At 57.8% G+C, this 115,343-nt stretch carries 107 protein-coding genes and 1 pseudogene (2 of these 108 cut by a window edge); 41 read left to right on the plus strand and 67 right to left on the minus strand.

The window, feature by feature from the left end:
* Positions 1-1,439, minus strand: the 5' portion of a protein-coding gene (locus G6L01_RS06740) for a flagellar biosynthetic protein FliO (RefSeq protein ID WP_070164708.1). The gene continues 25 nt to the left of window position 1, outside the view; only the first 1,439 of its 1,464 coding nucleotides appear in the window; the start codon lies at positions 1,437-1,439; the stop codon falls past the left edge of the window.
* A 443-nt stretch (positions 1,440-1,882) separates the two neighbouring features.
* Here G6L01_RS06740 and cckA point away from each other — a divergent pair, with 443 nt between their 5' ends.
* Positions 1,883-4,501, plus strand: coding sequence for a cell cycle histidine kinase CckA (gene cckA / locus G6L01_RS06745; RefSeq protein ID WP_070165123.1), 2,619 nt, complete (start codon positions 1,883-1,885; stop codon positions 4,499-4,501).
* Positions 4,502-4,823: 322 nt separating this feature from the next.
* A complete protein-coding gene (locus tag G6L01_RS06750; RefSeq protein ID WP_070165124.1) occupies positions 4,824-5,657 on the plus strand; it encodes a DUF3313 domain-containing protein in 834 nt (277 codons plus the stop codon).
* Between the two features lie 55 nt (positions 5,658-5,712).
* Here G6L01_RS06750 and G6L01_RS06755 read toward each other — a convergent pair whose 3' ends face one another.
* Positions 5,713-6,273, minus strand: coding sequence for a TetR/AcrR family transcriptional regulator (locus G6L01_RS06755; RefSeq protein WP_174089200.1), 561 nt, complete (start codon positions 6,271-6,273; stop codon positions 5,713-5,715).
* A 329-nt stretch (positions 6,274-6,602) separates the two neighbouring features.
* On the opposite strand from G6L01_RS06755, the gene G6L01_RS06760 reads away from it, so the two are divergent.
* The 4 genes from G6L01_RS06760 (at position 6,603) to G6L01_RS06775 (ending at position 11,354) form a co-directional block, all read left to right on the plus strand.
* Positions 6,603-7,076: a (2Fe-2S)-binding protein gene (locus tag G6L01_RS06760; RefSeq protein WP_070164709.1), complete on the plus strand. Its 474-nt coding sequence runs from the start codon at positions 6,603-6,605 to the stop codon at positions 7,074-7,076.
* The gene (locus tag G6L01_RS06765) at positions 7,076-8,059 is read left to right on the plus strand and encodes an FAD binding domain-containing protein (protein ID WP_070164710.1); all 984 of its coding nucleotides are present in this window, start codon (positions 7,076-7,078) and stop codon (positions 8,057-8,059) included. Before G6L01_RS06760 ends, G6L01_RS06765 begins: the two co-directional genes overlap by 1 nt.
* Positions 8,056-10,347: a xanthine dehydrogenase family protein molybdopterin-binding subunit gene (locus G6L01_RS06770; protein WP_070164711.1), complete on the plus strand. Its 2,292-nt coding sequence runs from the start codon at positions 8,056-8,058 to the stop codon at positions 10,345-10,347. The genes G6L01_RS06765 and G6L01_RS06770 overlap by 4 nt, the downstream gene beginning before the upstream one ends.
* A gap of 74 nt (positions 10,348-10,421) precedes the next feature.
* Positions 10,422-11,354 carry an XdhC family protein gene (locus G6L01_RS06775; protein WP_070164712.1) on the plus strand — a complete coding sequence of 311 codons (933 nt, stop codon included), beginning with the start codon at positions 10,422-10,424 and terminating at the stop codon, positions 11,352-11,354.
* Between the two features lie 140 nt (positions 11,355-11,494).
* Here G6L01_RS06775 and G6L01_RS06780 read toward each other — a convergent pair whose 3' ends face one another.
* Positions 11,495-12,082: a DUF1349 domain-containing protein gene (locus tag G6L01_RS06780; RefSeq protein WP_070164713.1), complete on the minus strand. Its 588-nt coding sequence runs from the start codon at positions 12,080-12,082 to the stop codon at positions 11,495-11,497.
* 121 nt (positions 12,083-12,203) lie between these two features.
* On the minus strand, positions 12,204-12,959 hold the full coding sequence (locus tag G6L01_RS06785; protein ID WP_070164714.1) for a metallophosphoesterase: 756 nt from the start codon (positions 12,957-12,959) through the stop codon (positions 12,204-12,206).
* 63 nt (positions 12,960-13,022) lie between these two features.
* Here G6L01_RS06785 and G6L01_RS06790 point away from each other — a divergent pair, with 63 nt between their 5' ends.
* Together G6L01_RS06790 and G6L01_RS06795 are read left to right on the plus strand one after the other, a co-directional pair.
* Positions 13,023-13,232 carry a hypothetical protein gene (locus G6L01_RS06790; protein ID WP_139190294.1) on the plus strand — a complete coding sequence of 70 codons (210 nt, stop codon included), beginning with the start codon at positions 13,023-13,025 and terminating at the stop codon, positions 13,230-13,232.
* Positions 13,233-13,299: 67 nt separating this feature from the next.
* Positions 13,300-13,587 carry a hypothetical protein gene (locus G6L01_RS06795; protein ID WP_070164715.1) on the plus strand — a complete coding sequence of 96 codons (288 nt, stop codon included), beginning with the start codon at positions 13,300-13,302 and terminating at the stop codon, positions 13,585-13,587.
* A 13-nt stretch (positions 13,588-13,600) separates the two neighbouring features.
* On the opposite strand, the gene tgt is transcribed toward G6L01_RS06795, so the two are convergent.
* From tgt to coaD, 5 genes are all read right to left on the minus strand, one after another.
* Positions 13,601-14,731, minus strand: a complete 1,131-nt coding sequence (gene tgt / locus G6L01_RS06800; protein ID WP_070164716.1) for a tRNA guanosine(34) transglycosylase Tgt — start codon at positions 14,729-14,731, stop codon at positions 13,601-13,603.
* 2 nt (positions 14,732-14,733) lie between these two features.
* The gene (gene queA / locus G6L01_RS06805; RefSeq protein WP_071207202.1) at positions 14,734-15,792 is read right to left on the minus strand and encodes a tRNA preQ1(34) S-adenosylmethionine ribosyltransferase-isomerase QueA; all 1,059 of its coding nucleotides are present in this window, start codon (positions 15,790-15,792) and stop codon (positions 14,734-14,736) included.
* A 78-nt stretch (positions 15,793-15,870) separates the two neighbouring features.
* On the minus strand, positions 15,871-16,380 hold the full coding sequence (locus G6L01_RS06810; RefSeq protein ID WP_070165126.1) for a peptidylprolyl isomerase: 510 nt from the start codon (positions 16,378-16,380) through the stop codon (positions 15,871-15,873).
* 138 nt (positions 16,381-16,518) lie between these two features.
* Positions 16,519-17,097: a peptidylprolyl isomerase gene (locus G6L01_RS06815; RefSeq protein WP_070150769.1), complete on the minus strand. Its 579-nt coding sequence runs from the start codon at positions 17,095-17,097 to the stop codon at positions 16,519-16,521.
* Between the two features lie 27 nt (positions 17,098-17,124).
* A complete protein-coding gene (gene coaD, locus G6L01_RS06820; protein WP_070164718.1) occupies positions 17,125-17,619 on the minus strand; it encodes a pantetheine-phosphate adenylyltransferase in 495 nt (164 codons plus the stop codon).
* A gap of 218 nt (positions 17,620-17,837) precedes the next feature.
* On the opposite strand from coaD, the gene G6L01_RS06825 reads away from it, so the two are divergent.
* Together G6L01_RS06825 and G6L01_RS06830 are read left to right on the plus strand one after the other, a co-directional pair.
* Complete coding sequence (locus G6L01_RS06825) at positions 17,838-17,963, plus strand: hypothetical protein (RefSeq protein ID WP_272950979.1); 126 nt, start codon at positions 17,838-17,840, stop codon at positions 17,961-17,963.
* Positions 17,964-18,085: 122 nt separating this feature from the next.
* On the plus strand, positions 18,086-18,238 hold the full coding sequence (locus G6L01_RS06830; RefSeq protein WP_156536474.1) for a hypothetical protein: 153 nt from the start codon (positions 18,086-18,088) through the stop codon (positions 18,236-18,238).
* Positions 18,239-18,539: 301 nt separating this feature from the next.
* On the opposite strand, the gene sufA is transcribed toward G6L01_RS06830, so the two are convergent.
* The 9 genes from sufA to G6L01_RS06875 all read right to left on the minus strand — a co-directional run bounded on the left by sufA (position 18,540) and on the right by G6L01_RS06875 (position 26,355).
* Complete coding sequence (gene sufA, locus G6L01_RS06835) at positions 18,540-18,926, minus strand: Fe-S cluster assembly scaffold SufA (RefSeq protein ID WP_070164719.1); 387 nt, start codon at positions 18,924-18,926, stop codon at positions 18,540-18,542.
* Positions 18,927-19,067: 141 nt separating this feature from the next.
* Complete coding sequence (locus G6L01_RS06840; protein ID WP_070165127.1) at positions 19,068-19,448, minus strand: SUF system Fe-S cluster assembly protein; 381 nt, start codon at positions 19,446-19,448, stop codon at positions 19,068-19,070.
* Positions 19,449-19,474: 26 nt separating this feature from the next.
* On the minus strand, positions 19,475-20,713 hold the full coding sequence (locus G6L01_RS06845) for a cysteine desulfurase (protein ID WP_139190295.1): 1,239 nt from the start codon (positions 20,711-20,713) through the stop codon (positions 19,475-19,477).
* Between the two features lies 1 nt (position 20,714).
* On the minus strand, positions 20,715-21,107 hold the full coding sequence (locus tag G6L01_RS06850; protein WP_070164721.1) for a VOC family protein: 393 nt from the start codon (positions 21,105-21,107) through the stop codon (positions 20,715-20,717).
* Entirely contained in the window at positions 21,100-22,374 is a 1,275-nt protein-coding gene (gene sufD / locus G6L01_RS06855) for a Fe-S cluster assembly protein SufD (RefSeq protein WP_070164722.1), read from the minus strand. Before sufD ends, G6L01_RS06850 begins: the two co-directional genes overlap by 8 nt.
* Before the next feature lie 23 nt (positions 22,375-22,397).
* Positions 22,398-23,153 carry a Fe-S cluster assembly ATPase SufC gene (gene sufC / locus G6L01_RS06860; RefSeq protein ID WP_070164723.1) on the minus strand — a complete coding sequence of 252 codons (756 nt, stop codon included), beginning with the start codon at positions 23,151-23,153 and terminating at the stop codon, positions 22,398-22,400.
* A gap of 74 nt (positions 23,154-23,227) precedes the next feature.
* Positions 23,228-23,578, minus strand: coding sequence for a hypothetical protein (locus G6L01_RS06865; protein WP_070164724.1), 351 nt, complete (start codon positions 23,576-23,578; stop codon positions 23,228-23,230).
* Entirely contained in the window at positions 23,578-25,047 is a 1,470-nt protein-coding gene (gene sufB, locus G6L01_RS06870; protein ID WP_070164725.1) for a Fe-S cluster assembly protein SufB, read from the minus strand. The genes G6L01_RS06865 and sufB overlap by 1 nt, the downstream gene beginning before the upstream one ends.
* 144 nt (positions 25,048-25,191) lie before the next feature.
* Entirely contained in the window at positions 25,192-26,355 is a 1,164-nt protein-coding gene (locus G6L01_RS06875) for a cysteine desulfurase family protein (protein ID WP_070164726.1), read from the minus strand.
* A gap of 295 nt (positions 26,356-26,650) precedes the next feature.
* Here G6L01_RS06875 and G6L01_RS06880 point away from each other — a divergent pair, with 295 nt between their 5' ends.
* The 4 genes from G6L01_RS06880 to G6L01_RS06895 all read left to right on the plus strand — a co-directional run bounded on the left by G6L01_RS06880 (position 26,651) and on the right by G6L01_RS06895 (position 30,193).
* Positions 26,651-27,328, plus strand: coding sequence for an alpha/beta hydrolase (locus G6L01_RS06880; RefSeq protein ID WP_070164727.1), 678 nt, complete (start codon positions 26,651-26,653; stop codon positions 27,326-27,328).
* Positions 27,329-27,447: 119 nt separating this feature from the next.
* Complete coding sequence (locus tag G6L01_RS06885) at positions 27,448-28,071, plus strand: LysE family translocator (protein WP_070164728.1); 624 nt, start codon at positions 27,448-27,450, stop codon at positions 28,069-28,071.
* 141 nt (positions 28,072-28,212) lie between these two features.
* A complete protein-coding gene (locus G6L01_RS06890) occupies positions 28,213-29,787 on the plus strand; it encodes a DEAD/DEAH box helicase (protein ID WP_070164729.1) in 1,575 nt (524 codons plus the stop codon).
* 1 nt (position 29,788) lies between these two features.
* Positions 29,789-30,193, plus strand: a complete 405-nt coding sequence (locus tag G6L01_RS06895) for an NUDIX domain-containing protein (protein WP_070164730.1) — start codon at positions 29,789-29,791, stop codon at positions 30,191-30,193.
* Here G6L01_RS06895 and G6L01_RS06900 read toward each other — a convergent pair.
* Complete coding sequence (locus G6L01_RS06900; protein ID WP_070164731.1) at positions 30,152-30,529, minus strand: TfoX/Sxy family protein; 378 nt, start codon at positions 30,527-30,529, stop codon at positions 30,152-30,154. The two genes, G6L01_RS06895 and G6L01_RS06900, sit on opposite strands and share 42 nt — an antisense overlap.
* 21 nt (positions 30,530-30,550) lie before the next feature.
* Positions 30,551-31,003, minus strand: coding sequence for a flavin reductase family protein (locus G6L01_RS06905; protein WP_070165128.1), 453 nt, complete (start codon positions 31,001-31,003; stop codon positions 30,551-30,553).
* Between the two features lie 202 nt (positions 31,004-31,205).
* Here G6L01_RS06905 and G6L01_RS06910 point away from each other — a divergent pair, with 202 nt between their 5' ends.
* Complete coding sequence (locus G6L01_RS06910; protein WP_070164732.1) at positions 31,206-32,291, plus strand: branched-chain amino acid ABC transporter substrate-binding protein; 1,086 nt, start codon at positions 31,206-31,208, stop codon at positions 32,289-32,291.
* Between the two features lie 6 nt (positions 32,292-32,297).
* Here the strand turns inward: G6L01_RS06910 and G6L01_RS06915 are convergent, their stop codons facing one another.
* Entirely contained in the window at positions 32,298-33,059 is a 762-nt protein-coding gene (locus G6L01_RS06915) for an SDR family NAD(P)-dependent oxidoreductase (protein ID WP_070164733.1), read from the minus strand.
* Positions 33,060-33,252: 193 nt separating this feature from the next.
* Here G6L01_RS06915 and rpe point away from each other — a divergent pair, with 193 nt between their 5' ends.
* From rpe to G6L01_RS06935, 4 genes are all read left to right on the plus strand, one after another.
* Positions 33,253-33,930, plus strand: coding sequence for a ribulose-phosphate 3-epimerase (rpe, locus tag G6L01_RS06920; RefSeq protein ID WP_070164734.1), 678 nt, complete (start codon positions 33,253-33,255; stop codon positions 33,928-33,930).
* Positions 33,927-34,661, plus strand: coding sequence for a DUF2259 domain-containing protein (locus tag G6L01_RS06925; protein ID WP_081357319.1), 735 nt, complete (start codon positions 33,927-33,929; stop codon positions 34,659-34,661). Before rpe ends, G6L01_RS06925 begins: the two co-directional genes overlap by 4 nt.
* An 88-nt stretch (positions 34,662-34,749) precedes the next feature.
* Positions 34,750-36,051, plus strand: a complete 1,302-nt coding sequence (gene purB, locus G6L01_RS06930) for an adenylosuccinate lyase (protein ID WP_070164736.1) — start codon at positions 34,750-34,752, stop codon at positions 36,049-36,051.
* Between the two features lie 106 nt (positions 36,052-36,157).
* Positions 36,158-37,150 carry an Lnb N-terminal periplasmic domain-containing protein gene (locus G6L01_RS06935; RefSeq protein ID WP_070164737.1) on the plus strand — a complete coding sequence of 331 codons (993 nt, stop codon included), beginning with the start codon at positions 36,158-36,160 and terminating at the stop codon, positions 37,148-37,150.
* Between the two features lie 15 nt (positions 37,151-37,165).
* On the opposite strand, the gene G6L01_RS06940 is transcribed toward G6L01_RS06935, so the two are convergent.
* Both G6L01_RS06940 and ilvD read right to left on the minus strand, forming a co-directional pair.
* Positions 37,166-37,765 carry an HD domain-containing protein gene (locus G6L01_RS06940; RefSeq protein WP_070164738.1) on the minus strand — a complete coding sequence of 200 codons (600 nt, stop codon included), beginning with the start codon at positions 37,763-37,765 and terminating at the stop codon, positions 37,166-37,168.
* A gap of 85 nt (positions 37,766-37,850) precedes the next feature.
* Positions 37,851-39,686 carry a dihydroxy-acid dehydratase gene (gene ilvD / locus G6L01_RS06945; protein ID WP_071206376.1) on the minus strand — a complete coding sequence of 612 codons (1,836 nt, stop codon included), beginning with the start codon at positions 39,684-39,686 and terminating at the stop codon, positions 37,851-37,853.
* 258 nt (positions 39,687-39,944) lie between these two features.
* Between ilvD and msrP the strand changes: the two genes are divergently transcribed.
* The 4 genes from msrP (at position 39,945) to G6L01_RS06965 (ending at position 45,382) form a co-directional block, all read left to right on the plus strand.
* Positions 39,945-40,892 carry a protein-methionine-sulfoxide reductase catalytic subunit MsrP gene (gene msrP / locus G6L01_RS06950; RefSeq protein WP_015916141.1) on the plus strand — a complete coding sequence of 316 codons (948 nt, stop codon included), beginning with the start codon at positions 39,945-39,947 and terminating at the stop codon, positions 40,890-40,892.
* A 2-nt stretch (positions 40,893-40,894) separates the two neighbouring features.
* Entirely contained in the window at positions 40,895-41,542 is a 648-nt protein-coding gene (gene msrQ, locus G6L01_RS06955; RefSeq protein WP_070164742.1) for a protein-methionine-sulfoxide reductase heme-binding subunit MsrQ, read from the plus strand.
* Between the two features lie 121 nt (positions 41,543-41,663).
* On the plus strand, positions 41,664-43,508 hold the full coding sequence (locus G6L01_RS06960) for an O-linked N-acetylglucosamine transferase, SPINDLY family protein (RefSeq protein WP_070164743.1): 1,845 nt from the start codon (positions 41,664-41,666) through the stop codon (positions 43,506-43,508).
* Positions 43,505-45,382, plus strand: a complete 1,878-nt coding sequence (locus tag G6L01_RS06965) for an O-linked N-acetylglucosamine transferase, SPINDLY family protein (protein WP_070164744.1) — start codon at positions 43,505-43,507, stop codon at positions 45,380-45,382. Before G6L01_RS06960 ends, G6L01_RS06965 begins: the two co-directional genes overlap by 4 nt.
* On the opposite strand, the gene G6L01_RS06970 is transcribed toward G6L01_RS06965, so the two are convergent.
* The 9 genes and pseudogenes from G6L01_RS06970 to G6L01_RS07010 all read right to left on the minus strand — a co-directional run bounded on the left by G6L01_RS06970 (position 45,367) and on the right by G6L01_RS07010 (position 56,997).
* Positions 45,367-46,992, minus strand: coding sequence for a glycoside hydrolase family 43 protein (locus tag G6L01_RS06970; protein WP_070164745.1), 1,626 nt, complete (start codon positions 46,990-46,992; stop codon positions 45,367-45,369). The genes G6L01_RS06965 and G6L01_RS06970 overlap by 16 nt on opposite strands.
* Before the next feature lie 57 nt (positions 46,993-47,049).
* Positions 47,050-48,080 (minus strand): annotated as a pseudogene (gene mgrA, locus G6L01_RS06975) (L-glyceraldehyde 3-phosphate reductase).
* A gap of 56 nt (positions 48,081-48,136) precedes the next feature.
* On the minus strand, positions 48,137-49,270 hold the full coding sequence (locus G6L01_RS06980; protein WP_174089202.1) for a Gfo/Idh/MocA family protein: 1,134 nt from the start codon (positions 49,268-49,270) through the stop codon (positions 48,137-48,139).
* A 27-nt stretch (positions 49,271-49,297) separates the two neighbouring features.
* Positions 49,298-50,059 carry a sugar phosphate isomerase/epimerase family protein gene (locus G6L01_RS06985; RefSeq protein WP_070165129.1) on the minus strand — a complete coding sequence of 254 codons (762 nt, stop codon included), beginning with the start codon at positions 50,057-50,059 and terminating at the stop codon, positions 49,298-49,300.
* Between the two features lie 82 nt (positions 50,060-50,141).
* Positions 50,142-52,589 carry a beta-mannosidase gene (locus G6L01_RS06990; protein WP_071206381.1) on the minus strand — a complete coding sequence of 816 codons (2,448 nt, stop codon included), beginning with the start codon at positions 52,587-52,589 and terminating at the stop codon, positions 50,142-50,144.
* Positions 52,590-52,641: 52 nt separating this feature from the next.
* A complete protein-coding gene (locus G6L01_RS06995) occupies positions 52,642-53,739 on the minus strand; it encodes an ABC transporter ATP-binding protein (RefSeq protein ID WP_272950980.1) in 1,098 nt (365 codons plus the stop codon).
* Positions 53,739-54,683, minus strand: coding sequence for a carbohydrate ABC transporter permease (locus G6L01_RS07000; protein ID WP_070164749.1), 945 nt, complete (start codon positions 54,681-54,683; stop codon positions 53,739-53,741). The genes G6L01_RS06995 and G6L01_RS07000 overlap by 1 nt, the downstream gene beginning before the upstream one ends.
* The gene (locus tag G6L01_RS07005) at positions 54,676-55,578 is read right to left on the minus strand and encodes a carbohydrate ABC transporter permease (protein ID WP_070164750.1); all 903 of its coding nucleotides are present in this window, start codon (positions 55,576-55,578) and stop codon (positions 54,676-54,678) included. Before G6L01_RS07005 ends, G6L01_RS07000 begins: the two co-directional genes overlap by 8 nt.
* 183 nt (positions 55,579-55,761) lie before the next feature.
* Complete coding sequence (locus G6L01_RS07010; protein WP_070164751.1) at positions 55,762-56,997, minus strand: ABC transporter substrate-binding protein; 1,236 nt, start codon at positions 56,995-56,997, stop codon at positions 55,762-55,764.
* 418 nt (positions 56,998-57,415) lie between these two features.
* On the opposite strand from G6L01_RS07010, the gene G6L01_RS07015 reads away from it, so the two are divergent.
* Positions 57,416-58,480: a LacI family transcriptional regulator gene (locus tag G6L01_RS07015; protein WP_156584037.1), complete on the plus strand. Its 1,065-nt coding sequence runs from the start codon at positions 57,416-57,418 to the stop codon at positions 58,478-58,480.
* Positions 58,481-58,515: 35 nt separating this feature from the next.
* Here the strand turns inward: G6L01_RS07015 and G6L01_RS07020 are convergent, their stop codons facing one another.
* From G6L01_RS07020 to ccoG, 6 genes are all read right to left on the minus strand, one after another.
* Positions 58,516-59,367, minus strand: coding sequence for an MBL fold metallo-hydrolase (locus G6L01_RS07020; protein WP_070164752.1), 852 nt, complete (start codon positions 59,365-59,367; stop codon positions 58,516-58,518).
* A 74-nt stretch (positions 59,368-59,441) separates the two neighbouring features.
* Positions 59,442-60,872, minus strand: a complete 1,431-nt coding sequence (gndA, locus tag G6L01_RS07025; protein WP_070151056.1) for an NADP-dependent phosphogluconate dehydrogenase — start codon at positions 60,870-60,872, stop codon at positions 59,442-59,444.
* A 137-nt stretch (positions 60,873-61,009) separates the two neighbouring features.
* Complete coding sequence (ccoS, locus tag G6L01_RS07030; RefSeq protein ID WP_015916125.1) at positions 61,010-61,159, minus strand: cbb3-type cytochrome oxidase assembly protein CcoS; 150 nt, start codon at positions 61,157-61,159, stop codon at positions 61,010-61,012.
* Positions 61,156-63,519, minus strand: a complete 2,364-nt coding sequence (locus tag G6L01_RS07035) for a cation-translocating P-type ATPase (protein WP_070164754.1) — start codon at positions 63,517-63,519, stop codon at positions 61,156-61,158. The genes ccoS and G6L01_RS07035 overlap by 4 nt, the downstream gene beginning before the upstream one ends.
* Entirely contained in the window at positions 63,516-64,010 is a 495-nt protein-coding gene (locus tag G6L01_RS07040; RefSeq protein WP_015916123.1) for a FixH family protein, read from the minus strand. The genes G6L01_RS07035 and G6L01_RS07040 overlap by 4 nt, the downstream gene beginning before the upstream one ends.
* Positions 64,007-65,593 carry a cytochrome c oxidase accessory protein CcoG gene (gene ccoG, locus G6L01_RS07045; protein WP_070164755.1) on the minus strand — a complete coding sequence of 529 codons (1,587 nt, stop codon included), beginning with the start codon at positions 65,591-65,593 and terminating at the stop codon, positions 64,007-64,009. Before ccoG ends, G6L01_RS07040 begins: the two co-directional genes overlap by 4 nt.
* A gap of 185 nt (positions 65,594-65,778) precedes the next feature.
* Between ccoG and G6L01_RS07050 the strand changes: the two genes are divergently transcribed.
* Complete coding sequence (locus G6L01_RS07050; RefSeq protein WP_071206383.1) at positions 65,779-68,244, plus strand: heavy metal translocating P-type ATPase; 2,466 nt, start codon at positions 65,779-65,781, stop codon at positions 68,242-68,244.
* A gap of 266 nt (positions 68,245-68,510) precedes the next feature.
* Here the strand turns inward: G6L01_RS07050 and gyrA are convergent, their stop codons facing one another.
* Positions 68,511-71,303: a DNA gyrase subunit A gene (gyrA, locus tag G6L01_RS07055; RefSeq protein WP_070164757.1), complete on the minus strand. Its 2,793-nt coding sequence runs from the start codon at positions 71,301-71,303 to the stop codon at positions 68,511-68,513.
* 278 nt (positions 71,304-71,581) lie between these two features.
* Between gyrA and G6L01_RS07060 the strand changes: the two genes are divergently transcribed.
* A complete protein-coding gene (locus tag G6L01_RS07060; protein WP_071206385.1) occupies positions 71,582-72,211 on the plus strand; it encodes a MarC family protein in 630 nt (209 codons plus the stop codon).
* A 75-nt stretch (positions 72,212-72,286) separates the two neighbouring features.
* Here G6L01_RS07060 and G6L01_RS07065 read toward each other — a convergent pair whose 3' ends face one another.
* Positions 72,287-72,541 carry an RDD family protein gene (locus G6L01_RS07065; RefSeq protein WP_070164759.1) on the minus strand — a complete coding sequence of 85 codons (255 nt, stop codon included), beginning with the start codon at positions 72,539-72,541 and terminating at the stop codon, positions 72,287-72,289.
* A gap of 42 nt (positions 72,542-72,583) precedes the next feature.
* The gene (locus tag G6L01_RS07070; protein WP_070164760.1) at positions 72,584-73,114 is read right to left on the minus strand and encodes a single-stranded DNA-binding protein; all 531 of its coding nucleotides are present in this window, start codon (positions 73,112-73,114) and stop codon (positions 72,584-72,586) included.
* 278 nt (positions 73,115-73,392) lie between these two features.
* On the opposite strand from G6L01_RS07070, the gene uvrA reads away from it, so the two are divergent.
* The 3 genes from uvrA to G6L01_RS07085 are packed head-to-tail and all read left to right on the plus strand — an operon-like array spanning position 73,393 to position 77,686.
* Positions 73,393-76,314 carry an excinuclease ABC subunit UvrA gene (gene uvrA, locus G6L01_RS07075; protein ID WP_070164761.1) on the plus strand — a complete coding sequence of 974 codons (2,922 nt, stop codon included), beginning with the start codon at positions 73,393-73,395 and terminating at the stop codon, positions 76,312-76,314.
* Between the two features lie 21 nt (positions 76,315-76,335).
* Positions 76,336-77,139, plus strand: a complete 804-nt coding sequence (locus tag G6L01_RS07080) for a DUF72 domain-containing protein (RefSeq protein ID WP_070164762.1) — start codon at positions 76,336-76,338, stop codon at positions 77,137-77,139.
* Positions 77,140-77,146: 7 nt separating this feature from the next.
* A complete protein-coding gene (locus G6L01_RS07085) occupies positions 77,147-77,686 on the plus strand; it encodes a GNAT family N-acetyltransferase (RefSeq protein ID WP_070164763.1) in 540 nt (179 codons plus the stop codon).
* Here the strand turns inward: G6L01_RS07085 and G6L01_RS07090 are convergent.
* On the minus strand, positions 77,683-79,164 hold the full coding sequence (locus G6L01_RS07090) for a bifunctional ADP-dependent NAD(P)H-hydrate dehydratase/NAD(P)H-hydrate epimerase (RefSeq protein WP_070164764.1): 1,482 nt from the start codon (positions 79,162-79,164) through the stop codon (positions 77,683-77,685). The genes G6L01_RS07085 and G6L01_RS07090 overlap by 4 nt on opposite strands.
* Positions 79,165-79,500: 336 nt before the next feature.
* On the opposite strand from G6L01_RS07090, the gene G6L01_RS07095 reads away from it, so the two are divergent.
* From G6L01_RS07095 to hspQ, 3 genes are all read left to right on the plus strand, one after another.
* Entirely contained in the window at positions 79,501-79,839 is a 339-nt protein-coding gene (locus G6L01_RS07095; RefSeq protein WP_015916113.1) for a P-II family nitrogen regulator, read from the plus strand.
* Between the two features lie 61 nt (positions 79,840-79,900).
* Positions 79,901-81,310 carry a type I glutamate--ammonia ligase gene (glnA, locus tag G6L01_RS07100; protein WP_070164765.1) on the plus strand — a complete coding sequence of 470 codons (1,410 nt, stop codon included), beginning with the start codon at positions 79,901-79,903 and terminating at the stop codon, positions 81,308-81,310.
* A 189-nt stretch (positions 81,311-81,499) separates the two neighbouring features.
* Positions 81,500-81,829, plus strand: coding sequence for a heat shock protein HspQ (gene hspQ / locus G6L01_RS07105; protein WP_041697996.1), 330 nt, complete (start codon positions 81,500-81,502; stop codon positions 81,827-81,829).
* Between the two features lie 80 nt (positions 81,830-81,909).
* On the opposite strand, the gene G6L01_RS07110 is transcribed toward hspQ, so the two are convergent.
* Positions 81,910-82,542 (minus strand): invasion associated locus B family protein, encoded by a 633-nt coding sequence (locus tag G6L01_RS07110; protein WP_070164766.1) that lies wholly within the window; start codon positions 82,540-82,542, stop codon positions 81,910-81,912.
* A gap of 350 nt (positions 82,543-82,892) precedes the next feature.
* On the opposite strand from G6L01_RS07110, the gene G6L01_RS07115 reads away from it, so the two are divergent.
* From G6L01_RS07115 to G6L01_RS07135, 5 genes are all read left to right on the plus strand, one after another.
* Positions 82,893-84,713 (plus strand): extracellular solute-binding protein, encoded by a 1,821-nt coding sequence (locus tag G6L01_RS07115; RefSeq protein WP_070164767.1) that lies wholly within the window; start codon positions 82,893-82,895, stop codon positions 84,711-84,713.
* 75 nt (positions 84,714-84,788) lie between these two features.
* A complete protein-coding gene (locus G6L01_RS07120) occupies positions 84,789-85,460 on the plus strand; it encodes a DsbA family oxidoreductase (RefSeq protein WP_070164768.1) in 672 nt (223 codons plus the stop codon).
* Positions 85,461-85,553: 93 nt separating this feature from the next.
* Complete coding sequence (locus G6L01_RS07125; RefSeq protein ID WP_070164769.1) at positions 85,554-86,477, plus strand: DMT family transporter; 924 nt, start codon at positions 85,554-85,556, stop codon at positions 86,475-86,477.
* Positions 86,477-87,247, plus strand: coding sequence for a dienelactone hydrolase family protein (locus tag G6L01_RS07130; protein WP_070164770.1), 771 nt, complete (start codon positions 86,477-86,479; stop codon positions 87,245-87,247). Before G6L01_RS07125 ends, G6L01_RS07130 begins: the two co-directional genes overlap by 1 nt.
* A gap of 102 nt (positions 87,248-87,349) precedes the next feature.
* Positions 87,350-87,988, plus strand: coding sequence for a LysE family translocator (locus tag G6L01_RS07135; protein WP_071207204.1), 639 nt, complete (start codon positions 87,350-87,352; stop codon positions 87,986-87,988).
* A gap of 44 nt (positions 87,989-88,032) precedes the next feature.
* On the opposite strand, the gene mfd is transcribed toward G6L01_RS07135, so the two are convergent.
* Positions 88,033-91,560: a transcription-repair coupling factor gene (gene mfd / locus G6L01_RS07140; protein WP_070164772.1), complete on the minus strand. Its 3,528-nt coding sequence runs from the start codon at positions 91,558-91,560 to the stop codon at positions 88,033-88,035.
* Positions 91,557-91,904, minus strand: a complete 348-nt coding sequence (locus G6L01_RS07145; protein WP_070165132.1) for an FAD assembly factor SdhE — start codon at positions 91,902-91,904, stop codon at positions 91,557-91,559. Before G6L01_RS07145 ends, mfd begins: the two co-directional genes overlap by 4 nt.
* A 317-nt stretch (positions 91,905-92,221) precedes the next feature.
* On the opposite strand from G6L01_RS07145, the gene recG reads away from it, so the two are divergent.
* The 4 genes from recG (at position 92,222) to G6L01_RS07165 (ending at position 95,733) form a co-directional block, all read left to right on the plus strand.
* A complete protein-coding gene (gene recG / locus G6L01_RS07150) occupies positions 92,222-94,327 on the plus strand; it encodes an ATP-dependent DNA helicase RecG (protein WP_156584118.1) in 2,106 nt (701 codons plus the stop codon).
* A gap of 112 nt (positions 94,328-94,439) precedes the next feature.
* Complete coding sequence (locus tag G6L01_RS07155) at positions 94,440-94,571, plus strand: hypothetical protein (RefSeq protein WP_267967302.1); 132 nt, start codon at positions 94,440-94,442, stop codon at positions 94,569-94,571.
* A 232-nt stretch (positions 94,572-94,803) separates the two neighbouring features.
* Positions 94,804-95,043 (plus strand): hypothetical protein, encoded by a 240-nt coding sequence (locus G6L01_RS07160; RefSeq protein WP_070164773.1) that lies wholly within the window; start codon positions 94,804-94,806, stop codon positions 95,041-95,043.
* Between the two features lie 309 nt (positions 95,044-95,352).
* Entirely contained in the window at positions 95,353-95,733 is a 381-nt protein-coding gene (locus tag G6L01_RS07165) for a hypothetical protein (protein WP_139190297.1), read from the plus strand.
* Between the two features lie 204 nt (positions 95,734-95,937).
* Here G6L01_RS07165 and G6L01_RS07170 read toward each other — a convergent pair whose 3' ends face one another.
* The 22 genes from G6L01_RS07170 to G6L01_RS07275 all read right to left on the minus strand — a co-directional run.
* The gene (locus G6L01_RS07170; RefSeq protein WP_070164774.1) at positions 95,938-96,678 is read right to left on the minus strand and encodes a class I SAM-dependent methyltransferase; all 741 of its coding nucleotides are present in this window, start codon (positions 96,676-96,678) and stop codon (positions 95,938-95,940) included.
* 139 nt (positions 96,679-96,817) lie between these two features.
* Positions 96,818-99,358, minus strand: coding sequence for a tail fiber domain-containing protein (locus tag G6L01_RS07175; RefSeq protein ID WP_070164775.1), 2,541 nt, complete (start codon positions 99,356-99,358; stop codon positions 96,818-96,820).
* A complete protein-coding gene (locus G6L01_RS07180; RefSeq protein WP_070164776.1) occupies positions 99,355-99,537 on the minus strand; it encodes a hypothetical protein in 183 nt (60 codons plus the stop codon). The genes G6L01_RS07175 and G6L01_RS07180 overlap by 4 nt, the downstream gene beginning before the upstream one ends.
* Before the next feature lie 4 nt (positions 99,538-99,541).
* Positions 99,542-99,844 carry a hypothetical protein gene (locus tag G6L01_RS07185; protein WP_139190298.1) on the minus strand — a complete coding sequence of 101 codons (303 nt, stop codon included), beginning with the start codon at positions 99,842-99,844 and terminating at the stop codon, positions 99,542-99,544.
* 90 nt (positions 99,845-99,934) lie between these two features.
* Positions 99,935-100,582: a hypothetical protein gene (locus G6L01_RS07190; RefSeq protein WP_070164778.1), complete on the minus strand. Its 648-nt coding sequence runs from the start codon at positions 100,580-100,582 to the stop codon at positions 99,935-99,937.
* Positions 100,583-100,769: 187 nt separating this feature from the next.
* Positions 100,770-101,252, minus strand: coding sequence for a hypothetical protein (locus G6L01_RS07195; RefSeq protein ID WP_070164779.1), 483 nt, complete (start codon positions 101,250-101,252; stop codon positions 100,770-100,772).
* Positions 101,252-101,776 (minus strand): lysozyme, encoded by a 525-nt coding sequence (locus G6L01_RS07200; RefSeq protein ID WP_070164780.1) that lies wholly within the window; start codon positions 101,774-101,776, stop codon positions 101,252-101,254. Before G6L01_RS07200 ends, G6L01_RS07195 begins: the two co-directional genes overlap by 1 nt.
* A complete protein-coding gene (locus tag G6L01_RS07205) occupies positions 101,763-102,008 on the minus strand; it encodes a DUF7940 domain-containing protein (RefSeq protein WP_070164781.1) in 246 nt (81 codons plus the stop codon). The genes G6L01_RS07200 and G6L01_RS07205 overlap by 14 nt, the downstream gene beginning before the upstream one ends.
* A 64-nt stretch (positions 102,009-102,072) precedes the next feature.
* Positions 102,073-103,086, minus strand: coding sequence for a phage late control D family protein (locus G6L01_RS07210; protein WP_070164782.1), 1,014 nt, complete (start codon positions 103,084-103,086; stop codon positions 102,073-102,075).
* Positions 103,086-103,319, minus strand: coding sequence for a tail protein X (locus G6L01_RS07215; protein WP_070164783.1), 234 nt, complete (start codon positions 103,317-103,319; stop codon positions 103,086-103,088). The genes G6L01_RS07210 and G6L01_RS07215 overlap by 1 nt, the downstream gene beginning before the upstream one ends.
* The gene (locus G6L01_RS07220) at positions 103,316-103,735 is read right to left on the minus strand and encodes a phage tail protein (RefSeq protein ID WP_070150712.1); all 420 of its coding nucleotides are present in this window, start codon (positions 103,733-103,735) and stop codon (positions 103,316-103,318) included. The genes G6L01_RS07215 and G6L01_RS07220 overlap by 4 nt, the downstream gene beginning before the upstream one ends.
* Entirely contained in the window at positions 103,735-105,522 is a 1,788-nt protein-coding gene (locus tag G6L01_RS07225; RefSeq protein ID WP_139190299.1) for a phage tail tape measure protein, read from the minus strand. Before G6L01_RS07225 ends, G6L01_RS07220 begins: the two co-directional genes overlap by 1 nt.
* A 4-nt stretch (positions 105,523-105,526) precedes the next feature.
* Entirely contained in the window at positions 105,527-105,997 is a 471-nt protein-coding gene (locus tag G6L01_RS07230; protein WP_070164785.1) for a phage tail assembly protein, read from the minus strand.
* Complete coding sequence (locus G6L01_RS07235) at positions 105,994-106,527, minus strand: phage major tail tube protein (RefSeq protein WP_070164786.1); 534 nt, start codon at positions 106,525-106,527, stop codon at positions 105,994-105,996. The genes G6L01_RS07230 and G6L01_RS07235 overlap by 4 nt, the downstream gene beginning before the upstream one ends.
* Before the next feature lie 27 nt (positions 106,528-106,554).
* On the minus strand, positions 106,555-107,817 hold the full coding sequence (locus G6L01_RS07240; protein WP_174109439.1) for a phage tail sheath protein: 1,263 nt from the start codon (positions 107,815-107,817) through the stop codon (positions 106,555-106,557).
* 108 nt (positions 107,818-107,925) lie between these two features.
* On the minus strand, positions 107,926-109,089 hold the full coding sequence (locus G6L01_RS07245) for a hypothetical protein (RefSeq protein WP_070164788.1): 1,164 nt from the start codon (positions 109,087-109,089) through the stop codon (positions 107,926-107,928).
* 9 nt (positions 109,090-109,098) lie between these two features.
* Entirely contained in the window at positions 109,099-112,308 is a 3,210-nt protein-coding gene (locus tag G6L01_RS07250) for a DUF4815 domain-containing protein (protein ID WP_070164789.1), read from the minus strand.
* 12 nt (positions 112,309-112,320) lie between these two features.
* Positions 112,321-113,454, minus strand: a complete 1,134-nt coding sequence (locus G6L01_RS07255; RefSeq protein WP_070164790.1) for a phage tail protein — start codon at positions 113,452-113,454, stop codon at positions 112,321-112,323.
* Positions 113,451-114,308 carry a baseplate J/gp47 family protein gene (locus G6L01_RS07260; RefSeq protein WP_081344049.1) on the minus strand — a complete coding sequence of 286 codons (858 nt, stop codon included), beginning with the start codon at positions 114,306-114,308 and terminating at the stop codon, positions 113,451-113,453. Before G6L01_RS07260 ends, G6L01_RS07255 begins: the two co-directional genes overlap by 4 nt.
* Before the next feature lie 3 nt (positions 114,309-114,311).
* Entirely contained in the window at positions 114,312-114,707 is a 396-nt protein-coding gene (locus tag G6L01_RS07265) for a GPW/gp25 family protein (RefSeq protein ID WP_070150702.1), read from the minus strand.
* A complete protein-coding gene (locus G6L01_RS07270) occupies positions 114,704-115,246 on the minus strand; it encodes a phage baseplate assembly protein V (RefSeq protein ID WP_070150701.1) in 543 nt (180 codons plus the stop codon). The genes G6L01_RS07265 and G6L01_RS07270 overlap by 4 nt, the downstream gene beginning before the upstream one ends.
* Positions 115,243-115,343 carry the 3' end of a hypothetical protein gene (locus G6L01_RS07275; protein ID WP_070164792.1) on the minus strand. Its footprint extends 685 nt past the window's final position, so 101 of the gene's 786 nt are visible here — the last part of the coding sequence; its start codon lies beyond the right edge, outside the window — the gene reads right to left on this strand; its stop codon occupies positions 115,243-115,245. Before G6L01_RS07275 ends, G6L01_RS07270 begins: the two co-directional genes overlap by 4 nt.

A 115,343-nucleotide genomic window follows, 5' to 3' on the forward strand; every position in this document is an offset into this window, starting at 1 on the left:
TCGCCGAAAATCCGGGCGATTTCGTCCTGCAAATTGCCTTCCTTCGGTGCGGGGTCGGATGTCACCGTGGCTTGAGGATTGGCACCGGGCGGCGTTCTGATCGGCGCAATGGCGCGGGCAACCGGTGGCTCGACGGTCGGTTTCGGACGCGCAGCCGGTTGGGTCAGGATTTCGCCGTCGAGAATCTTTTCAAATTCACTTTTCAGAGTGTCGAGGTCCGGTTCTGAAGCTCCCTGCGGGGTTTTCTCGGCAGCAGGTTCAGGTGACAGGTCGATCTCCTCGGGTGGGGTAGGGCTCCTGTAGCGATCTGCGGAAAAGGGTTCGACGCGTGTCTTCAATACCCGTTCGCGCGCAGCATCCAGCAACAGGCTGGCCTCCTGCGGGGATGTCGTCGCGGGTGCAACCCCAGGCTCGGAGACCGGCATCGACATGTTGGCGGGCTTGGTTGCCACCATGGGCGGCTCAACGTACGGTGCGGTGTCAGCCGGAGCCTCATTCCGAGCCGTGCTGGTTGGCGGGTTAACTGACGGCGCTGTTGGAGGTGGCGGCGACGAGACGGCGTTGACCGGCTCGGCGGTGATGGTCTCGGATGACCGTGGCTCGGCTCTGACACTCGGCGCCACGGGAGTTTCGGGGGGCATCGCCGCAGTCACAGGTTCTGGGGCCGCTTGTCGGCTCTCAGCCTGCGCTACCGCCTGGGTTTGCGCAACTGGGGCCTTTGTTGGTTGAACCTGCTGTGGCGGAACCTGGGGTGCGGCGGGTTGCGGCGGGCGTTCAACGCTCTGTGGACGCTGAATAGTGTCTTCAGGTGCGGGCTTTAGCGCGGCGGGGGCCTGCACAGATTTTTGCCCAGCGGGCTGCGGTGCAGGCATTGCCTGGACGGCTGTGGATAGGGTCTCCTGAGTCGGAGCCGCCGCAACCGGTCTCGCAACTGGCTTCTGAGGCTGTGTAGAGACTGGTTGTGGGCGCGGCTCCTGCCGTGTCGGTTGGGTTTCCAGTCGTGAGGGCGGTGTCTGCAACGCGGCTTGCGTCGCCGGTTCGGTTTGCCTGGCTTGGCGGGAGGCAAGAGCAGCCAATTCCTGAGCCTTGAGGAGCTCCTGGTTTCTGGCAAGTGCCTCATTGGCAGCTAGCTCCCCGGCCAGATAGGCCTTAGGCTCGCCAATGCCGCTTTCGACCACGATATCGGTCGGGCCGCCGATCAGAATGAGATGCTCGATATTGTCGCGGCGAATCAGCACCAGCCGGCGACGGGCATCCACGGCGGCGGCATCGAGCACCTGCAAGCGTGGTTGGCGATTGCGCCCACCGCGCACGAAGGGCGATGGCGCCCGGTTTTTCAGGATCCACAATATCACCACCAGAACGGCGAGGGCGAGAAACACCCCGCCAGCGGCAATCAGGAAGCGGCTGCCATAGGCGTTGAGAATATCGTCCATCATGGTGGCTGTCTCCGTCCGAGTATCGGTAGTCATTCAACGCAATTTTCGACTTTGCCCTTGAAAAACGAGGCAAAGCCTATACCGGCTCTATATGGCGCATCGCACCATGGCCAAGCAAGCTCCGGCATTTATTCCCTGCCTATTTATTGCGATTGCCCACGAAGTGAAGGGGTAAGGTGCGGAAGATCTGTGCCAGATTGCGCCTGAGAGTGTGGGATTGGCTGTGAATGGTCGGCAATGGTGGCCTTGCTGCGCTTTTTGCTGCTCATTCAAGTTGGTAAAGATGTTGCTAACCGTGATTCCCGGCAATGGCGACGGGACAGGCCGTGCGAGACCGGCTATCGTGGTGGCAATGCTGCCGGATGACAAAGCACCGGATGGATAAGGTGCCGGGTGACAAGGCGCCGGATAACAAGGCAAATGAACGCCGAGATGAGGACCGAATGACAAACCAGCAGCAGACAGACGAAAGCGTAGGCCCGCTGGTGGATCGCAGGCCGAGTAGCGGGGCCGCGTTTCGCATCGTCATCCTGGCCTTTGTTCTGCTGGCTGCCGCCGCTGCCTTCGTGGTCTTCAAGAACTCGCTGGACAACCAGATCGTGCTGGGTGTGCTCGGCGTCCTGGCCATTGTCGGTATTTTTTTCCTTGTCTCTGCGATCATCGGTTTTATCGAAGTCATGCCGCAGACGCCATCGGACGGTCTTGGCCGCGCCTTCCTCGACAGCCAGAGTGAGGGAACGCTGGTCACCGATCCGCGTGGGCACATTATCTATGCCAATGCCGCCTATGGCCGGATGACCGGCGCGCGCCGGGCAACGGACGTGCAGACGCTGGAAGCGCTGCTATCGCGCCACCGCGAGGCTGGTGAAGCGCTTTACCGGCTGATCAACGGCTTGCGCGAGGACCGGGACGGGCAGGAGGAGTTTCGTCTGCTGAAACCGCTCGGACCGTTTTCCGACAATGGTTCCGGCGCGCATTGGTACCGGTTGCGGGCTCGCCGGCTGGTGGAGAAGGGGCCGCATAAAGGCCTTCAGATCTGGCAGATTGCCGACATTACCGCCGACCGTGACGACCAGGAGCGGTTTTTCAAGGAATTGCAGAACGCTATCGATTACCTCGATCATGCACCGGCCGGCTTCTTTTCGGCTGGCCGCAAGGGCGAGATCTTCTATCTGAACGCCACCCTTTCGGAATGGCTGGGCATCGATCTCACGCAGTTTTCGCCAGGCGCCATCTACCTCAAGGACCTTGTTGCGGGTGAGGGCATGGCGCTGATCCAGTCGGTACAGGCCGAACCCGGCCTGTCGAAGACAGCGACGCTCGATCTCGACCTGCGCCGGGCCGATGGCCGCAGTTTTCCCGCCCGCCTTGTCCATAGGGTTCGTTCGGCCCGCGATGGCGCGCCGGGGGAGAGCCGGACGATCGTGCTGGCCCGTCAGGAAGTCATTGCTGGGGACCGTTCGGATTCTTCGGCATCCATGCGCTTTACCCGGTTTTTCAACAATACGCCGATGGCAATTGCCTCGGTGGACGGGCAGGGGCGCATCCTGCGCACCAATGCGCCGTTCCTGAAATTCTTTTCGGATGTCGTTTCCCGGGACGATATCGACCGCAAGATCCAGCTGGATGCCGTCCTGCATGACAACGAGCGTCCGGTGTTCGCCGAGGCGCTGTCGCAGGCGCGCGACCGGCAGGTGGACATTGCACCAATCGATTCGCGCCATCCCCTGGATGACATGCGCCATTTCCGGTTCTACGTGAACGCGGTTATCGATCAGAGCGACGAAGCTCCGGAAGAGGCGGCCATCGTTTATGCGGTTGACGTCACCGACCAGAAGGCCCTGGAAACCCAGATGGCCCAAACGCAGAAGATGAATGCCGTTGGCACGCTGGCCGGAGGCATCGCCCACGACTTCAACAATGTTCTGACGGCCATTCTTCTGTCTTCCGACCATCTCCTGCTCCAGGCGCGGCCTTCGGATTCGAGCTTTGCCGACCTGATGGAAATCAAGCGCAATGCCAATCGCGCTGCCGTTCTGGTGCGCCAATTGTTGGCCTTTTCGCGCAAGCAGACCATGCGCCCGACAGTGCTGAACCTGACCGATGTGATCGGCGATCTACGTATGCTGGTCGACCGGTTGATCTCAGGCACCAATGTCAAGCTTCATGTGGATTACGGACGGGATCTCTGGCCGGTCAAGGCGGATCTCTCTCAATTCGAACAGGTGCTGATCAATCTCTGCGTCAACGCCCGCGATGCCATGCCGCAAGGTGGCAATATCACCATCAGCACCCGCAATGTGACAGGTGTCGAAGCGGCCGCCTATAATCACCGCGGCCTGCCGCATGAGGATTTTGTGCTGATCGAAGTGGCCGACAGGGGCACCGGCATCGCCCCTGAGATCCTCGACAAGATTTTCGAGCCCTTCTTTACCACCAAGGATGTCGGCAAGGGGACCGGGCTGGGACTTGCCATGGTCTATGGCATCGTCAAACAGTCAGGCGGCTATATCTACCTGGAATCCGAGGTTGGTGAAGGCACGACATTCCGGATTTTCCTGCCGCGCCATATTGTCGAGCCTGTTGTCATCGATGCGACCCTTGCACCGGGCGCGCAAGCCCAGCAGGGCAATGGCCGGGTTCTGGCAGCGTCCGAATCCGAGAATTCCAAGGAGCCAGACGACCTGACAGGTAAATCCGCCGTCGTTCTGCTGGTGGAGGACGAGGACGCCGTGCGGCGCGGCGGCAAGCGCATGTTGGAAACAAGGGGCTATACGGTCCATGAGGCCTGTTCCGGCGTCGAAGCGCTGGAAATCATGGAGGAACTGGAAGGCAAGGTCGATATTGTCGTCTCCGACGTGGTGATGCCGGAAATGGACGGCCCGTCGCTGTTGAAGGAATTGCGCAAGACCTATCCGGATATGAAATTCATCTTCGTTTCTGGTTATGCCGAGGATGCTTTTGCGCGAAACCTGCCTGCCGATGCCAAATTCGGATTCCTGCCGAAGCCCTTCTCCCTCAAGCAATTGGCCATCGCCGTTCGCGAAATGCTGGATGCATGAACGGACTGTAGATTGAGAGACAGCGAGAGCCATCATGCGCTTTATAAGGCGTATGATGGCTTGCGGGAGGAGATTTAAGCGGCACCTTCGATGCGCTGATTTTGTTTCAAATAAAAACTTTTATTTTGGATAGTTATATTCGCGATTGCCACGCGGAGCACCCCGAAATTGCCTTGAATCGATTTCTATAGAAGGAGCCATTGCCCCTGGCTTCGACATCTTTTTGGATTTGCGAATCGATCACGACATATGTGCCAAGGCTTGAAGAAAAGGTCGTTATTTTATGACGTATATGCGTGCGTGTGCATTTGCCAATCGCGAGATGAGACTGGAAAACCGCTCTCGCTTTTCGGCGATTTTTCCCTTGGCATTGTCTCTCGGTCTTTCCGGTTGCGGCTCGGTTCCATTGACGCAATCGGGCTCTCTCAAATCCTATGAAAAGCTAGGGCCGGTCGAGGGCAAGATCGCTAAGTCACGGGTGTTTTTGGATCAACAATCGCTGCTGACAGCCCGCTCGATCGCCATTTCACCGACGAAACTATCACCGCAGGCGCGCTCGAAGCTCCATGAATCAGGCAGTGACCGGCTGGTTTCCAACGCGCTGGATCGGGCATTGTGCATCGATCTGAGCGACAGGTTTCTTGTGGTTCGCCCCGGAGAACCAGCCGATTTGACCGTGCAAGCGGAGATTACCGACATCGTTCCGACCGGCAAGATTGCCGCTGGTGTTTCCAAGGTGACAACGCTTGGAACATCCGCCGTCCTGCCGGTCGGTATTCCCCGTCTTCCCATCGGTCTTGGCGGCCTTGCGGTGGAAGCCGAAGCGCTTACCCCGCAGGGAACACAAGTCGCGGCAATCGTCTGGTCCAGGGGTGCAAACTCGATAACCAATGGCCCCCGCGTTTCCGAAGTCGGCGATGCCTATGGTCTGGCCTCGTCCTTTGCTGGTGAGTTTTCGCAGATGCTGCAAAAAGGCCAGAAACCCTCCGGCATCAACCTATCCTTGCCATCAGGGCAAAAGCTGAAATCGGGACTGGGCGGCGCGCCCAAGAATGCCGCCTGCGAAGCCTTCGGGCGGGCACCGGGCATTGGCGGAATGGTTGGAACAATGGTCGGCGCGCCACCATCCTGGTCGGACAAAGCCGGTAAGCAGTAAGGAGACTATCGAGCCTGGAAGCTGATTTTCAGCCTCCAGGTTTCGGTCCAAGCCGTCAGCTTTTGGATGGGCTTTTGTGGCGCAATCCATCCATCAGCAATCCGATCAGCCGATGCGAACGGTCGCGCCATTCCGGGGTGTCGGGCATGGAATAGATGCTGGAGAGGGCGTGCAGCACGTCAGCCTCGCCGATATCGTCGCGAATGAGCTGCTGCTCCTGCGCCTTTGCCATCAGCCGGGCGACCGCATCGCGGATCAGGCCGGAGCCCTCCGCAAACAGGGTGGAATTGGAATTCATAATAATTTTCAAGCTATTGGCCATACCACGTTTGGTGGCGATATAGCCAACGAAACGGCGCATCCATTCCTCCAGCGCCATATCGGCGGGAAGTGTTGTCGCAAGCTCCGTCGCCGCGTCTGCCAGGCTTGACAATTCGCGCCGGTAAACTGCCTCAACGAGATGTTCGCGTGTCTGAAAATGGCGGTAAAGCGTGCCAATACCGACGCCAGCCTGCCGTGCGATATCCTCAAGCGAGGTTTCCACGCCTTTTTCAGCAAAGGCGAGGGCTGCCACCTCGACCAATTTCTCCCGGTTTCGCAAGGCATCCGCACGCATTTTAGGTACCTTCGGCGAAGATGTGTTCGAGGCAGCCGATGCCAAAATTCTGCTCCGGGACATTTGGGGCTTGACGAAAGACGACAAACCTCTAGTTTAAACGGAGGCGCCTCCGATTAGGAGGGCCTTCCAAGTCATAGTCCAGAAGAGGGGAGGATGTCATGTTAAAAATAGTGCGCATCTCCCGTCCTTCAAGTCGGCATAGTTTCTGACAGCCGAGGCTGTCCACAATCGCCTTTGAAATATTTCGCCCGAGACGGCAAGCGCCATGCGTTTAAGCAAACGCATGGCGCCTATTCACTCTTTTAAGCGACAGCACGGAGCTTATCATGCCAGCAACACTTCATCTCAGCTTGACCATCAACGGCACGCTTCACGAATGTGACGTTGAACCGCGCGTGACTTTGCTTGACGCGCTTCGCGAGCATCTGTCGATGACCGGCACCAAAAAGGGCTGCGACCAGGGGCAGTGCGGCGCCTGCACCTGCCATGTCGATGGCAGGCGGGTCCTGTCCTGCATGATGCTGGCAGCCCAGGCGGAAGGCCATGCGATCACCACGATAGAAGGCATTTCGGCACCAAATGGCGATTTGCACCCGGTTCAAACCGCTTTTCTGGAACAGGATGCCTTTCAATGCGGTTATTGTACACCCGGCCAGATCATGTCGGCGGTGGCGTGCATCCGCGAGGGGCATGCGGGATCGGATGCGGAAATCCGCGAATATATGTCTGGAAACCTCTGTCGCTGCGGGGCCTATAACAGCATCGTGGCGGCGGTGCGTGACGCGGCGGAGGCTGCATGATGAAGAGCTTTTCCTATAGCCGGGCCTCGTCCATACAAGCAGCCCGTGAGGCAACGCACCAACCAGATACAGCGCTGCTGGCCGGTGGTACGAGCCTGCTCGACCTTGCCAAATCCGGTGTTGCCGAACCGGATAATGTCCTGGATATCAGTCATCTGGCCGGGCTTGGCACCATTACCGTCAATGAAACTGGCGCCGTTATTGGCACCTTGGCCAGAATGTCCACCGTGGCCAACCATCCTGTCATAAAGGCGCGGTTCCCAGCTGTTGCGCAATCGCTGTCTCTGGCGGCGTCGGCCCAGTTGCGCAATATGGCGACGGTTGGTGGCAATCTCATGCAGCGCACCCGCTGTTCCTACTTTCGTGATCCAGGCACATTTGCAGCCTGCAACAAGCGCGCACCGGGTTCCGGCTGTTCAGCCATCGGCGGGGTGACCCGTAACCACGCAGTGCTTGGCACCAGTGATCTGTGTATTGCCAGCTACCCCGGCGATCTTGCCGTGGCGCTGACCGCCTTTGATGCCACGGTGGATGTGGGCGAGCGGCAGATCGCCATCGACGATTTCTTTTTGCCCTATGGCGATGCGCCGCATCTCGAAACCCTGTTGAAGCCAGGGGAGATGATCCTCTCCATCACCATTCCGGCATCCGCCGCGGCTGAAAATTCTACCTATCTGAAGATCCGCGACCGCCAGTCCTACGAATTCGCCGCAGCCAGTGCGGCCGTTGGCCTGGAACTGGAAGAGGATGGCCGCACGATCCGGGATATTCGCATTGCGCTTGGTGGCGTGGCCAGCAAACCATGGCGGGTCCGCGCCGTGGAGCAGGCGCTGATCGGCAAGCTGCTTGAGCCGCAAACCGTCGAGCAAGCCAGCCGGCTTTCGATGGAAGGTGCGGTGTCGCAGGGCGATAATCATTACAAGATCCAACTGGCGCCGCGCGTGATCGCCCGCGCCGTCCTCACTCTGGGAGGTCTCGCATGACGATAGTGACAGCACGCAAGCACGGCGATGCCGCAGACGGCGCGGTCGGTGGCCGTCTTTCGCGGTTCGAAGGACAGAGAAAGATCACTGGGGCTGCGACCTATGCGCTGGAATACCCAGTGGAGAACGCCGCCCATGCGGTTCTGGTTCAGAGCACGATTGCGTCCGGTCGGGTGGTATCGATTGATACAACAGCAGCCAAGGCTGCACCGGGCGTGCTGATGGTGTTGACACCGCAGGACGACCTCGGCCTGATCACCGCGTCTGATTGGTACGGAAATCGGCCGGATAACCAGCCTTATTATCCCCTGTCGAATACGGTAAGCTTCAATGGCCAATCGATTGCAGCCGTCATCGCCGAAAGCCGGGAGCAGGCAGCCGAAGCAGCGAAGCTGGTTCGTGTTGTCTATGAAGAAACTACGGCAACCAATGGACTGGACGATCCAAATGCTGGTCCTGGCAAGCTGATGGATAATCTGAATGTTTCCTGGGGTGATGCCGAGGCGGCGTTGGCTGCCTCTGCTGTGCGCATCGAAGCGGAATATCGGACACCGCGCGAATACCATGTCGCCATGGAGCCGCATGGCCTGACCGCTCAGTGGGACGAGGACCGGTTGACGCTTTGGGAGCCGAGCCAATGGACCCACGGCATGGCACGCAGCTACGCCGAATGGTTCGGCCTGCCGCTGGAGAATGTCCGTATCGTCTCACCGTTTATTGGCGGCGGTTTCGGCTCCAAGGGCGGGGCGCTGGCCTATGGTGCTGTGGCAGCGGCAGCGGCGAGAAAGCTGGACCGTCCCGTCAAACTGGCCGTGACCCGGCCCCAGAATTTCACCAGTTACGGTGGACGTGCCGCGACGCGCCAGACCATTGCCCTGGGTGCAACGCAAGACGGGATTTTGCAGGCAATCCTTCATCGCGGCGCCAGTGAGACTTCCATCTACATGGATTATCCAGAGCAGACCGGCGCTGCGACACCGATCCTCTACAAGGTGGAGAATTTCAGTTCCGAGCATCGCGTCGTGCCAGTCAATACCGTCACGCCAGGCGCTTTGCGGGGGCCAGGCAAAAACCCGAGCGCCTTTGGCATTGAATGTGCCATGGACGAACTGGCCGCTGCTATCGGTATGGACCCCCTGGAAATTCGCCTGAAAAACTATGCCGACCGCGATTATCAATCGGGCAAGCCGTGGTCGACGCGTCAATTGCGCGAAGCCCTCACCCAGGGTGCCGAGGCTTTTGGCTGGTCACGACGCAGCGCGCAGCCCCGGACCATGCGCGACGGGCGACATCTGATCGGCTGGGGTATCGGCTGCGGCACCTTTCCAGTGATCCGCGCGCCGAGCGAAGCGATGATCCGCATTCTGGCGAATGGGCGGGTTGAGGTGGTCAGTGGTGCCATAGACATGGGGCAGGGTACCTATACGATCCTTGCCCAGACCGCTTCAGAAGCGCTGGGCGTGCCGGTCGAGCAGATCGATGTTGTACTCGGCGATTCCAGGCTTCCAGGATCGGCGATTGCCGGCGGATCAATGCTGGCCGGGTCGATCACCGGTGCTGTCCACAAGGCAGCGATGGCGGCCCGTGACGAAATCCTGGCGCTTGCCCTTAACGACACCAATTCGCCATTCCGCGAGACCGGCGCCAATATTCTGACATTGAGCGATGGCCGGATTGCTATGTCACGCGGCGAGGGGCCTTCGATCACCCTGCCCGAGCTGATGACAGCCCTGAACCGCGATGAGATTGAAGTGCGGCGCAATACCCTGCCCGACGATGCCCAAAGCGCCGCCGACCACAAGGGCGCCTGGACCAGCATGGCAAGAGTGCAAGGCCCGACCATGGGCGACACGTCCATGCATAGCTGGTGCGCTCACTTCGTCGAAGTTCGCGTCGACGAGGATTTTGGCACTGTTCGGGTCTCGCGCATGGTTTCCGCCTTCGATTGTGGACGGCTTTACAATCCGAAAATGGTGGAAAGCCAGTGGCGCGGTGGCATCATCATGGGTATCGGCCAGGCTTTGCTGGAGGAGGGGCTGGTGGACAGCCGCAATGGGCGGGTCGTCAACAATAATATGGCGGATTATCTCGTGCCGACCAATGCCGACATTCCCGATATCCAGGTGATTTCAGTGGGTATACCCGACTACCAGGCCTCTACGCTTGGCGGCAAAGGAGTTGGCGAAGTCGGAATTGTCGGTGTCGCGCCAGCCATCGCCAATGCTGTCTTCCATGCCACCGGCAAGCGTGTCCGCGATCTGCCGATTACTCTGGAAAAGCTCATCTGATGAAGACTTCCCGTAAATATCGTCGGCGCTGTCTGCGCAGACGATATGGCGAAGGGAAAGAAAGTGGTGCCTGAATGAACAACACATCCCCAACGGCCTTCAGGTCCTTGGTTCCCGAAAGGGCATTTTCCACCGATAGTGCCGTCGATATATTGCGGTTCGCGGTTGACTGTCTCGACGGCGGGGCAGGCGTCGCACTCGCCACTCTAATAGAGATCCGGGGTGGCTCAGCCCGCGCACTCGGCGCGCATATGGCGATCCGGGACGATGGCCGTTATTGCGGTTTCGTCTCTGGCGGCTGCATCGAGGCAGCGGTAGCGAGCGAAGCGGTGGACGCTATTGGCGAAGACAGAGATCGCCACGTCCTGTTTGGCGAAGGTTCGCCGTTTTTCGATATAGTGCTGCCTTGTGGCGGCGGCATCACCATCGCCATCCACGTTCTTCGCCACAGCGCGCCGATCCGCACCGTGCTTGAGAGCCTTGAAAGCCGGCTTCCAGCCGGTCTGCGCTACGAACCGTCGAAACAGGCCTTAACAGCAATCGAGACGCCGAAACGCGCCGGTTGGGAAAGCGAAAGTTTCGTCACGGCCTACCGCCCAAAGACGCGGATTTTTCTGTCTGGCCGGTCTATCGAAGTCGATACGACAGCCAGGATCGCCGAGGCTGCTGGCTATGATGTGTATCGTCACGATAACGCCAACCTTGAACCCGATGCCAGCCGGATTGATGCAGATACGGCAGTGGCACTTCTGCACCACGATATCGATTTGGAAATACCGGTTCTTCAGGCAGCGCTTGGTGCCGAGCCTTTCTATCTCGGTGCCTTGGGCAGCGCCAGAACCCATGCAAGGCGGATGGAACGGCTGCGAGACCTCGGATACAGTGACACCGACATAGCCCGCATCAAATCTCCCATTGGCATCTTCAACAGAGCCCGAGATGCCCAGTCCTTGGCATTGTCCGTACTGGCCGATCTCGCAGCCACACGAGTTGCCCGGTTCGGGTAAATCTCACTCTTTGGATGGCAAATAGTTCCATAATCTATCTTATCTAACTTTTGTATGTAGTCGGGGTAGATTCCACTTTCAAATGCAACGAAGGTCTACGAAAGGTTACGATCGATAACGTGGAATGCTTGGTGGCACTGCTACGCTGTAAGGTCATGAAGATCGGTCGTTATCGCCGCGCCTATTGTGAACTCTGAGAACCGAACATCCAATCCCCCTCGTTCCGGCGTACACGCAGTCAAGCCGACGAGATAACGAGAAGCCTCTGGAAACGGAGCAAGGCGCAGTAGCGGCCACACCCTGCCATCTGACGATGCCTGAATGCGCATCGCGCCTTCCTTTAGTGTAATCCGAATATAGAAATCCTCGAGGTCTTTGAATGGCTGGGACACTGACCAGTCAGATTTACTATCCGTGATGACCGTACTCAGGAAGCGTTCTCCATCGGTGAACTCCACACCCGTCTTGACCCATCGATTTTCGTCAATGCGCACCATAAGGCCCGCCTGGTCATAGAGTGACCGGAACTCCCCCTGGACGCGGACACACGCCGTGAAACCATCTTCAACGGGAGTACCGAGGAAATGCCCGCTGTCGCGCGTAAATCCGTAATGGGTCTTACGCCAGAAATCAGTGTTCGCATCCGTCGTCAGAGTAAGGCCAGTTTTAGTGGCCTGCCATACCGCCGGTTGATTGAGCCAACTGGCCTCTTTGAGATTAACGTCCACGAGTTGTCCTCCTTAAATTGACCTTCACCCTCCGGAAACCGTTGTGCTGAAAGTAAGCAACCGGCTCAACAACAGGCCCGGCTCAATAACAAGCATGGACCCAGCACAGCACAAACGCCCCCTAGACATCACCCACATGCATCAGCATCCTTGCCGCAATGTGGCGCTCCGAAGGATAGCCGAAGGCGTTGTTGATGTAGGTGCGCCCGTCCTTGACGGTACGGCGGTTGAGGTGGCTGTGACCGTAGATATGCAGGTGCGAGCCCAGAGCCGCGATCCTGTCTTCCAACCGGCTGGAACCAAGGACGGGATAAAGGAAGCGGTATTTCTCCGGCATACGCTCCGGCATCAGGTCGATGCGTGGCAGGAAATGCGAGAAAGACAGGATCGATGAAAAACCTGATGTATCGGGCTCCGCATTGCCACTGTCAAAATACCGGCTGACCTCGTCATCGGAACCGCCTTCCCAATCACAGCGCCGGTAATCCATCCAGGCCTGTTTGAGGATGGAGCCGGGCGGGCCGAAGGAGTAATCGTACCAGCCAAACAGCGGGACGATCAGCGTGTTGCCGAGTGCCAGTGGCTCCATGCCGATATCCAGATCGGCGCAGGCAGCTCGCAGCCGCTGGAATTTGTCGAAGGATGAGCCCTGCCCTTCGGCATCAACCCAGAGATCGTGATTGCCCGGCACATACAGAACCTTGAAAAATCGCTGGGCCAGGAGTTCCATGACAGTCTGAAACAGCGCCATGCCGTTTGCTACGTCGCCGGCAACGATCAGTACGTCCTGCCGGTAGTCGCGCGTCGAGATCTGCCGGAGCCAGTCCATGTTCTCTTGATGGTCCGCATGAAAATCCGATCCGACAAAAATCCGCATATGCTCTCCAGCTCGATTTGCTGTTCGTTCTCATGTCATTTTGCCCATTTTGTGCCACCCATCATGCGTGACGGCGAAACCACCGGGGCTATTGGAATTGACGCTCAAACCATGCCAGCTATTACTGTTCGCCGTCTGTCGGCAACTTTAAATAAAACAACTATGTCAAATGCCCAACTTAGACTTGATGGCTCGAAAACACTCCCTGTAAATCTCAGGTATTTAATGAAAAAAGTCGGATCTAAGTCGTTTTTATTTTTTAGCGAATCGTAAGATTTGTTAGTCTGCGCTGGCGAATGAATCGCATTGATGACGGACATGTTTCCGGGGGGCAAATGATATGTCTATTGAACACTTTCTCAGCAATGATTGGCTCAACAATGATTGGGAAGCCTGGGCGCTAGAGCGCGCGCACAGGATTATGGTTCAGGAAGGCGCAAACCTTGTCAACGCGGCGCAGTGGCTCGATAAGAAACAGACGGTGAAAACATCGCAGCAATTGCGCGATGCCATCCAGCAGTCCTTGATCGAGGCCCTTGCCTTGCGGGCATCACAGAGCGCGATCTCATCCGTCCATCTGTCTGGCGTTGCTCTGAATAGTCCCCTGTCTAACATGGCAGAGCACTGAGCAGCTCAAACCGTTACGCCGCCTCGATATCACCCCGCGCCCAGCATTCCATGGTCTCGGCCATGAAGTCCTCAAACCTGCCTTCGGCGATTGACTGGCGGATACCCTGCATCAGTTCCTGATAATAGGATAGATTGTTCCAGGACAACAGCATACCGCCCAGCGCTTCGTTGGAGCGCACCAGATGGTGCAGATAGGCCCGTGAATAATCTCGTGCTGCCGGGCAGGACGATTGTTCGTCCAGGGGGCGTTTATCTTCGGCGTGGCGGGCGTTGCGGATATTGACCTTACCGCGCCGGGTGAAGGCGAGGCCATGGCGGCCAGAGCGGGTCGGCATGACGCAATCGAACATATCGATGCCACGCGCGACCGATTTCAACATATCGTCCGGCGTGCCGACGCCCATCAGGTAGCGCGGCTTTTCCGTCGGCAGCACAGGCAGAGTAATATCGAGCATGCTCAGCATCACCTCCTGAGGCTCGCCGACCGCCAGACCGCCGACGGCATAGCCTTTCAGGTCCAGTTGCTTCAGCCCTTCGGCGGAGCGAATGCGTAAGCCCGGTTGATCGCCGCCCTGCACGATGCCAAACATTGCCTTGCCGGGTTGTTCACCAAAGGCGACGCGGCAGCGCTCCGCCCAGCGCAACGACATTTCCATGGCGCGCTCGATTTCACGCGGCTCAGCGGGCAAGGCGACGCATTCGTCCAGCTGCATCTGGATGTCGCTGTCCAGCAGGCCCTGGATTTCGATGGACCTTTCCGGCGACATGTGATGCAGAGAACCGTCGATATGGCTCTTGAAGGTGACTCCCTGCTCATCCAGTTTGCGTAGGCCGGAGAGCGACATAACCTGAAACCCGCCGCTATCGGTCAGGATCGGCTGCGGCCAGCGGATCAGCTCGTGCAAGCCGCCAAGTCTGGCGACGCGCTCGGCGCCCGGACGCAGCATCAGGTGGTAGGTGTTGCCCAGAATGATATCGGCGCCCCCTTCCCGCACCTGATCGAGATACATGGCCTTGACCGTGCCGACCGTACCGACCGGCATAAAGGCCGGGGTGCGGATCGTGCCGCGCGGCATGGTAATTTCGCCTAGCCGGGCCTTGCCGCTGGTGGCTTTCAGGGTAAACGTGAACTGCTCGCTCATTGTTATTTGTCTTTCCGGAAGAGCAGGCTGGAATCGCCGTAGGAATAGAAACGGTAGCCGGTCTCGATCGCATGGGCATAGGCAGCCCGCATGGTTTCAAGTCCGGCAAACGCCGAAACCAGCATGAACAGCGTGGATTTCGGCAGGTGAAAATTGGTCATCAGCACATCCACCGCCTTGAAGCGATAGCCCGGCGTGATGAAAATGCCCGTCGCATCTGACCATGGCATAAGACGGCCATCCTCGCTGGCAGCGCTTTCCAGCAGTCGCAGCGACGTGGTGCCGACACTGACGATCCGCCCGCCCCGCGCTTTGACCGCGTTAAGAGCCGCCGCCGTCTCGGCCGAGACATGGCCGATTTCCTGATGCATTTTGTGGTCGTCGGTATCGTCGGCCTTGACGGGCAGGAAGGTCCCCGCCCCGACATGCAGCGTCACGAAATGGCGCTCGATCCCGGCTTTATCCAACGCCTCGAACAGGGAAGGCGTGAAGTGCAGACCGGCGGTTGGTGCGGCAACCGCCCCCTCTTCCCGCGCATAAATGGTCTGGTAATCGGTGCGATCCTGCCCGTCTTCCGGGCGTTTCGCGGCAATATAGGGAGGCAGCGGGATATGGCCGACACCCGCAATCGCCCGGTCCAGATCAGGACCGGAGGCGGCAAATTCCAGATCGATTTCGCCCGCCTCGCCTTTTTCTGCAACCGTCGCCAATAGGCCGTCAAAGTCGATCACATCGCCTTGCTTGATCCGCTTGCCGGGCCTTGCAAAAGCCTTCCAACGATTGGCGGCAACGCGCATATGCAACGTGCAGGACACCGGCGTGCGCTCGGCCCCTTCCCGGATGCGAACACCCTCCAGCTGGGCCGGAATAACTTTGGTGTCGTTGAAGACCAGCGCGTCGCCGGCCCTAAGGAAAGACGGCAGCTCGAAAACCCGGCGATCTTCCAGCATTGGCGCCCCATCCGGGCGCACAACCAGAAACCGCGCCTGATCACGCGGACTGGCCGGGCGCAGCGCGATATTCTCGTCTGGAAGGTCGAAATCGAACAGGTCTACACGCATGATATCGCAACAGGGTTTGGAACGCGAAAACCCGCCCCAGCGCCGAAGCACCGGAGCGGGCTGACAGAAAAGCCGAAATCAGGCGTCGGCGGCGACTTTCATCGAGATGATCGAATCCGGATCGGTGACTGGCTCGCCCTTCTTGACGGCGTCGATGACATCCATGCCTTCGATAACCTGGCCCCAGACGGAATATTGCTTGTTCAGCCAAGGCGCATCGGTGAAGCAGATGAAGAACTGCGAATTGGCGGAGTTCGGGCTTTGCGAACGGGCCATGGAGCAGGTGCCGCGCACATGTGACGTGGCCGAAAATTCAGCCTTCAAGTCCGGCTTGTCGGAGCCGCCCATGCCAGCACGGCCGGGATTGAAGCTTTCGCCACCCTTCTTGCCAAATTTCACGTCGCCGGTCTGGGCCATGAAATCGGGAATGACGCGGTGGAAGACGACGCCATCATAGGCGCCTTCGCGGGCCAGTTCCTTAATGCGGGCGACGTGGCCGGGGGCCAGGTCCGGGAAAAGGCTGATGACGACCTTGCCCTTGGTGGTTTCCATGATGACGGTGTTTTCCGGATCCTTGATCTCAGCCATGTTTTTCTCCTTGGTATTCCGGTTTTCGGGCATTTTGCCCGATTTTGAAATCCGTGCCCTTTCCGCAGTCCGAAAGGACCGGAGAAGGGAACGGATGAGGTGACTGCTGCTTCACGCGCTTAATTAAGTGGCGGCAACCTATTTCTTTCCGAGGGTGACCTTGATCATCCGGTCGGGATCGCTGACCTCGCCATTGCCACCCTGGCCGCGCTTGATCTTATCGACAAATTCCATGCCGGACACAACCTTGCCAACCACGGTATATTGGCCGTTCAGGAAGCTGCCGTCACCGAACATGATGAAAAACTGCGAATTGGCAGAGTTAGGGTCCTGGGAACGCGCCATGCCAACCGTGCCACGCACGAAAGGCGTCTTGGAAAATTCGGCTGGGATATTCGGCAGCTTGGAAGCGCCGGTGCCAGCACGGCTCTTGTCGAAGCCGGATTTCATATTGCCATATTGCACGTCGCCGGTCTGGGCCATGAAGCCCTCGATAACGCGGTGAAAGGCGACATTGTCATATTGACCCTGGCTTACCAGCGTCTTGATCTGCGCCACATGCTTGGGCGCGACCTCCGGCATCAGTTGCACGACGACAGGGCCGTCCTTCAGCTGAATGGTCATGATGTTATCGCCAGCACCGGCCTGGGCCATGGCGTTGGTGGCAAGGGTGGAAAGCGCGAGCAGGCCCGCGAAAGCAAGAGACATGAGTTTCATGAAGGCTCCGTAATTTCTCGGATCGGCTCAAGCCTTGAGCCGGGATTTCAATGCCCGCGACACCTGCGGGGGGACAAAGGCGCTGACATCACCGCCCATGGTGGCGATTTGCCGGACCAATGTGGCCGTTATGGGCCGCGACGCCGTACCGGCTGGCAGGAAGACCGTTTGCAGGTCTGGCGCCATCTGCCGGTTCATGCCCGCAAGCTGCATTTCGTAGTCGAGATCTGACCCATCGCGCAGGCCGCGGACCAAAAGCGTCGCCCCATGCTGGCGGGCGGCATCGACGGCCAGACCATCGAAAGCGACAACCGAAACATCCCCTGCCCGCTCAGGCACGGCCTCGCCAAGACTGCTCGCAATAAGCTCTGCGCGCTCCTCGAAGCTGAACATCGGCACTTTACCGGGATGAATGCCGATCCCGACGACAACCTTGGGGACGACATTCAACGCCTGAACCAGAACATCCAGGTGGCCATTGGTCATTGGGTCGAAAGAGCCCGGATAAAAGGCAATTGTCATCGGTCCGCCCTAATCTTTTATGCCCGCCTTTTGTCACGGACAGGCTGGAACCGCAAGCGCCTACCGCCCCGGTTTTCACGCCCGTTCCGTTCATATTTGTGGCCAGATCACCCCATGCCTGCCCCATGAATGCCTGATGAACGGCACATTCAGGCCCGCTTCAAGGCCGGGTGTTTATACAGGGATCATGTTCAACGACAAGGCCAAGAGAACAAACAATGCTTGCAGTTGTTTTGAGTATCGCAATTGTCAGCGCATTTGTTCTTGAAGCATTGGTAGCTTGGTTTGATGAACATGAAGACGATTGCTTCGCATTTCTGGCCGCTCAGATGAACGCCAGATGAACGGAGTGTTAAGGGCAGCTTCAGCACGGCTTTTGTAAAAAGAGTGCACTGCTCACAGGAACAAGACGCGGTTGCAGCCATTGTTGCTGCAACTGGCCCCGTCAAAACGAAGGACGAAACCCATGCTTGATAAAGTGACGATGATTAATCTGGTCTGGACTGCCATGATCGGCGCTATGCTGGCAACGAGCATTGGTTTTCACATGAACGAAGACCGCGCCCCTTCCAATTTCCGCACGTCGATTTCGCAGCCTTACCACAGCGCCAGCCGCTGATTGGAACCTTGGCGCAGGATGACCGTTGAGGCTGGACAAGTGACGATCAGACACAAAGGAAAACAAGATGTTCTTGCTTCTCTGCGTGCTCTCGGCTGCTATAAGCGCGATGTTTGTCTACTCTGTCGTTTCGACGATCTCTGCGCTACGCCGTGAGCAAGATGATTTGCGATCCCTGTTGAAATAATTGAATTCTATTCGGATCTATGAGAAACGCCTCGCCCTTCATTTGAAGGGCGAGGCGTTTCTTTTTGTGACATTCTTTTATGGCAGCAATAGGCCCTGAAACAATAGGTCTTGATCAGACGTGGACCGCCTGCCGCTGTTTCGCCAGCTCGGCCAGGTCTGCGGCCTTCAATTCTACCGACTCGCCGCAGCCACAGGCCGAGGTCTGGTTCGGATTGCGGAATGTAAAGCCGGAGCGCAAGGTTGTGGTTTCGAAATCGATTTCCGTACCCAGCAGATAGAGCACTGCGGCTGGCTCCAGCCAGACGGAGGCGCCGTCGCGGGCAATCAGGTCATCCCTCGGGTTCGGTTCTGTCACCAGGTCGATGGTATATTCCATCCCCGCACAGCCGCCCTTTTTAATGCCGACACGAATGCCCTTGGCATCCGAACCGGAATTCTCGACAATTTCCTTGACGCGGGCCGCTGCCGCATCGGTCATGGTCATCACCGCAAAGCCCATGGGCTTTCTCCTTTTCACATCCGGGTTCAAGGCCCGGTGTTTTTTAAAAGTGGGTTCGGTTTTCAAACCGGAACAGTGCCAGACAAAACCGGCATGTTGACAATGTAATAGGCGGCTCGTCTTTCAGCAAGCCGCCCTCACTCAATACCAGCCGATGGCGACCTGCGCCTCTTCAGACATCCGGTCCGGTGTCCATGGTGGATCGAAGGTCATTTCCACCTGCACGCCCGAAACGCCTTCCACAGAGCCGACTGCGTTTTCCACCCAACCTGGCATTTCGCCAGCCACCGGGCAGCCGGGCGCTGTCAGCGTCATCATGATCTTCACCATGCGGTCGTCTTCGATATCGACCTTGTAAATCAGGCCAAGCTCGAAAATATCCGCTGGAATTTCCGGGTCATAAACGGTTTTCAGTGCCGAGATGATATCGTCCGACAAGCGGGCGACTTCCTCCGGCGGAATGCTGGAATGAACGATACCTTCGCGCACATCCGGCTTCTCGTCATTTTTACTGGTATTCATGTCGCTGACGCTCATGGTTTCAATCCTCAGCCGAAGAAGGTCTTGGCATAGTCAAGCGCTTCCACCAGCGCATCGATTTCTTCACGGGTATTATATAGGCCAAAAGAGGCCCGGCAGGTAGAGGTCACACCGAAACGAGACAGCAATGGCTGCGCGCAGTGCGTGCCAGCCCGAACGGCTACACCGCGCCGGTCGATCAGCATCGATACGTCATGGGCGTGGATACCCTTGAGCTCGAAGGAGAAAATCGCACCCTTGCCCGGCGCATTGCCGAAAATCCGCAGCGAATTGATCGCCGTCAGCCGCTCATGGGCGTAGGCGGTCAAATCCGCTTCATGCGCGGCAATCGCCTCGCGGCCAAGACCTTCGATATAATCCAGCGCATGCCCAAGCCCGATGGCCTGAACGATTGGCGGCGTTCCTGCCTCGAACCGATGCGGCGGATCGTTATAGGTTACCATATCCTCGGTTACATCGACGATCATTTCCCCGCCGCCCATAAAGGGCTGCATGGCGCGTAACCGGTCCATCTTGCCGTAGAGCACGCCGATGCCGGATGGGCCGTAAAGCTTATGGCCGGTCATCACATACCAGTCGCAGTCGATATCTTGCACATCAACCGGCATATGCACCGCCGCCTGGCTACCATCGACCAGCACCGGAATGCCGCGCTCCCTGGCAATCCGGCAAATTTCCTTGACCGGAACCACGGTTCCGAGCGCATTGGACATATGGGTGACGGCAATCAGTTTGGTGCGATCGGTCAGCCGCTTTTCGAATTCCTCGATGTGGAACGCGCCATCGTCATCCACCGGCACCCAGACCAATTTTGCACCCTTGCGTTCCCTCAGGAAATGCCAGGGCACGATGTTGGAGTGATGCTCCATGATGGTCAGGAGGATTTCATCGCCCTCGCCGATCTCTTTCATGCCATGGCCATAGGCCACCGTATTGATGGCCTCGGTCGAGGATTTGGTAAAGATCACCTCGTCCACCGATCCGGCATTCAGAAAGCGCCGCACCTTTTCGCGGGCCGCTTCATAAGCATCGGTCGCGGCATTGGAGAGAAAATGCAGGCCGCGATGCACATTGGCATATTCGTTGGAATAGGCATGGCTGATGGCGTCGATCACCGCCTGGGGCTTTTGCGCAGACGCACCATTGTCCAGGTAGACCAGAGGTTTATCGCCATGCACCAGCCGCGACAGGATCGGGAAATCCTTTCGGACGGCTTCGATATCATAGGTCGATGGAAGTTTCGACATATTAAGCGTCATAGCTGATAAACTCCATGAGCGAGCCATCCGGATCGCGAAAATAGAGGCTTGTTCCCTCGCCCATAGCGCCAAAGCGACGAATGGGTCCCAGTTCGATGTCGATCCCCTGGGCCTCGAGATGGGCCTTGGCATCGCTGATCTTTCCACGCCAGCGGAAGCAAAGATCGCTGTTTCCCGGAGCGACAGGAATGCGGGCCACCGGCGTACCAATTGCGCCGGGGCCATGAACATTCAACTGCTGTGCGCCAAGCCGAAAAACATATCCGCCCGCTGCCGTCGCGACCGCTTCAGCCCCGATCACCTTCGTGTAGAAATCGCGCGCCCGTTCCCAATCGGAAACATGGATCACGGCGTGATCAAGGTTGACGGGAAGATCAGCCATGGGTCTCCAGCCAGTCGGCGATCACCCCTTCCAGGGCCTCTACCAGTTCCTCATCTTCCAGCTCTTCCACCAATTCGGCGACGAAAGCCTTGATCAGCAGCCCGCGGGCCACTTTTTGTGGGATGCCGCGCGCCATCAGATAATAGAGGTGGTTGTGGTCGATATCTGCAACCGTTGCACCATGGGCGCATTGCACGTCATCGGCAAAGATTTCCAGCTCTGGCTTGACCGAATATTCGGCGTCGTCAGACATCAGCAGCGTGTTGCACGCCATGCGCGCATCGGTCTTCTGGGCGTCGGGAGCAACCCGGATCTGGCCCTGGAACACGCCACGCGCCCGGTCGAATACAACATTGCGGATCACTTCCGTCGAGGTGGTGTTCGGCACGTCATGACCAAGTGTCATGGTCACGTCCGTATGGCTTTCGCCACCCAGAAGGTTGACAGCACGCAGGGTGAAATCGGAGCCTTCACCCGCCGTTCTGACATGGATTTCCTGGCGCACCAGCTTACCGCCGGCATTGATCACGAACAGCTTCAGCTTGGCATCGGTCCCCAGCACGACCTTGATTTGGCCTAGATGGGTATCGGCAAGACCCTGGGTCTGCACGATGATCCACGTCACCTCGGCACCCTCGCCTAAGTCCAGGTCACTGACGCTGGAGATCAAGCCAGCGGCTTCGTCGGAATTGCGGTGGCGCTCGATCACTGTTGCCTTTGAGCCCGTGCCGAAGCTCGCCACAAACCGCGCATGGCTCTGACCGCCACCCTGATGGGCCTGCAACTCGATCAGCCTGTCGACCTCGACATTGTCCTCGACGTTCAGCCGATAGCCATCGCGCACGAAACTGCCATTGATCCGGCCAATCGCATCGTCCTTGGAGAAGGCAACCAGATCGGTCGCCGCCGTTCCATCCAGCAGGCTTTCGCTATAGGCACGCACCGTCACACCGTCAGGTGCCGAAACATCACGGCTCATGCCCTGGCGCAGTTCAAAGATACGAGCCGCCTCCACCAGCGGCGCCACAGCCTTGGAAGGCGTTAGCGTTGCAGCGTCGGGAATGGCCCGCAGCAGGGTTTTCAGATCCGTATAATGCCAGGCTTCAACGCGACGGGTTGGCAGGCCAGCCCGCTTCAGGTCATCAAACAGGATATCCCGCGCGCCCAGCACCGTGCCGTCGCCCGGCAAATCGCCAAGTTGGGCCGTATAGGCTTCGACCAGAGCAGCCTCGGCCGCTGTCGACCGATTGGCAGCTTGAATGTTCATTGCAACACTCCTTTTTCGACCGGTCAGGCCGCTTCGCCGATGATATCTGCATAGCCATTGGCTTCCAGATCGAGCGCCAGGCTCTTGTCGCCGGTCTTGATGATCTGGCCCTTGTAGAGAACATGAACCGTATCCGGCACGATGTAATCCAGCAGGCGCTGATAGTGGGTGATGACGATGGTCGCACGATCCGGCGACTTCAACGCATTGACGCCATCGGCAACGATCTTCAGCGCATCAATATCGAGGCCACTATCGGTTTCATCCAGAATGCAAAGCTGCGGCGCCAACAGCGCCATTTGCAGGATTTCCGCGCGCTTCTTCTCACCACCGGAAAAGCCAACATTCAACGGACGCTTCAGCATGTCAGGATTGATCTTCAATTCGGCAGCTGCTTCCTTGACCCGGCGCATGAAGTCCGGCGTCGTCAGTTCCGCTTCGTCGCGCGCCTTGCGCTGCTCGTTCATTGCCACTTTCAAAAACTGCATGGTGGCAACGCCCGGAATTTCGACCGGGTATTGGAAGGCCAGGAAAATGCCCTTGGCAGCGCGTTCCGCGGGGTCAAGCTCCAGAATGCTCTCGCCATTATAGAGGATCTCGCCCTCGGTCACTTCATAGTCCGAGCGGCCCGACAGAATGTAGGACAGCGTCGATTTGCCCGACCCATTTGGTCCCATAATCGCCGCCACTTCGCCAGCCTTGACGGTCAGGTTGAGACCACGAATGATCTCCGTGCCATCTTCCGCGATCCGGGCGTGAAGGTTTCTGATTTCAAGCATTTTTCAATTCCCTCATATGGCGGGTTTCAAGGACCCGCATATTCAACCATACGTCGGCAAAGCATTTCCTGCTCTCAAGGCGCGAAGCTCTGCGTCACGACAATATTTCCGACGATATGCCGGTTAAATTCTTCCAGTTCTTCGGCAGGAACCCATAGTTCCTCATATTCTCGACCACCAACGACCCGCTTTTCGAATTTCGATACATAGGTGGAGTCGACTTCAAATTTCGTGACAAAGCCACGCCGGGAGCCAACATTGGTGTTCCAATCCCGCGCAATCTGCGCGGCATAATCTTCATTCGTCACCGGATAAAATATCGGCTGATCTGGCAGACGGGGTGGAAAAGTTTTCCAGCCACTCTCCTCAATCAGCTTCAATTCTTCCAGTCCGACCGGACGAAAAAGTACGATCGTCCGGCTCATCACCCCACGCTACCCTCAAGTGAAATCCCGATCAGCTTCTGCGCTTCAACCGCAAATTCCATCGGCAATTCCTGGATGACTTCGCGCACGAAACCATTGACGATCAGGGCGATGGCGGCTTCCTGGGGAATGCCGCGTTGCAGGCAGTAGAACAGCTGATCTTCCGAGATTTTCGAGGTTGTTGCCTCATGCTCGAACTGAGCCGAAGAGTTCTTCGCCTCGATATAGGGCACGGTATGCGCCCCGCATTTGTCGCCGATCAGCAGGCTGTCGCACTGGGTAAAGTTACGGGCATTTTCCGCCTTGCGATGCGCAGAAACTTGGCCGCGATAGGTATTGCTGGAAAAGCCCGCCGAAATGCCCTTGGAGATGATGCGGCTCGACGTGTTCTTGCCGAGATGGATCATCTTGGTGCCGCTATCGACCTGCTGATAACCGTTGGAAACGGCAATCGAGTAGAATTCGCCGCGGCTGTCATCGCCCCGCAGAATGCAGGACGGATATTTCCAGGTGATCGCCGATCCGGTTTCGACCTGCGTCCACGAAATTTTCGACCGCGCACCCCGGCAATCGCCACGCTTGGTGACGAAATTATAGATGCCGCCCTTGCCGTTCTTGTCGCCCGGATACCAGTTCTGGACGGTGGAATATTTAATCTCGGCATCGTCAAGCGCCACAAGCTCAACCACAGCAGCGTGCAGCTGGTTTTCATCGCGCTGCGGAGCTGTGCAGCCTTCCAGATAGGAGACGTAAGCGGCTTCTTCGGCAATGATCAGCGTGCGCTCAAACTGGCCGGTGTTTTTCTCGTTGATGCGGAAGTAGGTGGACAATTCCATCGGGCAACGAACGCCCTTGGGAATGAACACGAACGAGCCATCCGTAAACACAGCCGAATTCAGCGTTGCGTAATAATTGTCGGTAACCGGCACGACTGTGCCGAGATATTTCTTCACCAGATCAGGATATTCGCGCACGGCTTCTGAAATCGACATGAAGATCACGCCGGCTTTCATCAATTCAGCCTTGAACGTGGTGACGACCGAGACCGAATCGAACACCGCATCGACAGCGATTTTCGAGGTCTGGACACCTGCCAGAATTTCCTGCTCACGAAGCGGAATGCCCAGCTTTTCATAGACCTTCAAAAGCTCAGGATCGACATCGTCGATCGAGGTCGGGCCAGCCGTGCTTTTCGGCGCGGCATAGTAATAAATGTCGTTGAAGTCGATCTTCGGATAGTGGACGCGCGCCCACTCTGGCTCTTCCATCGTCAGCCAGCGCTGGTAAGCATCCAGACGCCATTGCAGCATCCAGTCCGGCTCGTTCTTCTTTGCGGAAATGAAACGGACGATGTCTTCCGACAAGCCCTTCGGGGCCTTGTCGACTTCGATCATAGTTTCAAAACCATACTTGTACTGATCGACGTCGATCTGGCGGACCTGATCGATCGTTTCTTGTACGGCAGCCATTAGCGTTCTCCAATCTCGCCGGGTCCAAGGTCCGGCAGCTTGTCAACGTTTCAGCGGGGGATCCGCTCTCATATAGGGAATGGAGATGAGTTTTCACCCCCAAACCTGGGTTTATTCCGCCTTTTCAGGCACTCTTTTAGCGTCTCATGCCGCGTGACCGGCAAGCTGGCGCCGCCCGGCAATCTTGCCGAATATCGAGACGACCCGCTCGATATCCTCAGCCGTGGTGGCGGGACCGAGCGACAGCCGCAAGCCGCCAATGCCGGCATCCAGCCCCATGGCGGTCAAAACATGGCTCTGTCCAACCTTGCCGGATGAACAGGCCGCTCCGGCAGACAGCGCCACCCCTTCCAGATCAAAGGCGATCTGCCCGGTTTCCGCTTTCAGACCCGGCAGCGTGAAGAAACTCGTATTGCCAATACGTGTCTCACCCGCGCCGTGGATCACCAGATCGGGTGCGATGCTGCGCATGCCTGTTTCCAAAGCATCTCGCAAGGCCGCAATCTGTAAATTGCGCTTTATCAAGTCTTTTGTAGCATGGTCCGCAGCAGCGCCGAAGCCCGCAATTGCGGCAGGGTTCTCCGTGCCGCCGCGATGGCCCTTTTCCTGCCCGCCACCGCGCACCAGCGGTTCCGGCATCAGCGCCTCGCCACGGGCCACCACGGCGCCAGCCCCTTTGGGGCCACCAAGCTTGTGGGCCGATAGAATCAGGAAATCTGCATCCAGGGCCGCAATATCAACCGGGATACGCCCGACCGCCTGGACCGCATCCACAAGCAGCAATCCGCCCCTGGCGTGAACCAGTTGCCCCACCGCTTCGATCGGCTGGATAACCCCGGTTTCATTATTTGCCAGCATGACGGCGACCAGCGGCATGCCCTGATCGGCAGGATGGTCGGCCAGCGCCCGTTCCAGGGCATCGAGATCGATCACGCCCTGCCGGGTCACCGGGATTTCGGTCACACAGTCAGGCGAAAACCGTCCGCCTTGCCGTACGGCAGGATGTTCGATGGCCGAGACATAGGCTCGTCCGACGGGCAGCAGTGAACGGCCCATTCTATAGCGTGGCGACAGGACAAAATTTGCCGCTTCCGTTGCCGTTGAGGTGAAAATGACATTGGCGGGCGCGGCTCCGACAAGTTCCGCCACCTGGCGGCGCGCCTTTTCAACCAGGGCGCGGGTAGCCCGCCCTTCGGCGTGAACAGAGGACGGATTGCCCGGCATGGCCAAAGCAGCCAGCATCGCATCGCGCGCTTCATTCAGAAGCGGTGCGGTGGCATTCCAGTCCATGTAGATGCGTTCAGCCATGTTTTCTCTGATATGTTCCGCTTTGTCGTGCCGCGATCTTGAGCCGGAAGGCGCAAAACCTGCGTATTGTCTTAGATCATGCCCTGTTTTCGGAGAAAATCATGCATCTGCCATAGAAGATGCATTTTTCTTGAAATTTTCACCCCGACTGTCCTATGACACATTCAATAACACAGCGACCCATAATTTCGAATGGTTCTAAACTGGGTTTTAGAAAAGCTGAGTGCCCCCGTCAAGTCATCTTCTGACGGGTAAGGGCGCGTAGGCAAAAAAACACGCCAAGACCGGAGTATCCATGCCCGAAGTCATTTTCAACGGACCCGCAGGACGTCTAGAGGGCCGCTACCAGCCCTCCAAGGAAAAGAGCGCCCCGATTGCGATCATCCTGCATCCGCATCCGCAATTTGGCGGCACGATGAACAACCAGATCGTCTATCAGTTGTTCTACATGTTCCAGAAGCGCGGTTTTACCACCTTGCGCTTCAACTTCCGCAGCATTGGCCGCAGCCAGGGTGAATTCGACCACGGCGCCGGCGAATTGTCCGATGCGGCCTCGGCGCTCGACTGGGTGCAGGGCCTGCATCCCGATTCGAAAAGCTGTTGGGTTGCCGGCTATTCCTTCGGCTCATGGATCGGCATGCAACTGTTGATGCGGCGCCCGGAAATCGAAGGTTTTATCTCGGTTGCGCCGCAGCCAAATACCTATGATTTCTCCTTCCTCGCCCCCTGCCCTTCGTCCGGTCTGATCATCCATGGCGACTCCGACAAGGTTGCTCCGGAAAAGGACGTTCAGGGCTTGGTGGACAAACTGAAGACCCAGAAGGGCATTCTGATCACCCAGAAGACCTTGCCCGGCGCCAATCACTTCTTCAACGGCCAGGTCGAAACGCTGATGGCTGAATGCGAAGATTATCTGGATCGCCGCCTGGAAGGCGAATTGGTACCGGAACCGGCTGCCAAGCGGCTGCGCTGATTAGCCCATATTTCTTTTTGCAAATAAAAACGCCGGTTGTTTCAACCGGCGTTTTTTATGGCATAGTCTGCCTGTCAAAATCGGCCTCCTGAAGCGCTGGGAATGAAAAGGGGATTGCCATGGATCTGCATTCAATGCTCACCTTTGCGCTGGCCTTTCTGGTGTTTGCCGCCAGTCCCGGTCCCGATAATGTGACGATCATGGCCCGCACTCTTTCCCATGGACCTGCGTCGGGCCTCGCCTATGGCCTTGGGACAGTTACCGGCATCTTGATTTATTTGACGCTTGCGTTTTTCGGCCTGTCCATGCTGGCGCAGGACATGGGCTGGCTGATGGAGCTTTTGCGCTACGGCGGTGCGGTCTATCTTATCTGGATGGGTGTCCGCCTCTGGATGGCAAAGCCGGTCCTGCCGCAGATGGTGCCGATGGAGCGCCGTGGGGCGCTGTTTCCCGTGTACCTGACAGGTTTCGCGCTCAATCTCGGCAATCCGAAAATGCCACTTTTCTATCTGGCCCTGCTGCCGAATTTCGTACCCGTATCCTTCAATGCGTCGGCGCTGATCGATATTATCGCGATCATTCTTGCGGTCGAGACCGTGGTGATCGGCGGCCATGTTTTTCTGGCGGGACGGGCCAGACGCCTCTTGAAAACACCCCGCAGCGTGGCGCTGATCAACCGCACGACCGGAGGTTTTCTGGGCGCTGCCGGGCTGGCTATCCTCGCATCTGGCCGCGGAAATTGAAGTTTCGTTAAGCTTTATGGCGCAGCGAAGGGCCTATTCCTTGACTTTGAGGCGTTTTCGGCCTATCCCGCGCTGGCGTTAACGCCTGTTCGCGGGCGATTCATCTTGAGTTCGCAAGAACGGAACGGAAAACATTTCCCTTTGACCACATTCGCTGACCTTGGCCTGAGCCAAAAAGTTCTTTCCGCTGTAACTGATGCCGGCTACACCGTGCCGACACCGATCCAGGCTGGCGCCATTCCGCCGGCCCTGATGCGCCGCGACATTTGCGGCATTGCCCAGACGGGCACAGGCAAGACGGCGTCCTTCGTACTGCCGATGCTGACATTGCTCGAAAAAGGTCGCGCCCGTGCCCGCATGCCGCGCACGCTGATTATGGAGCCGACGCGCGAACTTGCTGCCCAGGTGGCCGAGAATTTCGAAAAATACGGCAAGAATCACAAGCTCAACATTGCCCTGCTGATCGGCGGCGTTTCGTTCGATGAACAGGACCGCAAGCTGGAACGTGGCGCCGATGTGCTGATCTGCACGCCTGGCCGCCTGCTGGACCATTGCGAGCGCGGCAAGCTGCTGATGACCGGCGTGGAAATTCTCGTCATCGACGAAGCCGACCGCATGCTGGACATGGGCTTCATTCCCGATATCGAGCGTATCGCCAAGCTCATTCCCTTTACCCGTCAAACGCTGTTCTTCTCGGCCACGATGCCGCCGGAAATCCAGAAGCTGGCTGACAAGTTCCTGCAAAATCCGGAACGGATCGAGGTGGCTCCGCCATCTTCCACCGCTAAGACCGTGACGCAGCGGCTGGTGGCCTGCCAGAACAAGGATTATGAAAAGCGCTCTACCCTGCGCGACATCATCCGCGCCCAGGATGACCTGAAGAACGCCATCATCTTCTGCAATCGCAAGAAGGATGTGGCTGACCTGTTCCGTTCGCTGGAGCGGCATGGTTTCTCGGTCGGTGCCCTGCATGGCGACATGGACCAGCGCTCGCGCACAAATATGCTCGCTGGCTTCAAGGACAATCAGATTACCCTTCTGGTCGCTTCCGACGTTGCAGCCCGTGGCCTTGATATTCCCGATGTCAGCCATGTGTTCAATTTCGACGTGCCGATCCATGCGGAAGACTATGTCCATCGCATCGGCCGTACCGGTCGCGCTGGTCGCTCAGGCCGCGCCTTCACGCTGGTGACAAAGTCCGACGCGAAATATCTCGACGCGATTGAAAAACTGATCGGTGAAAAGCCTGAATGGCTGGACGGCGACGTCGCCTCTCTGCCGCCCATGGCTGAAGGTGATCGTGATGAGCGCCGTGGCCGTGGTGGCAAGGGTGCTCGTGACAAGAGCGGTAGTGACAGAAGCGGTAGTGAACGTGGCCGTGGCCGGGAACGCTCCAGAGACGGTGCGCGTGACGGTGATCGTGAGCATCGCAGCAGTCACAAGCCTGACACGACAGAAGAGCAGATTAGCACCGAAGCGGCTGTAGAAGTCGTCGCAACCAAGGTGGATAGCGTGAAGCAAGAGCGCAAGACAGACAGACGGCCTAGCCAGGGCAACCGCGATTATCGCAATAATCAGGCGCCCAACCCGGCCAATGACGACCAGCGCGAACGCCGCCGCCAGCATTACCGCGACCATGATGACGGCCCGACTCCTGTTGGCTTCGGCGATGATATTCCGGCTTTCATGCTGATCGTTGCCAGCGCAAAAGCCTGACATGCTGCCCGGATTAGATTTTCCGGGTGTCGGCGTCGGACTTGCCATCCTAAGAGATGGCAAGCTTCTGCTCTATAAGCGAATGCGTCCACCCGAAGCCGGTTTCTGGAACATTGTTGGCGGCAAGGTCGATGTGCTCGAGCCTGCTGAACAAGCGGCCAAACGTGAAGCCGAGGAAGAGACCGGGTTGGCTATCGGCTCCGTAGAATTTGTCAGCGTGAGCGAACAAATTATCGCAGCTGATCGTCAGCACTGGATCTCTCTTCTCTATAAGACCAGCGACATTTCCGGCGAAGCGAGCTTGACCGAACCCGATAAGCTTTCGGACTTCGGTTGGTTCGCCCTCGATGACTTGCCTCAGCCTTTATCGGCCTTCACCAAGGTCATTCTTCCTTTTCTTCGCTGACTTTTTCGGTGTTTCAGGCTTTTGAGCGCGAACTGCGGCCTCATAGGCAAGCCGCGCCCAGCGCGCCATTTCGTCGGGATCGTCGAACGCGTCTTCCGGCACAGACCAATAGGGCATGGCGACTGGCTTCTTGCCCGGTCGCTGATAGACCCATTGCCGGGCACCGGCGGCGGCAAACTCTGGTGCCGTCTGTATGTCTGCTTTCAGCATGATCTCGTCGAAGAGATACAGCGCGAAAATTACGCCGTGGTGATAGATACCCTTGCCACCAAACATCCGCCGGATACTAACCGGACCCAGTGATTGAAACATCTCTTCAATGTCGGCATTGTCCATGATTTGGGTCCATGATCTCGCCTATTCGACGGTGTGGAAACCTCTTTGCAGGTAAAGAAGCGTTGCAGCCTTTTCACCAAGCTTAAGCCCCACCACTTCGCCAAACAGAACTGTGTGCGTGGCGGTGATTTTCCTGTCGACGACCCGGCAATCATAGGCGGCGATGGCGCCGGTTAGCAGCGGTGCACCGGTAACCATCTGCTCCCAGGTACCAAGCGCGAAGCGCTCTTCGCTCGACAGCTTGCCGAAACCGGCGAAAGCTCCAGCCAGGTCCTGATGATGAGCGGCGAGCGTGTTCAGGGCAAAACAGTCGCTTTCGAAGAACGGCTTGTTGCTTTCATTCTGATTGTTGATGCAGGCCAGCACCATCGGCGGCTGATCGGAAACCGAGCAGGCGGCAGTGATGGTCGTGCCTCTGGCAACGCCTTGAAATTCGGTGGTGACGATCTGCACATGGCCTGCGTAGCGGCTCATCGCTTCACGATAGTCCAAAGGATCGATAGCCACGCCTGCACTCCTGCCAATTTGCCTGTTAAGAATGGCTATAGAACAAGATATGCAAAACTGTGAAGCAGTTTTACCAAACCATCACGCTCCGGCAGCATCTTGGCGCGGCGACCGAGACATTTTCATTCCCTTGCCGTTGCGATATCGCTAAGGTCACTGAAAATTCATAATGATCCGGATTGAAATGATATTACGCGTTTTTTCACTGCTTTTCGGCATGGGCTATGCATTCGTAGCGCCGGGTGCGTTTGCGCTTACCATCGGCCTGGTTGCCCCTCAGGGCGGGCCTTATGCTGTTCTTGGTCAGCAGATTCGAGCGGGGGCAGAAGCTGCGGTAAAGCAAAGCGGCGATACGCTGACGCTGATTGACGAGCCATGCGCCACGGGAACCGGCCCGGAGATTGCCGACAAGCTTGTGGCGGCAAAGGTCGATGCGGCGATCGGATTTCTGTGCAGTGAAAGCCTGGATGGTTTGCTGGCCAAGCTTGGCCCGGCCGGTATTCCGGCTGTGACGCTTTCGGTGCGCTGGCCCACCGTTATGGAAGATGCCTTGAAGAACCAATGGCCACTCTTTCGTCTGGCGCCCAGCACCAAAGCGGAAAGTGAAAAGCTGGTGGATGTGATCGTCAGCCAATGGGCCGGAACGGCCTTCGCGCTTCTCGATGATGGCACGATCCGCAGCCGTGAACTGGTGGAAGCCATCCGCGTGTCGCTGGAGCAGCGCGGCATGAAACCGGTTTTCACCGATACCTACCGCCCGACCCAGGAGCAACAGATTGCCCTGGTGCGGCGCTTGAAGAAGACGGGCGCGACCGATGTCTTCATCGGCGGTGACCGCAGCGATGTCTCAATCATCGCCCGCGATGCCAAGGCCGAGAATATTCCTCTGACGCTGATGGGTGGCGAGGCAATGAGGGCGGTGGACAGGCCCGTTCCGCTGCAAGATGGCGTACTGGCCGTGATAACGCCTGATTATGCCAGAATGCCGAGCGCACAGAAGGCGGTTGACGCGCTACGAACACAGGGCAGCGCTGCGGATGGCTATGCCCTGCCCGCTTTTGCCAGCATCCAGTTTCTGCATGCCGCGGCGGCATTGAACGAACCGTCGTTAGCTGAGGCCATCAGCAAGACCAAGGCTGAGACCGTCATCGGCTCGCTGTCCTTTACCGACGGCCACGAACTCAGCGACAATCCGTTTCAATTGCAGGAATGGCGTGACGGTAGTTTTCAGCCGCCGCGCCCGCTCAGCGAATAGCGTTACCTATTCGTAAGGCCAGACTGGCCGCGTAAACAACCCGCCGTCGACCCAGAGCGTCTGCCCGGTGACGAAGCCTGCCGCCTCACTGGCAAGATAGAGTACGGGGCCAGCAATATCCTGCGGTGTCCCCACCCGGCGCAGCGGCGTGACCTTGCCCCAGACTTCGCCATAATCAGGCGCTTCCTCATAGGTTCGTTCCGTGGCAATGGCACCAGGGGCAACGCAATTCACCCGGATACCATGCGGCCCCAATTCCACGGCGGCTACCTTGGTGAATTGCTCAACCCCGCCCTTGGAAGCGGTGTAATCAACCAGGTTCGGGAAGGCGAGCTTGTTGCAGCCCGAGCCGATATTGACGATGGCGCCACCGTTTCCAGCCGCCACCATCCGGCTTGCCGCCGCCTTGGTATTGAGAAATGTGCCGGTCAGATTGGTGCGGATCACCCGGTTCCAGTCTTTTTCAGAGAGATCGAGCAGGCTGGACCAGGTCTGCACACCGGCATTGTTGACGAGGACCGCCGGGCTTGTCTTGGCCCAGGTGCAGGCCTGATTGAAGAACTGCTCGACGGCGTCTCCGTCTCCGACATCGGCGGAAAGCGCCAGCACGTTGCGGCCCTGTTGCTCCATCAGGGATACCAGGCTTTTGGCCGGTGCATCGTCGCCGAGATAGCTGAAGGCCACCGTATCGCCCAGACCGGCAAAAGCCTGGACCAGTTGGCGCCCTATGCCCGTGCTGCCGCCGGTGATGATCACAAACCTGCCCATATTTCCTCCCATAGGTCATGTCCAAGCATTCATAGCCTCGCTGTCGCACCTGTCCAAGGCCGTATCGTGACCGCCCGCAAAGCGGCTGTAAAATCAACCGACTTTCGCAGTCCGGATCACAGGAAAGGTTGTCGCGCCAATGAGGGAATGCTATGAGCGGCACGACATCCGCTATATCGAAAGAATGAGATAAATGACACCTCCGCTGCTGATCGCCCCTTCGATCCTCGCCGCCAATTTTTCCCGGCTGGGGGCTGAAGTTGCCGATGTGGTGGAGGCGGGCGCCGACTGGATTCATCTTGATGTCATGGACGGCCATTTCGTGCCGAATATCTCTTTTGGCCCGGCGGTTATCAAGGCATTGCGGCCCCATACCAAAGCGGTATTCGACTGCCACCTGATGATTGCCCCTGCCGATCCGTTCCTTGCCGCCTTTGCCGATGCAGGATGTGATTACATCACTGTCCATGCTGAAGCCGGGCCGCATCTGCATCGCTCCCTGCAAACCATTCGCGCCCTCGGCAAGAAAGCTGGCGTGTCGATCAATCCGGCCACACCGGTTTCCACGCTGGAAAACGTCATTGACGATGTCGATCTGATCCTGATCATGAGTGTCAATCCCGGTTTTGGCGGGCAAAGCTTCATTCCGGCTGCGGCGGACAAGATCGCCCAGGCGCGGGCGCTGATTGGCGACAGGCCGATTGCGCTGGAAGTGGATGGCGGCATTACCGTGGAAACGGCGCCGATTGCCACAAAGGCCGGTGCCAATGTGCTGGTGGCAGGATCTGCCATCTACAAGGGCCAGGGTGTCGATGCCTATCGCGAAACGGTGACGGCATTGCGCCGTGCCGCTGAAGGAGGCCGGTCTTGAAACTCAATTGGCTTTCCGCAGCAATGGTTGCCGTGGGCAGCCTTGCCACTGCCCTGCCCGCTGCAGCAGGCGATATAGCCGCCGTTCGCCCCATCGGTTTTTCTGCCGACGGGTCTGTCTTTGCCTTCGAGGAATATGGCGTGCAGAGCGGCGTCAACACGCCCTACTCGAATATTTTTGCCATCGATCTCAACAACAATACTTTCCTGCCGGATACGCCGGTGCGCCTGCGCGGCGATGACGACAAGGCCAGCATGGCCGCGATCCGCAAGCAGAGCATGGATCAGGTGGCAAAAACCGTTCAGGACCGAGGCTTGCTGGACCATCCGGGCGAAGTGGTGGCCTTCAATCCCTTGAGCGAGATTGGCACCGATCCGCATGTTCTCAGCTACCGTGTTCACGCCTCCCAGCCAACGGTGGGTGAGCCAAATACACTGACGCTGGAAGAGCTGGACGAAGGCGCGCCTGCCGCCTGCAAGGACCAGGTACAGACCATCAAGGGCTTTCGCCTGAAGATGACGCAAATCAACGGTGCCAAGCAGGACAAGGTGGTCTATGAGGACGGCCATGTGCCCGCCAGCCGCCGCTGTCCGACCGGCTACAGGCTGGGTGGCGTCGTCACCTATCAGGTTCCCGGTGGCAATGTGGTGCAGATCGCCCTTGTGCTGGTCATGAACCCCTCTTCCGAAGGCTCCGACGGGCGCTGGCTCGCCGTGCCTATCAAGCCCTGACACCACCTTTCACGCCGTTGCCGTTGAGATCGGCTGCCATGTTTGCTATGGGGCGGCATAGGTTATTCATGCAAGAAAGATCAAGCCGATGATCCCGCGTTATTCCCGGCCAGAAATGGTCGCCATCTGGTCGCCCGAAACCAAATTCCGCATCTGGTTCGAGATCGAGGCCCATGCTTGCGACGCGCTGGCCGAGCTGGGTGTTATCCCGAAGGACGCCGCCAAAACCATCTGGGAAAAGGGCGGCGCTGCCGAGTTCAACGTGGCCCGCATCGACGAGATCGAAGCCGTCACCAAGCATGACGTGATTGCCTTCCTCACCCATCTGGCCGAATTCATCGGCCCCGACAGCCGGTTCGTGCATCAGGGCATGACCTCCTCGGATGTGCTGGACACCACCTTCAACATTCAGCTGGTCCGCGCCGCTGATCTGTTGCTGGCTGATATGGACCGGGTGCTGGCAGCCCTGAAAGCCCGCGCCTTTGAGCACAAGGATTCGGTACGCATTGGCCGCAGCCACGGCATCCACGCTGAACCCACCACTATGGGCCTGACCTTTGCTCGCTTCTATGCCGAAATGGAGCGCAACCGCGCCCGCCTCGTCAACGCCCGCGCTGAAATTGCCACGGGCGCCATCTCCGGCGCTGTCGGCACCTTCGCCAATATCGACCCCAGCGTCGAGGAACATGTCTGCGAAAAGCTCGGCCTCGTACCGGAGCCGGTCTCGACGCAGGTCATCCCGCGCGACCGTCATGCGATGTTCTTCGCCACTTTGGGCGTGATTGCCTCATCAATTGAAAACGTCGCCATCGAAATCCGCCACATGCAGCGCACCGAGGTGCTGGAAGCCGAAGAGTTCTTCTCTCCGGGCCAGAAAGGCTCATCGGCGATGCCGCACAAGCGCAACCCGGTGCTGACTGAAAACCTCACCGGCCTCGCCCGCCTCGTGCGCATGTCGGTTGTCCCCGCCATGGAAAACGTGGCGCTGTGGCACGAACGCGACATCAGCCATTCCAGCGTTGAGCGCGCCATCGGCCCCGACACCACGATCACGCTCGATTTCGCCCTGAACCGTTTGGCAGGCGTTGTCGAAAAGCTGGTGATTTACCCGGAAAACATGTTGAAAAACATGAACAAATTCCGCGGCCTCGTGATGAGCCAGCGCGTGTTGCTGGCGCTCACCCAAGCCGGCGTCTCCCGCGAAGACAGCTACCGCCTCGTACAGCGTAACGCCATGAAGGTCTGGGAACAGGGCAAGGACTTCCTGGAAGAACTGCTTGGAGATGCCGAGGTGCGGGCAGCGCTAAGCGAAGAGCAAATCCGTGAGAAGTTTGACCTTGGTTATCACACCAAGCATGTCGATACGATTTTCAAGCGGGTTTTTGGGTGAGATTTACCTTAACCGTGAAACGTTGCAAGCCGCCCGAAAGGGCGGCTTTATGCGTTATAGGTTCATCAGGATACACACGGTTGAAAATCGGGAGGAGAATTTCGGCATGAAATATCTATTGCGCATAGTGAGCGTTATTCTTCTCGTAATACTGGCTTTGATTGCTCTGATCGCCACGGTTTGGATCACCTTGGCTCTGTGGTATCGTATTCCGGGCCCCGATTTCGTTCGGGGCGCAGCCTCCAGCTTGTGGCTGATTTTTATCCTCGCCATCCTTTCCTTGGGTCGAAAATCGCCTCTTGCGTCAGTCGGGCTGTTTCTATTGAGCTTTGTCGTCGTCGGCATCTGGTGGCATTCGATCAAGCCGAGCCTTGATCGGGACTGGGCAACGGATGTGTCGAGGACTGTTACCGGGAGCGTTGAAAACAACATTGTGACGCTCCAGAATGTGCGCAACTTCAACTGGACAAGCGACACGGTTGCCGATGCCAAGTGGGAGACGCGGCAATATGATCTCAACAAGCTGAATGAAGCCGATATGGTCCTGTCCTATTGGGGCATGGATGCCATTGCCCATACGCTGATCAGTTTTGGATTTGAGGATGGTCAGCGCGTGGTGTTCTCGGTGGAAACGCGGCGAGAGAAGACCGAATCCTATTCATCGATTGCAGGCTTTTTTAAAACCTATGAGCTGGCTTTTCTCGCTGCCGATGAGCGGGATATTCTCTATCTTCGCACCAATATGCGCAAAGAAGACACCTATCTTTACCCGCTGGATATTCCCAAACAGGCGATGCGCGCCTTGTTTTTAAATTACGTGAATTCGGCAGATCAGCTTGCCAAACAGCCCAAATTCTACGACACAATCACCACCAATTGCACCACAGTGGTGTTTGATCTTGCCCGCCAGATTGAGCCAGGCATTCCAACGGATTACCGCGTTTTGCTGTCGGGCTACCTGCCCGGCTATCTGGCAGAGCATGGAGCATCAGTCTGGAAGCTGCCGGAGCCGGAATTGCGCGCCCGCGCCGCCATCAGCGCCAAAGCGCAGGCTGCGGGGAATTCACCGGCCGATTATTCCAACGTAATTAGGCAGTAAAATTGAGAAGGCAGGTCATTCGCGTGCTTTGCAATCAAAATGCGCGAGCACCAGCTCCTTTGCCTGTTCCCAGAGAATTGGTGATCCACCTTCAATGGCGGGGCCATAGCGCTCCATGACCTGCTGTTCCGAAACGCCGTTTTCGGCCCACGTCCCGCCATCGGTCAGCGTATTCAGAAGCAACGGCTGAAGGCGGTCCAGCGCTTTGGCAAAACGCGCATTGGGCGTTTTGCCTTCTTCAAACTCCAGCCAGAGGGCAAGCATCTCCTGCCCCTGAACATCGGGTAAAAGCCCAAAGATACGCTTGGCGGCGGAGAGTTCTTGCTCGGCCAAGGCTGCACGGTCTACCTGCTGATTGTGTATGGGGGCATCGCCTGCGTCGATTTCAACCACATCATGCAGTAACAGCAGTTTTACCACATGCAGAGGATCAACGCCCTCGGCGTGCTCGGAAAGCGTTAGGGCAAATAAGGCCAAGTGCCATGAATGTTCAGCGGAATTTTCACGCCGGGATTTGTTGATAAGCGGTGATTGGCGCACAATGGATTTGAGTTTGTCCAGCTCAATCAAGAAAGCAAGCTGTTGGCGAAGGACATCAAATTTTGTTTGCTGCATACATTACACTCTGCCGAGCAATGACCAAAAAGGGAAATAGCCCCGGCGCAAAACAAAATTTTGCGCCGGGGCTTCGGTCTAATCTTTACTCAGGCAATTTCCGCACAGCACCCAAGTCCGCAGACGTCGCAAACGCAGCATAGGCCTTCAGGGCTGTTGTCACCTTGCGCTTGCGGTGCTCCGCTGACTTCCAGCCAGCGGCGTCCTGTGAGACACGGCGGGCGGCGAGCTCGCCTTCGGACAGCATCAGCTCAATCGTGCGGTTCGGGATGTCGATGGCGATCGTGTCGCCGTTGCGCACCAGGCCGATGGTGCCGCCATTGGCGGCTTCTGGCGAGACGTGGCCGATGGACAGGCCCGATGTGCCGCCGGAGAAACGTCCGTCGGTGATCAAGGCGCAGGTCTTTCCGAGGCCCTTGGATTTCAGGTAGCTGGTCGGGTACAGCATTTCCTGCATGCCCGGGCCGCCCTTCGGTCCTTCATAGCGGATGACCACGACATCGCCTGCCACGACCTCATTGCTGAGAATGGCTTTTACCGCCGAATCCTGGCTTTCATAGACCTTGGCCGGACCGGTGAATTTCAGGATGCTTTCATCGACACCAGCAGTTTTGACGATGCAGCCATCCAAGGCGATATTGCCCTTCAACACGGCCAGGCCGCCATCCTTGGAGAATGGCTTTTCAACCGAGCGAATCACGCCATTTTCGCGGTCCATGTCCAGCTCATCCCAGCGAGACGACTGCGAAAACGCCACCTGCGTCGGTACACCGCCGGGAGCCGCGCGGAAGAACTCGCGCACACTCTCGGAAGTGGTGCGGGTAATGTCCCAGCGGTCGATGGCATCGCCCAGTGTTGGCGCGTGCACGGTCGGGCAATCGCGGTTGATCAAGCCACCGCGATCCAGCTCGCCAAGAATGCGCATGATGCCGCCAGCGCGGTGTACGTCTTCCATATGCACGTCCTGCTTGGCCGGGGCCACCTTGGACAGGCACGGCACGCGGCGCGACAGCTGGTCAATGTCGTCAAGATTGAAATCAATCTCACCCTCATAGGCGGCAGCCAGAATATGCAACACAGTGTTGGTGGAGCCACCCATGGCAATGTCCAGCGCCATGGCGTTTTCAAACGCCTGCTTGGAGGCGATGTTACGCGGCAGCACGTTTTCATCGTCCTGCTCATAGTAGCGGCGGGTAATGTCAACGATCAGATGACCCGCCTCGACAAACAACCGCTTGCGGTCCGAATGCGTCGCAAGCGTCGAACCATTGCCGGGCAAGGACAGGCCGAGTGCTTCGGTCAGACAGTTCATGGAATTGGCGGTGAACATGCCAGAGCAGGACCCGCATGTCGGACAGGCCGAGCGCTCGATGGTGGCGACGTCCTCATCGGAAATCTTGTCGTCCGCAGCGGCAACCATGGCATCCACCAGATCAAGCGCCACCTTCTTGCCATGCATAACGACTTTGCCCGCTTCCATCGGTCCACCGGAAACGAACACGGTCGGGATGTTGAGGCGCAACGAGGCCATCAGCATGCCGGGGGTGATCTTGTCACAGTTGGAAATGCAGACCATGGCATCGGCGCAATGGGCATTGACCATATATTCAACGCTATCGGCGATGATTTCGCGTGATGGCAGCGAATAGAGCATGCCATCATGGCCCATGGCGATGCCGTCATCGACAGCGATGGTGTTGAATTCCTTGGCAACGCCGCCAGCCGCTTCGATTTCGCGGGCGACCAGTTGGCCGAGATCCTTGAGATGCACATGGCCAGGCACGAATTGCGTGAAGGAGTTGACGACGGCAATGATCGGCTTGCCGAAATCGCCATCCTTCATGCCGGTGGCGCGCCAAAGGCCGCGTGCGCCTGCCATGTTGCGGCCATGGGTCGTGGTTCTTGAGCGATAGGCTGGCATGGATGTCACCTCGATACTATTTTATTGCGCCGGAAACGCGCCGAATTTTCCAATTTATCTACGGCAGTCGGGCCTTTGTGTCACTATCAGCATGGTCGAAAACGGTACGCTCGCGGCTGGGGGAAAGAACGACATGGTCGCGGCGCACAACAATGTGAAGTCAACAACCAATCAAATCGGTCTGTCATCGTAACTTTTTCGATCTATTTGCCGTATTGAATCGTAGACCAATCATAATCGACAGGGAGCAAGATGAACATGGCCGCGTTTCGCCCACCGCATATTCCGGCATCCGAGATTACACCGCAGAGCATCTACCTGTCACGCCGCAGCCTGATCGGTGGTGCGGCGGGAACCTTGGCGCTGGCGGCGGCTGGTGATGTGCTGGCCGCGCCCCTTACCGCCAAGCCGTCTGATTACAAGGTGGATGACAAGCTGACGCCGAAAAAAGACGTCACCACCTATAATAATTTCTACGAATTCGGCACGGATAAGTCCGATCCCGCCGCCAATTCCGGTAAATTCAAGCCAACCCCCTGGACGGTGGAGGTTGGCGGCCTGGTTTCCAAGCCGCAGAAGATCGCCATTGAGGACATCATGAAGTCCTTCACCATGGAAGAGCGGATCTACCGGATGCGCTGCGTCGAGGCTTGGTCCATGGTCATTCCCTGGGATGGGTTTCCGCTGTCGGCTTTGCTTGACCGGGTTGAGCCACTGGCCAGCGCCAAGTATGTCGCCTTTGAAACCGTGGTGCGGCCGGAAGAAATGCCGGGCCAGAGCGGCTTTTTCCAATCGATCAACTGGCCCTATGTCGATGGCCTGCGACTGGATGAAGCGCGTCATCCACTGACCATCCTTGCCACCGGTCTTTACGGCGAAACGCTGCCAAACCAGAATGGCGCGCCTTTGCGGCTGGTCGTGCCGTGGAAATACGGCTTCAAGGGTATCAAATCCATCGTCAAGATCACGCTCACAGAAAAGCAGCCGCCCTGCACCTGGAACATTTTGGCCGCCAATGAATATGGCTTCTATGCCAATGTGAACCCCAAGGTCGATCACCCCCGCTGGAGCCAGGCGACAGAGCGGCGCATCGGTGAAGGTGGCGGCCTGTTTGGCGGCTCCCGCAAGGATACCCTGCCCTTCAACGGTTATGGTGAACAGGTTGCCAGCCTTTACGCTGGCATGGACCTGACCAAGAATTTCTGATCATGGCCTCTTTCAGTCTCTCCGCACGGCAAAAATCGCTCTCCATCTGGGCGCTGTATGCGTTTGGCCTCATGCCCGGCCTTTACGCCTTCTATCTCGGCATTTTCGGCGATCTCGGTGCCGATCCGGTGCGCGAATTCGAGCATCGCCTCGGGCTCTGGGCCTTGCGGTTCCTCTGTCTGGGGCTGGCGATAACGCCGCTGCGCGATCTGGCAAAATACAATTTCATCGCCTATCGCCGGGCGCTGGGCCTTTTGGTGTTCTACTATGTGCTGGCCCATTTTGCCGTCTATCTGACGCTGGATAGAGGGCTGATTCTCTCGTCCATTCTCGGGGACATCCTGAAGCGGCCCTATATCATGCTGGGTATGCTGGGGCTCATCCTGCTTATTCCGCTGGCCCTGACCTCCAATCGCTGGTCTATCCGCAAGTTTGGCAGTCGTTGGAACACGCTGCATAAGGCGAGCTATATCATTCTTGCCGCTGGGCTTTTGCATTTCGTCCTGTCGCGCAAGTCCTTCACGCTGGAGCCCGCAATCTATACCGGCATCGTTATCCTGTTGCTTGGTTACCGGCTGGTGCGTCCAAGACTGATGGCGGCGAAGCGGAAAAAGGCGGCGCTGGCCAAGGCGGCACCCCGAACCGCTTAAGGTTTAGGCTCAGGCAAGCCAGACTTCCTAGGGTTTCCCGAGAAGACAAACGGAAACGTGAATGTCTGGAGTCTGGTGGGTTTACTTTGAACCTGCCTGACTCTTGCATCGGTTTTCGGCCATGCAGGGAGACCAGAATACCGTGTTGAATGTTGCCGACCCCCTCCAAGAGGCGAAACGCCTTTATGACAGTGGCCAGTATCAGGCGGCATTGGAGGCGGTCTCCGGCCTGGTTGCCAGCCAGCCTGGCCCCGATGCGCCCGGCCTGCTTGGGGACATCCTGCTGAAACTGGGTTCGGTGGAGGGGGCGGTCGAAGCTTTCGAATTTGCCGCAAGCCGCATGCCTGAACCGGAAGGATCGCGGCTGCGCGCCCATGCGGCATTTCTGGCGATAGATACAGAGACGACTTATCCGCCTGAGCGCATGAACGCTCTGCTTTCCACCTTGGTCGCCAGCGACCGACCGGAGCATTGGCAAAAGGCCGGTGAAATTCTCTCGGCAGACAGCCGCAATCCGCTGACGTTGACCGTGTTGCAGAAACTGCGTCACCTTAGACCGCACGACGATAACGTGCTGATGCTGCTGCTGCGGGTGGCGCGGGAGCAATGCCATTATCCGGTTCTGTTGGAAGAAGAGCCGCTGCTACGGGAAAAATTGGCACGTGGCGAGATGGCGTGCCTCACCCAGGAGCCACCCCATGCCAGCCTGATGTGGGAAGACGATGAACGGCTGAACCGTCTGGCCTCGATGATCAGCGGCTTCCCGCCCGTCACTCCGGCCATGCAGGCCTTGCGGCATCGTCAGCCGCATGTCTGGGGCGAAAAGATCCGCATTGGCTATCTGAGTTGCGATTATTGGGACGATCACGCCACCATGCGGCTGCTGCGCTCGGTGCTGACGGCTCATGATGCCTCGCGTTTCGATGTCACGCTGTTTTGCTACACGCCCGACCAGTTTCTGGCCTATGACAATGGCGGGCGTCAGCAATGGGGCCGGATCGTTTCGATCACCGATATGAGTGATGACCAGGCTGCGGCCAGGGTTCGGGCGCATAATATCGATATTCTTGTCGATCTGAAGGGCCATACGCGCGGCAGTCGCTCCGCCCTGATGAACAGGCCGCTGGCACCGGTGCATGTTCAATGGCTCGGCTTTCCCGGCACGTGTATCGAGATCGATTGCGATTACGCGATTGGCGACCGGTTCGTGTTGCCCGACAGTTCAAAGCCTTACTACCATGAGAAATTCTGCCGCCTGCCGGAATGCTACCAGCCGAACGACCCAATCTATCGTCCGCTGCCCGATGCCCCCAGCCGCATGGCGCTTGGCTTGCCGGCTGACCGCGTGGTGATCGGCGCCTTCAACAGCCAACGCAAGAACTCGCTGCTTACCATGCGGCTTTGGTCCGAGGTGCTCAAGGCCAATCCCAAGGCATTGCTCTGGCTGATGATTGACGGCAATGGTGCGCGTCAGGCAACCGCTGCCCATTTCAAGACGCTGGGCGTCAAGCAATCGCAATTGCTGTTTGCGCCGAAAATGGCCTATGCGGCGCATCTGGCCCGGGCGCAGGCGGCGGATTTCGCCATCGACACGTTCCCCTGCAATGGTCACACGACGACATCCGACATGCTGTGGGCCGGGTTGCCTGTGCTAACCATGCAAGGCCGTAATTTTGCGTCCCGCGTGTCGGAAAGCCTGCTGAACGCTATCGGCTTGCCGCAACTGGTGGCAAAGGACGAACGGGATTTTGTGGCGATGGCAACCGCGCTCATCAACGACCCGGAAAAGCTGCGCGCCCTGAAACACCATTTGGTCGACCAACGTTTCAAGACGCCGTTGTTTGATGCAACGCGCTTTTGCCGCCATCTGGAGACGGCGTATGACATGATGGCGGAACGCGCCAAAGCGGGATTGCCACCAGACCATTTCGATGTTCCCCAGACAAAAGAAAGCCACATGTCATGACGGTTCTGGTGGATGAGATGGGTTCGCAAGTCTCGGATCTCGACCTGCGGATTCTTGCGGCCAGAACTCTGGAATCGGCAGGCAACATCCTTGAAGCCGCACAAGCCTTCGCCGATCTCGCAGAGAGTGCCGCATCGTTTGATCCCTCCACTCAGGCCGGCTTTCTTGGCCATGCGGCGCGTCTCTATCTGGCTTCCATGCAGCAGGAGACGGCCGTCGCTCTTGCCTTGAACAGCCTGGCACTTGGCCCGGCGACGGTGGACGCTGCCTATGTGGTGTTGAAATCCGGAACTGTTCCACTGTCCCACGCGGCAAAAGACGCCTTGATCGCCACGCTGGGGACAAGCACTGATATTGATGATCTGGTGCTTGCCGCCCTGTCTGTCGGCAATGACATCCATCATCCGCTCTGCCTGCCGATTTATAAAAGGCTGCGGCAATTGCGTCCGGACCTGCCGAAAGTGCGCATGGCGCTGGTGCAGATTGCCCGGATGCAATGCAATTACGACATCCTGACAGCAGAGGAGGCTCTGCTGCATCGCGATATTGCGGCTGGCAGAGTCGATTTTCTCGCCATGGAATCACCCCATGCCAATCTGATGTGGCTGGCGGATGAGCGCCTGAACAGACACGCCCGCTATTATACGACGATGACCCAGGTGATGACAGCGGCCTCACAGACGACACGGCGCAGTCTGCCGCATGTCTGGGGCAAAAAGCTGCGGATAGGCTATCTTTCCGGCGATTTCTGGGACAATCACGCCACGATGCGTTTGCTGCGCAGCGTGCTGACCAGCCATGATGCCAGCCGTTTCGAGATCTTCCTATTTTGCCATACGCCTCGCAACCTCGTCGATATCGACACGGGCAGCCGTCAGCTATGGGGCGCGATCACCTCGATTGCCGATCAGACCGACGATGAGGCAGAAGCGACAATCCGTGCCATGAAGATCGACATCATGGTCGATCTGAAAGGCCATACACGCGACAGCCGCTCCGGGCTGATGAACAGGCCTCTTGCACCGGTTCATGTCGCGTGGCTCGGCTTTCCCGGCAGTTGTTGCGATGTCGATTGCGATTACGTCATTGGCGATCATGTCGTACTACCTGATAGTGCCAAGCCTCATTATCATGAGAAATTCTGCCGACTGCCGGAGAGCTATCAGCCGAACGATCCGGTTCATCGCCCCTTGCCGCCCGCCTCGTCCCGCATGGCGCTCGGCCTGCCCGCGGACAGAGTGGTGATCGGTGCCTTCAATAGCCAGTCGAAAAACACGCCGGAAACCTTGCGGCTCTGGGCGCGCATCCTCAAGGCCAATCCAAAGGCTCTGCTCTGGATGATGGTCGATGGCCATAGCGCTCGCCAATCCACCGCCGCCTTCTTCAAATCGCTTGGTGTCAAGCAGTCGCAACTGCTGTTTGCCCCGAAAATGTTGTATGAAAACCATATCGCCCGCGCCCAGGCTGCTGATTTTGCCATCGATAGTTTTCCCTATAACGGCCACACGACCACCTCGGATATGCTGTGGGCGGGCCTGCCTGTCATAACCAAGCGGGGAACGAATTTCGCGTCTCGCGTCTCGGAAAGCCTGTTGAAAGCCATCGGTCTCGATGAGCTGGTGGCGCGAGACGAAGACGATTTCGTCGAGCTTGCCACGGCATTGATCAATGATCCCGCCAGGATTGCTCGATTGAAGGCGCATATCGCCGAACAACGGTTCATAGCGCCCTTGTTCGATGCGACGCGGTTTTGCCGCCATCTGGAGGCGGCTTATGACACCATGGCAAACTGCGCCAAGGCAGGCCTTGCACCGGCTCATTTCGATGTCGTAGCCCTGCCGCGTGATGGTGCCAGTTTTCAGCGCGCCTCGTAGAGGAAACCGGAGAAATCGGCCAGTCTCGCCTGCCCCGTCAGATCGAAGGCGAACAGGCCGGTAAAGGCGCCGGTGAAGGAGGCGTCGAAGCCGCGTCCGCCCTCATCGGAAATGACGCCTGCGTCGAGGATTGGGCCGACCGATTGCCATGCCCCCTCTGAACCATCAAGGCTTGCGACCGCTGGACGCCAGAGGAATTGCAGATCGTTATCCGTGACCTCCATCGCCAGATCAATGTCGCCATCCGGCAGAGCCAATCCGGCTTCGATAGGAAAGACCAGCTTGCCGCCCGGATAGTCACCGGGGCAGGACAGGATGGTCAGCGCCCGGCCCAGCGTCTCGTGCCAGGTCACAGTCAGGGCGTAAAACTTGTAGCGGTTATAGTAATGGGTCAGGCCCGCCGCCTGTTGATAGGTTTGCGCCGCAAACGTGATACGGGTCTGCGCCCGGAAGCTATGGTGTTGCTGACGACGGGCGACAAGCGCTTGCTCGAACCAACTGCCAATGCTTTGCCGACCATAAAGCCGCAGAAAGCTGGGCCGCGCCGAGAGGCTGAAAATCCGCTCCGGCTCTGGCGTCCGCAACCATTGAAAATCCATCGGCAGGCCGGATGGATCGAAACGGTACTCTGTAATCGCGGGCTTTTCCAAACGCTCTGCCGGTAAAGGCGGCTTCACGTAGACCGCAGGCACCTGACCGCCCTGCTCCAGATAGAGCCAATCATCCTTCCAGACGCATTTTTGCAAGGATGTTTCACGCCCCAGCGTGCAACGGCGATAGGGTGCCAGCGGACGTCCGCATAAATGGGTGTGATAGGCCTGTCCGTCGGGCGTTTCCACATATTGCCCGTGGCCAGCCTTTTGCAACTCTGCCTTGGAATCGTCTTTGGAGGTGATCAGATGCCGGTCAGGGTGGGTCTCATAAGGGCCTTCAATGTTACGCGACCGCGCCATGGTGACCGCATGGTCATAGCCTGTGCCACCTTCGGCAACCGTCAGGTAGTACCAGCCATTGCGTTTGAACAGATGCGGCCCCTCGACCAGTCCAAGCTCGGTTCCGGGATAGATATTGCGCACCGGGCCTGTCAGCGTTTTTGCCACCGAGTCCCATTCCTGCAACAGGATGCCGTCAAAGGCCGGATGCGGGCCGATGGTGTTAAAAGCCTCAACTCGATGGTTCCATTGCATGTTGACGAACCATTTGCGGCCATCGTCATCGTGAAACAGCGAGGGGTCAAAGCCTGACGCATTGACATAAACAGGATCAGACCATTCGCCCTCGATACTTGGCGAGGTCACGATGTAATTGGGGGCATCCTTGAAGCTACCGTCGAGGCGCTTTACATCGGTATAGACCAGCCAGAACAGCCCATCGGCATAGGAGAGGCACGGCGCCCAGATGCCGCAGCTATCGGGATTGCCGCGCATGTCCAGCTGGCTTTGGCGTTCCAGCGGGCGGCGGATCAATGTCCAGTTGACCAGATCGCGGGAATGGTGGATCTGCACGCCCGGATACCATTCGAAGGTCGAGGTGGCGATATAATAATCCTCCCCCACCCGGCAGATGGACGGGTCCGGGTTGAAGCCCGGCAGGATTGGGTTGATGATCATGTTTTCTCCTCCACGAGAAACCCTCCTCGCCGTTGCCAGCAAGGAGGATTGGTCCGATCAATCGCGTTCAGCGGATTTCGCCCAGAGATTGATTCGGCTTCCTTGGCATAGACGTTGATCTCGGCCAGTTCCGCCTCGGTAAAATCAGGCGTGTCCAGTGCCTTGACGCAATCGTCGATTTGCGAAACCCGGCTGGCGCCGATCAGGGCAGAGGTCACGCGACCACCGCGCAGCACCCAGGCAATCGCCATCTGCGCCAGCGTCTGGCCGCGCTTTTCGGCAATGGTGTTCAGCTTGCGGATATTGTCGATGATTTCAGGGCGGATGAACTCGCGCTTCAAAAAGTGGTTCTGCGCTGCGCGGCTATCCTCAGGAATACCCTGAAGATATTTGGTGGTCAGCATGCCTTGCGCCAGCGGCGAAAACACGATGGAGCCCATGCCGACATCCTCAAGCGTATCGAGCAATTCGTCCTCTTCCACCCAGCGATTGAGCATGGAATAGCTCGGCTGGTGGATCAGCAGCGGCGTGCCGAGGCCCTTCATAATCTTGACCGCTTCGCGGGTTCGCTGTGAATTATAGGAGGAAATCCCGACATAGAGCGCCCGGCCCGAACGGACGATATGATCAAGCGCGCCGCAGGTTTCTTCCAGCGGTGTGTCAGGGTCGAAACGGTGGGAATAGAAGATATCCACATAGTCCAGACCCATGCGCTTCAGGCTCTGGTCGCAGGATGAGATCAGATATTTGCGGCTACCCCATTCGCCGTAAGGGCCGGGCCACATATTATATCCGGCCTTGGACGAGACGATCAGCTCGTCACGAAGCCCATGAAAATCCGTCTTGAGGATTTCGCCAAAGGCCAGTTCGGCAGCGCCCGGCAGAGGGCCGTAATTGTTGGCAAGATCGAAATGGGTGATGCCAAGATCAAAGGCGCGGCGGCACATATCTCGCTTCAACTGATGCGGCGTGTCATCGCCAAAATTATGCCAGAGACCAAGCGAGATCGCCGGCAATTTAAGCCCGCTCTTGCCGCAACGATTATAGGTCATCCGCTCATAGCGGTTTTCAGCCGGTTGCCAGGTCATGATATGCTCCTTGAAATGGGCGACGGCATTACGCCGCCGCCCTTGTCTGTTCAGCCTTACCGAAGCAAGGCCCTTGCCTCTTCTACGCCAAGAGCCGCCGGTTGGGTACAGGTGGTGGAGAGCGAGACGAATTCGCCCGTCTCACCCGATTTCAGAATGGCCGTCATCACATCGACCCCATGCAAAACCCGGTCCAGCGAGCAACGCGCATCGCGGCCCTCAATGATCGCCAAGGCCATGTCGGCAAGCCCCGCCGTGCGGTAATTGGCGCGCGGTCCCTGCGCACTTTCCTGGTTGTTGATGCCGAACGGATGGTCCCAGTCCTCCAGCGGCTTGACCTCCTTATTACGGCCCGTGGCTTCCACCGCGCCACCGAAGAAATTTGGGTCCGGCACGAACAACGAACCTTCCGTACCGTAAAGCTCCATATTGGCATGGCGATGGCACCAGACGTCCCAACTGGCTGATAGGGTGATGGTCGCGCCATTGACGAATTCCAGCAGGGCATGGATGTTGGTTGGTGTCTTGACCGGGATCACCTCACCATTGCGCGGCTCGCTGGTAATGGTGCGGGTCTCGTTGGCCATCGAGGTTAAGGCCCCAACCCGCTTCACCGGGCCGATCAGGTTGATCAGGTTGGCAATGTAATAAGGCCCGAGATCAAGGATCGGACCGCCGCCCGGCAGGAAGAAGAAATCCGGGTTCGGGTGCCACATTTCCATGCCTGGGCCCATCACATGGCAGGTGCCCGATGTGACACGGCCAATACCACCTTCATCGATATGCTTGCGTGCCAACTGATGCGCGCCACCCAGAAAAGTATCCGGGGCGCAACCGACCGAGAGACCCTTTTCCTTTGCGATCCGCCGCAGGCTCTCACCTTCCTCCGGGCTGAGCACCAGCGGCTTTTCCGAATAGACATGTTTGCCCGCTTCGAGGATCTGTTTGGAGACAGCATAATGCACCGCCGGAATGGTGAGGTTGACCACCACATCCACATCCGGATTGGCCAGTAGCTCTTCCACCGTCTGGGCCTTGACGCCGAATTCCTCGGCGCGCAGCTCTGCGGCATTCATGTTGATATCGGCGCAGGCCACCACTGTGATGCCCTTGAACAGCGGGGCAAGGGTGAAATAGGCCGAGGAAATATTGCCGCATCCGATGATGCCGACATTAAGTTCACGTGTCATCTTAGGTTGTCCTGACAAGTATATGATTCAAAAGGAATTGAAGGAAGCAATAGATCGGGTAATCAACCTGTCGATATCATTCGGATTGTCATGCTCGACCACATAATATTGGACATTGTAGCGTTCCAGAGCGGCCACCAGTCCCTTCCAGTCGACCGTGCCATGACCAACATCGGCCCAGCCGTCCTCGTCCTTGTTTTCACCTGCGGGCGCGATATCCTTGACATGCACGGCGGTGATCCGCTTGCCGTAGCTCTCGATCCAGGACACGGGATCGGCATGGCCACGCACCACCCAGGCGAGATCGGCTTCCCAGGTCAGGCTTGGGCCACCGGCAAAAATCTGTTCCTGTGGTGTCGAGCCGTCTGGAAGCGCTGCGAATTCAAAATCATGATTGTGCCAGCCAAACAGCAGCCCGGCATCGACGAATGGCTTGCCTGCCTTTTCCAGCCTTTGGCCAAAAGCAAACCAACCCGCCGCATCGCTAGGGCGTTGGTCCGGCAAAAGGTGAGGGCAATAAACGGCCTTGATGCCCAACGTCTTGGCGATGGACAGTGCCTTGGCCGGATCGCTTTCCAGCAGGTCGATGCCGAAATGGCCGGTCGGCATGGTCAGGTCATTGGCGTCGAGATCGTCGCGCAGCGCCTTCAGCACCGCGTCATCGGCGCTGGCATACATGGCGCCATAGCCCTCAACATGGGTATAGCCTGCCGCCTTCAACTTCGGAAGGATGGCGGAAAACGGTTGGAAATTGCGGGCGCTATAAAGCTGAAAGCCGAGATCGGTCATGGTCATTTCCTCCTGAATGAATGCGCCGCGCCTCCCATGACGCGGGCTGTCGATATGTGTCGGATGACTGGTTTGTGTGGGACTATTGGGTAGCCTGGCAGGAATAGAGATCGTAAAGGGTGAAATCAGGTACTTCGCCCGGCGGCAGCGGCGTGGCTGGCGTGAAGGTCACACGGCGGCTTTCAGCGGCGGTCAGGTCAAAGGCATTGTCGCTATAGCTCCCGTCAAGGCGGCTTTCGATCATCACGAACAGCGCAAGACCAGAGGCCGTAACCGTTAGCTCTACCGAACCATCAGCCTGTGGTGCGGCCTCAAAGCCAAGCCCTGATGGCTCCAGTTCCAGAGATTTATAGGTGCCACCAGGCATGAAATGGCCCTCGCCTTTCATGCCGTTTGATGCCTTGAAATCCCACATTATCAGTCCATTACTGGGGATAGCTGATAGTTCGATGGAGGTTAAAATCTCTGCCCGGTCTGGCGAACATGATCCGCTTGCCGTCGTGAGTGGCCGGCGTTCACCAGACACTGTCAGCGCAAACACGGTCAGATCGATATCCACACTGTCAGCCGTGTCATTGACCATGGAGAACTGCACCCGCTTGCCCGTTTCATCCGGGATGGCGGCGACGGTCACCGGCTGGAAGAAGCGCTTGACCATATAATGCATGGCCTTCCACCGCCCGCCGTAATCCAGGCTCGCCCAAGAAGCGACAGGCCAGGTATCGTTGAGCTGCCAATAGAGCGTACCCATGCAATGGGGCTTCAGCGAGCGCCAATAGTCCACCGCCGTCTTGATTGCCAGGCCCTGCTGGATCTGGCTAAGATAGACGAAATTAGCGAAATCCTTCGGGAAGCGAAAATAGCGGAACATCGTGCCTGCGATCCGCTCATTGCCACCGGCATTCTTCTGGTGCAGCTCAATGACCGGCGAGGCGATATTCATGTCCTTTGCCTCGGCAAAGCTTTCGATGACAGGCAGCGACGTATAGGACTGAAAGCCGAACTCCGAGCAGAAACGCGGCTTGACGCTGCGGTAATTGTCGAAGCTCTTGTTCTCGTGCCAGACCGACCAGTAATGCATGTCGCCGGAGCCATCGGCATGCCAGGCATCGCCATAGTCGAGATAGCCGGAGGCCGGGCTGGATGGCCACCAGATGGCTTGCGGAAAGGTCTTTTTGACCCCCTGCTCGATCACCCGGTTCAGCCGGTCATAGGCAACCAGATAACGGTCGCGATTGTCACGGCTTTCGTTGAACCAGGTCAGCGCCCCCATCAATTCGTTGTCGCCGCACCAAAGCGCAATGGAGGGATGCGATTGCAGGCGGCGAACCTGATAATCGACCTCGGCTGCAACATTATCGAGGAAATCATCGGTGCAGGGATAGAGATTGCAGGCAAACATGAAGTCCTGCCAGACCAGCAGACCGAGCCGGTCACACAGATCATAGAACCAGTCGGCCTCGTAAAAGCCGCCGCCCCAGACGCGGATCATGTTCATATGGGCGGCCACCGCCGAGACCAGCAGGCCCTTGGTTTTTTCCGGCGACGAACGCGAGAACAGCGCGTCGGCGGGAATCCAGTTGGCGCCCCGGCAGAAGATCTCCCGCCCATTGACCTTGAACGCAAACCGGCTGCCCGCCTCATCGGCATCGGTGATAAGTTCGATGACCCGCAGGCCGATCAGCTTTTCAACTGTGTCGCCAGGCACGTCTACGCTAAGGGCATAAAGCGCTTGCTCGCCACTGCCCGCAGGCCACCATAGTTTCGGCTGTTCCACCTCGAACACATGGGTAATGACCGTTTCCCCGGCATTGACGCCGCAGTCCAGCCGCAGCCGTTCTTCCTCCAGCTGGAAATGCACCGGCACGACCGATGGGGTCTTGGCAAAAATCGTTGCCTTCACCGTCAGTTCCACACGGCCATCGGCGTGATGCAACTGGCTGGTTTCCACATGCTCGATCCGCGCCGGGTCCAGCTTGCGTATGGCGATGGAGCCATAGACGCCCAGCGGCGCGATGGCGATATTCCAGTCCCAGCCGAAATGGCATTGGGGCTTGCGCAGCATGTTGCCATGCGGGATCGGCGAATTGCCGGGATGGTAAGGCACGTAAAAAGGCTGGCGCGCCTGCCGCTCGGCTCCTGCCTTGATGCTGGAATGGATAACAATACGAATAGTGTTTTCGCCCGGCTGCAAGGCGGCGCTGACATCCGGGCGGTAGCGCCGGAAGCAATTGTCGGCCGACAGTACTGGGATGTCATTGATGAACACCATGGCAACCGTATCGAGATTGTCGATATCCAGATACCAGTCCGCATCGGCCACATCGAGATGGAAACTGCGGACCAGCACCCAGTCATTTTCGGCCACCCATTGCACCTGTTCCTCATTCCTTGCGAAATAAGGATCGGCAATCATGCCTGCCGCATGCAGAGCGCTATGCACGTCGCCGGGCAAGGTGATGGTGCAGGCATGCTCACCATTTACGGTGGAAAGCTGCCAGGGGCCAGCAAGGTCGTGGATATCGGTCATGGTCACCTCGATAACTGCGGAGCGGATGATACCGCTCCTCTGGATAGGGGTGTCAGAGACGCATTTCCGTCTCGGCGTCGAACAACGAGGCGACGGACATGTCGAAGGCGAGTTTGACCTCGCTGCCGGGCCGGTAGCGGCGCGTCCCGGCAATGCGCACCGATAGCACCTGTCCCGCCAGCTTCAGCCAGAGGAGGTTATCGGCGCCCATTGGCTCCTCAATATCAACGAGGGCCGGATGCGCCTCCTCGCCCGGACCGATATCGCCGTCCACAGCGATGTGTTCGGGACGCGCGCCCAGCACGACCTTTCGTCCGGGCAGGAGCGTGGTATCGGCCTGATAGCCGGTCAGGCCGAAATCGACGCCACCGGAATGAAACACAACAGCGCCATTCTTTTCCCGCAATTCCCCCTTGAAGAAATTCATCGACGGTGAGCCGATAAAGCCAGCCACGAACAGGTTTTTCGGCCTGTTATAGATGGTCATCGGATCGTCAAGCTGCTGGATGACGCCGCTTTTCATGATGGCAATCCGGTCGGCCAGCGTCAGCGCCTCGATCTGGTCATGGGTGACGTAGATCATCGTGTTTTTAAGCGATTGATGCAGCCGCTTGATCTCGACACGGAGTTCGGCCCGCAGCTTGGCATCGAGATTGGACAGCGGTTCATCGAACAGAAACACATCGACATCACGCACCAAAGCCCGGCCGATGGCCACGCGCTGGCGCTGGCCACCGGAAAGCTCGGCTGGCTTGCGTTTTAACAGCGGACCGATTTGCAGGATCTCGGCGGCGCGCGCCACCCGCTTGTCGATTTCGGTCTTCGGCATTTTCGCCACCTGCAAGCCGAAGGACAGGTTTTTCTCCACGGTCATCTGCGGATACAGCGCATAGGACTGGAACACCATGCCGATGCCGCGATCCTTAGGCTCTTCCCAGGTGACGTTCTTGTCCTTGATGAAGATCTGCCCTTCCGAGACATCGAGAAGCCCGGCAATGCAGTTGAGCAGCGTGGACTTGCCGCAGCCCGAAGAGCCGAGCAGCACCAGAAACTCGCCATCGGCAATGTCGAGATTGAGATCCTTCAGCACCGTGACGGCGCCAAAATTAAGTGAGAGATCGCGTATGGAAACACTTGTGTTCATCGGCATTATCCCTTCACGGCGCCCGCGGCGATGCCACGCACGAACAGGCGTCCGGAGACAAAATAGATAATCAGCGGCACAGCGCCGGTTAAAATCGTTGCGGCCATGTTGACGTTGTATTCCTTCACGCCCTGAACCGAATTGACGATATTGTTGAGCTGCACCGTCATCGGGTAATATTCCGGGCGGGTGAAGACGACGCCAAACAGGAAGTCGTTCCAGATGCCGGTGACCTGAAGGATCATCGCCACCACGAAGATCGGCAGCGACATCGGCAGCATGATCCGCAGATAGATCTGCCAGAACCCTGCCCCATCGATCCGGGCCGCCTTGAACAACTCCTCCGGCAGCGAGGCGAAATAGTTGCGAAACAGCAGCGTCAGGATCGGCATGCCGAAAATCGTATGGACGATGATCAGGCCTGTGAGGCTGCCATAGATGCCAATTTCGCGCAGCACGATGACGATTGGATAGATCATCACCTGATAGGGAATGAACGCGCCGATCACCAGAATGGAGAAGAACAGTTCCGCCCCCTTGAAGCGCCAATTGGCCAGCGCATAACCGCTGACGGAGGCAATGGCGATCGACACCACGGTCGAAGGCACCATGATGCGCACCGAATTCCAGAAACCGCGCGACAGGCCGTCACAATTCAGTCCGGTACAGGCCTGGCTCCAGGCTTTCACCCAGGGCTCGAAGGTGATTTCCATCGGCGGCGAGAAGATATTGCCCATCCGAATTTCCGGCATGCCCTTCAGCGAGGTAACGACCATCACGTAAAGCGGCAGCAGGTAATAGGCGGCGGCCACGAACAGGATGCCGTAGAGCATGATATTGCGGCGCGACAGGATGGGCTTCGGTTTGCGGCCCGTAGGCCCTTCGCCAAGGCGTGATGCCACAGGACGCACGGTTGAAGCTGGCGTGTTGAGAGCGGAATGATCAGCCACGTTTGCGCCCTCCAAATTCCAGATAGGCCCAGGGAATGATGATGATGGCGACAGTCACCAGCATCATCGTCGAAGCGGCAAAGCCCTGCCCCAGGTTTTGCGCCTGGAACATATAGTCATAAACATATTTGGCAGGCACTTCCGAGGCGATGCCGGGGCCGCCACTGGTTTGCGCCACCACCAGGTCATAGACCTTGACGATACCGCTGGTGATAATGACAAGCGTGGTGATGAACACCGGTCGCATCATTGGAATGATGATCAGCAGATAGGTTTTCCAGGTCGGAATGCCATCGACCCGCGAGGCCTTCCAGATGTCTTCATCAATGCCGCGCAGGCCAGCCAGCATCAGGCACATCACCAGGCCGGTTCCCTGCCACAGGCCTGCGATCAGAATGCCATAGATCACCAGTTGCGGATTATAGAGCGGATCGAAAGTGAAGCTGGGAAAGCCCATGCTGCGCACCACCGACTGCACGCCAAATTCCGGGTTCAGCACCCATTGCCAGACAAGACCAGTGACAATGAAGGACAGCGCGAAAGGGTAGAGAAAGATGGTTCGAAACAGGTTTTCGAACCGGATTTTCTGATCCATCAGCGCTGCCAGCAGAAAGCCGATCACCAGACTGAAAATCAGCGAGAAAAAGCCGTAGACGGCCAGATTCTGGATCGAGATCAGCCAGCGCGCCGAAGACCACAGCCGGTCATACTGATCGAGGCCGACGAAATTCAGCCGGGGCAGAAGCTTGGAATTGGTAAAGGAATAGACCACGGTCCAGACGCTGCCGCCAAGAAAGATAACCACAGCAACCAGAATCATGGGAATAGAGGCAATCTTGGCGTTCAGATTGCGAAACAATCGAACCGGTCTTTTAGTTTGGCCAGTGGCCATCATCGAAATACCCTCCTCTGGTCACAGCCATCCACTCCAAAGCCGGAAAATTCAGCCGGAGGGTATTGGAACCGGAAGCCATGGCGAAGAGTGAACGCCATGGCTTCGCGCCAGAAATGCATAAAATCCAGGCGATGGAGCATTTCACCGTTTGTATGAAACGCTGAAATACCGGAGCATGAAGGCTCAATCCGCGTCGCTGATGATATCAGCCAAGCGCTTCTGTGCGGCGTCAGGTGTCATCGATGGATTGGCAAAGAATTCGGAAAACAAGTCCTCCTTCTGCTTTTGCGTATCGGCTGACAAAAGCTGGTCGGTACTAGCCAGGACATTGCCCTTGGCAAGAATTTCCAACCCCTTCTTCATGCAGTCATTGGCCGTTCCCAGATCGACATCGCCGCGAATTGGCAGCGAGCCTTTCTTCAGGTTGAAGGCCACCTGGGTTTTCGGATCGACGATGGTCGATGCCAGGACTTCCTGCGCCTTGGACTTGTCCTTGTCCTTCAGCAGCGGGAAATAGAAGGCATCGCCGCCCGCCGTCAGGTAACCGTTGAGGCCGAGACCCGGCAGGCAGCTATAATCCTTGCCCGCCACCTGTCCGGCCAGCTGGAATTCACCCTGCGCCCAATCTCCCATGATCTGGCCACCGGCCTTGCCGGTAATCACCATATTCGTGGCCTGGTTCCAATCCTGAACATTGCTGCCCTTAGACATCTTACGGGCATCGTCCGCAGCCTTGAAAATGGCCGCGAATTCGGGACCGCTGATGGTCGCTTCGTCCTTGTCCTTATAGACCTTGAGATAAAGATCTTTCCCGCCGAGCGAAATCAGCAGCGTGTCGAACAACCCGCTGGCCTGCCAGGGCTGGCCGCCGAGTGCCAACGGCTGGATGCCTGCCTTTTGCAGGGTTGGCGCTGCGGCAACAAACTCGTTCCAGTTCTTCGGAGTTTCTACACCAGCCTTCTTGAAGGCGGCATTGGACAACCAGAGCCATTGCCAGGAATGAATGTTGACCGGAGCGCAATAGATCTTGCCGTCAATAGTGCAGCCGTCGAGCAGGCTGGCTGGCTTGATGACCTCTTTCCACTTTTCCTTGGTGGCCACATCCGTCAAATCACGCATCAAACCGGCTTCCACGAGCTCTTGCGCCTGACGTCCATGGTTGAACTGGGTCGCCCCCATCGGATCACCACCGGTGATACGGCTGATCATGATCGGTCGGGCGGTGCCGCCCGATCCGGCGATAGCGCCGTCGATCCATTTGTTGCCGGTCGCGTCAAAAGCCTTTGCCAGCTCCTTGACCGCAGCCGCCTCTCCCCCCGAAGTCCACCAATGGGTCACTTCCAGATCGGTCGCGCTGGCCATGCCGAGCGGCAAGGCCACAGTGGCTGCCAATGCAGCCGCAATGCACCGAATTATCATTGAGTCTCCTCCCTCACTGAAACGTTGCCGGAAAAACCTAAGTCAATCCTCCCGGGGATGCAACCGGGAATTAGAATTTTTTTATTCAGATTTTTTATGTATGAAATTGCACCCACCATAAATCGGAAAAACATCCTGAAAATCAGAATTTATTGCGCTGCAATCTGCCAATTCTGGCTGTTTTCAATCAGTAAATAGATTTTTCTTCGCAAATGCGAAATGGGTTTAGGTGATGCAATACCTGTATTGATTGTATTTCATCCAAGAAATTCTCCCGAATTAGCTCTCGACATTTCTACTGTATCGTTTCAGAATTTGGATCGCATTGACCTTTCATCCGGTGACAGTTCCCGTCACAGGCCTCCTTGCCGAAACTGAGTATTGGAGTGTAGGAATAGACTTTACTGGCGGACATTTCATGAATGATAAGCGAAGACCAGGCCCGATAACGGCCCCACATACCGAAGCCTCACATGCAAGGGCGGCACATGAAGGGAAGGGCGAACGCCCTACCCTCAAGACCATTGCCTTTCTGACCGGGCTCGGCATTACCACGGTATCGCGCGCGTTGAAGGATGCGCCGGATATCGGCGCCGATACCAAAGAGCGGGTGCGGATGGTGGCGCGGCAATTGGGCTATCAGCCCAACCGTGCGGGGGTGCGTCTGCGCACTGGCAAGACCAATGTCATCGCCCTGGTGCTCAGCATCGATGAGGAAATCATGGGTTTCAGCAGCCAGATGGTTTTCGGTATTTCGGAGGTCCTGTCAGGCACGCCTTACCATATCGTTGTCACCCCTCATTCCCACAGCAAAGACCCGATGCAGCCGGTCCGCTATATTCTCGATACCGGTTCTGCGGATGGGGTGATCATTTCACGCACCGAACCCGATGATGCCCGTATCAAGCTGCTGACAGAGCGCGGCATGCCATTTGCCGCCCATGGCCGCACCGCATCCGGTCTGATCCACCCGTTTCACGATTTCGACAATGAGGCCTTCGCCAGCCAGGCGGTGGAGCGGCTGGCTGAGCGTGGCCGCAAGCGGATCGCCTTATTGCCGCCGACGGACAAGCTGACCTATTACCGCCATACCCGCGATGGCTTTTTGGCCGGCATCCTTAAGGCCGGTGCCGAAGAAGTGCCGGTGTCCGTCAATATCGATGGATCGCTCGAAGAGATCCGCAACGCGATAGAAGCACTGATGCGCTCACCAGAGGCTCCAGACGGCATCATCTGCTCTTCCAGCAGCGCCGCGATCGCTGTCAACGCCGGGATTGATGCCGCGAACAAGAGGCTGGGCCTGGATGTTGATCTCGTATCCAAGCAATCGGTGCCGATCCTCAAATGGATACGTCCTGAAATCATCACCGCCAATGAGGATGCGTTGATGGCCGGACGCGAACTCGCCAAGGCGGTGATTGCCAGCATCGATGGCGTGGAGCCGCATCTGCTACAAAGCATCAGCCAGCCTGTGTGGTCCTGAACCAATAACCCGCCAAAAGGAGCCTTGGCCGTTGATCAGAACGGGATACAAACCCCGTCACGGGCGATGACCAATGGTCCATGCCAGGCGGTAGAAAGCGCACGGCGCCAATCCGCCTCGCCAAAAGCCGGATCATCGGCAGGAATGAGATGATTGAGCACGAGCTTTTTCACACCCGCGGCATTTGCCAACCGTCCGGCATCTTCGGCAAGCGTGTGCGACGCGTAGAGATGCTCTCGCAGGCGAGCGCCATTGCCAGTTCGGGCAACGATGTTGTCCACACCCTCCGGCAACATGGCCTCATGAACGAGAATGTCGGTCCCAGCCGCAAACTGTGCCAGCGGCGGAAAATAGGCCGTATCGGACGACAGCACGACCGATTTTTCGCCGTAGCAAAACCGCAGGGCAAAGCATTCCGTCACGGGTGGATGGTCAACGCGCAATGCCGACACCGTCAAGCCGTTTTCGACAAAAATCGGCCCTTCGCCATATTCGATGATGGTGATCAATTCCGCCGGATCGGGCCTGCCCTCATCTTCGATTCGCGTGCGGATGTCATAGTCAAGCGAGGCGAGAAACCCCTGCCATAGCTGCTGCGTGCCCAAAGGCCCATAGACGAGCACCGGCTCTGCAAGCCCCGTCGTCCAGGCCGTATGGAGAAGCCCACCAAGCTCCAATACATGATCGGAATGGAGGTGGGTAATGAATACAAGATCCAGTTCTTTCAACGACATGCCAGTCTCTACCACCCCGCGCGTCACGCCAAGGCCGCAATCGACGACAATGCGGCGTCCGCCGAGTGTCAGCAGCATCGATGTGGGATTGGGGCCGCCGGGGCGGATCGCAGGGCCGCCCTTACTGCCCAGAATGACAAGATGATCGTTCATCGAAACAATGCCCTCAAAAAAGCCCCGCTGCGGTGAAGCAGCGAGGCATTACTTTCATTGCAAAACCGCCGGGATCAGTAGATCGCCGCGCCGCTGCCCCAGGGGCCATGCGGATAATCCTTGCCGTCCACCCGCGCAAAACCGTGGGCGCCGAAGAAGTCGCGCTGCGCCTGGATGAGGTTGGCGGTGCCGCGACCGCGACGGTAGCTGTCAAAGTAGGACAGCGCCGAGGAAAGGGCCGGAACCGGCAGGCCGGAAAGCGCTGCATAGGAGACGACGCGGCGAAGTGCTGCATCGCTATCCTTGACCATTTTCGAGAAGGCGGGCGTGACGATCAGGTTTGCCACGTCCGGATCCTTGGTAAAGGCCGAGGTGATCTCGTCGAGGAATTGCGAGCGGATGATGCAGCCTTCGCGCCAGATTTTTGCAATCGTCGGCATCGGCAGCGACCAGCCGAATTCCTTGGAGGCAGCAGCCATCACAGCGAAGCCCTGGGCATAGGCAGCGATTTTTGCCGCCAGCAATGCGCTTTCCAGATCGGCCAGGAAAGCCATGCCATCATGGGGCTTTTCGGTGGGCTTCGGCAGGCCGAAAATTGCTTCCGCCGCAACGCGCTCCTGCTTTTGCGACGACAGGACACGTCCCGCCACAGCAGCCTCAATGCCGGTCGCGGCCACGCCGAGATTCTGCGCTTCGATCACCGACCATTTGCCGGTGCCTTTCTGGCCTGCGGCATCGACGATGACGTCTACCATCGGATTGCCTGTAATCGGGTCCTTGGCCTTCAGCACCTTTTCTGAGATTTCGATCAGGTAGGAATTCAGGCGACCCTTGTTCCACTGGCCGAATACATCGCCGATTTCGCTGGCCGACATGCCAAGTCCATCACGCAGGATGCCGTAGATTTCGGCAATCATCTGCATATCGGCATATTCGATACCATTATGGATGGTCTTGACGAAATGACCGGCTCCATCGTTGCCGAGCCAGGCCACGCAGGGGTCGCCATTGAACTTGGCGGAAATCGAGGTGAGAACCTTCTCGACCCGCTTCCAGCTTTCTTCCAGACCACCAACCATGATCGAAGGGCCGTGACGGGCACCTTCTTCACCACCGGAAACGCCCATGCCGATAAAGGTCAGGCCGCTATCCTTCAGATTGTCGAACCGGCGGATCGTGTCGCGGAAATTGGCATTGCCCGCATCGATCATGATGTCATTGGCCGAAAGATGCGGCTTCAGCAATTCCATCTGCTGATCGACTGCGTCACCGGCCTTGATCATGATGATGATCGGGCGTGGCGGGCGAATGGCGGCGACAAACTCCTCAATCGTATCGCAGCCGATAATATTGCCAGCAAGGTCGCCGGCCTCGCCGATGAATTCATGCGTGCGCGCCGGTGTCCGGTTGAAGACCGCGATGCGGTTGCCTTTCTCGGCAATATTGAGCGCCAGGTTCGATCCCATAACGCCAAGGCCGATCAGTCCGATTTCCGCCTGCTGCATAACCATGCTCCATTTCATTCAACCAAAAACGACAGCGCTGTTTTGGCACTCCTTTGGCAGGGGAGCAAGATGCAACATGAAACGGCATGGACAAGGATGTGTGACGGCAGATGCATAAATGATTGGCAGATCAATGATCAGGGATGGTCGTCGTCGTCGGTGATCACCCGCCACGCCGCGCCATCCATATCCTCATATTGGCCGCTTTTCAGCGACCAGAGAAAGGCGGCAAGGCCGATGCCGCCCATCAACAAGGCGATAGGAATAAGATAGATCAGCATGTTCATGCGGCTATTCCCAGCGGTTTGCGGTTTGATGCCGGTTGAAGGGCATGAGCATCAGTCTTGCGGGTAAATCCGCCCAACCCGTTTAGCCGCAGCGCATTGGCGACCACGATGATCGAGGAGGTCGACATGGCGACTGCGGCAATCAGCGGCGTGGCATAGCCCAGCAACGCGACCGGCACGGCCAGCACGTTATAGCCGATTGCCAGCACGAAATTCTCGCGGATCAACTGCCCTGCCCGGCGGGAGACGTTTATGGCGAAAGGCACGGCATCGAGCCCATCATGCATGAAGACAAAGTCGGCGGCTTGGCGCCCGACATCGGCGGCGGTGGCCGGTGCCATGGAGACATAGGCTGCCGATAGCGCCGGCGCGTCATTAATGCCATCGCCCACCATCAGCAGATGCTGCCCGGCCTCGTCCGCTGACGCGCAAAATTTTGCCTTGCCGGATGGCGAAAGCTCCGCCTCTGCCGCATCCACACCAAGCCGTGCCGCAAGCGCATTCACCACCGGCCTCCTGTCTCCCGACAGGATTGTGACCCTCATGCCTTCAGTTTGAAGCCCGGCAATAACCTCCGCCGCACTGGGGCGAAGGCTGTCTTCGAAGCGGAAACAGCCGAGACTGTAACCATTCAGCGAAAGAATGACTTCTGACAGAGCCGGACCATCGGCCTCACCCTCGCCAGAGCCGAGTGCAAAGCGGCGGTTTCCGAGCCGGTAGCGCCCTTCCGGCGCGTCGGCCTCAACGCCGCTACCCGGAATTTCCGTCACACCGGAGAAATTGCGGATTGCCCCGGCTGCGTAATTGGACGAGGCGCTGCGCCACAGGGACTGTGACAGCGGATGACGGGAATGAGCCGCAAGCCCGGCGGCGATGGAGATCATGCCGGGACTGGCCCTGTTGATATCGACGGGCATGGGACGGCCAAGCGTCAGCGTGCCGGTTTTGTCGAAGGCGACGGCATCCACCTTGGCCAGGCGCTCCATGGCCGAGCCGTCCTTGACCATGATGCCGCGCTGGAACAGTTTTCCGGCTGCCACCACCTGCACGACCGGCACGGCCAGACCCAATGCGCAAGGGCAGGTAATGATCAGCACGGCAATCGCCACCATCAGCGCATGTTTCCAGTCGCCGTCATAAAGCCCCCAGACAATGAAGGAGGTGAGAGCCAGCAGATGAACGACAGGCGCATAAAGCTGCGAGGCGCGGTCGGCGATGCGGCGATAATGCGCCTTGCCACCTTCTGCCGCCTCCATCAGCCGGATGATTTCCGACAGGAAGGAATCGCGTGCCTGTGCAGTCGCCTTGACCGTCAGCGATCCGGTGAGGCTCAGCGTTCCCGCCTGCACGGCATCGCCAGGTCCGACGGTTTGCGGCGCACTTTCACCATTGACGATGGAGACATCGAGATCGCTGGTCCCGGCGATGACGGTGCCATCAAGCGCTATACGCTCGCCAGCGGAGATGGCGACATGCTCGCCAACCTTGATGTCATCGACTAGCCGATATTCCCGGCTGCCGTCTGCGCCGACAACGGTGGCGCCGCGCGGATTGAGCCGCGCCAGGCCGCTGATAGCCGAACGGGCGCGGTCGCGCATCATATGGTCCAGCGCCCGGCCGATCAGCAGGAAAAACAGCAGCGACGCCGTTGCATCGAAATAGGCATGTTCGCCGTGATGAATGGTTTCCCACAGCGAGGAAAAATAGGAAAGCGAGATGCCAATGGCAATCGGCACATCCATATTGGTGCGCCGGTGCCGCAGCGCAGTCCAGGCCGATTGATAGAAGAACCGCCCGCCATAGATCAGGGCCGGGGCGGCAATCAGTGCCGAAATCCAGTGGAACAGATCCCGCGTCGATGCATCCGCTCCGGACCAGACGGAGACCGACAGCAGCATGATATTGGTGGCGGCAAAGCCTGTGACGGCAACCGCCCGGATCAATTGCTTCAACAGCAGATCGGACGCCAGATCCTGCGGCGTGAACAAGTGGCAGCTATAGCCGACTGATGCAATGGTGCGCGCAAGCTCCACCGGATCGAAGCCGCTATCGCACAGAATCGGGCCTGCTTGTCTGTCGATGAACGGCCCCTCCTCCGCAATCCTTGCCCGCCAGACGACACCGACACGCCGGGTGGAGAGGTTGACGCGGGCTCGCTCGACGGCAGGCAGACGTTTTAAGGCTGTCTCGATTTTGGTGATGCAGGCGCCGCAATAGACGCCGGGTACGCTGAAATCCACCTGGGTCAATCCCTCGCCCAGATCCCGGCTTGCCAGCCGGATTTCCTCCGAGGATGGCAGCAGCGCCCCTGAGCGTTCCAGGTCGAGGGCCGCTTCCGAGCCCGCCGCGCAGCAACTCATTTTTCACCCCCGATAACTGCCATCCGGTTGGCTTCATGCATGACCAGCTGCCCGTCACGCGTTGCAATGGTCTCGACGATCCAATGGCCATCATCGACAGGATGATCGCCGGTGAAGTGTCCGGGACCGGCTGGCTTCAGCATGACAGTGAAATCCTGATGCTCACCAACCGGGCGCTTGAAATTGGCGACCACCTGATCGGCAATGACAGGGCCCTTGCCGGGAATGGCGAGATCATAGGCAATTGCGCCCTGCTTTATCGTCATCGTCCCCTGAATGCCGGTATCCAGCAGCTTGCGGATTTGCGCCGTCGTGTCGTTGAATTGCTGGCTGGCGACATAGGTGTTTTGCACCACCATGCCACTCCAGCTATGGCCCGCATACCAGGCCATGGTCAGGTTGACCGTGATGATCACCCCAAAGAAGGAGCAGATCGTTGCCAGCATATGCCAGCCTGTGAACGTGAAGGTTTTAGGGCTGTCAGCACTCATTTCTTCTCTCCAGATCCGTTGCCGGGGCCGTTAAATGTCGCCTTGTAGATGGCTTGCTCGTTGGAATTCGGATCGCTGACGATAAAGCGGAATGGCTCGGAAGCCTCCCTCACGTCACGACCGGCAAGCGTGACGTAGATTTTCAGCGTGGTCGCCTCATCCGGTTCTGCCGTAACGGTCATCGACCGACTTGGCTGGTCCTGCATGCCGTTGACCTTCATGGTGGCATCAGGAAGGCCGTCCAGCGTCACCGTCAGGTCGCGCGGTTGCGGGATCATGTTGAGCAGCCGCACCGTATAGCCGTTTCGGATCGCGCCATTCGATTCCAGCACATATTGTGGATTGCGGTCATGCAGCACGTTAATGTCCAGCCGGTCGCGGGTCATCAACGCAAACAACAGGCCGCCGCCGACGGCGGACCAGAAGGCTGTATAAAGCAGGGTCCGGGGCCGGAAAATCACCCGCCAATCGAAATGCCTGATGGAATCGACAAAGCTGCCATCGGTCTTGCGAACCCGGTCGGGATCGATTGGCCGGGTGCCACTATCGGTCGCCAGCGCCATATTGGACTGATATTCCTCCAGTGTCGCATAGGCGATCAGCCCACGCGGCTTGGCAAGCTTATCCATAACCCCATCGCAGGCATCGATACAAAGCGCGCAGGTGATGCATTCCAACTGCTGGCCTTCGCGGATGTCGATGCCCATCGGACAGACCACCACGCAGGCATTGCAATCGACACAATCGCCGACGCTCTCACCGGCTGCGGCGGCTTTCTTGGCATGGCGGGTCCGTGGCTCGCCGCGCCAGTCATTATAGGTTACGACCAGCGACTTTTCGTCCAGCATGGCGCCCTGAATGCGCGGCCATGGACACATATAGATGCAGACCTGCTCGCGCATCAGCCCGCCGAACACATAGGTCGTGGCGGTGAGGATGGCGACCGTGACATAGGCAACGCCCGCGGCCTGACCGGTGACGAACTCCTTCAGGAGGCTCGGCGCGTCGGCGAAATAGAAGATCCACGCGCCGCCGGTCAGCACACCGATGATGATCCAGGTGAGATGCTTGGCACCTCGTTTCCAGATCTTGGACGGGCTCCACGGCGCGCTGTCCAGCTTGATGCGGGCATTGCGGTCGCCTTCCAGAAAGCGCTCGACCACCAGAAACAGGTCGACCCAGACCGTCTGCGGACAGGTATAGCCGCACCAGGCGCGCCCGACCGCCGACGTGACCAGGAACAGGCCAAACCCCGCCATGACCAGCAGGCCCGCGACAAAGAAAAACTCCTGTGGCCAAATCTCGATAAAGAAGAAGTAGAAGCGCCGATGCGCCAGATCGATCAGCACCGCCTGATCCGGGGCATAGGCACCGCGATCCCAGCGCAGCCAGGGCGTGAGATAGTAGATCCCAAGTGTTATGGCCATGATCAGCCATTTAAACTGCCGGAAACGGCCCGAAGCGCGCTTTGGAAAGATCTTCTTGCGCGCTTCATAGAGTGGCCTGCGAATTTTGGCGGAATTCACTGGCTCGGCGGTGAAACGCTCGACATCCGGTCGTGTTTCTATCCCATTGCTATTCATGACGGCACCTCTCGTTATCAGAGGTTTTTCACGTCCCGCCCTTTGTAACCTTGACTTAAGTCAAGCTGCGGCGATGCGCCTCAAACAGCAGCCCTCGCTACGATGAGATTTCTCCAGCTCACGCCTTGACCTTCCCATGGTGGGAAGCCTTATCTATGGCTGGCAGCCGGATAGGAACCAGACCGATGAATGCCACCAACACCCATGAAACCACCATCGCCATCGATGGCATGAATTGCGCCTCTTGCGTGCGGCGGGTCGAAAAGGCGATTGCCGCCGTGCCGGGCGTATCGTCTGCCTCGGTCAATTTGGCCAGTGAAAAGGCCAGCGTGCAGTTTTCGCAGCAGCCGGATCTCGCCGCCGTGCTGGCAGCCATTCAACAGGCCGGTTATGCGCCGCGTATCGAGACCCAGGAATTAGACATAGATGGCATGAACTGCGCCTCCTGTGTGCGGCGCGTGGAAAAAGCCTTGGCCGCCGTGCCGGGCGTCAGTTTAGCTGCGGTCAATCTGGCAACCGAACGCGCCACTGTGACCGTCACCGCAGAGACGGATAGGCAGGCCCTCGTCGCTGCCGTGGAACAGGCCGGTTATCATGTTCGCAAGCCAGCCAGCCCGGAAGGGCTATCCGCCCCCGACCCCCTGCCCGACCGGCGTGCGGATGAGACACATCGCTTGACGCGGATGACTGTGATTGCCTTTCTCCTGACCCTTCCGGTCTTCATCATTGAAATGGGCTCGCACCTCATTCCCGCCCTGCATTCCTGGGTGATGAACACGCTTGGCATGCAGACCAGTTGGGTGCTTCAGGCCTTGCTGGCCGGGCTGGTGCTGTTTGGTCCCGGCCTCACATTCTTTCGCCGTGGTGTGCCAAACCTCATTCGCCTTCATCCAGATATGAACTCGCTGGTGGTGCTGGGCGCATCCGCCGCCTATGGCTATTCGCTGGTTGCCACGTTCACGCCGGGGCTGATGCCGCAAGGTACCGTCAATGTCTATTATGAGGCGGCAGCCGTTATCGTCACCCTGGTGCTGCTCGGGCGCACGCTGGAAAGCCGTGCCAAAGGCCGGACCAGCGACGCCATCAAACGGCTGATCGGCCTCAGCCCCAAAACCGCGCGGGTAATCCGGGAGGGCAGGCCTGTTGATCTCGACATTGCCGCCGTTATCGTCGGCGATATCTTGGACATCCGCCCCGGCGAAAGACTTCCCGTCGATGGCGTGGTGATCGAAGGCCGCTCCTTTATCGACGAATCGATGATTTCAGGCGAACCGGTACCGGTGGAAAAGGCGGATGGCGACACGGTGACCGGCGGTACGATCAACAAGAATGGCGCGTTTCGGTTTCGCGCCACCAAAGTCGGCGCCGACACGCTTCTCTCCCAGATCATCCGTATGGTGGAAACCGCCCAAGGCTCAAAACTGCCGATCCAGGGCATGGTGGACCGGATAACCGGCTGGTTCGTTCCAGCTGTGATCGTGGCGGCTCTGCTCACCTTCATTGTCTGGCTGTTGTTCGGCCCTGCGCCTGCGCTCAGCTATGCGCTGGTCAATGCGGTTGCAGTGTTGATCATCGCCTGCCCCTGCGCCATGGGGCTGGCCACTCCAACCTCGATCATGGTTGGCACCGGCCGCGCTGCCGAATTGGGCGTATTGTTTCGCAAGGGCGAAGCCTTGCAAAGCCTGCGCGATGTCACGATCGTCGCTCTCGACAAGACCGGCACGCTGACCGAAGGCAGGCCGGAACTGACCGATCTGGTGGCGGCAGACGGCTTTTCCCGTGCCGACATCCTGTCCTTTGCAGCCAGCCTTGAGGCGCGCTCCGAACACCCGATTGCCAAAGCCGTCCTGGCCGCTTCCGAGGCTGAACAAGCGCCTCACCAGATCGCAACCGATGTTGTCGCAGAGCCAGGCTACGGTATCACCGGCATCGTCTCCGGCCATCAGGTGCTTGTTGGTGCCGACCGGGCGCTGACCCGGCATGGCATCGATCTCTCCGCATTTGCCGAGGACGCCGAACGGCTCGGTTTGGAAGCAAAAACCCCGCTCTATCTGGCGATTGATGGCAAAGCCGCAGCTCTGATGGCGGTCGCCGACCCGATCAAGGCAAGCACACCGGCGGCAATCCGCGCCTTGCACGACATCGGCCTCAAAGTGGCGATGATCAGCGGCGATAACCGCCGCACCGCCGAGGCCATCGCCGCCCGGCTCGGCATCGATACGGTGATTGCCGAAGTTCTGCCCGACGGTAAGGTGGCGGCGATTGCCGGTCTTCGCAGGGATGGAAGCAAGCTCGCCTTCGTTGGCGATGGCATCAACGATGCCCCGGCCCTGTCTTCCGCCGATATCGGCATCGCAGTTGGCACTGGCTCCGATATCGCCATCGAAAGCGCCGATGTCGTGCTGATGTCCGGTGACTTGCAAGGCGTGGCCCGTGCCATCGCAATAAGCAAGGCGGTGATCCGCAATATCGGCCAGAACCTGTTCTGGGCCTTTGCCTACAATGTCCTGCTGATCCCGCTGGCGGCTGGTCTGCTCTACCCCGTCAATGGAACATTGCTATCGCCGATCTTCGCCGCCGGTGCGATGGGACTGTCCAGTGTCTTTGTGCTGACCAACGCGCTCCGGCTGCGCACGTTACGCCCAGCATGAAGGGATGTTCTGCATCTAAAAAACGAGCGCAGGGCAGATGCTGTTACAAATATTATTAGAATGCAGAAGGCCATGGCGCTGATAACGCCATGGCCTTCTGATTTTTAACCTGAACGATATCCCTTACAGTCTGTTCAAGAATTGCTGCTGGCCTGGCGAAAATGGTGATTTCGAGAACCGGAACGGAGCGTACTTAACGTACGTGAGTACCGGAAGCGCAGAAATTGCCATTTGCAGACGGCCAGCGGCTATTCTTGGACGGACTGTTAGGTCGCGCTCTCATCCGGCGTCGCCGTATCGGTGGCGACACCGTTGTCGGCGCTGGTCTCTGCACCGATCTCGCCATCCTCTTCGCCTTCCGGCTCATTGATACGCTCGACCGAGACGACCTTTTCGTCCTTGGCGGTGTTGAAGATCGTCACGCCCTTGGTGGCGCGGCTGGCGATGCGAATGCCATCGACTGGCACGCGGATCAACTGACCACCATCCGAGACCAGCATGATCTGGTCCTTGTCTTCGACCGGGAAGGCAGCAACCAGCTGACCGATTTCTGCCGTCTTCGACGTGTCGGTGGCACGAATGCCCTTGCCGCCACGGCCAGATGTGCGGAAATCGTAGGACGACGAGCGCTTGCCGATGCCGCGTTCGGAGATCGTCAGCACGAATTGTTCGCGTGCCTTCAGCTCCTGATAACGCTCTTCGGTCAGATCGCCGATTTCACCCACCTCTTCACCAACCAATGCGATGTCGTCCTCATCCACGCCACTTGCGCGGCGCTCGGTAGCAGAACGCTTCAGATAGGCCGCGCGCTGCCATGGCTCGGCATCGACATGGCTCAAGATGGTCATCGAGATGATTCGGTCATTCGGCTGCAAGGAAATGCCGCGAACGCCGATGGAGTTGCGACCGGCAAACACCCTGACTTCATCGACAGGGAAGCGGATCGCCTGGCCCAAAGCCGTGGTCAGCAGCACATCGTCGTCAATCGTGCAGGTCTCGACGGAGAGAATCTCATCACCCTCTTCTTCGAGCTTCATGGCGATCTTGCCATTGCGGTTGACCTGGACGAAGTCGCTCAACTTGTTACGGCGCACCGTGCCCCGCGTTGTCGAGAACATTACGTCGAGATTATCCCAGCTTGCCTCATCCTCGGGCAGCGGCATGATCGTGGTGATCCGCTCACCTGGCTCCAGTGGCAGCATGTTGATCAGCGCCTTGCCGCGCGACTGTGGCGTGCCGATCGGCAGACGCCAGACCTTCTCCTTATAAACGATTCCGCGTGACGAGAAGAACAGAACCGGTGTGTGGGTATTGGCAACAAATAGCCGGGTAACGAAATCCTCGTCCCGTGTCGCCATGCCGGAGCGGCCCTTGCCGCCGCGACGCTGGGCGCGATAGGTGACCAGCGGAACGCGCTTGATATAGCCAAGATGCGAAACGGTCACCACCATGTCTTCACGGGCGATGAGATCCTCATCGTCCATGTCAGGGCCGCCCTCCATGATCTGGCTGCGGCGTGGCGTGCCAAACTCGTCGCGAACCGCGACAAGCTCATCGACAACAATGGTCTGAATTCGGGTCCGAGACGACAAAATATCGAGATAATCGGAGATTTCCGCCCCGATCTTGTTCAATTCCTCGTCGATTTCGTCGCGACCAAGAGCTGTCAGGCGGGCAAGACGCAATTCGAGGATGGCGCGAGCCTGCTCTTCCGACAGGTTATAGGTATTGTCCTCGTTGATCCTGTGGCGCGGATCATCGATCAGCCGGATCAGGCTTTCCACGTCGGAAGCCGGCCAGCGGCGTTCCATCAACTGCTCACGCGCCGTCTGCGGGTCCGGCGCCTGGCGGATCAACCGGATGACTTCATCGATATTGGCAACGGCAATGGCGAGACCAACCAGCACATGGGCGCGGTCACGCGCCTTGCGCAACAGATACTTCGTTCGCCGGCTAATAACCTCCTCGCGGAAGCTGACGAAAGCCCGTAGCATATCGAGCAGCGTCAACTGTTCCGGCTTGCCGCCATTCAGCGCCACCATGTTGCAGCCGAACGAGCTTTGCAGCGGCGTGTAGCGGTAGAGCTGGTTGAGGATCACGTCCGCATTGGCGTCACGCTTCAACTCGACCACGACGCGGTAGCCCTGGCGGTCGGATTCGTCCCGTAGATCGGAAATGCCCTCGATGCGCTTATCACGCACCAATTCGGCCATTTTCTCGATCATCGTGGACTTGTTCACCTGATACGGAATCTCGGTAATGATGATCTGTTCGCGGTCGCCACGCATTGGCTCAATTCGCGCCACGCCGCGCATGATTACAGAGCCACGTCCGGTCTCATAGGCCGAGCGAATACCGCTACGGCCAAGAATCAGCGCACCGGTCGGAAAGTCTGGGCCTGGAATGATCTGCATCAGTTCCGGCAATTCGATAGCCGGGTTTTCAATCAGCGCGATACAGCCATTGATGACTTCGACCAGATTGTGCGGCGGAATATTCGTCGCCATGCCGACCGCGATACCGCCGGCGCCATTGACGAGAAGATTGGGAAATTTCGCTGGCACGACGACAGGCTCGGACAGCGTGCCATCGTAGTTGTCACGAAAATCGACCGTGTCCTTGTCCAGATCGTCCAGCAGCGAATGCGCAGCCTTTTGCAGGCGGCACTCGGTATAGCGTTCCGCCGCTGGCGGATCGCCGTCGATGGAACCGAAATTGCCCTGACCGTCGATCAGCGGCAGCCGCAACGACCAATCCTGCGCCATACGGGCCAGCGCATCATAGATCGCCGAATTGCCGTGCGGATGGAATTTACCCATCACGTCGCCGGTTACACGGGCGCATTTCACATATTTCTTATTCCAGTCGATACCCAGTTCGGACATGCCAAACAGGATGCGACGATGAACGGGCTTCAAACCATCGCGGACATCGGGAAGTGCGCGGCTAACGATAACGCTCATCGCGTAATCGAGATACGACCGCTGCATTTCCGTCATGATCGAAATGGGTTCGATATCGGACGGCATTTTACCGCCGGGTGTGCTTTGCTCAGTCAAAACGGGTCACGCCTGTTAGAATCACTAGGGATTTTATAGCGGAAAGCCCCTTTCCGCGCCAATTTGCTGGGAGGTTTTGAACAGGCTTTTGCGGCTATGACAAGGCATTTCTTGAGCCCTGGGCTGCTATCTGCCCGAATGACCGCCACTGGTGGCTTGACCTTGCCTCCACGCGCCGGAAATCACTCTCCAACGGCCAGGATATGGTAGAGGATTCTCTCGCGCCCCAGTTTCACGCAACCTGCGGCCTTTATCCAAACAGAAACAGGAGAACATCCATGACCAATGTCGAACTTCTCCTCAATGCCTTCACCACCCTGTTGGTGACGCTCGACCCGCCGGGTCTGGCACCGCTGTTTCTTGGTCTGACCCGGGGCATGACCCGGCAGCAACGCAAACAAGTGGCCTTGCGTGGCGCGGCCATCGCCTTTGGCATCCTGGCGGTCTTTGCTGTATTCGGCGCCAGCATTCTTGAAGCGCTTGGTATCTCCATCGGCGCGTTCCGTATCGCGGGTGGGTTGATGCTGTTTGCCATCGCTTTCGAGATGATTTTCGAAAAACGCCAGGAGCGTAAGGAAAAGACCTCGGAAGACGCGATTACCCGCGATCACATGCACAATATCGCCGTCTTCCCGCTGGCTTTGCCGCTCATCGCTGGCCCTGGCGCCATTTCCGCCACCATCCTGCTGGCTGGCGCCTTGCCCGGCCCGGTCGAGCGCACGGAACTGATCCTGGTCATCGGACTGTGCATTGGCGTCGTACTGCTGGCCCTGGTGATCGCCGATCGGCTCGATCGCTTTCTGGGCATCACCGGGCGGGCCATCCTGACCCGCCTGCTCGGCGTCATCCTGGCCGCCCTATCCGTTCAATTTGTCGTTGACGGCATTAAGGCGGCATTTCATCTCTGAGGCCCTATGCAATGGCGATGAAAGCATCGCCATTGCAAGATCGGAACCTTCAAAGGCGTTTAGGACGGACATTTTCTAATAGTTCGCCCGCAATATCCGTTTCCAGATCGTACCGCCCAGAAATCGATTGAACACGACAAAATAGGCGATAACCAAAGCAAACATGATGAAAGCGGGTAAGCCGTTCAACTGAAAGCCATCCGGAGTCAAACCGCCGCTCAGATACCCGACGATATAGCCCAGGACGAAGAATGAACTGAACAGATCAAGTATGAAAGCGAGGATAATCCGCCATTGCGATGGTCTGCGTTTGATTTCGTCTTCCGGCATTTACCCCTCCGATCACGTCAAAAAAATCGATGATCCTGCCGATCAGAACGGAATATCATCGTCCATATCGCGGGAGAAGCCGCCCGATGGCGCGCTGGCACCGCGACCACCGCCCGAGGAGGATGCGCCGCCGCTGCGGGCCGGGGCCGAGCCGTAATCGTCGTAACCACCACCGCCGCCGCCGAAATCGCTGCCACCACGGGCAGCACCGCCACCTTCGCCACGGCCACCGAGCATGGTCAGTGTCGAATTGAAGCCCTGGAGGACGATTTCCGTCGAGTAACGGTCATTGCCGTTCTGGTCCTGCCATTTGCGGGTCTGAAGCTGGCCCTCGATATAAACGGTCGCACCCTTCTTCAGATATTGTTCGGCCACCTTGCAGAGACCTTCATTGAAGATCACCACGCTGTGCCATTCGGTCTTTTCCTTGCGCTCGCCGGAGTTACGGTCGCGCCAGGATTCGGACGTGGCGATGCGCAGGTTGGCAATCGGCTTACCGTCCTGGGTACGGCGGATTTCCGGGTCGGCGCCCAGATTGCCGATCAAAATAACCTTGTTGACGCTTCCAGCCATGATACTCACCTCGCTGCCACCATGGGGCGGCTTACAAATCCAATCAATTTTAACCTTATCCTATCCCTGTCGATTAAGGGCAGCCAGATCGCCTGTAATCCACAGCGAAGAATCTAGAGCAAAAATGTTCTTTCTTTGTTCTAATAAATTTGTATGATGCAGTCAACTCTATCGGAATCGAACGCAGAATCGACCTACCCGTCTCGACAGGACGGCAGCAGTGACTAAATAAGGAGCGGCATTCCTGCCTGCGGCTCTCTCCCAAACCGAGTTTTGTTATGAGCGAATTGAAGACGATTTCCATCCGTGGTGCGCGCGAGCACAATCTCAAGGGCATCGACCTTGATCTGCCGCGCAACAGCCTGATCGTGATGACCGGCCTTTCCGGCTCGGGAAAGTCGTCGCTGGCCTTCGATACGATCTATGCCGAAGGTCAACGCCGCTATGTTGAAAGCTTGTCGGCCTACGCCCGGCAGTTCCTGGAGATGATGCAGAAGCCTGATGTGGACTTGATCGAAGGGCTTTCCCCGGCAATCTCCATCGAGCAGAAGACCACGTCGCGCAATCCGCGCTCGACGGTCGGGACCGTCACCGAAATCTACGATTATATGCGCCTGCTGTTTGCCCGCGTCGGCGTACCCTATTCGCCAGCCACCGGCCTGCCAATTGAGAGCCAGACCGTCAGCCAGATGGTTGACCGCGTCCTGGCCTTTGAAGAAGGGACGCGGCTTTATATTCTTGCGCCAATCATCCGGGGTCGCAAGGGCGAGTACAAGAAAGAACTCGCTGAGTTGATGAAGAAGGGCTTCCAGCGCGTCAAGATCGATGGCCAGTTCTATGAAATCGCCGAGGCACCCACCCTCGACAAGAAATACAAGCACGATATCGACATCGTCGTTGACCGCGTTGTGGTGCGGGCCGACATGGCCTCGCGGCTGGCGGACAGTCTGGAAACCTGCCTTCGCCTTGCCGATGGGCTGGCGGTCGCCGAATTTGCCGACAAGCCGCTGCCGGCCAATGAAACATCGGCTGGCGGCTCCGCCAATAAATCGTTGAACGAGACCCATGAGCGGGTGCTGTTTTCGGAAAAATTCGCCTGCCCGGTCTCCGGCTTTACCATTCCGGAAATCGAGCCACGGTTGTTTTCCTTCAACAATCCGTTCGGCGCTTGCCCAACCTGCGACGGCCTCGGCTTTCAGCAGAAGATCGATGAAGCGCTGATCATTCCCGAAGCCGACAAGCGGTTGAAGGACGGCGCGATTGCACCTTGGGCGAAATCCAGCTCGCCTTATTACGACCAGACCCTTGAAGGTCTTGGCAAGGCTTTTGGCTTCAAGCTGACCAGCAAATGGTCTGAGCTGAGCGCCGAAGCGCAGAAATCCATCCTGCACGGCACGGAAGAAAAGATCGAGTTTCACTACGCCGACGGCGCACGCTCCTATAGCGCGACAAAGACCTTCGAAGGCATCGTGCCAAACCTGGAGCGCCGCTGGAAGGAAACCGATAGCGCCTGGGCGCGGGAAGAAATCGAGCGCTACATGTCCGCTGCGCCCTGCCCTGCCTGCAAAGGTTTCAGGCTGAAACCCGAAGCGCTGGCGGTGAAAATCAACGGCCTGCATATCGGCCAGGTGACGGAAATGTCGATCCGGGTTGCCGGCGGCTGGTTCGAGACCCTGCCTGGTCTGCTGACCGACAAGCAGAATGAAATTGCCGTTCGTATTCTCAAGGAAATCCGCGAGCGCCTGAGCTTCCTCAACGATGTCGGGCTGGACTATCTCAGCCTGTCGCGTAACTCCGGCACTCTGTCAGGCGGAGAAAGCCAGCGTATCCGGCTTGCCTCACAGATCGGTTCAGGCCTGACCGGCGTGCTTTATGTGCTGGATGAACCTTCGATTGGCCTGCATCAGCGCGACAATGCCCGGCTTCTCGATACGCTCAAACACCTGCGCGATATCGGCAATACGGTAATCGTCGTCGAGCATGACGAGGACGCCATTCTGGCTGCCGATTATGTGGTCGATATCGGGCCTGCGGCAGGCATTCATGGTGGCCAGGTGATCGCCAAGGGCAGTCCGCAGGACATCATGGCGAATGGCAAGTCCCTGACCGGCAAATATCTGACCGGTGAACTCGGCGTTAAAGTACCGCCGGCGCGGCGCAAGCCCAAGAAGGGCCAGCAGATCAAGGTGATCGGCGCCCGGGGCAACAATCTGAAGAATGTCACAGCGGCCATTCCGCTTGGTGTGTTTACCGCCGTTACCGGCGTTTCCGGCGGCGGCAAGTCAACATTCTTGATCGAGACATTATATAAAGCCGCAGCACGACGGGTAATGGGCGCCCGGGAAAATCCTGCCGATCATGACCGGATCGATGGTTTCGAATTCATCGATAAGGTGATTGATATCGACCAGTCGCCGATTGGCCGCACGCCGCGCTCCAACCCCGCCACCTATACCGGCGCATTTACCCCGATCCGCGACTGGTTTTCCGGTCTGCCGGAGGCCAAGGCGCGCGGTTATCAGCCCGGCCGCTTTTCCTTCAACGTCAAGGGCGGACGTTGTGAAGCCTGCCAGGGCGATGGTGTCATCAAGATCGAAATGCATTTCCTACCGGATGTCTATGTCACCTGCGACGTCTGCCACGGTAAGCGCTATAATCGCGAAACGCTTGATGTGACCTTCAAAACCAAGTCGATTGCCGACGTGCTGGACATGACGGTCGAGGAAGGTGTCGAGTTTTTCTCGGCAGTACCTGCGGTGCGCGACAAGCTGCAAGCGCTGTTTGATGTCGGCCTTGGCTATATCAAGGTCGGACAACAGGCCAATACGCTGTCGGGCGGTGAAGCCCAGCGCATCAAGCTCGCCAAGGAGCTTTCGAAGAAATCGACGGGTCGCACGCTGTATATCCTTGATGAACCCACGACCGGCCTGCATTTTCACGACGTCGCCAAGCTCTTGGAAATGCTTCAGGAACTGGTCGATCAGGGCAATTCAGTCGTGGTCATCGAGCACAATCTCGAAGTGATCAAGACTGCCGATCACATCATCGATTTCGGCCCCGAAGGCGGCGATGGCGGCGGCCAGATCGTCGCCCAAGGCACGCCGGAAGAGATCGTCAAGGTTGAGGCGTCCTACACCGGCCACTTCCTCAGGGAGTTGCTGGAGCGCCGTCCGATGAAGAAGCCGCAAGCCGCAGAATAGCGATCAACAAGGAGTGGGCAGATGACCGCAGGCACAATCCGTACCGGCATCGGCGGTTGGACTTTCGAACCTTGGGAAGGCACGTTCTATCCTGAAAAGCTGCCGAAGAAGCGGCAGCTGGAACATGCAAGCCGCCAGCTCACGGCCATTGAAGTCAACGGCACCTATTATTCCAGCCAGAAGCCGGAGACCTTTGCCAAATGGGCCTCTGACGTGCCTGACGAGTTCGTCTTTTCGCTGAAAGCCAGCCGTTATTGCACCAATCGCAAGATCCTGGCCGAGGCCGGTCCGTCTATTGAGAAGTTTCTGAACCAGGGTATCGCGGAACTTGGTCACCACCTTGGCCCTATCCTTTGGCAATTCATGGCAACGAAAAAGTTCGAACCTGAGGATTTCGAGGGGTTTCTGTCCCTCCTGCCGAAAACCCTTGATGGTTTGGCGCTGCGGCATGTGGTCGAGCCGCGCCATGCTTCGTTCCAGACGCCGGACTTTATCGCCATGCTGGAGCGTCATGGCGTCGCCGCAGTCTGTGCCGACCACCACGATTATCCGATGTTTGCCGATGTCACAGCGGATTTCGTCTATGCCCGGCTGCAAAAGGGAACAGATGAGGTCAAGACCTGCTATCCTGAAGCTCAGGTGAAGGACTGGTCAAAGCGGTTTTCCGCCTATGCCGAAGGCGGTGTGCCGCAGGATTTGCCGTTGATCGCGCCGCAACGGATTGCGGATAAAAAGCCACGCGATGTCTTTGCGTTTTTCATCACGGGCGGCAAGGTCAATGCGCCGAATGGCGCTCAATTGCTTCAGAAAGCGCTATCGAGCTGAGGTTCTGATGATGAGAGCACCCATAGGCGACCCTGCTGATACGATCCATATCGGTCCCGCGAAGAGGCAACATTTTTGCAGCTTGCGAAATGTGGAATTGGCCTCATTCGAAACCCTTCGGGCTGCTGGGGCCGTAACAGGCGACCCTGCTGCAAGTAGTGACGAGGAATTGCTGGTTTATCTCGATGCCGGTCTGCTTCTGGCTGCTTTCGATGGAGCGGAGAGTCCGGTCGGATATGCTGGTGGCTATGTTCGCGAGGGCTGGCTGCACATAGGAGAAGTGGATGTTCATCCGCAATGGCAGCGGCGGGGAATTGGGCGGCGACTGATAAATGCTTTGCTTAACGAAGGACGGTCCAGACATCTCGTGGGTTCCACGCTGACAACAGATCGTTTTGCTCCTTTCAACGCGCCCTTTTATGCTTCTCTTGGGTTTCACGCCGTTGAGGGGGACGCCTGTCCCGCCCGGCTGAAAGGGATTCTTACCGCAGAAGTGTCGAAGGGCCTCAATCCACTTCGCCGTGTCGCCATGATGCTGGTGTTTTAGCCTGGGCGAAAGGGCCGCACAGCCGCAGCGAGATCCTCCGCCGTCAATCCCTCGCCGAGCCTTGCGCCCGTTTCCGCATGCAGCCAGACACCTGCCGCTGCCGCCTCAAAGGCCGGAACGCCTTGCGCCAATAGTCCGCCGATGATCCCGGCCAACACATCGCCGGAACCGGCAGTGGCAAGCCAGGGCGGCGCATTTTCGTTGATCATCGCCCGGCCATCGGGGGCGGCAATCACTGTGTCAGCGCCTTTGTAGACCACGGCGGCATTGGCTTTTCTGGCAGCGGCCTGGGCCTTTTCGACTTTGCCCAACGTCTTGTCACCGACAATATCGGCAAACAAGCGAGCGAACTCGCCTTCATGCGGCGTCAGGACCAAGCGGGTTTCATCGCCGGAAAATGCATGGAACAGTTCGTCTGGTTGCTCCCTGAACGATGAAATACCGTCGGCATCGAGAACCAGCCTGCGTTTGGACAGCGAGAGGGTAAATGCCCGCGCCTTTTCGCCAATCCCGAAACCGGGTCCAAGCACAAAGGCGCTCATCCGCTGGTCGGTCAGATAGTCTTCAAGGTCGTCAAGATCATCGACGGTCTTCACCATTACGGCTGTGGTCTGGGCGGCGTTGACAAGGACGGCACTGGCCGGTGAGGCCAGCGTCACCAGTCCCGCTCCGGCCTTCAATCCCGCGGTGGCGGACAGCCGGGCGGCGCCTGTTGCGCTGGCGCGACCGGAAAATACTGTGAGATGGCCTCGGGTGAATTTATGGCTGGCGCCGGAGACCTTTGGCAGGAGATGTTCCCATAAATCGGGATGATTAACGGCAACCTCGCCTCGATGTCGATCAACGATGCGACGCGGAATGCCAATGTCGTAGATCTCCACTGCGCCGCAGAGCGACCGTCCCGGCAGCAGCACATGTCCCGGTTTTCTTGCCATGAATGTCACCGTATGGATCGCCTGAAACGCCACCGGACGGGGCTGGCCCGTGCGACCATCGACACCAGAGGGCAGATCGACCGCCAGAACAGGAACACCGGCCTGGTTGACCCGCTCGATCAGCACCAACACCGGCGAAGGCAGGTCGCGCGCCAGACCAGCACCGAACAACGCATCCACTACCAGATCGCCCTCCTTGGGCTGATAGAGCGCCAGTGGTTCGACCTTGCCCTGGTAGTCGGCAAAGGCCAGGGCCGCATCTCCATTCAACTTCTCCGGTTCATCCAGGCAAAAGACCTGAACAGAAACGCCTGATACCCGCAGCGCCTGCGCGGCGATATAGCCGTCACCGCCATTATTTCCCGGCCCACACAGCACCGCCGCCCTCAGCGCCTGCGGGAAAAGCCGGAGCGCCGCTGCCGCCACGGCAGAACCGGCTTTGCGCATCAACCCATAACTATCGATCCCTGAGTTGGCCGCATCGCGGTCCACCAGGGCCATGGAAGAGGGAGAAATCAGGTGATGAAAAGATGTTTGCATCATGCAAATATCAAATCGAAAGCCGCAGCAAACGGCAATGGCGTTGAGGAAATTTATATTGGATATTTATTGTGCATTTGCCTATCGAAATGGCATGAATTTATGCAAAAAATCTGCGCAATTCATAAAATCAGCAAAAAATTCAATCTGACTAATTCTCACAAAAAATAGGCACTTAGCTCTGGTGTTTTGCCCGGGTTTAGGCAAAACTGTTTCGGCAATGCGGGTGATTTTCTGTTTTTTTCGCAATTCGCGGACCAAATTGGCACGGTAAGTGCATCAACGCAGGGCAAACAGGTGTTACCTGCATCAATGAGGGAAGCGGAGAGAAATTTTCTCATGAAAAAGATCGAAGCGATCATAAAGCCTTTCAAGCTGGACGAAGTGAAGGAAGCCCTTCAGGAAGTAGGATTGCAAGGCATAACGGTCACGGAAGCCAAGGGTTTTGGACGGCAAAAGGGCCATACGGAGCTGTATCGCGGCGCCGAATACGTGGTCGACTTTCTGCCTAAAGTGAAGGTTGAAGTCGTGCTGGCCGATGAAAATGTCGAGGCGGTTATCGACGCGATCCGCAATGCCGCGCAAACAGGGCGCATTGGCGATGGAAAGATTTTCGTTTCCAACGTCGAGGAAGTCGTCCGGATCAGAACCGGCGAAACCGGCGTCGACGCTATTTGAATGCGGCCCGGCTGAGGGAGGTCGGGTCTTATAATCGTCATCAAATCGAGGAACAAACCTAATGACGACCGCACAGGATATTCTTAAACAAATCAAAGACAACGACGTAAAATTTGTCGATCTCAGGTTTACTGACCCAAAGGGCAAGTTGCAGCATGTCACCATGGACATCGTCTGTGTCGATGAAGACATGTTCGCCGATGGCGTGATGTTCGACGGCTCCTCCATCGCTGGCTGGAAGGCGATCAACGAATCCGACATGGTGCTGATGCCGGACGTGGAAACGGTGCATATGGACCCGTTCTTCGCCCAGTCGACCATGGTCATTCTCTGCGATATTCTCGATCCGGTTTCCGGTGAAGCCTATAACCGCGATCCGCGCGGCACGGCCAAGAAGGCGGAAGCCTATCTCAAGGCGTCGGGTATCGGCGACACGGCATTTTTTGGCCCGGAAGCTGAATTCTTCATTTTCGATGACGTGAAATACAAGGCCGATCCTTACAATACCGGCTTCAAGCTCGATTCCACCGAATTGCCGTCCAACGACGATACCGACTATGAAACCGGCAATCTCGGCCACCGTCCGCGCGTCAAGGGCGGCTATTTCCCGGTTCCGCCGATCGACAGCTGCCAGGACATGCGCTCGGAAATGCTGACGGTTCTGTCCGAAATGGGCGTGACCGTCGAAAAGCACCACCACGAAGTCGCCGCCGCCCAGCACGAGCTTGGCATCAAGTTCGATACGCTGGTGCGCAACGCCGACAAGATGCAGATCTATAAATATGTCGTGCATCAGGTTGCCAATGCCTATGGCAAGACCGCAACCTTCATGCCGAAGCCGATCTTTGGCGACAATGGCTCGGGCATGCATGTGCATCAGTCGATCTGGAAGGATGGCAAGCCAACCTTCGCCGGTGATGAATATGCCGGTCTGTCGGAAAGCTGCCTCTACTACATCGGCGGCATCATCAAGCATGCCAAGGCACTGAATGCCTTCACCAACCCCTCGACCAACTCCTACAAGCGTTTGGTGCCTGGCTATGAAGCACCGGTTCTGCTGGCCTATTCCGCCCGCAACCGTTCTGCTTCCTGCCGCATTCCGTTCGGCTCCAATCCGAAGGCAAAGCGCGTCGAAGTTCGCTTCCCTGACCCGACCGCCAACCCCTATCTCGGGTTTGCCGCCATGTTGATGGCTGGTCTCGATGGCATCAAGAACAAGATCCATCCTGGCAAGGCCATGGACAAGGATCTCTATGACCTGCCGCCGAAGGAATTGAAGAAGATCCCGACGGTCTGCGCTAGCTTGCGCGAAGCGTTGGAAAGCCTCGACAAGGATCGCAAGTTCCTGACCGCGGGCGGCGTCTTCGACGACGACCAGATCGACGCCTTCATCGACATCAAGATGCAGGAAGTCATGCGTTACGACATGACACCTCATCCGGTGGAATACGACATGTACTACTCGGTCTGATCCGATCGACACCAAAGCCGGCAGCAACCCTGCCGGCTTTTTTTATTGCAGTATCATTGGTATTTTTTACGATTGCATATTTCGCTAAACCAGACGGCCATGCCTCAGCCGTTTTGTGACAAAACCATGTCGAGGCCCTTGATGTTCGTTGTCCCGTTTCCCAAATATTTGACGAAAGGAAACAAAGCCATGAAACAACGCAACGCAAAGTTTGGAATCGGTGACATTGTTCGTCACAAGGTATTTCCGTTTCGCGGCGTCGTTTTCGACGTCGATCCGGAATTCGCCAATACGGAAGAATGGTGGAATGCGATCCCCGCAGAATTGCGGCCCAGCAAGGATCAGCCCTTCTATCACCTGCTGGCTGAAAATGCCGAGACGGAATACGTCGCCTATGTCTCCGAGCAAAATCTGGAGACAGACGAAAGCGGCGAACCGCTGCGCAATCCGCATATCAACCAGATCTTCGTGGAAGAGCAGGCCGGTCATTACAAGCCGCGGATGAATTTGGCTCACTGAGCGGCTGACATTATCTCCTATAAAAAAGCCCCGGTCGCTAAACGACCGGGGCTTTTTCAATGAAGCAAAGGAACAACCGATTATTTGGTTTCCTTGGCGGCCTTCTGGGCGTCTTCCAGGGCCTTCTGCGATTCTTCGTTCTTCTTCTGCATGGCTTCTTCCAGCAGACGCTGGCGCTCCTGCGCCTGGGACTGAGTGATAGCCGGGCCATCGTAGGAACCGGTAAAGCCATCCAGCGAAATCTTGATCGGGTTTGGAACGCGGCGGAAGTTCATCGAAGTGAACACCACGTCATGGCCCTTCTTCAGGCTGGCAATCATTGCGTCCGTCAGCGGAATTTCAGCTGTGCAACGGTCCGGGAAGCATACGGCGTAATCGATCTTCTGGCCCTTGCCGCCGTCGATCTGCAAAACGACGCCCGGAGGAACGAGCCGTGCGGAAGGCACGGAAACCTGCATCAGCTTGCGGTTCATCTTGCCTTCGATGGAAATGATCGCCACGGCGATAATCATCTGGCGGTTCTGCGCGACCTGAATGTTCTGCACCGTGCAGATATCGTTGTCTTCCTGCTTGGCGCAGGTCTTGAACCAACCCTGCGGCGGCAAGCCGGCATCGCCAGCGGGCTGCTGGGCAAAGGATGCGCCAGCAAAGCCAGTGGAGAGAACGAGAGCGGAGAGTGCCGCACGCGCGGTTTTGGCTGCTGTAAACGTCATAACGAGATCCGTCTCCTGAAAACTTTTGTCGAACCGAAGTTCTCACCCGATTAGATCGGCCTATTCGTTCATCCCCTGGGTTTTAAATGAGGCAAATAGATGACCCGATGTGTGTGGTGATCCTGTTACAGCGCATCGCTGCGAATATCCAGTGCTTCTTTGGTGTTTGCGAAAGATGCGTCCAATTTATGGAACGAATGAGCGCACGCGCCATTTGTTTTACTGGACAATTTCATCCATTCACTTACATGGCGCTTCCATAGCAGGAATTGTGCCATAGCGGTTGGCTTTCCGGCAGTTCGTGATAATTTGCCGCGAAATTAAAAATACTGATCTCGAGAGGAAATGGTTTGCGGCGTCTTTTGTCGACCCTGCTGGTCCTGCCGTTCTGCGGCTTGTTTGCCGCATCGGCTACCTTGGCCGAGCCCGTCAATGCCATATCCATGTATGGCAAACCCGCCCTGTCCGCCGATTACAAGCACTTGCCTTACGTCAACCCTGACGTAAAGAAGGGCGGTCGGATCTCTTACGGCGTGGTTGGCACGTTCGACAGCTTCAACCCCTTTGTCATCAAGGGCATGCGCACAACGGCGCGCGGCATCTGGGACCCGGAATACGGCAACCTGTTTTATGAGACGCTGATGACGCGCTCGGCCGGTGAGCCCTACACGCTCTACGGTCTTCTGGCGCAAAGCGTCGAGTGGGATGATGCCCGCAGCTTCATCCAGTTCAACCTCAACCCAAAGGCCCGCTGGCACGATGGCCAGCCGGTGACGCCGGATGACGTGATTTTCACGTTCCAGATCCTCCAGCAGAAAGGCCGTTCGCCTTTCGACAAGCGGTTGAACGGCGTTGCCAAGATGGAAAAGATTGGCGAGCATAGCGTTCGCTTCACCTTCAACGACAAGGCCGACCGGGAAATTCCGCTGCTTCTGGCCTATGCAACGCCAATCCTGCCAAAGCATGCCATCGATCCTGATCGTTTCGAACAATCGTCGCTGAATGTGCCTGTTGGCTCCGGCCCCTATAAGATCAAGGATATCCGCCCCGGCGAGCGGATTACCTATCAGCGCGATCCGAATTATTGGGGCAAGGATCTTCCCTCGAAGGTGGGCTTCGATAATTACGATGAAGTCAGCGTAACCTATTTCTTGCAGGACAGCACGCTGTTCGAAGCCTTCAAGAAGGGTGAGATCGATCTTTACCCTGATGGTGATTCGGCGCATTGGCTGCGGGCTTATAATTTCCCCGCAGCCGTGAATGGCGATGTTGTGCGCGAAACCTTTACCCCGCAAAAACCGACGGGCATGCTGGGATTCGTGTTCAACACCCGCCGCCCGATCTTTGCCGATGTGAAGGTGCGCGAAGCGCTGACGCTCGCCTTCGACTTCGAGTGGGTCAACAAGAACATCTACGGCAACGCTTTCAAGCGAATCCAGAGTTACTGGCAGAATTCGCCGCTCGGCGCCTTTGGCCATGCCGCTGACGACCGCGAACTGGCAATCCTCGGCAATGCACGCAACACCATTGCCCCGGAAATCCTGGCGGGTACCTATACCCTGCCGATTTCCGATGGTTCAGGCGCTGACCGTAATATTCTGCGCCAGGCCGTCGCGCTGCTCAGCCAGGCTGGCTATTCGATCAATGATGGTAAAATGGTCGATGCCCAGGGCAAGCCACTGTCCTTCGAGGTGATGACCCAGAATGTCGGCCAGGAGAAAATGGCGCTTGCCTATCAGCGCACCTTGCGGCTGATCGGCATCGGCATGACCATCCGCACGGTGGATGACGCGCAATATCAGGCGCGCTCCAACAGCTTCGATTATGACATGGTCGTCATGGCCTATCCTTCGACGCTGACTCCCGGTATCGAACAATTCAACCGCTGGGGCTCCGTTGCCCGGGATCAGCAGAGCAGTTTCAATTATGCCGGTGTGGCCAATCCGGATATCGACCGGGTGTTGAACACCATGGTCAATGCCAGAAGCCTGGAGGACTATCAGGCCAGCGTGCGGGCCCTCGATCGCCTTCTGGTGGCGGGGCATTATGTGGTGCCACTCTATTATAATGGCGAGCAATGGCTGGCGCGCTGGAAGCGCATCGCAAGGCCTGACCAAGTGCCGATGCTGGGCTATCAACTCCCCACGTGGTGGGACGCCAGGGCGCAATGAATTCAACCACCGTGCGCTGACTGCGCACGGATCTGCGGCGTGTCATCGCTGCCGCATACCGATGGAGACCCTTTTATGCAACGCATTACCATCGATCTCGTGTCCGATGTCGTCTGCCCGTGGTGCTATCTGGGCAAGGCCCGGCTGGACCTGGCCATTGCCGAGGTGCAGGACACTGTTAGTATCGACGTAAACTGGCGCCCTTACCGGCTTAATCCGGACTATCCGCCCGAAGGCGTTGATCAGCAAGCGGAACTCACCAAGAAGTTTGGCGGCAAGGAAAACATGGACCGCAGCCTTCAGAAATTGGCCGAGCTTGGCCGCGAGGTTGGCATTGCCTTCAATTTCGATGCGGTCAAGATCGGTCCCAATACGCTGGATGCGCATCGACTGATCCATTGGGCCGGACTGGAGAGCCGTGAGGCGCAGAGTGCCGTGGTCTCTAGCCTGTTCAAGGCATTTTTTGAGGATGGTCGCAATATCGGCGACCACGCGGTCCTGCTGGATATCACCCAGGAGGCAGGGCTGGACCGCAAGGTGATGCAGGCCCTGCTGGCAGGCGATGCCGATAAGGACATGGTGATCGATGAAATCGACGCCGCGCAGAAAATGGGGGTCAATGGTGTGCCTTTCTTCATCATCGACCAGAAATATGCCGTGAGTGGCGCCCAGCCGACTGACATTCTGGCCAATGCCCTGCGCGACATCGCCGCTGAAAAGACAGTCGAACAGTCGAAACTGAATTGACGCAACGCAATATCGGCCATACTCACGAGAGGCCCCCTGCCGGTGGAAAACGGATGACGGATTTCCCCGGCCAAACTCCAGGACGACCCGCTCGTGACCTCCGATACGACACCTCGCGGCCTTGCGCTCGCTTTTGCGGCCTTTGCGGCCTTCGCCATCAGTGATGCATCGGTCAAACTTGTGGATGGCCGAATCAGTCCGTTCGAATCAGCCTTCTTCGGATCGCTGTTCGGTCTGGCTGCCCTGCCCTTTCTACTGAAGCGCGGCGATGCGCTGACGGATGTGTTCAGGACCTCCAACCTGAAGCTCTGGCTGCTGCGCTTCTTCGCGTCAGGCACCAGTGCCATTGGTGCTGTGACCGCCTTCACCCATCTGTCGATGGCCGAGGCCTTCTGTCTGATTTTCCTTTTGCCCTGCTTCGTCACCATCATGTCGGTGGTGTTCCTCAAGGAACAGGTCGGCATCCGCCGCTGGAGCGCGGTCATCCTCGGATTTATCGGCGTGCTGGTGGTGCTGCGTCCCGGTTTCAGAGAACTATCGATCGGCCATCTCGGCGCCGTCATCGGCGGGTTGGGTGGGGCGATTTCCATCGTCGTCTACCGCGCCATCGGCCCGCGTGAAAAATCCACGTCGCTCTACGGCGCTGGCGCCTTCGGCACCATCATCATTTCCGGCATCGCCATGCTGCCCGCCTTCTCCTGGCCGCAGGGAACGGACTGGCTGTTGCTGCTCAGCTACGGCCTGTTTGCGGCCCTGGCCACTGTGCTGATGATGCTGGCGACCCGCTTTGCTCCGGCCGCCGTGCTGGGGCCAGCACAATATAGCCAGATGCTCTGGGCCATTCTGTTTGGCTACCTGATCTTCGGCGACCATATCGACATGCCCATGCTGGTCGGCATCACCCTGATTATCGGCTCCGGCCTGATTACCCTGATGCGGGAAAGAACCAAGGGCGTCCCCCTCCCACCCGCCGTCGCCTCCGGCCCGCAGGCCAGTCTGGCGGTGGAGGACGAGTAATGCCGCGTCGCTCTCGTTCTACCGTTTTTCTATTGGTCACGACGGTCTTGTGTCTGGCTTTCATCGCTTGCAGCCCGTCACAGGCAAACGACCGTCAAACGGCGATGATCAAGACGACTCAGGGCGACATCGCAATAGATGCATTCGAGAGGCGCGCACCTCAGAAGCGCCCAGCCGTTATCATCCTGAGCGGCAGCAAAGGCTTCCGATCGGCAGCCTATGACGATCTGGCTCAAAGCCTCGATAAGGCGGGGCTCGATGCCTATCTCGTCCATGCCGTTTCAACTGAGGATTTGACCGCCATTGGCCATGCGAAGGGTGCAGCAGGCCGTATCCAATATTACACAAGCCACATGGCCCAATGGAGAGCTGCTGTCCGCGACGCTCTGCTGTTTCTCAAGAGACAATCTCCAAAGGATCGGAAAATCGGTGTTCTCGGAATTTCGCTGGGCGCGCAAATTGCCGTCACGGCAACAGTAAACCGACAGGATGCCAATGCCCTGGTGCTCGTGGACGGTGGTTTCCCCGCTGGTTATTCTCAATCCGTTCGCGCGTTTCCTCCCCTCCTGATCGTCTGGGGTAGTGAAGACCGCGTGTTTCCTGTCTCAATGGCAAAGGCATTAGCAGAACAGGCCAAATCCCTGGGAACAGAGGCTGAATTCTCGATATTTGATGGCGGAAGCCATGACTTTTTTCTGAAACCAGAAACGCCTCTCGCGAAACAAGCCCACGAACGGGCAGCCCGATTCCTTGCCGAGCAATTAAAGTAGAGTTTGCCGGTTCAAACTGAACCTGACAGACTTCATATCAGGCCACTTGCCAAACTCGTTCGTTCATGGATTGCTGACTGAAGGCTTTTTCAGGAGAGTTCCATGACATTTCAAATCTGGCTTGCATTTGTTGCTACTGCCGCCGTCGTTCTTGCTATTCCAGGTCCGACGATTGTGCTGGTAATTTCCTATGCGCTCGGACACGGGCGTTCTGTGGCCAAGGCTACGGTGGCGGGGGTGGCTCTGGGTGATTTTACCGCCATGACCGCCTCCATGCTGGGGCTCGGTGCGCTTCTCGCCACCTCGGCGATGATCTTCACGCTGCTTAAATATATCGGCGCGGCCTATCTGATCTATCTCGGCGTCAAACTTTGGCGGGCGCCGGTGATGGTGAGCCAGGAGGTTTCGGATGAAAATCCACCGACCGCAGAACAACCGCTGAAAATCTTCCTGCATACCTATGTGGTGACGGCGCTGAACCCGAAAAGCATTTTGTTCTTCGTGGCCTTCCTGCCGCAGTTCTTGAACACTGCCGAGCCGCTGGCCTTGCAGATGGTGATTTTCGAAGCGACCTTCCTGGTGCTCGCTACACTGAACGCCGCCACCTATGCCATCATGGCGTCGATGGCGCGCAAATCGATCCGCAAGCCTAATGTGCAGCGCTGGGTCAACAGAACCGGTGGTTCGCTGATGATCGGTGCGGGTCTGGTTGCCGCCGGTTGGCGCAAGGCTGCCGCCTGACGTCAGCGGTGGCCTAGAGGCGGTCGATAGGACCGCCTCTACTCTCACTTCACCTTGGCCAGTTCCGCCAATTGCGCCATGATGGTCGCCGCACCCGCCAGCCGCTTCTCGGGGGTCGGCAGGTCTCGGGTCAGGAAGACGCTATGGTCTGGGCGGATCTTGGCCATGCTGCCCTGTTTGGCGATGAAGCCGACCAAGGCTGCCGGGTTGGGGAAGATCTTGTTACGGAACTGCACCACCACGCCCTTCGGACCGGCTTCCAGCTTTTCGACATTGGCCTTGCGGCATAGCGCCTTGACGTAAACGACCTTCAACAGGTTCTGCACTTCGGCTGGCAGCGGTCCGAACCGGTCGATCAACTCGGCACCGAAGCCGTCGATATCGTTCAACTCGGTCAAGTCGCCCAGGCGGCGGTACAGGCCAAGACGCAGATGCAGGTCTGGAACGTATTCGTCGGGGATCATGACCGAGGTGCCGACCTGGATTTGCGGCGACCAGCCACTATCGACCACTTCGTCCTCGCCCTTCACCTCGGCCACGGCCTCCTCCAGCATTTGCTGGTAAAGCTCGAAGCCGACTTCCTTGATATGGCCGGATTGTTCCTCGCCCAGCAGATTGCCAGCGCCACGAATATCAAGATCGTGGCTGGCAAGCTGGAAGCCAGCGCCCAGCGTATCCAGCGATTGCAGCACTTTCAGCCGTCGCTCGGCGCTGGTGGTCAGCACTTTGTTGACTGGCAAGGTCAACAGCGCGAAGGCCCGCACCTTGGAGCGGCCGACCCGGCCCCGGATCTGGTAGAGCTGGGCGAGGCCAAACATATCGGCGCGGTGGACAATGAGCGTATTGGCGGTCGGCACATCCAGACCGGATTCGACGATGGTGGTGGACAGCAGAACATCGTAGCGGCCTTCATAGAAGGCGTTCATGATGTCTTCCAGCTCGCCCGCCGCCATCTGGCCATGGGCAATCGCCACTTTCAATTCCGGCACATCCGACTCCAGAAATGCCTTGATATCAGCAAGGTCCGCAAGACGCGGGCAGACATAAAAGCTCTGCCCGCCGCGATAATGTTCACGCATCAGCGTTTCACGGATCACCAGCGGATCGAAGGGCGAGATAAAGGTGCGTACCGCCATACGGTCCACTGGCGGCGTGGTGATCAGCGACAATTCGCGCACCCCGGTCATCGCCAGTTGCAAGGTGCGCGGAATCGGCGTCGCCGATAGCGTCAGCACATGCACATCGCTCTTCAACTCTTTCAGCCGTTCCTTGTGTTTGACTCCGAAATGCTGCTCTTCATCGATCACCAGCAGGCCAAGATTGGCGAATTTGATGCCCGACCCCAGAAGAGCATGGGTGCCGACGACAATATCCGTCTTGCCCTCGGCCACTTCCTTCTTGACCAGGTTCAGCTCCTTAGTGCCCACCAGCCGCGAGGCTTGCTGGATACGAACAGGCAAACCGCGAAACCGCTCGGAAAACGTCTTGAAATGCTGGCGAGCCAGCAGCGTGGTCGGCACCACGACCGCCACCTGAATGCCATTCATCGCCGCTACAAAGGCGGCGCGCAGCGCCACCTCGGTTTTGCCGAAGCCGACATCGCCACAGATCAGCCGATCCATCGGGCGTCCGGCGGCCAGATCGCCACGCACCGCCTCGATGGCGTTCATCTGGTCCTCGGTTTCGTCATAGGGGAACCGGGCCGCGAACTCGTCGTAAAAACCTTCGGTCGTGGCAAGCACCGGCGCAGAACGCATCATCCGCTCGGCGGCGATGCGGATCAGCCCGCCTGCCATATCCAGCAGCCGTTTCTTCAGCTTGGCCTTGCGCATCTGCCAGGCGCCGCCGCCCAGCTTGTCCAGTTGCGCTTCGCTGCCTTCAGAACCATAGCGCGACAGAAGCTCAATATTTTCGACCGGCAGGAAAAGCTTGGCCTCGTCGGCATATTGCAGTTCCAGACAAGCATGCTGGCTGCCCGCCGCCTGGATGGTGCGCAATCCGATAAACCGGCCAATGCCATGCTCGGCATGGACGACGATCGAGCCTTCATCCAGCCCGGCCACTTCGGAGATGAAATCAGCGGCCCGCTTGCGGCGCTTGGACCGGCGCACCATGCGGTCGCCAAGAATATCCTGCTCGCCGACCACCACGAGTTCGTTAGCTTCAAACCCGCCCTCCAGCGCCAGAACGGCGGTTGCCGCATGACCCTTGCCAAGCTGATCGAGATCCTTCAGGGCCGAGACCGGCTTTAGCCGTTCCAGCCCGTGCTCGTTCAACACCTGCAACAACCGGTCGAGCGAACCTTCCGACCAGCCAGTAATCAACACCTTGGAGCCAGAGGCCCGCTTGTCGGCGATATATTTTACCGCCTGGGTAAAGACATTGACCCGTTGCGCCTCGCCGTCAGCCTTGGTTTCGCTGCTCTCCTGCGCGGCCAGTTTCGCCCAGCGCGGGCCGGAGCGGGCCGAGAGTTCGACAATCTTGCGACCCTCGCTATCCGGCTCGGCAAACGGCGTCAGGCGGATCGGGTTGAGCGCTTCAAGCTTCTTGGCAAATTCCGCCGCCCCTAAATAGAGATATTCTGGTGGTATGGGCTTGTAAGGTGTGCCTTGCGCCAGATGGCCCTTGCCGGGCGTCGCGCTGTTTAACCGCGCCTCATAATAGTCGCGGATCAGCTTGCCGCGTTCCTCGGCGGATTCGCGCACCGTATGGTCGAGCACCACGCGGAAATCGGTGAGATAATCGAACACCGTTTCCAGCTTTTCATGAAACAACGGCATCCAGTGTTCCATGCCCGCATAACGGCGGCCTTCGGACACAGCAGTGTAAAGCGCATCGTCGCGGGTGGCCGCGCCAAACAGCGACAGATAATTCTTGCGAAACCGGCTGATGCTTTCCGGCGTCAGCGTCACTTCGCTCATCGGGTTGAGGTCGAGTGAGCGGACCTGGCCGATGGTGCGCTGGCTGGCCGGATCGAAACTGCGGATGCTTTCCAGCGTATCGCCAAAGAAATCCAGCCGCACCGGCTCTTCAGAGCCCGGCACGAACACATCCAAAATGCCGCCACGCACCGCAAATTCACCAACTTCGCGCACCGTATCGACGCGCTCAAAGCCGTTGCGCGACAAGCGGGCGGCAATGTCGTCCATCTTCACCTGATTGCCGGGACGGGCCGAAAAAGACAGGCTTTCGATAACATCAGCCGGAGCCAGCTTTTGCAGCATGGCATTGGCGGTGACGAGAACGATGGCCGCATGCGGCTTTCGCGCATGGGCAATCAGCCCCGACAGCGCCGAGAGCCTGCGGGCGGAAATATCGGCGCTGGGCGATACCCGGTCATAGGGCAGGCAATCCCAGGCGGGCAAGGTCAGCACCGGAATTTCGGGCGCGCAGAAGCCGAGCATCTGCTCGATATCGTTCATTCTGCTGGAATCAGACAGAAGATAGGCGACGGGCCTGCCCTGCCGCGCCAGTTCCGCCACCAGAAAAGCGTCCATGCCATCAGGCACAGGCGAGAGGGTGACAGCGGACGCCGCCGCTGCCGTCTTCTTTGCATCAAACAGGGAAATCATTTTTCGGTCACAGCACTCGCATCAGGCCTGGACGACAAGGCAATGGCCGAACCATCGACCGGCGAAAAATCAGGGCGGGTGGCGGCAATGCGGTCAAACAACGGGATCTGTATATGAGATGGCACAGGGGCAGCACCATTGATCCAGCTGATCAGGTCATTGTCTTCTTCCGCCATGATCAGCTCGAGATCATCCAGCTCGGCATCGTTGAGCGCGCTGATTTCGGCTTCGGCAAACTGACCGAGCATCAGGTCCATCTCTCTGATACCCCGATGCCAACAGCGAAACAGAATACGCCTGCGGCGGGGATCGAGATCGGCGCTGCTGCGAACCAGACCAGTCATGTCATTCACCTTCCTGTTGATACGCAAACGAGGTGTTTTTGCATCGAATTTAGTCGAGAACCGAATGCCATCATTGATGACGGAGCAGGCGGTTCCCCTCACCCCACCTCCGCTGCGGCTCTTGCTTTCTTCTCCCCATCGGGGAGAAGGTGCCGGAAGGCGGATGAGGTGGCGGCGAAGCCGAGACCCATTCGTTTTTCATCCCTTACAGGTTCCTGAAAACCGGTTCCCACTTTTCGGTCCGATGCTGTATACCCGCTCACAATTGCCTTGTCAGCCTTGCAATGCGCCTCATCACACGGCATTTTCACCCCATCATGCGTCCATCCCTGCTCGATCCCCTGTTTGCCTCCGTTTCCACCCTGCCGGGCGTCGGTCCGAAGCTGGCGCAATTGCTGGCGAGCCTGCTAGGCCGCGAAGACGCCGAGGATGCGCGTATCGTCGATCTGCTGTTCTTGAGCCCCCATCGGCTGATCGACCGGCGCAACCAGCCCGGAATTGCCCGCGCGCCGCAAGGCGCTATCGTCACCGTGACGGGCCGGGTAGACCGCCACACGCCGCCGCCTAAGGAAAATCGCAACGCACCTTACCGGGTTTTCCTGCATGACGAGACCGGTGAATTAGCGCTGACCTTCTTTCGCGCCAAGGGCAATTGGCTGGAAAAAGCCCTGCCGATCGATGAAATCATCACGGTTTCGGGGAAAATCGACTGGTTCAATGGCCGCCCCTCGATGGTCCATCCGGATTTCATGGTCAAGGCCAGCGATGCGGCAGCCATGCCGCTGGTCGAGCCGGTCTATCCGCTGACGGCGGGCCTTTCGCCGAAAGTCCTGAAAAAAGCGGTAGACCACGCGGTGGAGCGCCTGCCGGACTTTGCCGAATGGATCGATTCGGCACTGGTGACGAAACAAGGTTTCGACGCTGTCAAACCGTGTTTCGAGCGATTGCACAGCCCCCGCGATGAAAAGGATGTGGACCCGCAAGCCCCGGCCCGGCGCAGGCTGGCCTATGATGAATTTCTAGCCGGCCAGGTCTCACTGGCACTGGTGCGTCAACGTTTGCGCAAGGTGGCGGGAACACCGGTTCGCGCCACGGGCGAAATGAGCGGAAAAATCCTCGCCGCCCTGCCCTTTACCCCCACCAACAGCCAGAAGGACGCTGTTGCCGATATCTTGAAAGATATGGAAAGCGACAGCCGCATGTTGCGCCTGGTCCAGGGCGATGTCGGCGCGGGCAAAACGCTGGTGGCACTGCTGGCGATGGCGGCTGTGGTGGAAAACGGCGGCCAGGCCGTGCTGATGGCACCAACTGAAATTCTGGCCCGTCAACATCACGCCACGCTGTCAAAAATGGCTGCGGCTGCCGGAATTGCCGTGGATGTGCTGACCGGACGCACCAAGGGCCGCGAGCGCGAAGCGGTGCTGGAGCGGATCGCCTCCGGCGCGGCACAGATCGTCATCGGCACCCATGCACTGTTTCAGGATTCGGTCAATTACCACAATCTCATGCTGGCCGTGGTGGATGAGCAGCACCGCTTCGGTGTACACCAGCGCCTGCGACTGACAGCCAAGGGCGTTTCCCCGCATATGCTGGTCATGACCGCCACGCCCATTCCGCGCACGCTGGTTCTGGCCGCCTTTGGTGACATGGATGTCTCCAAGCTCACCGAAAAACCGGCGGGCCGCAAGCCGATCCAGACCGTCACTGTGCCCGTGGAGCGAATAGGCGATATCGTTGACCGCCTCCAGGCGGCGATTGCTTCCGGCAAGAAGGCCTATTGGATCTGCCCGCTGGTTGAGGAAACCGAGGAATCGGAACTGATGTCGGTGGAAGAACGATTCGAGGTGCTGAAAATGTGCCTCAAGGCACCCATCGGCCTCGTGCATGGCCGCATGAAAGGCGAGGAAAAAGACGCCGCCATGCTGGCTTTCAAGAGCGGAGAAACCCGGCTGCTGGTGGCAACAACGGTGGTGGAAGTCGGCGTCGACGTGCCGGACGCGACGATTATGGTGATCGAACACGCCGAACGCTTTGGCCTTGCGCAACTGCACCAGTTGCGCGGCCGGGTCGGGCGCGGCGCTGAGGCCTCTTCCTGCATCCTTCTCTATAAAGGCCCGCTGGGCGAAACAGGTAAGGCCCGGCTTTCAATCCTGCGCGACAGCGAAGACGGATTCCTGATTGCCGAGGAAGATCTGAAACTGCGCGGCGAAGGCGAGTTGCTCGGCACCCGCCAATCCGGCACGCCCGGCTTTCGCATAGCCAGCCTGGAACACCATGCCGACCTCCTGGAAATCGCCCGCAAGGACGCCGCCTATCTGCTGGAACGCGACCCTGATCTGACGACGGCACGCGGCGAAGCGGTGCGCACATTGCTCTACCTGCACCGGCGCGATGAAGCTGTCCGGTTCTTGCGGGCTGGATAAGGAATGACAAGGTAGGCAAACAGGTTTGAGGCACTGCTCATCCGTCGGATTTCGCTTGCTTTTCACCCGCCAATCGCGGCTAGCTGTCATTCTCAACACGGAGGAAACGACGATGGCTAAAGGTCAGGTACGCGGCAACAAGGAAACGCGAAAGCCGAAGAAGGACAAGACAGTTGATAAAGTCGTAGCGCCCACGCTCGGCTCACAGGTCAAGAACAGCGAATCCTCGACAAAAAAGAAGTAAGTGCGGCTGGCCTTGCCAAGGCCCGGCGGGACGAAGGCTAGTTCTTCGCAATCTATACGTCGCCTTCACGCAAGGTGGCCAGTCGCCGCGGTGTCCGTTTGCGGCGACTGGCTGGCCACAACTGCCAATCCCTAAGAATTTAGCTCAACGCGTTTCAATGGACACGTGAAAAAAGACATTGACTCTTCCCAAAAATAGAACATAAAGAGAACAAACAAGAAAGGGAAATAACATGTCTGACGCTGAAAAAATTATTGTCGTGCAGTTCAAAAAGAACCGCGCCGGTATTGTGCCGGGCGATATGCGCCAAGCTTCAAGCGTGGCTTCAGCAGAGAAAATTGCTGGTGCGATGGCGACTCGCTATATTGGCGTTGCCGCATACGCGGTCACAATCGATGAAGAAAACGGAGGCATGACCAACCCACGCTTGTTGGTATCGCACGGACAGATCTCTGACTTGATTCCAGACTGATCAAGCAGCGCATCAAACCAAATTTTCCAAACACCAGGATGTCATTTGTGCTTTTGAGGACGCGACACTTGGGCATCCCAAAAATCCCCCTCTCAAAAACGCACTGTGTTGGGCGATGTGCCAAACTCAAAGCATCAATATATTTCAAACAATTATGAGAAAATACTGGAGGATTGGCGACCCCTGCAGGGTTGAAATTTATGCCATATTAATTAATAAATTCAATACCTTATGCGAAAGGTAAGGGGTTGAAAGGATAGATTGAATTTATTTATGAATTTTAGACGACCCCCTCACCTTTTGAGCCAGATGACCGATTACCGGCAGGTTGCCAGACACCACTACAGAGTGGGTGAATTGCATAAACAGCCTCAATTTTTGCTTGCAGTGCCGCTTGTATATTTTTTCGACAGGAGTAATTTTGACGTGCGATTATCTATGCGGGGGGTTGATATGATCGGCGCTATAGGAAGATTTATTGCTGGTGGCATGAGTACAATTCTTGGAATCGCCATCACGCTCACATTTATCATCGGAGGCCTTTACTGGCTTTGGATGGCCTTCCACTTCGGAAGCTTTTTGATGTTTGCTTTGGGCCTTTTCCCAATGACAGCGTTCCTGTGCGCTCCGTTGGGAATGTGGTGTCTGATATTTGGCATTCCACACTGGATGTTTGCTTGGTTCGCATGAGACATCGAACCTGCGACACCCTGCTTAAGAGGCGGGGCGTATTTTCATTATTTACAACGTTTTACGGGCAAAATTCCTGTAAAAGGCAGCCGGAAAAAGCCATATCTTTCCAGTGGGGTCAAGAGCAAATTGTAAAATGAAATCCACAGTTTTCTCGGACTGTGGATAATCCACTACCAGTACAAACGATCATCAGGAACGACCCTACTTTCTGACGACAGCCAGAAAATATCCGTTATGCCAGTCGGAAAACCACGATCCCAACAATGTGGGCAATGTGTTGTCTTGGGTTGTCTCTATTGTGATGCTGGCAACGATATCCAGACGTGCCCTGGCAATAGCCTGATGAGTCCCGTCTTTCACGCTCGGCATAACCCAATCATCAATAATCAGGATGAACTCATCTTTGAGAGCCGGTAACGCGAGCGTTATGCCGTCATAATGATCCTGTTCGGAGTGAGGGCCATCAAAGCAGAAAATGCCATTTTTTTTGAGTGATTTATAATCGACATTGCGGAAATCGTTATCAATCACCGTCAAATCTGCTTTCGGGCTTGCCAATTTTAACAGTCTGGCATGTTCGTCAAACTCGTCCTTACCGCCAAATTCCTTCCAGTGGTCAATGCAGGTAGCCGACAGATCATTTTTATATGCGGCAGCGCAAAGAGTAGAGCCCTTATAGACGCCAATTTCCAAATACCTCGACCCAGGCAACTGTTCGAAAAGGTTATTGACGAAATATCGATATTTTCTGCCAGAACCTCCCTCCATTTGCCGCACCCATAAGGGCAACTTGCTATCAATTCTCCAAGCCTGGAAAAATGCATGGCGTAAGGCAGTCGTTAGCGCGTTAGCGTCAAAGTTACCGTCAAATTTTATGCTCGTCTCTTCGACGCGCTGAGATGGTCTGTCCGATCCCAGATGAAATGTTTTAATTTCGTCCATATCAGCACCCTTGAATTATCCCACGTAAATTCATTACCATACCGCTCTGGGGAGAAGAATATTTTAATTGCATCTTCTTGGGGAAATGGGGAGCACGAGATCGCTGTGGCACAGTTTCAACTCGACGCCAATAAATTCCCTAAACCACTTCTCTCAATGCAGCCCACATAATCGGTATGAACTGCTCGGTTCGAAGTGCGTAAGTGTCACTCTCCTGATCATAGACAAATCCTGCAAAATCATTCGTGGTCAATCCGACTTCAGCAAGCGCCGTTTCAACCTGCTGTGCGATAAAACCCCAATGTGTGCGCACGTTGGTCTTGTTATATGCAGGAGAAATTTCAACGATTTCCTCGACCTCCTCCAAGACGGGCTCTCGGTAGACCCGTTGGATCTCCTGAAGATCATAGACCGGCTCCATAACCGGGTTGCCGTTGTCATCGAACACGGGCTGTTCCACGCGCGATCCATCGTCCTGCGTGACCAACTTTACCTTTTGCCGTTTGCCGACCTCCACCCGCACCTTGCGCATGACCGGCGCACCCGCCCCGTCAACCAAGAGGTGTTCTTCGAATACGGGCTCTTCCCGCTCATAACTTTCGGTAACGATGCTAAGGACGGCTTTACCGTCGACCAGATCGATCTTCTCGACTTCACGGGTATCGACTATAGTTTCAGTCTTCTGGCGCCGAATGACCCGCGTCTCAGTTTTTGCCGGAGTGTCGTCGTTTTTCCACCGGAACGTAACGGGCTTGATGGCTTTCAGAAGCTTGCGGGCGAGCGCGGGGTCGATATCAGTGATATCAAGCTTTTGCCGCGCGTCCGACGTGCTGAGCGTGCCTGTTGCAGACCAGACGGCAGACCACCTGTAAGAGGCACCACCAAGCGGTCGGGCATTATCGGCGGATGGCCGGGGGGTACAGCCGAACGCCACATCCGTGGCGCTGATCGCCATCGTGCCCTGATTAACGGTCGAGGTTCCACCGCTGAAGTTGATCGTGACATCTGGTGTCGTGTTGCCAGACGAGCAGAAATACATCTTCGGCGTATTGACGCTTGCCCGATTACCAAGCAGCAGGCTATGTCCAGGTGCCGTGAGCTGAAGACTTGCCGTCTCCATCCGGTTGTTGACCTCGCTGATGATAGCGTCGGTGACGGTCGTATTGTGCAGGTCAAGGCCCCGATAGATCGTTTGCTCATTGATATCTATCGCAGTGCTGGTGGTGCCAAGAGCATAGTCGCCGTTTGCATTCCCAAAAGCCAAACCAAGCTTCCACCGCACAGTCGATCCGGCCAATGTGCTGGCATAGAACGCCGCGTCTGTCTCGGTACCATGAAGATTGCCACCACCAGCCGCCTGAAACCCCGAGCGAAATCTCGCACTTGATCCGGTGCGGATCAGTGCATTCGATTCCGATCCGGTGATATTGTAATAACCGGTCGCACCATCGGTTGTCTCAGCGTAGAAATTAGATCCATGCAAGCTGTCATCATGCACTGACGCTGCAAACGCACCGGAATAGCCCTGAACGCCAACCCAATAACCCAATCCCGGCGTAGCTCCCGGCGTGCCAAGAATGAGCGACTGTCCTACCAGCACCTGACGGATACCGTAAGCTCCGGCTTTTGCTCGCCCGTAAACGACAAAGCCTTGAACGCGACCCGCGTTAAGCTGAATGTCATCTTGAATATCGATGGATACATAATCCACACTCTCATTGGCATTTAGCGCCTCGCCCCAAAAAACGGACCGCGATGCGATCGTGCGTGTGACACCGTTCTTGTATTGCCTGGAGCCGTACTCGACTATCACTCCCGGCAAAATGTCCGCCCAGTTAAACCCTGTGAGCAACAACGTGCCATAAACATCCCAGTTGACGCGCTTCGTCCCGGAAACACCGAGAGTAAAATCATAACTCCCCGGCGGCACAACAATCGTATCGCCTTCGCTGGCCGCATTATAAGCCGCCTGAAACGCTGTCGAGGTTGCGGCAGCATTCGTTCCATCATTATACGCGCCATGCTGAAGCACATTGCGGCACACCCATGTTTTAGGCACGACAGCATTGACCGCCGCGAAATCCGACGCTGCCGACAAAGCAGCACTTCCCAAGCCCATGTTGGTGCGGCCATTTGCCTTCTGCGTGTCATTCAACCCCTGCGCGGCAGTATCCACCCGCAGCCGGTTGCCAAGCGCGGTCGACATGGTCGTTGCAAAGTTCGGGTCATTGCCCAGCGCGGTGGCCAGCTCGTTCAGCGTATCCAGCGCAGCCGGCGAACTATTCACCAGTGCGGCGATGGCAGCGGAAATATCGGCAGGCGTGGCCTTGGCCGCCAGCGCAGCGATCAGACCGGTGATGGTTGCCATCGCCTGTTCGCCCGTATGGCTGGAGCGATCACGCAAAGCGGCGTCTGTCGCGTTCGCCGTGGCGCCGGTCGCCACGCCGTCCAGTTTCACTTTGTCGGCGGCGACCATCAGGCCGTCTTGCGCCGTCGTCACCAGGTCATCAGGCTGGATAGCGGTGACGGCCAATGCACCCTGTCCAGCCGTGGCGAAGGCGCTGGCGTCTTCATCGGCCGCGCTGCCCAGCTCCATCGCTTCGCGCAATGCGGTTTTCAGTTCACCGTCATCGCCGGTGAGATCATACAAAAATGCGTCCTTGCTCTGGACCTTGCTCATGCGGAAGCCTCCAGGGGCGCGTAAACATAGGCCCCGTTGCGATCAATCAGGTAAAGTTCGGTGGAACCGGTGCGCACAACCCAACCCATGCCATTGGGCGGGTCTTCGGTCGGGGCAACGGGCGTCCAGGAATACAGCGACCCAAGCGCTATGTTGGGCCGGCCAAAATTCAGCGCCATGGCATCAATCGCCCTGCATTTCGATCCGCAGGGCGCTATCACCCTCCGGATAGCCGTAGACATCGCAAGCCTCGGTGAAGCTGGCCGCGTAGGGTTTCAGCGCTGTCATGGTCACGAAGTGAAAACTGGCGTCACTGGCCGATCCTTCCGGATCAGGCGCAACGGCGGGTGCGTCCGATCCGGCTTCGACACGGCGGATGTAGAGCGTGCCGGTCTTCGGCAGGTTGACGAGAACGTTCAGAACGCCATCAGCAATCAGTGTCCATTGCGCCGCTTGGCACAAAACAGCACCGTCTTTCAGGGCCATAGGAAATCCTTTCGCCGCCAGATCTGGCGGTTCCATCGAGGGTTAAACTTTTGAATTACATTGCGGTGGCTACCCGATCAGGACATGTGGTCAGCTCGGCGGGCGTTGGCCGTAAAGCTGGCGCTCGAAACGATCCTGCCGGTCGCGCATATCCAGCAGCAGGTCACGGGCACTATAGGTGGTGGCCTGCCCCTGCTTCAGTTCATCGATCTGCTTTTGCATTTGCGCGCGCTGCTGATCCTCGGATTGCCATGCCCGCTCCAGCTCGGCCCGGGGCACCTGGTCTTTGCGGATGGTTTCGAGCTGCGTATTCACCTGGTTGAATTTGTCGATCAGGTCGTTGCGGGACACGACCCGATTGTTTTCATAAGTCGCCTTGAAATCGGTGAAGGCAGCGACCGATAGAGAATTCTGCGCCGTGACCCGCAAATCTGTCTTCGTCTCGGAAACTGCTTCCTTGATCGGGCTCAGAGCCTGCGATCCGAGCGCAACGATAATCCCGAAACAGACGCCAGCCGCCGCCCAGATCACCGGCCACTGTGTCTTGCTGGAGCTGCGCAATTCATTCGACAAAGCATTGATCGAAGATTGCACGCTCTGGAAGCCGGTGTTCATATTCGACCTGAGATCGACAATGTCCTTGCCCTGGTTTTCGACGCGCTCGCTCAACCTTGCCCAGGACGCCATCGGGTCGAACAAATTGGTGCTGGCTGCCACGTCCTGTTCTCCTGTCGCCATCAGCCCCTAATTCCCCTGCAATGAATTGATCGTCGCCGCCTTCGCGGCATTTAAGGCACGGCAGTCCGCCAGCGCCTTCCTGTCCTGGCCCCACAGCCGGTATTCGTCATCCCGGTCCACACCGGCCGGGATGTATGCAAGCCCCGCACAATCGGCCATCACGGCGGCTGATACGTTCGGCTTGCGGTCATGGCTTGGTTGCGCCGATAGCGTTGAGCGCGTTCCGCACCCCGTCAGGCATGCCACCATCAGAGATAGCAGGGCAGGCAGAAGAGCCAGCAGCATTCGGTTTCGCATTTTTTCGTTTCCTCTCATCGGCAAGCGCTGCTTCCAATCCGGCGACCTGCCCGACATGCGCGGCAATGGTGGTGACCAAGGCCGCATCAGCGGCATTGATCTGCTTCTGCTGAGCCTCGACCTTGGCAATCTGCTTCAGATCCGCCCGGCGCTGCGCCTCGGCCCATTGCTGGCGAACCTCGATGCGACCCGATTCCTTCGCGGCGTTAACCTGCTGGGTGATCTTGCCATCGATGATCTGCCAGCCGAAGAACGGCACACGCAGACCTTCATAGTTGATGCATGTCGCCGCCCATGCCAGAAAGGCACCGACAGCGAGGCCTACGATGATCGACAGACCGATCTTGATGGGGTCAGTGAGCGCCGAGAACATCAGAGGCCACTCTTGCAAAGCTCGTACTCACCTATACGGTTTGCATCTCCAAGCTTCCTCCTGCTATCCAATCCCGGTACAACCTCGTTACCGGCGCGGTTGAACCAAGTCATAGCTTGGCAACTCCCAAGCCAATCCGCCTTCAGCGCGCGGTTGCGGGCCGTGGATTTGCAGAACGCACCGACACCAACATTGTAAGAAAGGGAGATCGAGGATGCCCGCCAAGACAGTGGTGCGGCATCATAGCTAGGCACGCACTTCTTGATCGGATCTTCGTAGTCGGTCTTGAGACGCTTCCAGAGCATTTCGTCGCATTGCTGAGGGGTGTACTGATCACTCATCTTGACGCCTTTTGTCTCGCCGTAGCAGACCGTGACGACTCCAACCATGTCGCGATAAGCCTTGGTTCGCAAACCCTCCCAGGGCTGCACAAGTGCAGTCCCGGCGAGGATGACAGCGATCCCTCCAGATGCAGCGATAGCCTTTTTGGCGCGAGCGCTGGACTTAAAATTATTGATCGGCATCGGACAATCCTTTCTGGGCAACGACGCGCGCCCATATCGCCGCAAATGTCAAAAGCCCTTGAAGGCCGCGAAGCAGCAGATTGACCCACGCCTCAAGGCCGTAGGCACCGTCGACAAGAGCGTCGACAACAGGCTGGATGACAAAAATCAGTCCAGCAGCAGCCGTGAAGCGGACAGACCAGGCCCGGGCCAGAACCGTTCGCCAATTTTCAACAGGCCTTAAATTGCGCATGGCACACCGCCACCCGCGAAACTCTCCGCGCGATCCATGATCGTTTCCTTATGTTTGTTAAAATCTACCGGCTGTCCTGGCCGGCCTTGCCCTGCGGCTCGCTCAGGCTGATCGAGGTCGTGTATCCAGACGAGCGGGAAAGCTCGTCAGTCACGCTCTTGATCGTATAGGTTCCATCCACCCCGGCCCGCAGACCGGAAAGAATGCACTTGCCGCCCGGCTGCGGGGTGGCATCGCCATTGATGACAACCGATCCCTCGGCCTTGTCACGGCTCGCCTTCCTGGCGCCGGACTTGGCCCGACGGTCGGCATGGTCCTTTGACGAGGCGGAAAACCCGGATTGCAGATCCGCGTCCACCTTGTCGCCACTGGCATATTGCGCTGCCAGCCGCGAAGCCTTGTCGAGGTCGTAATAGGTCTCGACCTTCTGCTTGATGCGCGGGCGGTCTGTCACCGGGGCGAAGCCCGTGGCCGAAAGCAGGATCGACCGGGTGACGGTGAAGGCCGAAAGATCGGCCCCGGTCACACCCTTGCCGTAGGGGACGAACACGGCGGATGTGCCGGAAATCCGAAAGATCGCCCCGTGCTCACGCGCCAGCCGCTCGCCAAAGGCAATGAAGCTTTCCGCATCCATTGCCTCCCAATCCAGAACTGTTTCGGCATAATCGGCATGGACAGAAACCGATATCCCCGCATCTTCACCTGCATCCTGAAGAACAGACTTCAAGGGTTTGCTATCCCAGTGCTTTTCCTTGCTGGCCTTCGCCTTACCTTTCAACGAAACAGACCGGGCCGTCACCGAAAGCACCGAGCCTGAACCCCGGCTTAGGGACCAGCTGGCCGTATCCACTTCGCCGTCGAATATGCGGATCGCGCCATTTTCCCGGCCAAGCTCGACATGCACTTTCTGCCCCGTCTGCGGCCAGCGCAGCGTGCCGCCGCTGTCATCGAGGTCGAATTGCGCGGCATCCGCCGTCTTGTCGACACCCTTGGTGATCGAGGCGGACAGCAAAACGGGCAGGAAGTTTTTCGTCACCACCCGCCCGTCGACCGACACCAGAAAATGCGCCTTTGCCATCAGTCAAACAGGCCCGTGATTTTGCTGTCGGTGGTATCGGTCGACAAGGCATCCTTGGTCGGCACGGTCAGCACCGTCCCGCGCGGGACTTCCGCGCCCTTGCGGGCAAGATCCTGGTTGAGCGACCAGACCTGTTCGCAGGCACCCGCAATCACCTGCCGGTAATGCCGCGCCAGCACGCCGGACAGGGTCAGCCCGTCGCGGCCAACGGTGATGGTTTCCGTATCGCTCAAGACACCAGCTCCCACAAAGTCGAGAAGTAACTTTCGCCGTCCGGTGCATCGGACTTTTTCAGCTCGATCTGCATATCGATGACCTGGCCGACACCCTTGGTATTCAGATAGGTGTGACCCTCGGTAATGCGGGTGATGACAAACCAGCCCATGACCTCGCCATCGCCGCGCACCACCAGCTGCGGCACCTGGTTTTTCAGCAGGGTCTGCAATGTCTTCAGGTTGGACAAGCCACCGAGCTTGTCGGGAAACAGCCGACCGGCAAGGGTCATCTGTTCCGGCCCCTCGCCCATGGCTTCCAGCGGCGGGCGCTCGCCAATGACGGGCTTGTCAACAAAATCAGCCGTCGTCTCGCGCGAAACCCCGTCGAGGTTGAACTTGAGATCGAAGGTCACCACGCCGATTTGATAGAGCATCAGGGTTGATCCACAAACTGACCGTTGGTCTGTTGCTGCAAGGCCTGCCCGGTGCTGCGCGGCATGCCGCCGCCCGGGTTGGCCATGAAGGAACCGAGCGCGCCGGATATTTTCGAGACGATGGCAGACCCTATTGCCGCGCCTATCGCGCCCGCCTGGCTCTGCATGGTATCAGCCGCCGCCTTGCCTGCTGCACCGCCACCTTGGGTGATCTGGTCGGAAATCACGGTGCCAATGTTCGGCGCACCATTGGTGCCCATCAGCGCCGCATCCATTTGCTGCTGGAGTAATTCATTCTCACTCAAGGCAGATGGTGCTGACCCTTGCGCCTTTGGCCATTGGCGCGGCGGCCCATCGGTAAATTCGGCCATCACATCCTTCTGCTCGCCGCTTTTCACCCGTTTGGTCGCCTCGAAATAGGCGTTGCCCGCCTCCCATGGCCAGGCATTCGGATTGCGGGCATTCCAGGCCCCCTTATATCCGGTCGCCTCACTCTGCACTGCCTTGATGCGCTCGCTTTCCGCTTCGCTGGCTTTGCGGTTCGCATCCATCTGCTGGTTGATATAGCCCAGGATCGGGTTTGCACCCGTTGCAACGCCGGAACCGACATTCTTCACCAGCCGATCCCACTCATTGTTGAGATCCTGCAACTTCGCCTGACTGTCGCTGATAATTTGATTGAAGTCTTTTAGAGTAGAGCCATCAACATTGTCGAGCAATCGAACATTTTGCTCTGTCTCCTTTCTCATCATTATCAATGCGCGGATGGCCGTCTTGGCTTGGTCGCTTTCAAAAAGCAGAGGCAATTTTGAAAGATCACCTTTGGTCGCAATTGTGGTCAAATCCATCAGAACGTCGATGACATCTTTTCCTTCCTTGCGCGCTTTCGCCAAAGCTTTAGGAAGGTCAATTCCGAATTTCTTGAATTTATTATTTGTTTCCTGCGAATATATTTTATCAAACAAGCCCTTCAGATCGGTAGCAGCCTCGCTGGAAGAACCTGTTTGCTTACGCACGGTCTGCAACATCGCAACCATCTTTTTTAAGCCTTCTGTACCGGTGTAGCCAAGCGTTGAATATGAAGAGAGAAGCCCCGGAAACTCCCGAGCCATGTCTTTCACCTCAAACTTTCCGAGCTTTCCACCGGTAACCATCATGTCAAAAGCCCGCTGCATATCCTTCGCATTGATCTTCAACAGATTGGAAAGGGCATCAGCAGAATTCGCCGTATCTGAGACCGCCGAACCGGTAGCCTGCGCCGTTATTGCCACCGATGGCAAAAAAGCCATCGCATCATCCATTGATTGACCTGCAACAATCAATGCTTCGAAACCTTCCACAATGTCATTGAACGGCATTTTGGTTTTCGAAGCGAGATCCTGGAGCTTTCCTATCGTTGGCTGGATCGCGTCGGAACCCTTCTCCGCGTTGATGACGATTCTACCTACTCTCCGCTCCAATTCGGCAAAATCGACATAGGCCTTGCCAGCAGCAACACCAGCAATGGCAGCTCCACTAGCGAGACGACCGATCACCGCCGCGCGCGATGCAACGGTTCTCTCATGGTCTTGCTTCATCTGGGCAAGTCTCGCTTCCTCAGAGGCCTGCCGCTCCATCATCAGGCGTTCCATCGACCTGTCTTTATTAGACAGCCGCAAGCCCTTGCTGGACAGCATATAATCCCGCTCTGCCTTTTGCAGACGGCTCATATTGCCGATAACAGCCGATGTTTTCGCGCCGGTTTTGTCGACCAGATCGACCACCAGCGAGGCTTGCAACTTGCTCAACGGATCATTCCCCGATCATGAAGGACGGTACAACATCGCGGTAAAGCTGGAACACAGCTTCCGCATCTGGCCATTTCAGCCGTTTGATCACGGCTGGATGCAGCCCAGTCAAGCGGGCCAGCATGGCGCGGGTGCCAGAGATTTCGCCGGAATAGAAGTCATCGATATCCTGCTGTTCCGGCAACCGCATGGTGACGGTGGACAGCAACACGCCGTCCACCTTCGGCTTATGCACCAGCGTATAAGACCGCGATCCGGCACGCTCATCGTCGTAAACGACAACCGGATCGCGCTCTTCGTCATCAAGATCAGGCGAATTGTAAACCTCGCCCACCGATGTGGTGAAGGCATCGAGATCGACCAGCGTGGCCTTTGGCACGGGGGGCACTTCCGGCATGGCGGGTGCAGGCCCGGCCAGAGCCTGCCCCAAGGGATCATCAACCGGCTTGCGGCTGCGGCGCGGCTCGGCCATCATTCAATCCCCAACGCTACGCGGATCGACTGCGTTTCGTCATTGCCGAACTGACGGACGGTCGAGGTGAAATAGTCCAGATAGAACCACTCCGTGCCGTCAACGGTCAGCTGGTAATGCGTCACTTCCGTGATGCCATGATCATGGCCGAAGGCGCTGGCCCGGTCGAAACTATCCGGCGTCACCTTGCCGACAATGCCCTGAATAACGGCCTTGGCCTGCAAGATGGCACCCGTCTGCTTGTTGCGCAGCACACCATAGGCGGTGAATTTCTGGCTCTCATTGCTGCCGATCCCGAGATATTTATAGGATGTCTCGGTAAAGCCAGCCAGCTTGAAGCTGGGCTCCAGCGCGTTGAAGGCGCCAACGGTCCAGTTGACGCTCATCACAGCACCGCCGCCCAGATGCGAGACGGCGGCGCGTTCCAGCGTCGGCAGGCCAAGGCTTTGCAGCTTGACGTGATTGGTGTCCTCAGGGTCAGCATCGCCGACGAAGATGTTGACCTGTTCGAGGATAAGCAGTTTTTCAGCCATGTGCGTGTTTCCTTATCTCGCCAGCGGTCAGGCGTTCTGTGCCGCCAAGATTTCATCGATGGTGGCATCCAGCGCCGCCGCGTAAGGCCGGGAGGCCACAGTCAGACGCTTGAAGACCGGGGCTTCTTCGAACTGCATATCCACGTAGATATGCCCGGCGCGCAGGTCGCTGGCATTGTTCTTGTCCGCGTCGAACCGCGCCCGGAACCCGAGGATATCGCCGTTTGACTGCCGGTTCTGCAGGATGGTGGAAATGGTGTTGACGACAGACTGGATGGTCTGTGTGGTCAGATTGTACTTGCCGAGGTAGGACCGCACGGTGCGCAGCACGGTCAGCTCGACAAAATCGCGGCCACGGACCTTGTGATACTGGTCCCAGACGCTTTCCTCGGACAGATTGTCCGTGCCGATGAAGACGAAACCGCCATCGGAAATCGAGAAATCGTCGCCGCTTTCGCCCCGGACGATAATGCCGCCATGCACGGCCAGGATCTGCTGGCCCTCTGTCGATCCATCCGTGAGCGAAAACCGCAAATTCTTTTCCACGCCGGTAATGCCATAGACCGTCTGGTTGGCAATCGACTTGAAGGGCGATCCATCATTCTCGTAATCGCGGCGTACGAACAGACCAGCCACGCGCGGGCTCATCGGTCGCAACACATCCGTGCCGGTGCTGTCAGTGGCATAGACGCCCCCGGAAACGGGAATGATCCGCATACCGGCATGGTTTTCGACCCAATCGGTAAAGTCGGTGAGTCCTGCCGGGCCATCGGCAATCACCTGCGCGAGGATCTGGTTGGCCACAGTCGGCAACGACGCCAGCACCGGGTTGGCGGCGCCATCGGCATGGACCTTGGTAAAGCCCGGGCAAATCAGCAGGCGGGGATAAACCCCGACATCCGGACCGGCATCGAGAAAGGCGAAGATGCCCGTGCCTGCCACCGATGTGCCGGTGATGTTGGCCATGGTCGCCGCATCGTCGACACCCTCGGCAACACGGACAACCACCAGGGTGGCCGCCGTCTGATAGCTGCCAAGCTGATCGTTGATGCCTTCGACCGCGTCGATGAAGCCGCCATCCTGATCGCAGAGCGCCAGAATGCTGGTGTCATTGCTGTTCAGCTTAACGCAGGTGTTCAGCGGGAACGCCGTGTTGAACGCCGTCTGATCGGCGCTGGCAGCCTTATCGATCGGCATGCAAATGCCAACGACGCTCATCTGCGCTTTCGAGGCCGTCGTCGCCTCGTTGGCGCTTCGGTTGATGGTAATGCCAAATGTCGGGTCGGTCATGACCGAAGCTCCTATTGCTGATAAGCCCCGGCCAGCGGGCAAATACGGCCATAAAAAAAGCCGCCAGAAAGGCGGCCATATCGGGTGGCGTCAGTGGTCAGGTGGTGGTCATCCGACCCTTTTGGCGTGATACCATTGAGCATGGCCATCACCCAGACCGCCACGAACTCTCCATGTCCCATTCAAAGGCGTTCCCGCGTCAGATCGGTTGGCGCGCGTGAAGCCACCACCATTGGTCTTGTTGTGGCAAGGGACGATCAGCGCGTTACGATTGAACACGAGCCCGCCGGAATAAACGATGATACTTTCACCAATCGGGAAATCCGTCAGGTCCGTCTCTGATCCTGTATAGACTTCTGCGGCGACAAACCCGAGCGGGTGATCGTGGCCGGTATTATCGACTGTTCCGGTCGTACTGTTGGTGATCGGCTTGGCGCTGCCGAGCGAAATGGCACGATCTGCGGAAAGATCGCCGCCGCCATTCAATCCGCTGCCAGCTGACACCTTGCGTCCGACCGGAACCACTGAAGCCGCCAAGCTCGACAGCGAGGACGAAACAGAGGCCAGGGCTGTTGAGATCGCCGTTGTGACAAAAGCTGTGGTCGAAATGCGTGTATTGTTGCTGCCAGCTGTCTGTGTCGGCGCGGTCGGGTTGCCGGTGAAGGCAGGGCTGTTCAGCGAGGCCTTGTTGCCCAAATCCGACGCAACCGTTGCTGCAAAATTCTTGTCCCCGCCAAGCGCTGCAAACAGCTTGGCCAACGTATTCCCATCCGTCCCCACGCCGCCGAGGATCGTCGCCTTTATCGCCTGGACCCATCCGGTTGTCGGGATCTTCTGCGAATTATCATCGGCGGCGGGCGTGACTGTCGTCGGCGTCCCGGTCAGATTGGCACTGTCCAGCGGTGCGCGGGTATTGATCAGCGCCGTCAGTCCAGTGACGACATCGGCGTCTTCAAGCGCCGCCTGCAATTCGGTGATGGTCGAAATCGCGCCTTCCGCGTCGGACAGAAATTGCGACAGCGCCGCCTTCACATGCGCAGTCGTCGCCAGCGTGGCATTGTTTGCCGTAGCTGGTTGGGTGGGTGCTGTCGGGCTGCCGCTGAAGCCAGGGCTGTCAATGGCGGCCTTCAGCGCCAAGGCGGTCAAGATGTTAGCCACATCCACATCGATGGCCGTCAGCGCGCTGATCAGCCTGGCAACATCATGCGCCATGGTATTTTCGATGTTTGGCAGCGGGTATTCCCGGTTGCTTGTCTCAAGATCGACGGTCATGTTCTACCCTCAAAACGTCCAGGCGCGCAGGTCGGCAATGGCAGGGCGGGCCGCCGGCGTGCCGGTCAGCACCAGTTTAAGCCGCCCGCCATCCGGAGCGGCATGGCTGGCGATCTTGTAGGTGTATTCTACCCAGCCATCGTCCAGGGCCTCGGCCTTCGACAAAGAGGCAGGTGCAAATGTGCCGTCGTTCGCATCGGCCGACACAGCCACCGTCGACCCATTTGGCAAGAGACCGGAAAACACCACGTTCAGCTCGACGCCCGATCCCATGGTGAAGCTGCGACCGACATAGTCGCCCATTGCCCGCATGGTTCCGAAAATGACCGTGACATCCTTGTTCAGCAGCGGCGAAACCTTCGACGTGCCTGATAGCACCGCCGTGACGGTCACGGTTCCCGTGGCAAAATAGTCCAGCTCCAAGGTCTGATCGACGGAGACCGTGTAGGTCGTATAGGTCGTGACGCCGCTGGTTACCTTTGGCACCTTGACCTGAAACACCACGGAACAACTGCTTTCTGGTAGGATGACATCGGAGCGGATCAGAATGTCGGACACGTCAGCCACGACGAAATCACCGATGGCAATGCTTTTGGTGATCGGCGAAAACACAGCGGCCCGCATCTTGAAACTGATGTCGCTGGACGGATGCAGCAGCCAGCTTTCGTTGTTCGACCCGGAAAACCGGTCGCCAATCGTATAGGGCTGCGATGTCACCCACGCCTGCGCGCCCGAATCGAAATCGCCGAGCGTGGCGATCCCGATGGAATGGCTGGCATCGTCCGTACGCAGCTTGAAGGCCAGATAGGTATCGGCAGGATTGTAAACCGGGCAATCCAGCGCCGCTTTCGTCCAGCCCCCGGTGGCAACCGAGTTCATATCGATCCGCTTGTTGGCAAACACCGAATTGGTCGGAAAGCCGTTTTCCATTTCCACGAAATCGACATCAACAGGCTTGGAGCGCGTGCCGATGGCGCAGAATTTCACATCCAGCGATGTGATATAACGCCCCTCGGTCAAGGCGTAGCTCTGCGCCTGCGGGTCGGAACTGTTATGGCCGCCACTTTCATGCTCACGGGTCACGGTCACGGTCGAAAAACGCTCGATGACGGTGGTGGTTTGCGTCGTCGTCGTTTCCAACCGGCCTTCACCCCGGAAGGTCGCAGATGCAGAAAGCCCTGCCCCACCAACCGCCTCGATTTTCTTGGTGCCAGCCGAGACATTGGCAGGAATCTGGAACGTGCCGGTAGCCTTGCCATTCACATCGGCGATGATCCCGCCCGGGTTCACATCCAGCCCATCGAAGGTCAGTCCCGATACATTCTCGCCGCCGCCCATGCCGGTTATTTCGAAACCAATGTCGATCTGGCGCAGATAGGCAATCACCGTGCTGGTCGTGGTGGATGATACCGTAGACGAGCGGACACGGCTTTCGTTGCCGGAGCCGAACACCCGTGTGATCGCCGAAAGCGAAACCGTCTGGGTTTCGGTCCAATAGTCCGTCGACGGGTCAATGGTGATTTCGAACGGGACCGGGTTGAAATTCTGATAGGGATTGATCTTTTCGCAAGCCGTATAAAGCTCCTGCGAAACGATCACTTCCTCGCTGTAATCTAGCAGCCCCCAATCGGCCAGCCGAACGGATCGCACATCGGCGTCGATTGCCACTTGCATCGATCCGTCAAACACTGCCGCCGTCTGGGCAACCCCGAAATCCCGGTAGCTGTCATCCCACAGAGGATCGGTAAACACCCCCAGCGTCGGCCCGGCAGAACGGGCGTTGGCGTCGGATTTCAGCCGCTCGATCAGCACAAGGTCGATCACCTCGGAAAGCCTGTCCTGAAGATAGTTCAGCCGCTTGTATCCGATAGCCCGGGTTGCATCGTTGTTGATAACAGGCGTGCCATACCAATCATTCTGCACCGTGCAGAGCGACAAGGCATCCTCCGGCTCGGAGGGCGCATGCGGATTGGCAACCGAGGAGATACCCTTGAGATAGGATAGAGAGCCATCGGACGAAATCAGGATGCGGTCATAGCGCGGCAGATTGTAGGAATATTCCAGGAACATATCGGTCCCATCGACCCCGCCAGAAACCACAATGGTGGTCGAGGTGAAGCTGTCAGGCACGACATTGTCATAATAGCGATAGGTCACCTGATAGCTGGACCCGGTTGCAGGCTCGGCGCCAGCGGGAGACCAGTTTACGCTATCACCGGATCGGATGTAATCAGTGTCCACCACATAGGTGGTCGAGAGCTGCACCACACTGATGATGCTGACCACGCCGGTATCGGGCAGTGCATCGGAAGAACCGCCAACGCCTTTGGTCAGCGAAACGGTTTTTTCCCGGGTGATCACGATATCCTCGATAGCCGCAATCGGCGGGCGGCGAACGGTAATGGTGACCGTGCCCGTGCCGCCGCTGGCAAAGGTATGGCCTTCCAGGCTGACCGATGCCACATCAGGCTCTTCTGCCACGGTCAGGCGGTTGTCGCTGCCACGAGTGACTTTCGTCCCCTGCACGTTGCAGACACCAGCGCCCACGGAAAACACCTGCGCGGCTCCTGTCTTGCCAAGCGCCGTGACGACACAGCCCCGCACCACATAATTGCCATGGGCATCATAATCATAGGTGCCGATCTGCTTTTGCACACCGGTCAGCGTAGGCGGGGCATCCTGCGAAATCACCGCACCGTCGCGCAACATAGCATAGCTGTAGAAATCGCCCTCGCCGCCATCCGTCGCTGTCGCCCAGGTGATCGCCATATTGGTGCGCACGGCACCTTCTTCGCCATAGCCTTCCGTGCCGGAAACCAGACCGTAGAAAATACTGTCATCCGCCGCAGTCAGGGGCAAAGTCACAACCCGCACACCCAAGGAAACATCGCCGGTCATCGCAACACCCGTCAACGTCCGGGCGTCAACGCTGCGCGGCGCACCCTTCAGATAGATCGAGCCCTGCGTGATCAACACCGTTCCAGCATCCACATCGACGACAATATCGGCGCCGGACAGCCGGTCTCCATCGGAGGCCACCAGATCGCCAATCGCGCTGCGCTTCTTTTCCTCGATGGAAAACGCCTCATTGATATCGGCAGCCTGCGCAAAATCACCTTCACCGAAATAGACGCGGTCAATGCCCGGTCGATCCGTCGACCGGTCATGCACATTGGCAAGATCCGGGTACGTCCCGGTATCGAAAACATTGGTTGTCATGGATAAATCCTATTAGCCGAGGCTCAGAGCAGGGTTTGCGTAATGCACCGGCACGATCTGGATCGGATTGATGGTCAACGTCACAGTCATCAACTCGCGCACCGTCCTGAAAAATGTCAGCGCGAAATTGGTTTTCCCAACCTCGACGCCAGACCCGGCAATCACATCGGACGGCTCCAGCCAGGGCTTGTAAGGTTTGACGCCATCGGCCAGTTCCAGCCCGTAGATGATGCTGATCTTCGCCACGGTCTTCCCGGCCCCATTTCCGAATCGGGTCCGGACTTTATAGGCGACGGTCACCAGGTCATCGTCCGCATCCGTCTGGTTTTCCGCCGCCATGATCACCCGGGCATAGCCGATCACATCCCCACCAGCGGTATAAAATGCGATAAAGGCGGTCTGCTGTAACAACAGCCATGCCTTCATGGTCGTCGACGATCCGGCAGCCGACCACGGAATTGTCGCCTGCGACCACGCAATGCCGGGCCATCCCCCATCGCCAAAAGCCGAAAGCAGATCGTTCCAGCCGAACAATTCCCATTCGTAGAACGTATCTTCGATGGCAACAGAATGGCTGCGGCCATGGCTCCATTTGACCGGGTTGCCATCGATCCGCGTGCCCGATGAATCTCCCCACAGCGCCTCGCCCCAGCGTTGGCGGCTCCAGGCAAGGCCCCGAACATCATAACCAAAATAGCCGCGGTAGAATTCCGACCGCGCCGGGTCCGACAGATCGGCAAGATACCAGGCATTATACAGCCGCTGCACCTCGTCATCGCCGGGCAATTCACCCATGGCGATCTGATAAAGATGCCAGCGGCGGCGACCCTTCACCTGGTCTTCAAGCCGCGCGCCATAATAGGCAATCCAGCGCAGCGCATCGAGAACGGCTTTCGGCGTGCCGCGAATTCTCTGCCACGCCCGGCCGGCATCAATCAGATCTTCGACCGTCGCAAAGAAGTCAGCGATTGGCCCAAGCCCATATTCCTGCACCAGATAGGGCGCCACAGTGGCATTCAGCGGTCGCTGGTAGCGAAACCCGCGCACTGCCTCGATATCGTCAAGCGTGGCGTCGTAAGGATCGGTGGCAACCGCCAGCGCCTCTTCCAGCACCGTCGAATTGCTGGGAACAATCACCGCCGTCATTTCGAGCGGCCCTTATAGGCAAGGGTGATCGTGCCAAATGTCGCCGCCGAATTGCTGTCCACTACCACATCGGCGGCGGGCGCGGTGATCGACACCTTGGACACACCTGATACCATCAGTTTGGCAATCAGCCAGGCCCGGTTTATGTCGAAGCCGAAGCCTCCCTCGCTATCGAGCGCAGCCCGCAACACGGCTTCCAGACCATCGAACACGGCAACCGGCGTATCCGGCAACAGCCAGACATCCACCACGACATCAACAGTGGTCTTGGTGCCGGACACCACAGACACGATATCATTCACGCACCGCACCGCGTTGGAGGTGACTTTCGCCGAGACCTGCGCTAGCAGCGCCGAAGATGGCACGCCACCCTCCGCAGTCGACAGAATGGCAACCTCAATTTCCGGGCCGCTGCCCGTCCGGTAAACCGCAACAGCATCCACTTCGGACGAAACGGACCGCGCCTGATAGGCGTACCATTCTTCCGACCCTGCCGTGGAAGAACCCTGATCGGCCAGCACGATCCGAGACCGCAACTGCGCATCTGTCTCGCCCGTCAAGCGGGTCACTCCATGGTCGGCGGCAAGCGCATCAAGATCGGCCCCGGCGGAAAACGCCAGCAGATTGGATTTCAGCACATCGTTGAAAGACGCATAGAGCGCCGCCCGCTGATAGGCCTGAAACTCGATCTGCACGGCAATCGGCTCACCTTCCAGCGAGACAATGCCGGTCACATCCACACCGTAATTGTCTTGCGCCCATGCAACAAAGGCGGTCGCCATGGTGGTAATCATCGCCTCCGCATCGATGCTTTGCAGCATCTGCGGGGTCGGCAGTGTCGTCAGATCGACCATGATTTACCCTGCGATGATGGTTGAGGTTCCGTCAGAACCGAATGAAAGCGAAACTTCACCGGCTTCGGTCAGGTCGCCAAGATGCGCCCGTGGCCGATAGGTGCCGCGAATGGTCCAGGTCGAGTTTCCCTTGCGATCCAGCGCGTCCATGGTGACTTTGGTCGGTTTGAAGCGCGGCTCGAACAGCTCGATCGCCAGCACCAAGGCCCAGCGGAATTTCAGGATCGTCTGCACGTTGGCCGTCTGGCCAAGAATGGTTGGCACGGGCGATCCGACATATTCGCGCAACACCCGCTCGAAATATCGGGTGGTCAGCAGCTTGCCGATGGCAACCACCACGCTATCCCAGCCGGAAACCCACTTTCCAGTCTCCGGGTCCATGCCGTATTGCGTGCTCATTCGGCAAAAACCTTTTCCGATGCCTCGACAATAGGCCACAGACCGGCAGACGAACCGCTGGATACGCGCACCCGGTCACCCAGCCGTGCCACCCGCTCGCCGTTTGTGCCGGCCAGATTGACCCGGTCTCCATGCAGCTCTGTCACCCCGCCATTGTCGGAAAACCCGATCAGGCCGGAACCGAACGATGACAGAATGCGGGCATCGAGCGCCGAAGACGGCGCGCCATTGGCATCCGAAAACGTCAATGGTACCGCCACGCCCTGCCGCATATCGCCAAATGGCGACAGCAGTATCATTTGCTGACCCTTGGATGGTGGCCGCCAGCTCTTTTCAGCGCCCGCCACTTCCGACCATGGCCGCCATGGCGTCAGGAATTCGTTTCCAGCATCGCCCGCCAGTTTCATCCGCAGACGGCGAGTATCGCCATCAACAGCGTGAACCGTGCCGACCCGCTGCATGCCCTGCACCGCACGGCGCAGGCCCGCAACCTCGGCCTTCAGCTCAAGGATGATGTTGACAAGCACCTGGTCGCTCATGCGCCCGGAACCTCGATTTCCCCGGCAATGTTCAGCGACACGTCGCTGATGAGAACTTCAATGCCATCATCCGGCGTGCCAACCCCGATCAGGGCGG

It is taken from the genome of Agrobacterium vitis, from assembly GCF_013337045.2.
Lineage (GTDB): Bacteria > Pseudomonadota > Alphaproteobacteria > Rhizobiales > Rhizobiaceae > Allorhizobium > Allorhizobium vitis_B.

Bases quoted from the DNA above. Each gene is read 5' to 3' on its own strand.
- coaD (WP_070164718.1), bottom strand. From the start codon at position 17,619: ATGACAATTGCCTTTTATCCGGGCTCTTTCGACCCAATGACCAATGGC.
- uvrA (WP_070164761.1), top strand. From the start codon at position 73,393: ATGAGCGAATTGAAGACGATTTCCATCCGTGGTGCGCGCGAGCACAAT.
- G6L01_RS06885 (WP_070164728.1), top strand. From the start codon at position 27,448: ATGGATCTGCATTCAATGCTCACCTTTGCGCTGGCCTTTCTGGTGTTT.
- G6L01_RS07220 (WP_070150712.1), bottom strand. From the start codon at position 103,735: ATGCTCTATCAAATCGGCGTGGTGACCTTCGATCTCAAGTTCAACCTC.
- G6L01_RS06770 (WP_070164711.1), top strand. From the start codon at position 8,056: ATGACGATAGTGACAGCACGCAAGCACGGCGATGCCGCAGACGGCGCG.
- G6L01_RS06790 (WP_139190294.1), top strand. From the start codon at position 13,023: ATGCGTGACGGCGAAACCACCGGGGCTATTGGAATTGACGCTCAAACC.
- G6L01_RS06850 (WP_070164721.1), bottom strand. From the start codon at position 21,107: ATGGCTGATCTTCCCGTCAACCTTGATCACGCCGTGATCCATGTTTCC.
- G6L01_RS06750 (WP_070165124.1), top strand. From the start codon at position 4,824: ATGAGACTGGAAAACCGCTCTCGCTTTTCGGCGATTTTTCCCTTGGCA.
- G6L01_RS07265 (WP_070150702.1), bottom strand. From the start codon at position 114,707: ATGAGCACGCAATACGGCATGGACCCGGAGACTGGAAAGTGGGTTTCC.
- G6L01_RS06810 (WP_070165126.1), bottom strand. From the start codon at position 16,380: ATGGCTGAGATCAAGGATCCGGAAAACACCGTCATCATGGAAACCACC.
- G6L01_RS06755 (WP_174089200.1), bottom strand. From the start codon at position 6,273: ATGCGTGCGGATGCCTTGCGAAACCGGGAGAAATTGGTCGAGGTGGCA.
- G6L01_RS07135 (WP_071207204.1), top strand. From the start codon at position 87,350: ATGACATTTCAAATCTGGCTTGCATTTGTTGCTACTGCCGCCGTCGTT.
- purB (WP_070164736.1), top strand. From the start codon at position 34,750: ATGATCCCGCGTTATTCCCGGCCAGAAATGGTCGCCATCTGGTCGCCC.
- glnA (WP_070164765.1), top strand. From the start codon at position 79,901: ATGACGACCGCACAGGATATTCTTAAACAAATCAAAGACAACGACGTA.
- sufB (WP_070164725.1), bottom strand. From the start codon at position 25,047: ATGGCTGCCGTACAAGAAACGATCGATCAGGTCCGCCAGATCGACGTC.
- G6L01_RS07270 (WP_070150701.1), bottom strand. From the start codon at position 115,246: ATGAGCGACCAGGTGCTTGTCAACATCATCCTTGAGCTGAAGGCCGAG.
- G6L01_RS06970 (WP_070164745.1), bottom strand. From the start codon at position 46,992: ATGATCATCAACCCAATCCTGCCGGGCTTCAACCCGGACCCGTCCATC.
- G6L01_RS07160 (WP_070164773.1), top strand. From the start codon at position 94,804: ATGTCTGACGCTGAAAAAATTATTGTCGTGCAGTTCAAAAAGAACCGC.
- G6L01_RS06895 (WP_070164730.1), top strand. From the start codon at position 29,789: ATGCTGCCCGGATTAGATTTTCCGGGTGTCGGCGTCGGACTTGCCATC.
- queA (WP_071207202.1), bottom strand. From the start codon at position 15,792: ATGCGTGTAGACCTGTTCGATTTCGACCTTCCAGACGAGAATATCGCG.
- G6L01_RS07240 (WP_174109439.1), bottom strand. From the start codon at position 107,817: ATGACCGACCCGACATTTGGCATTACCATCAACCGAAGCGCCAACGAG.
- G6L01_RS07185 (WP_139190298.1), bottom strand. From the start codon at position 99,844: ATGGCCCTGAAAGACGGTGCTGTTTTGTGCCAAGCGGCGCAATGGACA.
- msrQ (WP_070164742.1), top strand. From the start codon at position 40,895: ATGGCCTCTTTCAGTCTCTCCGCACGGCAAAAATCGCTCTCCATCTGG.
- G6L01_RS07080 (WP_070164762.1), top strand. From the start codon at position 76,336: ATGACCGCAGGCACAATCCGTACCGGCATCGGCGGTTGGACTTTCGAA.
- G6L01_RS06815 (WP_070150769.1), bottom strand. From the start codon at position 17,097: ATGAAACTCATGTCTCTTGCTTTCGCGGGCCTGCTCGCGCTTTCCACC.
- G6L01_RS06785 (WP_070164714.1), bottom strand. From the start codon at position 12,959: ATGCGGATTTTTGTCGGATCGGATTTTCATGCGGACCATCAAGAGAAC.
- G6L01_RS07110 (WP_070164766.1), bottom strand. From the start codon at position 82,542: ATGACGTTTACAGCAGCCAAAACCGCGCGTGCGGCACTCTCCGCTCTC.
- G6L01_RS06915 (WP_070164733.1), bottom strand. From the start codon at position 33,059: ATGGGCAGGTTTGTGATCATCACCGGCGGCAGCACGGGCATAGGGCGC.
- G6L01_RS07010 (WP_070164751.1), bottom strand. From the start codon at position 56,997: ATGATAATTCGGTGCATTGCGGCTGCATTGGCAGCCACTGTGGCCTTG.
- G6L01_RS06880 (WP_070164727.1), top strand. From the start codon at position 26,651: ATGCCCGAAGTCATTTTCAACGGACCCGCAGGACGTCTAGAGGGCCGC.
- G6L01_RS07145 (WP_070165132.1), bottom strand. From the start codon at position 91,904: ATGACTGGTCTGGTTCGCAGCAGCGCCGATCTCGATCCCCGCCGCAGG.
- tgt (WP_070164716.1), bottom strand. From the start codon at position 14,731: ATGAGCGAGCAGTTCACGTTTACCCTGAAAGCCACCAGCGGCAAGGCC.
- cckA (WP_070165123.1), top strand. From the start codon at position 1,883: ATGACAAACCAGCAGCAGACAGACGAAAGCGTAGGCCCGCTGGTGGAT.
- G6L01_RS07095 (WP_015916113.1), top strand. From the start codon at position 79,501: ATGAAAAAGATCGAAGCGATCATAAAGCCTTTCAAGCTGGACGAAGTG.
- sufC (WP_070164723.1), bottom strand. From the start codon at position 23,153: ATGCTTGAAATCAGAAACCTTCACGCCCGGATCGCGGAAGATGGCACG.
- G6L01_RS06825 (WP_272950979.1), top strand. From the start codon at position 17,838: ATGCTTGCAGTTGTTTTGAGTATCGCAATTGTCAGCGCATTTGTTCTT.
- G6L01_RS07060 (WP_071206385.1), top strand. From the start codon at position 71,582: ATGACCAATGTCGAACTTCTCCTCAATGCCTTCACCACCCTGTTGGTG.
- G6L01_RS06840 (WP_070165127.1), bottom strand. From the start codon at position 19,448: ATGAATACCAGTAAAAATGACGAGAAGCCGGATGTGCGCGAAGGTATC.
- G6L01_RS07250 (WP_070164789.1), bottom strand. From the start codon at position 112,308: ATGACAACCAATGTTTTCGATACCGGGACGTACCCGGATCTTGCCAAT.
- G6L01_RS07035 (WP_070164754.1), bottom strand. From the start codon at position 63,519: ATGAGTTGCTGCGCGGCGGGCTCGGAAGCGGCCCTCGACCTGGAACGC.
- G6L01_RS07005 (WP_070164750.1), bottom strand. From the start codon at position 55,578: ATGATGGCCACTGGCCAAACTAAAAGACCGGTTCGATTGTTTCGCAAT.
- msrP (WP_015916141.1), top strand. From the start codon at position 39,945: ATGGCCGCGTTTCGCCCACCGCATATTCCGGCATCCGAGATTACACCG.
- G6L01_RS07190 (WP_070164778.1), bottom strand. From the start codon at position 100,582: ATGGCGACAGGAGAACAGGACGTGGCAGCCAGCACCAATTTGTTCGAC.
- G6L01_RS07245 (WP_070164788.1), bottom strand. From the start codon at position 109,089: ATGACCGTCGATCTTGAGACAAGCAACCGGGAATACCCGCTGCCAAAC.
- G6L01_RS06965 (WP_070164744.1), top strand. From the start codon at position 43,505: ATGACGGTTCTGGTGGATGAGATGGGTTCGCAAGTCTCGGATCTCGAC.
- G6L01_RS07085 (WP_070164763.1), top strand. From the start codon at position 77,147: ATGATGAGAGCACCCATAGGCGACCCTGCTGATACGATCCATATCGGT.
- G6L01_RS07180 (WP_070164776.1), bottom strand. From the start codon at position 99,537: ATGGCGCTGAATTTTGGCCGGCCCAACATAGCGCTTGGGTCGCTGTAT.
- G6L01_RS06760 (WP_070164709.1), top strand. From the start codon at position 6,603: ATGCCAGCAACACTTCATCTCAGCTTGACCATCAACGGCACGCTTCAC.
- G6L01_RS07120 (WP_070164768.1), top strand. From the start codon at position 84,789: ATGCAACGCATTACCATCGATCTCGTGTCCGATGTCGTCTGCCCGTGG.
- G6L01_RS06905 (WP_070165128.1), bottom strand. From the start codon at position 31,003: ATGAGCCGCTACGCAGGCCATGTGCAGATCGTCACCACCGAATTTCAA.
- G6L01_RS06990 (WP_071206381.1), bottom strand. From the start codon at position 52,589: ATGACCGATATCCACGACCTTGCTGGCCCCTGGCAGCTTTCCACCGTA.
- ilvD (WP_071206376.1), bottom strand. From the start codon at position 39,686: ATGCCAGCCTATCGCTCAAGAACCACGACCCATGGCCGCAACATGGCA.
- G6L01_RS07260 (WP_081344049.1), bottom strand. From the start codon at position 114,308: ATGGTCGATCTGACGACACTGCCGACCCCGCAGATGCTGCAAAGCATC.
- G6L01_RS07165 (WP_139190297.1), top strand. From the start codon at position 95,353: ATGACCGATTACCGGCAGGTTGCCAGACACCACTACAGAGTGGGTGAA.
- G6L01_RS06935 (WP_070164737.1), top strand. From the start codon at position 36,158: ATGAAATATCTATTGCGCATAGTGAGCGTTATTCTTCTCGTAATACTG.
- G6L01_RS06985 (WP_070165129.1), bottom strand. From the start codon at position 50,059: ATGACCGATCTCGGCTTTCAGCTTTATAGCGCCCGCAATTTCCAACCG.
- G6L01_RS07255 (WP_070164790.1), bottom strand. From the start codon at position 113,454: ATGACGGCGGTGATTGTTCCCAGCAATTCGACGGTGCTGGAAGAGGCG.
- mfd (WP_070164772.1), bottom strand. From the start codon at position 91,560: ATGATTTCCCTGTTTGATGCAAAGAAGACGGCAGCGGCGGCGTCCGCT.
- hspQ (WP_041697996.1), top strand. From the start codon at position 81,500: ATGAAACAACGCAACGCAAAGTTTGGAATCGGTGACATTGTTCGTCAC.
- G6L01_RS06775 (WP_070164712.1), top strand. From the start codon at position 10,422: ATGAACAACACATCCCCAACGGCCTTCAGGTCCTTGGTTCCCGAAAGG.
- G6L01_RS06910 (WP_070164732.1), top strand. From the start codon at position 31,206: ATGATCCGGATTGAAATGATATTACGCGTTTTTTCACTGCTTTTCGGC.
- recG (WP_156584118.1), top strand. From the start codon at position 92,222: ATGCGTCCATCCCTGCTCGATCCCCTGTTTGCCTCCGTTTCCACCCTG.
- G6L01_RS06765 (WP_070164710.1), top strand. From the start codon at position 7,076: ATGAAGAGCTTTTCCTATAGCCGGGCCTCGTCCATACAAGCAGCCCGT.
- G6L01_RS07015 (WP_156584037.1), top strand. From the start codon at position 57,416: ATGAATGATAAGCGAAGACCAGGCCCGATAACGGCCCCACATACCGAA.
- G6L01_RS07130 (WP_070164770.1), top strand. From the start codon at position 86,477: ATGCCGCGTCGCTCTCGTTCTACCGTTTTTCTATTGGTCACGACGGTC.
- G6L01_RS07235 (WP_070164786.1), bottom strand. From the start codon at position 106,527: ATGGCTGAAAAACTGCTTATCCTCGAACAGGTCAACATCTTCGTCGGC.
- G6L01_RS06980 (WP_174089202.1), bottom strand. From the start codon at position 49,270: ATGACACGTGAACTTAATGTCGGCATCATCGGATGCGGCAATATTTCC.
- G6L01_RS07195 (WP_070164779.1), bottom strand. From the start codon at position 101,252: ATGTTCTCGGCGCTCACTGACCCCATCAAGATCGGTCTGTCGATCATC.
- ccoG (WP_070164755.1), bottom strand. From the start codon at position 65,593: ATGAATAGCAATGGGATAGAAACACGACCGGATGTCGAGCGTTTCACC.
- G6L01_RS07210 (WP_070164782.1), bottom strand. From the start codon at position 103,086: ATGGCAAAGGCGCATTTTCTGGTGTCGGTCGACGGGCGGGTGGTGACG.
- G6L01_RS07050 (WP_071206383.1), top strand. From the start codon at position 65,779: ATGAATGCCACCAACACCCATGAAACCACCATCGCCATCGATGGCATG.
- sufD (WP_070164722.1), bottom strand. From the start codon at position 22,374: ATGAACATTCAAGCTGCCAATCGGTCGACAGCGGCCGAGGCTGCTCTG.
- G6L01_RS07090 (WP_070164764.1), bottom strand. From the start codon at position 79,164: ATGATGCAAACATCTTTTCATCACCTGATTTCTCCCTCTTCCATGGCC.
- G6L01_RS07175 (WP_070164775.1), bottom strand. From the start codon at position 99,358: ATGAGCAAGGTCCAGAGCAAGGACGCATTTTTGTATGATCTCACCGGC.
- G6L01_RS07170 (WP_070164774.1), bottom strand. From the start codon at position 96,678: ATGGACGAAATTAAAACATTTCATCTGGGATCGGACAGACCATCTCAG.
- G6L01_RS06795 (WP_070164715.1), top strand. From the start codon at position 13,300: ATGTCTATTGAACACTTTCTCAGCAATGATTGGCTCAACAATGATTGG.
- G6L01_RS06995 (WP_272950980.1), bottom strand. From the start codon at position 53,739: ATGCCGATGAACACAAGTGTTTCCATACGCGATCTCTCACTTAATTTT.
- G6L01_RS07200 (WP_070164780.1), bottom strand. From the start codon at position 101,776: ATGCCGATCAATAATTTTAAGTCCAGCGCTCGCGCCAAAAAGGCTATC.
- G6L01_RS07020 (WP_070164752.1), bottom strand. From the start codon at position 59,367: ATGAACGATCATCTTGTCATTCTGGGCAGTAAGGGCGGCCCTGCGATC.
- G6L01_RS06940 (WP_070164738.1), bottom strand. From the start codon at position 37,765: ATGCAGCAAACAAAATTTGATGTCCTTCGCCAACAGCTTGCTTTCTTG.
- G6L01_RS06845 (WP_139190295.1), bottom strand. From the start codon at position 20,713: ATGTCGAAACTTCCATCGACCTATGATATCGAAGCCGTCCGAAAGGAT.
- G6L01_RS07155 (WP_267967302.1), top strand. From the start codon at position 94,440: ATGGCTAAAGGTCAGGTACGCGGCAACAAGGAAACGCGAAAGCCGAAG.
- G6L01_RS07230 (WP_070164785.1), bottom strand. From the start codon at position 105,997: ATGATGGCCGAGCCGCGCCGCAGCCGCAAGCCGGTTGATGATCCCTTG.
- G6L01_RS06865 (WP_070164724.1), bottom strand. From the start codon at position 23,578: ATGAGCCGGACGATCGTACTTTTTCGTCCGGTCGGACTGGAAGAATTG.
- G6L01_RS06830 (WP_156536474.1), top strand. From the start codon at position 18,086: ATGCTTGATAAAGTGACGATGATTAATCTGGTCTGGACTGCCATGATC.
- rpe (WP_070164734.1), top strand. From the start codon at position 33,253: ATGACACCTCCGCTGCTGATCGCCCCTTCGATCCTCGCCGCCAATTTT.
- G6L01_RS07205 (WP_070164781.1), bottom strand. From the start codon at position 102,008: ATGCGCAATTTAAGGCCTGTTGAAAATTGGCGAACGGTTCTGGCCCGG.
- G6L01_RS07040 (WP_015916123.1), bottom strand. From the start codon at position 64,010: ATGAGTGCTGACAGCCCTAAAACCTTCACGTTCACAGGCTGGCATATG.
- G6L01_RS07065 (WP_070164759.1), bottom strand. From the start codon at position 72,541: ATGCCGGAAGACGAAATCAAACGCAGACCATCGCAATGGCGGATTATC.
- G6L01_RS06900 (WP_070164731.1), bottom strand. From the start codon at position 30,529: ATGGACAATGCCGACATTGAAGAGATGTTTCAATCACTGGGTCCGGTT.
- G6L01_RS06875 (WP_070164726.1), bottom strand. From the start codon at position 26,355: ATGGCTGAACGCATCTACATGGACTGGAATGCCACCGCACCGCTTCTG.
- gndA (WP_070151056.1), bottom strand. From the start codon at position 60,872: ATGCAGCAGGCGGAAATCGGACTGATCGGCCTTGGCGTTATGGGATCG.
- ccoS (WP_015916125.1), bottom strand. From the start codon at position 61,159: ATGAACATGCTGATCTATCTTATTCCTATCGCCTTGTTGATGGGCGGC.
- G6L01_RS07070 (WP_070164760.1), bottom strand. From the start codon at position 73,114: ATGGCTGGAAGCGTCAACAAGGTTATTTTGATCGGCAATCTGGGCGCC.
- sufA (WP_070164719.1), bottom strand. From the start codon at position 18,926: ATGGGCTTTGCGGTGATGACCATGACCGATGCGGCAGCGGCCCGCGTC.
- G6L01_RS06960 (WP_070164743.1), top strand. From the start codon at position 41,664: ATGCAGGGAGACCAGAATACCGTGTTGAATGTTGCCGACCCCCTCCAA.